This is a genomic window from Micromonospora sp. B11E3 (assembly GCF_039871625.1).
In the GTDB taxonomy this organism is placed as follows: domain Bacteria; phylum Actinomycetota; class Actinomycetes; order Mycobacteriales; family Micromonosporaceae; genus Micromonospora.
Map to the genome: position 1 here is coordinate 1 of NZ_JBDPMC010000016.1, position 114,060 is coordinate 114,060.

80 protein-coding genes, 1 tRNA gene and 6 pseudogenes are annotated in these 114,060 nt (G+C 72.5%); 43 read left to right on the plus strand and 44 right to left on the minus strand.

The window, feature by feature from the left end; translation table 11 throughout:
- Positions 1-158 precede the first annotated feature (158 nt).
- The gene (locus tag ABGB16_RS11195; RefSeq protein ID WP_347667932.1) at positions 159-2,411 is read left to right on the plus strand and encodes a transglycosylase domain-containing protein; all 2,253 of its coding nucleotides are present in this window, start codon (positions 159-161) and stop codon (positions 2,409-2,411) included.
- Positions 2,412-2,465: 54 nt separating this feature from the next.
- On the opposite strand, the gene ABGB16_RS11200 is transcribed toward ABGB16_RS11195, so the two are convergent.
- The 10 genes from ABGB16_RS11200 to ABGB16_RS11245 all read right to left on the minus strand — a co-directional run bounded on the left by ABGB16_RS11200 (position 2,466) and on the right by ABGB16_RS11245 (position 15,205).
- Positions 2,466-3,041, minus strand: coding sequence for a cob(I)yrinic acid a,c-diamide adenosyltransferase (locus ABGB16_RS11200; RefSeq protein ID WP_347667933.1), 576 nt, complete (start codon positions 3,039-3,041; stop codon positions 2,466-2,468).
- 27 nt (positions 3,042-3,068) lie between these two features.
- The gene (locus ABGB16_RS11205) at positions 3,069-4,007 is read right to left on the minus strand and encodes an aminoglycoside phosphotransferase family protein (RefSeq protein ID WP_347667934.1); all 939 of its coding nucleotides are present in this window, start codon (positions 4,005-4,007) and stop codon (positions 3,069-3,071) included.
- Between the two features lie 57 nt (positions 4,008-4,064).
- Positions 4,065-5,300 carry an MFS transporter gene (locus ABGB16_RS11210; RefSeq protein ID WP_347667935.1) on the minus strand — a complete coding sequence of 412 codons (1,236 nt, stop codon included), beginning with the start codon at positions 5,298-5,300 and terminating at the stop codon, positions 4,065-4,067.
- Positions 5,300-7,900: a lantibiotic dehydratase gene (locus ABGB16_RS11215; RefSeq protein WP_347667936.1), complete on the minus strand. Its 2,601-nt coding sequence runs from the start codon at positions 7,898-7,900 to the stop codon at positions 5,300-5,302. The genes ABGB16_RS11210 and ABGB16_RS11215 overlap by 1 nt, the downstream gene beginning before the upstream one ends.
- Positions 7,897-8,829: a PHP domain-containing protein gene (locus tag ABGB16_RS11220; protein ID WP_347667937.1), complete on the minus strand. Its 933-nt coding sequence runs from the start codon at positions 8,827-8,829 to the stop codon at positions 7,897-7,899. Before ABGB16_RS11220 ends, ABGB16_RS11215 begins: the two co-directional genes overlap by 4 nt.
- Positions 8,829-9,890 (minus strand): hypothetical protein, encoded by a 1,062-nt coding sequence (locus ABGB16_RS11225; protein ID WP_347667938.1) that lies wholly within the window; start codon positions 9,888-9,890, stop codon positions 8,829-8,831. Before ABGB16_RS11225 ends, ABGB16_RS11220 begins: the two co-directional genes overlap by 1 nt.
- Positions 9,887-10,969, minus strand: coding sequence for an arginase family protein (locus tag ABGB16_RS11230; RefSeq protein WP_347667939.1), 1,083 nt, complete (start codon positions 10,967-10,969; stop codon positions 9,887-9,889). Before ABGB16_RS11230 ends, ABGB16_RS11225 begins: the two co-directional genes overlap by 4 nt.
- Positions 10,966-12,309, minus strand: a complete 1,344-nt coding sequence (locus ABGB16_RS11235) for a radical SAM protein (RefSeq protein WP_347667940.1) — start codon at positions 12,307-12,309, stop codon at positions 10,966-10,968. Before ABGB16_RS11235 ends, ABGB16_RS11230 begins: the two co-directional genes overlap by 4 nt.
- Positions 12,310-12,342: 33 nt before the next feature.
- On the minus strand, positions 12,343-14,952 hold the full coding sequence (locus ABGB16_RS11240) for a lantibiotic dehydratase (RefSeq protein WP_347667941.1): 2,610 nt from the start codon (positions 14,950-14,952) through the stop codon (positions 12,343-12,345).
- 115 nt (positions 14,953-15,067) lie between these two features.
- Positions 15,068-15,205 carry a hypothetical protein gene (locus ABGB16_RS11245; RefSeq protein WP_347667942.1) on the minus strand — a complete coding sequence of 46 codons (138 nt, stop codon included), beginning with the start codon at positions 15,203-15,205 and terminating at the stop codon, positions 15,068-15,070.
- A 203-nt stretch (positions 15,206-15,408) separates the two neighbouring features.
- Here ABGB16_RS11245 and ABGB16_RS11250 point away from each other — a divergent pair, with 203 nt between their 5' ends.
- Positions 15,409-15,972, plus strand: a complete 564-nt coding sequence (locus tag ABGB16_RS11250; RefSeq protein WP_347667943.1) for a dihydrofolate reductase family protein — start codon at positions 15,409-15,411, stop codon at positions 15,970-15,972.
- 38 nt (positions 15,973-16,010) lie between these two features.
- Here ABGB16_RS11250 and ABGB16_RS11255 read toward each other — a convergent pair whose 3' ends face one another.
- The gene (locus ABGB16_RS11255; RefSeq protein WP_347667944.1) at positions 16,011-16,496 is read right to left on the minus strand and encodes an SRPBCC domain-containing protein; all 486 of its coding nucleotides are present in this window, start codon (positions 16,494-16,496) and stop codon (positions 16,011-16,013) included.
- 3 nt (positions 16,497-16,499) lie between these two features.
- Positions 16,500-16,841 carry a metalloregulator ArsR/SmtB family transcription factor gene (locus ABGB16_RS11260; protein ID WP_347667945.1) on the minus strand — a complete coding sequence of 114 codons (342 nt, stop codon included), beginning with the start codon at positions 16,839-16,841 and terminating at the stop codon, positions 16,500-16,502.
- On the opposite strand from ABGB16_RS11260, the gene ABGB16_RS11265 reads away from it, so the two are divergent.
- The gene (locus tag ABGB16_RS11265) at positions 16,771-17,742 is read left to right on the plus strand and encodes an RNA methyltransferase (protein ID WP_347667946.1); all 972 of its coding nucleotides are present in this window, start codon (positions 16,771-16,773) and stop codon (positions 17,740-17,742) included. The two genes, ABGB16_RS11260 and ABGB16_RS11265, sit on opposite strands and share 71 nt — an antisense overlap.
- Before the next feature lie 92 nt (positions 17,743-17,834).
- A complete protein-coding gene (locus tag ABGB16_RS11270; protein ID WP_347667947.1) occupies positions 17,835-19,697 on the plus strand; it encodes a PucR family transcriptional regulator in 1,863 nt (620 codons plus the stop codon).
- Between the two features lie 69 nt (positions 19,698-19,766).
- Here the strand turns inward: ABGB16_RS11270 and ABGB16_RS11275 are convergent, their stop codons facing one another.
- A complete protein-coding gene (locus tag ABGB16_RS11275) occupies positions 19,767-21,116 on the minus strand; it encodes a hypothetical protein (RefSeq protein ID WP_347667948.1) in 1,350 nt (449 codons plus the stop codon).
- Positions 21,117-21,164: 48 nt separating this feature from the next.
- Here ABGB16_RS11275 and murD point away from each other — a divergent pair, with 48 nt between their 5' ends.
- Positions 21,165-22,514: a UDP-N-acetylmuramoyl-L-alanine--D-glutamate ligase gene (gene murD, locus ABGB16_RS11280; RefSeq protein ID WP_347667949.1), complete on the plus strand. Its 1,350-nt coding sequence runs from the start codon at positions 21,165-21,167 to the stop codon at positions 22,512-22,514.
- Here the strand turns inward: murD and ABGB16_RS11285 are convergent.
- From ABGB16_RS11285 to ABGB16_RS11305, 5 genes are all read right to left on the minus strand, one after another.
- On the minus strand, positions 22,439-23,551 hold the full coding sequence (locus ABGB16_RS11285) for a hypothetical protein (protein WP_347667950.1): 1,113 nt from the start codon (positions 23,549-23,551) through the stop codon (positions 22,439-22,441). The two genes, murD and ABGB16_RS11285, sit on opposite strands and share 76 nt — an antisense overlap.
- A gap of 70 nt (positions 23,552-23,621) precedes the next feature.
- Positions 23,622-24,017, minus strand: a complete 396-nt coding sequence (locus tag ABGB16_RS11290) for a DUF6114 domain-containing protein (protein WP_347667951.1) — start codon at positions 24,015-24,017, stop codon at positions 23,622-23,624.
- Position 24,018: 1 nt separating this feature from the next.
- Entirely contained in the window at positions 24,019-24,564 is a 546-nt protein-coding gene (locus ABGB16_RS11295; protein ID WP_347667952.1) for a DUF6230 family protein, read from the minus strand.
- Positions 24,565-24,862: 298 nt separating this feature from the next.
- On the minus strand, positions 24,863-25,708 hold the full coding sequence (locus ABGB16_RS11300) for a TetR/AcrR family transcriptional regulator (RefSeq protein ID WP_347667953.1): 846 nt from the start codon (positions 25,706-25,708) through the stop codon (positions 24,863-24,865).
- Positions 25,709-26,145: 437 nt separating this feature from the next.
- Positions 26,146-27,738 (minus strand): acyltransferase family protein, encoded by a 1,593-nt coding sequence (locus ABGB16_RS11305; RefSeq protein ID WP_347667954.1) that lies wholly within the window; start codon positions 27,736-27,738, stop codon positions 26,146-26,148.
- A gap of 204 nt (positions 27,739-27,942) precedes the next feature.
- Between ABGB16_RS11305 and ngcE (ABGB16_RS11310) the strand changes: the two genes are divergently transcribed.
- From ngcE (ABGB16_RS11310) to ABGB16_RS11320, 3 genes are read left to right on the plus strand one after another with little or no spacing between them, the layout of a single operon-like run.
- Positions 27,943-29,355, plus strand: a complete 1,413-nt coding sequence (ngcE, locus tag ABGB16_RS11310; protein ID WP_347667955.1) for an N-acetylglucosamine/diacetylchitobiose ABC transporter substrate-binding protein — start codon at positions 27,943-27,945, stop codon at positions 29,353-29,355.
- Positions 29,356-29,409: 54 nt separating this feature from the next.
- Positions 29,410-30,318: a sugar ABC transporter permease gene (locus ABGB16_RS11315; protein ID WP_347667956.1), complete on the plus strand. Its 909-nt coding sequence runs from the start codon at positions 29,410-29,412 to the stop codon at positions 30,316-30,318.
- Positions 30,315-31,220, plus strand: a complete 906-nt coding sequence (locus ABGB16_RS11320) for a carbohydrate ABC transporter permease (RefSeq protein WP_347667957.1) — start codon at positions 30,315-30,317, stop codon at positions 31,218-31,220. Before ABGB16_RS11315 ends, ABGB16_RS11320 begins: the two co-directional genes overlap by 4 nt.
- A 21-nt stretch (positions 31,221-31,241) precedes the next feature.
- Here ABGB16_RS11320 and ABGB16_RS11325 read toward each other — a convergent pair whose 3' ends face one another.
- Positions 31,242-32,231 carry a BadF/BadG/BcrA/BcrD ATPase family protein gene (locus ABGB16_RS11325; RefSeq protein ID WP_347667958.1) on the minus strand — a complete coding sequence of 330 codons (990 nt, stop codon included), beginning with the start codon at positions 32,229-32,231 and terminating at the stop codon, positions 31,242-31,244.
- A gap of 199 nt (positions 32,232-32,430) precedes the next feature.
- Here ABGB16_RS11325 and ABGB16_RS11330 point away from each other — a divergent pair, with 199 nt between their 5' ends.
- From ABGB16_RS11330 to ABGB16_RS11375, 10 genes are all read left to right on the plus strand, one after another.
- Entirely contained in the window at positions 32,431-33,393 is a 963-nt protein-coding gene (locus ABGB16_RS11330; RefSeq protein WP_347667959.1) for a MurR/RpiR family transcriptional regulator, read from the plus strand.
- A gap of 25 nt (positions 33,394-33,418) precedes the next feature.
- On the plus strand, positions 33,419-34,834 hold the full coding sequence (gene ngcE / locus ABGB16_RS11335) for an N-acetylglucosamine/diacetylchitobiose ABC transporter substrate-binding protein (RefSeq protein ID WP_347667960.1): 1,416 nt from the start codon (positions 33,419-33,421) through the stop codon (positions 34,832-34,834).
- A gap of 36 nt (positions 34,835-34,870) precedes the next feature.
- A complete protein-coding gene (locus ABGB16_RS11340) occupies positions 34,871-35,812 on the plus strand; it encodes a sugar ABC transporter permease (RefSeq protein WP_347667961.1) in 942 nt (313 codons plus the stop codon).
- A 13-nt stretch (positions 35,813-35,825) separates the two neighbouring features.
- Positions 35,826-36,779 (plus strand): carbohydrate ABC transporter permease, encoded by a 954-nt coding sequence (locus ABGB16_RS11345; RefSeq protein ID WP_347667962.1) that lies wholly within the window; start codon positions 35,826-35,828, stop codon positions 36,777-36,779.
- 27 nt (positions 36,780-36,806) lie between these two features.
- Positions 36,807-38,516: a bifunctional 3'-5' exonuclease/DNA polymerase gene (locus ABGB16_RS11350; protein WP_347667963.1), complete on the plus strand. Its 1,710-nt coding sequence runs from the start codon at positions 36,807-36,809 to the stop codon at positions 38,514-38,516.
- Between the two features lie 188 nt (positions 38,517-38,704).
- Complete coding sequence (locus tag ABGB16_RS11355) at positions 38,705-39,298, plus strand: NTP transferase domain-containing protein (RefSeq protein WP_347667964.1); 594 nt, start codon at positions 38,705-38,707, stop codon at positions 39,296-39,298.
- 170 nt (positions 39,299-39,468) lie between these two features.
- Complete coding sequence (locus tag ABGB16_RS11360; protein ID WP_347667965.1) at positions 39,469-39,966, plus strand: hypothetical protein; 498 nt, start codon at positions 39,469-39,471, stop codon at positions 39,964-39,966.
- A 623-nt stretch (positions 39,967-40,589) separates the two neighbouring features.
- Positions 40,590-44,033, plus strand: a complete 3,444-nt coding sequence (locus tag ABGB16_RS11365) for an ALF repeat-containing protein (protein WP_347667966.1) — start codon at positions 40,590-40,592, stop codon at positions 44,031-44,033.
- 177 nt (positions 44,034-44,210) lie between these two features.
- Complete coding sequence (locus ABGB16_RS11370; RefSeq protein WP_347667967.1) at positions 44,211-44,693, plus strand: hypothetical protein; 483 nt, start codon at positions 44,211-44,213, stop codon at positions 44,691-44,693.
- Between the two features lie 203 nt (positions 44,694-44,896).
- Entirely contained in the window at positions 44,897-45,925 is a 1,029-nt protein-coding gene (locus ABGB16_RS11375; protein ID WP_347667968.1) for a phosphotransferase, read from the plus strand.
- Positions 45,926-45,957: 32 nt separating this feature from the next.
- On the opposite strand, the gene ABGB16_RS11380 is transcribed toward ABGB16_RS11375, so the two are convergent.
- Both ABGB16_RS11380 and ABGB16_RS11385 read right to left on the minus strand, forming a co-directional pair.
- On the minus strand, positions 45,958-46,767 hold the full coding sequence (locus tag ABGB16_RS11380; protein ID WP_347667969.1) for a metal-dependent hydrolase: 810 nt from the start codon (positions 46,765-46,767) through the stop codon (positions 45,958-45,960).
- 348 nt (positions 46,768-47,115) lie between these two features.
- Positions 47,116-49,059: an amylo-alpha-1,6-glucosidase gene (locus ABGB16_RS11385; protein ID WP_347667970.1), complete on the minus strand. Its 1,944-nt coding sequence runs from the start codon at positions 49,057-49,059 to the stop codon at positions 47,116-47,118.
- 42 nt (positions 49,060-49,101) lie between these two features.
- Between ABGB16_RS11385 and ABGB16_RS11390 the strand changes: the two genes are divergently transcribed.
- The 6 genes from ABGB16_RS11390 to ABGB16_RS11415 all read left to right on the plus strand — a co-directional run bounded on the left by ABGB16_RS11390 (position 49,102) and on the right by ABGB16_RS11415 (position 56,547).
- Positions 49,102-51,828, plus strand: a complete 2,727-nt coding sequence (locus ABGB16_RS11390; protein ID WP_347667971.1) for a glucosidase — start codon at positions 49,102-49,104, stop codon at positions 51,826-51,828.
- A gap of 125 nt (positions 51,829-51,953) precedes the next feature.
- Entirely contained in the window at positions 51,954-53,237 is a 1,284-nt protein-coding gene (locus tag ABGB16_RS11395; RefSeq protein WP_347667972.1) for an ATP-binding protein, read from the plus strand.
- A 5-nt stretch (positions 53,238-53,242) separates the two neighbouring features.
- Positions 53,243-53,860, plus strand: coding sequence for an RloB family protein (locus tag ABGB16_RS11400; RefSeq protein WP_347667973.1), 618 nt, complete (start codon positions 53,243-53,245; stop codon positions 53,858-53,860).
- 113 nt (positions 53,861-53,973) lie between these two features.
- Positions 53,974-54,495 (plus strand): SigE family RNA polymerase sigma factor, encoded by a 522-nt coding sequence (locus ABGB16_RS11405; protein ID WP_347667974.1) that lies wholly within the window; start codon positions 53,974-53,976, stop codon positions 54,493-54,495.
- A 1-nt stretch (position 54,496) separates the two neighbouring features.
- Positions 54,497-55,669: a hypothetical protein gene (locus ABGB16_RS11410; RefSeq protein WP_347667975.1), complete on the plus strand. Its 1,173-nt coding sequence runs from the start codon at positions 54,497-54,499 to the stop codon at positions 55,667-55,669.
- Positions 55,670-55,836: 167 nt separating this feature from the next.
- Positions 55,837-56,547: an HAD family hydrolase gene (locus tag ABGB16_RS11415; protein ID WP_347667976.1), complete on the plus strand. Its 711-nt coding sequence runs from the start codon at positions 55,837-55,839 to the stop codon at positions 56,545-56,547.
- 383 nt (positions 56,548-56,930) lie between these two features.
- Here the strand turns inward: ABGB16_RS11415 and ABGB16_RS11420 are convergent, their stop codons facing one another.
- A complete protein-coding gene (locus ABGB16_RS11420) occupies positions 56,931-57,206 on the minus strand; it encodes a hypothetical protein (RefSeq protein WP_347667977.1) in 276 nt (91 codons plus the stop codon).
- Positions 57,207-57,433: 227 nt separating this feature from the next.
- Positions 57,434-57,670 carry a VOC family protein gene (locus ABGB16_RS11425; RefSeq protein WP_347668004.1) on the minus strand — a complete coding sequence of 79 codons (237 nt, stop codon included), beginning with the start codon at positions 57,668-57,670 and terminating at the stop codon, positions 57,434-57,436.
- Between ABGB16_RS11425 and ABGB16_RS11430 the strand changes: the two are divergent.
- A pseudogene (locus ABGB16_RS11430) lies at positions 57,596-58,303 on the plus strand (ATP-binding cassette domain-containing protein); the annotation flags it as partial. The gene ABGB16_RS11425 and the pseudogene ABGB16_RS11430 sit on opposite strands and share 75 nt — an antisense overlap.
- 64 nt (positions 58,304-58,367) lie before the next feature.
- Here the strand turns inward: ABGB16_RS11430 and ABGB16_RS11435 are convergent.
- Positions 58,368-59,483 (minus strand): winged helix DNA-binding domain-containing protein, encoded by a 1,116-nt coding sequence (locus tag ABGB16_RS11435; RefSeq protein WP_347667978.1) that lies wholly within the window; start codon positions 59,481-59,483, stop codon positions 58,368-58,370.
- A 208-nt stretch (positions 59,484-59,691) separates the two neighbouring features.
- Here ABGB16_RS11435 and ABGB16_RS11440 point away from each other — a divergent pair, with 208 nt between their 5' ends.
- Positions 59,692-60,306, plus strand: coding sequence for an HD domain-containing protein (locus ABGB16_RS11440; protein WP_347667979.1), 615 nt, complete (start codon positions 59,692-59,694; stop codon positions 60,304-60,306).
- Between the two features lie 211 nt (positions 60,307-60,517).
- Here ABGB16_RS11440 and ABGB16_RS11445 read toward each other — a convergent pair whose 3' ends face one another.
- Positions 60,518-61,108, minus strand: coding sequence for an HAD-IA family hydrolase (locus ABGB16_RS11445; protein WP_347667980.1), 591 nt, complete (start codon positions 61,106-61,108; stop codon positions 60,518-60,520).
- A gap of 148 nt (positions 61,109-61,256) precedes the next feature.
- On the opposite strand from ABGB16_RS11445, the gene wrbA reads away from it, so the two are divergent.
- Positions 61,257-61,877, plus strand: coding sequence for an NAD(P)H:quinone oxidoreductase (wrbA, locus tag ABGB16_RS11450; RefSeq protein ID WP_347667981.1), 621 nt, complete (start codon positions 61,257-61,259; stop codon positions 61,875-61,877).
- A gap of 60 nt (positions 61,878-61,937) precedes the next feature.
- On the opposite strand, the gene ABGB16_RS11455 is transcribed toward wrbA, so the two are convergent.
- Complete coding sequence (locus tag ABGB16_RS11455; RefSeq protein WP_347667982.1) at positions 61,938-63,884, minus strand: anthranilate synthase family protein; 1,947 nt, start codon at positions 63,882-63,884, stop codon at positions 61,938-61,940.
- 279 nt (positions 63,885-64,163) lie between these two features.
- Between ABGB16_RS11455 and ABGB16_RS11460 the strand changes: the two genes are divergently transcribed.
- The 3 genes from ABGB16_RS11460 to ABGB16_RS11470 all read left to right on the plus strand — a co-directional run bounded on the left by ABGB16_RS11460 (position 64,164) and on the right by ABGB16_RS11470 (position 68,637).
- On the plus strand, positions 64,164-65,588 hold the full coding sequence (locus ABGB16_RS11460) for an FGGY family carbohydrate kinase (protein WP_347667983.1): 1,425 nt from the start codon (positions 64,164-64,166) through the stop codon (positions 65,586-65,588).
- A gap of 101 nt (positions 65,589-65,689) precedes the next feature.
- The gene (locus tag ABGB16_RS11465; RefSeq protein ID WP_347667984.1) at positions 65,690-68,218 is read left to right on the plus strand and encodes an ATP-binding protein; all 2,529 of its coding nucleotides are present in this window, start codon (positions 65,690-65,692) and stop codon (positions 68,216-68,218) included.
- A gap of 5 nt (positions 68,219-68,223) precedes the next feature.
- Entirely contained in the window at positions 68,224-68,637 is a 414-nt protein-coding gene (locus tag ABGB16_RS11470) for a roadblock/LC7 domain-containing protein (protein ID WP_347668005.1), read from the plus strand.
- Between the two features lie 238 nt (positions 68,638-68,875).
- Here ABGB16_RS11470 and ABGB16_RS11475 read toward each other — a convergent pair whose 3' ends face one another.
- Entirely contained in the window at positions 68,876-69,640 is a 765-nt protein-coding gene (locus ABGB16_RS11475) for a DUF3159 domain-containing protein (RefSeq protein WP_347668006.1), read from the minus strand.
- Between the two features lie 93 nt (positions 69,641-69,733).
- Here ABGB16_RS11475 and ABGB16_RS11480 point away from each other — a divergent pair, with 93 nt between their 5' ends.
- On the plus strand, positions 69,734-70,621 hold the full coding sequence (locus tag ABGB16_RS11480; RefSeq protein WP_347667985.1) for a phosphatase PAP2 family protein: 888 nt from the start codon (positions 69,734-69,736) through the stop codon (positions 70,619-70,621).
- Between the two features lie 78 nt (positions 70,622-70,699).
- On the opposite strand, the gene ABGB16_RS11485 is transcribed toward ABGB16_RS11480, so the two are convergent.
- The gene (locus tag ABGB16_RS11485; RefSeq protein WP_347667986.1) at positions 70,700-71,155 is read right to left on the minus strand and encodes a YbhB/YbcL family Raf kinase inhibitor-like protein; all 456 of its coding nucleotides are present in this window, start codon (positions 71,153-71,155) and stop codon (positions 70,700-70,702) included.
- An 87-nt stretch (positions 71,156-71,242) separates the two neighbouring features.
- On the opposite strand from ABGB16_RS11485, the pseudogene ABGB16_RS11490 reads away from it, so the two are divergent.
- Positions 71,243-71,792 (plus strand): annotated as a pseudogene (locus ABGB16_RS11490) (maleylpyruvate isomerase N-terminal domain-containing protein); the annotation flags it as partial.
- 30 nt (positions 71,793-71,822) lie between these two features.
- Here the strand turns inward: ABGB16_RS11490 and ABGB16_RS11495 are convergent.
- The 4 genes from ABGB16_RS11495 to ABGB16_RS11510 form a co-directional block, all read right to left on the minus strand.
- Positions 71,823-73,781, minus strand: coding sequence for a bifunctional aldolase/short-chain dehydrogenase (locus tag ABGB16_RS11495; RefSeq protein ID WP_347667987.1), 1,959 nt, complete (start codon positions 73,779-73,781; stop codon positions 71,823-71,825).
- Positions 73,782-73,812: 31 nt separating this feature from the next.
- Positions 73,813-74,817 (minus strand): S-methyl-5-thioribose-1-phosphate isomerase, encoded by a 1,005-nt coding sequence (gene mtnA, locus ABGB16_RS11500; protein WP_347667988.1) that lies wholly within the window; start codon positions 74,815-74,817, stop codon positions 73,813-73,815.
- 105 nt (positions 74,818-74,922) lie between these two features.
- Complete coding sequence (locus ABGB16_RS11505) at positions 74,923-75,768, minus strand: DUF1028 domain-containing protein (RefSeq protein ID WP_347667989.1); 846 nt, start codon at positions 75,766-75,768, stop codon at positions 74,923-74,925.
- A gap of 17 nt (positions 75,769-75,785) precedes the next feature.
- Entirely contained in the window at positions 75,786-77,063 is a 1,278-nt protein-coding gene (locus ABGB16_RS11510; RefSeq protein WP_347667990.1) for a low temperature requirement protein A, read from the minus strand.
- A 61-nt stretch (positions 77,064-77,124) separates the two neighbouring features.
- On the opposite strand from ABGB16_RS11510, the pseudogene ABGB16_RS11515 reads away from it, so the two are divergent.
- Positions 77,125-77,685, plus strand: a pseudogene (locus tag ABGB16_RS11515) (LLM class flavin-dependent oxidoreductase); the annotation flags it as partial.
- 38 nt (positions 77,686-77,723) lie between these two features.
- The gene (locus tag ABGB16_RS11520; RefSeq protein WP_347667991.1) at positions 77,724-78,515 is read left to right on the plus strand and encodes an SDR family oxidoreductase; all 792 of its coding nucleotides are present in this window, start codon (positions 77,724-77,726) and stop codon (positions 78,513-78,515) included.
- Positions 78,516-78,543: 28 nt separating this feature from the next.
- Here ABGB16_RS11520 and ABGB16_RS11525 read toward each other — a convergent pair whose 3' ends face one another.
- The 6 genes and pseudogenes from ABGB16_RS11525 to ABGB16_RS11550 form a co-directional block, all read right to left on the minus strand.
- Positions 78,544-81,303, minus strand: coding sequence for a M48 family metalloprotease (locus ABGB16_RS11525; RefSeq protein WP_347668007.1), 2,760 nt, complete (start codon positions 81,301-81,303; stop codon positions 78,544-78,546).
- A gap of 473 nt (positions 81,304-81,776) precedes the next feature.
- Positions 81,777-84,146 carry a transglutaminaseTgpA domain-containing protein gene (locus ABGB16_RS11530; RefSeq protein WP_347667992.1) on the minus strand — a complete coding sequence of 790 codons (2,370 nt, stop codon included), beginning with the start codon at positions 84,144-84,146 and terminating at the stop codon, positions 81,777-81,779.
- A complete protein-coding gene (locus ABGB16_RS11535; RefSeq protein ID WP_347667993.1) occupies positions 84,140-85,369 on the minus strand; it encodes a DUF58 domain-containing protein in 1,230 nt (409 codons plus the stop codon). Before ABGB16_RS11535 ends, ABGB16_RS11530 begins: the two co-directional genes overlap by 7 nt.
- A 12-nt stretch (positions 85,370-85,381) precedes the next feature.
- A complete protein-coding gene (locus ABGB16_RS11540; RefSeq protein ID WP_347667994.1) occupies positions 85,382-86,374 on the minus strand; it encodes a MoxR family ATPase in 993 nt (330 codons plus the stop codon).
- Between the two features lie 30 nt (positions 86,375-86,404).
- The gene (locus ABGB16_RS11545) at positions 86,405-89,044 is read right to left on the minus strand and encodes a fibronectin type III domain-containing protein (RefSeq protein ID WP_347668008.1); all 2,640 of its coding nucleotides are present in this window, start codon (positions 89,042-89,044) and stop codon (positions 86,405-86,407) included.
- Between the two features lie 215 nt (positions 89,045-89,259).
- Positions 89,260-89,721 (minus strand): annotated as a pseudogene (locus ABGB16_RS11550) (fibronectin type III domain-containing protein); the annotation flags it as partial.
- A gap of 811 nt (positions 89,722-90,532) precedes the next feature.
- Here ABGB16_RS11550 and ABGB16_RS11555 point away from each other — a divergent pair.
- Positions 90,533-90,850, plus strand: a complete 318-nt coding sequence (locus tag ABGB16_RS11555) for a hypothetical protein (protein WP_347668011.1) — start codon at positions 90,533-90,535, stop codon at positions 90,848-90,850.
- A 1,097-nt stretch (positions 90,851-91,947) separates the two neighbouring features.
- Here ABGB16_RS11555 and ABGB16_RS11560 read toward each other — a convergent pair.
- Positions 91,948-92,178: pseudogene (locus ABGB16_RS11560) on the minus strand (tetratricopeptide repeat protein); the annotation flags it as partial.
- Between the two features lie 234 nt (positions 92,179-92,412).
- Between ABGB16_RS11560 and ABGB16_RS11565 the strand changes: the two are divergent.
- The 7 genes from ABGB16_RS11565 (at position 92,413) to ABGB16_RS11595 (ending at position 107,889) form a co-directional block, all read left to right on the plus strand.
- Positions 92,413-92,499, plus strand: a tRNA-Leu gene (locus ABGB16_RS11565).
- Between the two features lie 64 nt (positions 92,500-92,563).
- On the plus strand, positions 92,564-93,106 hold the full coding sequence (locus ABGB16_RS11570) for a hypothetical protein (RefSeq protein ID WP_347667995.1): 543 nt from the start codon (positions 92,564-92,566) through the stop codon (positions 93,104-93,106).
- Positions 93,099-94,139 (plus strand): site-specific integrase, encoded by a 1,041-nt coding sequence (locus tag ABGB16_RS11575; RefSeq protein WP_347667996.1) that lies wholly within the window; start codon positions 93,099-93,101, stop codon positions 94,137-94,139. Before ABGB16_RS11570 ends, ABGB16_RS11575 begins: the two co-directional genes overlap by 8 nt.
- Before the next feature lie 281 nt (positions 94,140-94,420).
- Entirely contained in the window at positions 94,421-95,218 is a 798-nt protein-coding gene (locus tag ABGB16_RS11580; RefSeq protein ID WP_347667997.1) for a hypothetical protein, read from the plus strand.
- A 529-nt stretch (positions 95,219-95,747) separates the two neighbouring features.
- Positions 95,748-100,283, plus strand: a complete 4,536-nt coding sequence (locus ABGB16_RS11585; RefSeq protein WP_347667998.1) for a LamG-like jellyroll fold domain-containing protein — start codon at positions 95,748-95,750, stop codon at positions 100,281-100,283.
- Between the two features lie 94 nt (positions 100,284-100,377).
- On the plus strand, positions 100,378-107,367 hold the full coding sequence (locus tag ABGB16_RS11590; RefSeq protein ID WP_347667999.1) for an RHS repeat-associated core domain-containing protein: 6,990 nt from the start codon (positions 100,378-100,380) through the stop codon (positions 107,365-107,367).
- A gap of 96 nt (positions 107,368-107,463) precedes the next feature.
- Positions 107,464-107,889 (plus strand): hypothetical protein, encoded by a 426-nt coding sequence (locus tag ABGB16_RS11595; RefSeq protein WP_347668000.1) that lies wholly within the window; start codon positions 107,464-107,466, stop codon positions 107,887-107,889.
- Between the two features lie 191 nt (positions 107,890-108,080).
- On the opposite strand, the gene ABGB16_RS11600 is transcribed toward ABGB16_RS11595, so the two are convergent.
- The 4 genes from ABGB16_RS11600 to ABGB16_RS11615 form a co-directional block, all read right to left on the minus strand.
- A protein-coding gene (locus ABGB16_RS11600; RefSeq protein ID WP_347668009.1) for an IS5 family transposase occupies positions 108,081-108,874 on the minus strand; the annotation gives its coding sequence in 2 pieces (ribosomal slippage) (positions 108,081-108,541 and positions 108,541-108,874; 795 coding nt in all).
- Positions 108,875-108,967: 93 nt separating this feature from the next.
- On the minus strand, positions 108,968-110,515 hold the full coding sequence (locus ABGB16_RS11605) for an IS1634 family transposase (RefSeq protein ID WP_347668010.1): 1,548 nt from the start codon (positions 110,513-110,515) through the stop codon (positions 108,968-108,970).
- A 632-nt stretch (positions 110,516-111,147) separates the two neighbouring features.
- Complete coding sequence (locus tag ABGB16_RS11610) at positions 111,148-111,579, minus strand: zinc ribbon domain-containing protein (protein WP_347668001.1); 432 nt, start codon at positions 111,577-111,579, stop codon at positions 111,148-111,150.
- On the minus strand, positions 111,576-112,361 hold the full coding sequence (locus tag ABGB16_RS11615) for a recombinase family protein (RefSeq protein ID WP_347668002.1): 786 nt from the start codon (positions 112,359-112,361) through the stop codon (positions 111,576-111,578). The genes ABGB16_RS11610 and ABGB16_RS11615 overlap by 4 nt, the downstream gene beginning before the upstream one ends.
- 361 nt (positions 112,362-112,722) lie before the next feature.
- Here ABGB16_RS11615 and ABGB16_RS11620 point away from each other — a divergent pair, with 361 nt between their 5' ends.
- Positions 112,723-113,952, plus strand: a complete 1,230-nt coding sequence (locus ABGB16_RS11620) for a hypothetical protein (protein WP_347668003.1) — start codon at positions 112,723-112,725, stop codon at positions 113,950-113,952.
- Between the two features lie 20 nt (positions 113,953-113,972).
- On the opposite strand, the pseudogene ABGB16_RS11625 reads toward ABGB16_RS11620, so the two are convergent.
- A pseudogene (locus ABGB16_RS11625) lies at positions 113,973-114,060 on the minus strand (IS5/IS1182 family transposase); the annotation flags it as partial.

Here is a 114,060-nt window from a genome sequence, read left to right on the forward strand (position 1 = left end):
CGCCCACCACACCCGCCCCCGAAGATCCGGACAAGTTCACGGAAAGTGTTGCTTCGGCACGTCGGCAGGCCACAGTTTCTGGGAAACTGCGCGGATCTTGGCGCGTCCCGTTGGGGCGCGGTGGGTGGGTTCGGCAGAGAGAGTGCTGGCAGGCCGCGGTGAATTCGCTGACAATCGCCGGCCGGGCTGGCCGGATCGCGGCTTTCGTGGCAATCCTTGGGGCCATGGCTCTCCGGTCGCCGCTGTCGCGGCTGTTCACCGTGCTGCTCGCCGGCCTGCTCGCCGGCCTCGCCCTGGCGGTCGCCGCGCTGCCGGGCAACCTGCTGCTCGGCTGGGCCGCGAAGTCGGCCATCGGGTCGTACGCCGCGCTGCCCGCGGCGCTGCGCACCCCGGCGACCCCACAGCGGTCGTACGTCTACGCCAGCGACGGCAAGACGCTGATCACCACGTTCTACGACGTGAACCGCACCGACGTGCCGCTGACCGAGATCGCCCCGGTGATGCGCCAGGCCATCGTCGCCGCCGAGGACCGGCGGTTCTACGACCACGGCGGCGCCGACCTGCGCGGGCTGGCCCGCGCCCTCGTCGCCAACGTCGCCGGCGGCACCGAGCAGGGCGGCTCGACGCTGACCATGCAGTACGTCCGCAACGTGCTCAAGACCGACCCGAACCGCACCGCCGAGCAGCGGGAGGCCGCCACCGAGCAGACCGTCGGGCGCAAGCTCCAGGAGATCCGGTACGCCACGGCGCTGGAGCAGCGGCTGAGCAAGGACGAGATCCTCAACCGCTACCTCAACATCGCGTACTTCGGCTCCGGCGCGTACGGGATCGCGGCGGCCAGCCAGCGCTACTTCGGCAAGGCCCCGGCGGACCTGACCCTCGCCGAGGCGGCCCTGCTCGCCGGGCTGGTGCAGTCCCCGGACGCGTACAGCCCGATCGGCGGGAACGCCGACGCGGCGCTGGCCCGGCGCGCGTACGTGCTCGACTCGATGGTCGCCACCGGCGCGGTCACCGCGCAGCAGGCCGCGGCGGCGAAGGCCGAGAAGCTCGCCCTGCACCCCACCGCGCAGCCCAACGGCTGCACCGCAGTGGCCGACGGCCACGACGACTGGGGCTTCTTCTGCGACTACCTGCGGCAGTGGTGGCTGACCCAGCCCGCCTTCGGCGCGACGGCGGACGAGCGCGAGCAGGCGCTGCGCCGGGGCGGCTACACCGTGGTCACCTCCCTGGACCCGAAGATCCAGGCCACCGCGCAGCAGCAGGCCAGCGCCGTCTACGGGTACGACAACAAGCGCGCCCTGCCGATCGCCGCCGTCCAGCCGGGCACCGGCCGGGTGCTGGCCATGGCCGTCAACCGGCACTACAGCCTCGACGCGAACCCGGCCGGGCAGGCCAACCACCCCAACACCGTGAACCCGCTGATCTCCGGCGGCGGCGGTGTCGACGGCTACCAGGCCGGCTCCACGTTCAAGCTGTTCACCATGCTCGCCGCCTTGGAGTCCGGGCGGCCCCTGGCCACCGGCTTCGACGCGCCCAGCAAGCTGCCCACCCGGTACCCCGACGGCGGCGAGGGCAACTGCGACGGCAGGTGGTGCCCCGCGAACGCCAACCCGCAGTGGATGGACGGCTACCGCACCATGTGGGACGGCTTCGGCCGCTCGGTGAACACCTACTTCGTCTGGCTCGCCGAGCAGGTCGGCGAGGACAAGGTGGTCGAGATGGCGCAGCGCCTGGGCATCCGGTTCCGGGCCGACGCCGACGCCGACTTCGCCCGCGGCGACGCGGCCAACTGGGGGTCGTTCACCCTCGGGGTGGCCGCCACCACCCCGCTCGACCTGGCCAACGCGTACGCGACCGTGGCCGCCGAGGGGACGTACTGCTCGCCGCTGCCGGTGGTCTCGGTGACCGCCGGCAACGGCGAGAAGGCGCCCGTCGGCGAGCCGTCCTGCAAGAAGGTGCTCGACACCGACGTGGCCCGGGCGGCCACCGACGCGGCCCGCTGCCCGGTCGGCCAGCAGACCACGTACGGCCAGTGCGACGGCGGGACCGCGACCGCGGTGGACCGGATCGTGGGCCGCCCGGTGGCCGGCAAGACCGGCAGCTCGGAGAAGAACGCCACGGAGACCTTCGTCGGCTTCACCCCGCAGGTGGCCGTCGCCGGCATCGCCGCCAACCCGGACGACCCGGGCGACTCCGTCGGCTCGGCCGTGCAGGCCCGGGTCATCGACGCCGTGGCCCGGGTGATCAGCACGGCGGTGGCCGGCCAGCCGGTACGCGACTTCACCGCGCCCAGCCGCGAGCTGGCCGGCGAGGTGCACCGCCCGGTCGAGCCCACGCAGCCGCAGCAGCGGTCCGACCGGAGCGGTCTTCCGCCCGGCCTGCTCCGCTGGCTGCAGGGCCGGCGCGGCTGACCTCCCGAGGCGGGGCCCGCCGGGGCCCGCCGGTGGGTCGACCCGGGGCGGTGGTCAGCGGTTGGCGCCCGGCTGCCACAGGACGTCGCCGCGCTCCCGGTTGGCGTAGCGGGCCAGGATGAACAGCAGGTCGGAAAGGCGATTCAGATACCGGGCCGGCACGGGGCTCACGCTTTCCGGGTGCTGCTCGAGTGCCAGCCAGGCGGACCGCTCGGCCCGTCGTGCGACGGTGCGCGCCTGGTGCAGGAGGGCGGCGCCGCGCGTACCACCGGGCAGGACGAAGCTGCGCAGCTTCGGCAGTTCCTCGTTGTACCGGTCGCACTCCCGCTCGAGGAACTCGACGTAGCCGTCGTCGATTCGTAGCCGGGAGCCCGGCTCCTCGTCGTCGGTCACCGGCGTGCACAGGTCGGCGCCGACGTCGAACAGGTCGTTCTGGACGCGTACCAGGAGGGTTTCGGCCTCGGCGGGCAGGTCGCCGACGGCCAGGGCGACCCCGATCACGCTGTTGGCCTCGTCCACGTCGGCGTACGCGACCAGCCGGGAGTCGTTCTTGCCCACCCGGCTCATGTCGCCGAGCGCGGTGCTTCCCGCGTCCCCGGTCCTCGTGTAGATGCGGGTCAGGTTCACCATGGCGGTCTCCTCTCCAGAGACGGGTGATCAGCGGACGCCGACGGCCAGCCGGTCCGCGAGGTCGCGGGCATGGGCGGCCGCCGGCAGACCGCGCTCCGGATCGGGGGCCTCCGACAGGAAGACCAGGGCGAGCATCACCGCCGCGTCGAGCCGACAGACCAGCAGCGCCGGGTCGTCCGGCGGGGGCACCTCGGCGCAGGCCGCGTACCCGGCGCGTACGGCGGCGACGTCCAGCTCGTTCTCGGGGTAGCGGGCGTACTCGACGAGCCGTCCGAACTCGACGGTGGCGTCGCCGAGCAGGGCGTTGGACCAGTCCAGCAGCGCCTCCGTCCGGCCGTGGGCGCGACGGATGTTGGCGCTGCGTACGTCGAGGTGCACGAGGCCGGCGCCGGTGACGCCGGCGAGCCGGCTCAGCAGCAGCGCGGCATCGGGCCCAGCGGGCCAGTCGGCCACCAGCCGGCCGATCTCGTTCCAGCGCCGCCGCAGCCTGGTGGCGATCACCTCCGCGCCGCGCAGGCCCTCCGTCGCCGCGGGAAGCACGCGCGGCGGTGGGGGCAGTCGGTGCAGGCGGGCCAGCAACCGGCCGAGATCGTGGCAGTCGAGCGCGCTGCCGTCGTCGTCGACGTATCGCGAGACCAGGACGTCAGGAAGGTCCCCGGCCGCGCCGCCCGGGGTGCTGCCGTCGTCGTTTCCGAGGTGGATGCCCACCGGCTCGGCCACCGGGAAGCCCAGACCGGACAGGTGCCGGGTGATCTCGTACTCCTGGATCAGCAGGGCCCGGGTGTCCACCCCGGGATCGTTCGCGTTCGAGTCGAACCTGCGCGGGGCCAGTCGGAGCACCACGGGTCGCCGTCCCCTGGCGAGTCCCCGGTAGACGGTGAACTCGAGCCCCTGGCCGATCAGCTCCAGGCTGTCGAGCCGCCAGCGGGTGGCGAGGCGTTCCATCAGGTCTTCTCGGGCGTCCACGCGGTACCTCGTCTCTCGCGTCGTTCTCGTCTTCCGTCCGGCCGCCGGCGGCCTGTCTCACCCGGCCCGGCCGTCCCGCCTGAGGGCCGGCGCGACGAGCGGGCACAGGGCCAGCAGCACCACCCCGCCGGCGGCGAACGCCCCCCGCGGGCCGGCCGTGTCGGACACCCAGCCGAAGGCCAGCGCGCCGAACGGCATCATCCCCCAGGCGACGAGCCGGTAGACGCCCGTGGCGCGGCCCCGCAACCGATCCGGGATGATCGACTGCCGCAGCGAGACCGCGACGACGTTCCACACCATGATCCCGGCGCCGCCCGCGGCCCACGCGACCGCCACCACGGCCGTGCTGGCGGTCGCCGCCACACCCAGGCCCGCCGCACCGATCAGCGCCAGGCTGCCGAGCAGCGCCGGCACCCGTCCGGCCGATCGGGCGACGCCGGCCGCCACCGCACCGCCGAGCACTCCGCCCAGCGCACCGGCGGACACCAGCAGGCCGTATGCCGCGGACGGCAGCCCCAGGACCTCCCGGACGAGGATGACGAAGACGGCTATCTGGCCGAGGTAGACCGCGTTGATCAGCCCGGCGGTCACCGTCAACACGCGCAGCAGGGGATCGCCCGCCACGTAGGCGACCCCGTCCCGGATGTCCCGCCACAGCCGTGCTCCGGCGTGCCCGTCCGTCGCGGGTGCCGCCGGCGCGGCGGCCGGGCCGCGGATGTTGGCCAGCAGCGCCGCCGAGAGCAGGAAGGAGACCGCGTCCACCGCGAACGGCACCAGCCGGTGGACCGCGAAGAGCACCCCGCCCAGCACGTGGCCGAGCAGGTCGCGGCAGAGCGTCTGGACGGCGAACAGGCGCGAGTTCACCGTCTCCAGCCGCTCGGGCCGCACCACGCTCGGCAGGAACGCGAACGCGGCGCAGTCGAACAGCACCTCGCCGACACCGAGCAGGAACGCGACCGCCACCAACGGCCACAGGGTCAGCCAACCGGCCGCCAGCAGGCCGATCGCGGCCACCAGCGTCCCCGCGCGGAGCAGGTCGGCCCGCACCATGAGCCGGCGCCGGTCGACCCGGTCCGCGTAGGCGCCGGCGGGCAGCCCGAACAGCAACCAGGGCAGCGTCGTGGCCGCGGTCACCACGGCCACCTGGAAGCCGTCACGCAACAGCACCGTCGCCAGCAGGGGCAGCGCGGCGAACCGGATGCCGTCCCCGAGGGCGGAGACGCCCGCCGCGCCGACCAGCCAACGCGCGGCGGTGCCGCCGGCCGCCACGTCGACGCCGGTACTCCGCTCCATCAGCCGGGCCGCCCGGGAGAGAACACCGCACAGCGCAGTTCCGTCGTGTACCGCTGTCCGTCCACGGCGAACCACCGCTGGTCGGGCCCCGGCAGCATCTCGCTGATCTCCACCGTCCCCCGGGCCCGCCTGGCCAGGCGACACAGTTGGCGGACGAGCAGCGGCGCCTCCCAGTCGACGTAGATCGGCTTCGGCTCGCCGGGCAGCTTCACGAAGACGTGCCGCGGCAGGTCGTGCTCGGCGCGCAGCCGGCGAGCGGCCAGGAACTCAGCGCCGTCGTCCGCCGCCACCCGGTCGCCGGAGTACGCCAGCCCGCGCAGCCGGTCGGCCGGCACCCGCCACGTCTCCCGCTGCAGCACCACCCGGCCGCACCGGATCCGCGGCACGTGCGCCAGTACGGCGGTCTGGAGGCCGACCCCGCCGAAGTGCCGGGGGAACGAGAACGGCGACAGGGGATCCTGCCGGATGCTCGGACCGCCGGCCGGCGGCGCCATCAGCCGGATCCGTCCGGTGACGCCGTACGCCCGCAGCTCCGCCCGCCCGTCCCGGACCATCACGTACAGCTGGGACGGCTGGATCACCTGGTCGCGCCGCTGCCGGGAACGCCCGTAGACCTCCAGGTCCAGGCAGGGGTAGCAGAGCTGGGTGGAGGACTTGTCCGGGTGTCCCCGGGTCAGGTTGACCAGCACCTCGTCCTCGTCGAGCAGGGACAGGTAGCCCTGGTGCACCTCGGGGAGCAGGTCCGGCGCGCGCTCCTGCACGAGCGGGCCGAAGCTGGTGTGGGTGATGACCTCGCGTACGGCGTGGCAGTCACCGATCACCGCCGTGAAGTCGCCGGCGGCCAGGGCCTCCCGGCTCGGCGCGGCGAACAGCACGTCCGGGTTGCACACCGCCGACGGGTGGGCGACGCACTCCTTGAGGACCTCCGCCATCCGCGCGCGGTCGACGACCACCTCGGAGCGGTCGGTGTCGGCACCCAGCAGCGTCGACATGATCGCCTCGTCCAGGGCGGCCAGCTCCGCGTCGATCGGCGCGCACTCGGCCGCGAGCCGGTCGCGGTCGGCGATGAACTCCGCGTACAGCAGGTCGAGGGGCACCTCCACGCCGGGGCCGAACCGGTCGGTCAGCCACCGGGTCAGCACCCGCATCTCGCGCCGCATGCGCAGCCGCGGCCCGGCCAGCACCACCTCGTACACGATCGACAGCTCGTCGGCGATGAAGCGCGCGACATCGGGCCCGATCGTGAGGTCCCGCAGCGGCGAGTGCGCCTCCTCGAAGAGGATGGCGCGGTCGGCGTAGTGCAGTCCGCTGTTGCGGTTCGCCGGGCCGCCGGTCAGCCGCTCGAAGCGGACCTTCGCCTCGGCCAGCAGCCCGGGGCGGGTGGCCGGCGGCGCGGCGGCGAACCGCACCAGGTCGCGCTCGAACGCGGCGATCTCGTCGAGGACCGGCCGGGCGTGCTCGTCGTCGGCGGGCAGCAACTCGCGCAGGGCGGCCAGCGGACGGGAGTCGCCGGCCGGAACCTCCAGTTCCGCGATGAGCTGCTCGTCGCGCACGAGTGCGGACACCACCTCGTCGAACGACCGCCCGTTGCCGGCGCCGTACTCCTGCCACTCGGCGCGCAGCTCGCGGAGCGTGCGCTCACCGTCGCAGCGCCGCCAGAGCCGCTCCTCGGCCGGCGACACGTCGGTCCGCGAGACGTGCCGGAAGTGCCACCCGGTGTCGAGGCCGTCCCGGGTGGTGAACGCGTACAGGTCGAGCCGCCCGTCGCGCAGGAAGGCCAGCGGTCGCCGCCGCGGACGCACGTACCCGGCCAACTCGGGGATCTCGCCCGCCGCCATGGCGAGGCGTTCGGCGGCCCAGTGGGCGAAGCAGGCGTGGCGCCGCAGCGAGCCCCCGGCCGCGAAGGTGATGCCCGGGGCGTCGCCGACCCGTCCGACGGTGAACGGCCCGAAGTGCGAGTTGGTCTCGTTCTTCGTCGTGACCCGCTGCAGGTACATGGTGAGCAGGTCGGTCATCTTCCGGGTCCGCCGCCCCACCTCGCCCCGGAACGCCTCGGGCCCGGCCCGGAACGAGTCGAGCCAGGCCGCGAACCCGGGGTAGGCCGCGTCGTTCGACAGCAGCAGCACCTCACGCAGCGCCGGATCCGCGAAGGCGGCGACGACCGCGAGACCAGCCGCCTCCAATCGCTGCCGGTGCCGCTCGCCGAACGCCGACCACGCCCGCGTCAGCGCGGCGGCGCCCTCCTGGTACGCGCGCAGCACCGACGCGGCCGACTCGGGCAGCTCGGCGGCCACGGCCGCGTAGTCGTCTGCCGGGATCGGGCGCAACTGGCCGATCCGGGACGACACCCGCTGCCGGCTCGCCACCCGGTGCGACCGCAGCAGGCTCCGCGCCTCGTCGGCCCGCGCGATCAGGGCGACCCGCCGGGCGAGCAGATCGTCGGCCTCCGCGCCCGCCTCCGGGGCGACGAGCGGGTCCAGCAGCTCCATGGGGAAGCCGGCCTGCCGCAGGACGACGACCGGCATCAGGTGCCACGTCGCCTCGGTCGCCCGGAACACCCCGTCGTCCGGCGCGGTGGCCGCAATGCTGTCGGCGGTCATCGGCGCACCCCGCTGACGTGTCCGGCCTGACGCCCGCGCAGGGCGTCGACCAGGGCGTACGGCTCGGTGGCCCGCGTCGGCAGCAGCCCGGGGGCGGACACCCACCGCTTGACGCGTGGGCCGTGATAGTCCGAGCCGACGGTGGGGGTCAGCTCGGCGGCGGCGCACAGCCGCTCCAGCCGGGCGCTCTCCTCCGGCGTGTGCCAGCTGGTCCAGACCTCGATCCCGGCCAGCCCGGCCGTCGCCCACTCCCGCAACGTGCCGAGGCACTCGGCGTCCGACATCGACGCCAGCAGCGCGGCCGGGTGGGCGAGGACCGCGACCCCACCGGCGTCGGCCACCCACGTCAACACCTCGGTCAGGTGGGGACGCCAGGGTTGCGGCACGTGCAGCGGTTGACCCGGCCGGCACCAGTCGTCGGCGATCTTCCAGTAGGTGTCCGGCCCGTACCCGCGGAAGCGGGGATCCTCGCCGGCCGCCTCGGCCAGCAGCGCCAGGTAGTCGCCCACGTAGGCGACCCGGTCGCCGCCCAGCCGGGCGGCCACCCGCGCCCAGCCGAGCGGCACGCCCAGCTCCTCGGCCCGCCCCGCCCACGCCCGCCACCAGGTCAGTTCCCCGTCGTGCACCCGGCGCAGCCGCTCGCCGAGGACCGGGTCGGCCGGGTCGACGAGATACGCGAGGCAGTGCACCTCCTCGCCGCGCCAGGTGGCCGTGATCTCGCAGCCGGGCAGCACGGTGAGGGCTGCTCCGGCGGCGCGGGCGAAGGGCTCGACGCCCGCCATCGTGTTGTGGTCGGTCACGGCGACGATCCGCAGGCCGGCGGCCAGGCAGCGGGCGGCCAACCCGGCCGGTGTCTCGTCGCCGTCCGAGCAGCGGGTGTGCAGGTGCAGGTCGACCGGTGTGGCCACGGTCGCCGCGACACCGGGCATCAGCCCACCTCCGGCAACCGCCGCCGCCAGGCCGCGGCGAGCCAGCGCTCGTACTCCGGGCCGGTCGGTGTGTCGACCACCAGGCAGAGCGGCTCCAGCAGCCGGCCGGGACCGCCGGCGAGGCCGCCGTGCAGCATGGTCAGGTTGTGCCCGAGCAGCAGGTCGCAGTGTTCTCCCGGCGCCATGACCTCCCAGCGGTCGCGGAACTCCGTCCAGTTCAGCCCCGTGGCCGCCAGGGTCTGGTGGCAGTACAGCCGGGCGGCCTGTCCCGTACAGCGGCCGCACGGGCAGCGCTCGGCGAGCGGCACCGCCGCGGGGTAGCGTTTCCGGCTCTCGGCGTCGAGATCGTTCTCCGCGTGGTGGAAGGAGATGCCGTGCCACATGGGTTCGGCGAGGCCGAGCATGGCGCCGGGGGAGGGGTAGGGGCAGCCGTGCTTTGGCTGGCGCTCGGCCATCGACCGCAGGTTCGCGCCGAACCAGCGGGCCGTCGCCGCGACCGGGTCGACCGCGAAGTCGGGGCCGCTGGCGAGGTCGCGTGCGCGGACCACGTCGTCGATGACGGCGAGCCAGTCGTAGTAGGTCGTGACGCTCAGCCCCTCGCCGGGATCGGCCAGGAAGATGCCCTGGTACATCTTGTGCGCCGGCGTCGTCGTGTACCCGGAGGAGCCGAACTCCCGCAGCGCCGGATCCCACTCGGGCGCGTCCAGCAGGCTGGGCGTCAGGTAGGAGCAGTGCTGCCCGTCGTGGTGCGGCAGCAGCGTCCGCGTCTGGTACCCGTCGGGCACGTACGTCTGCTGGGGCTTGTCGACCTCCAGCCGCATTCGCCCGGGGGCGCCCCGGTCGATCAGGGTCCTGCGGACCTGCTCGGCCAGGCCGAGGGCGAGCCGGCGGCTCTCCTCGACACCGAGCCGGAGACGGCCGACGCGGAACACCGCGAAGCCGGTCGTGGTGAGCAGCCGGACGGCCTCGGCGGCCAGCCGGCGGGTGATCTCGTCCCGACGCTCCGGCGTACGCAGCAGGTCGGCGCAGTCGATGGACGCGGCGACGGGCGGGAATCTCATCGGTCCTCCTGTGCGCGCTCCGCCCAGGGATCCAGGCCGGACGGGGTGGTGTCGGTACGGAACAGGAAGTTGAACAGCAGGTGCGCGGCGATCTGCGGGGTGCTGCCCGACGGGTCGTAGCGCGGGGCGATCTCCGCGACGTCGAGGGCGCCGACCGGCAGCGCGCGCAGCGCCTCGTAGACGTCCAGCAGCTCGCCGCCGGTGATACCGCCCATGGTCACGTGGCCGGTGCCCGTGGCCGACGCGCTGTCGAGCACGTCGATGTCCAGCGAGACGTACACGGTGTCGCACTGTTCACCCAGCCGTTCGACGACCTGCCGGAGTGCGGCGGCGGCGCCGTCCCGGCGGATCGCGGCGCCGGGCACGACGTGGAAGCCGCGTTCCCGCAGGCTCTGGAACTGGTCGTACTTCGTCACGTCACCGACGCCGACGAAGGCGATGTCCTCCGGCCGCATGCCGGGCAGCTCGCTGATCCGGCGCGAGTTCGAGCCGTGGTAGAGCGGCCCGTGCAGCACGCTGGTGTTGCCGAAGTCGAAGTGGTGGTCGATGTTGATGAAACCGACCCGGGACTGCCCGGCCTCCAGCCGGGCGGCGCGGAAGCCGGCGAAGGTCGGGAACGTCGTGGAGTGGTCGCCGTTGAGGAAGACGAGATGCGGCGCCGACCGGGCCAGTCGCTGGCTCTCCGTCGCCACCGCCTGGAAGGTCCGCACGGTGTCGGTCGGGTAGATGTGCAGGTCGCCGACGTCGGCCACCCGGGGCGCGACGTACCGGAACGTGTCACCCGTGCGGGTGTCGAGCATCTTCCACTCGCCCAGGCTGCGCAGGTAGCTGGCGAACACCAGGCTCGCCTGGCGTACGGCCCGCGGCCCCTCGGCGGCGCCCGGGCGGGAGCTGGCCGTCGCGTCGAACGGGATGCCGGAGACCGCCCACCCGTCCGGGCCCACGTCCAGCTCGTCGGCGCGCGCCGACGGGGCCCCGAACAGGGTGGCCACGCCGGCCCAGCCGGGCAGCGGATCCTCGGCGAAGTCCTCTGGCTTGACGCTGTTCTGCAGCGCCGCGAAGTCCGGTAGCTCGGTCATCGGGTCTCCGATCCAGCGGTGGTGAGGGCGCGCGTCGAGGCGCGGACGATGCGGTGGGCGGCGGCGATCTTCTCCTGGAACAGCTCCCAGCTGCGCTCGGGCGTGAGGTGCGCGGGCCGGTACACGACCGGGGCGTCCTCCCGCCAGTCGGCGAAGTCCCAGTTGACGATGCGGTCGCGCAGCCGGGCGAAGTCGGGGATCAGCGGGTAGGGCACGAAGTTGTAGAGGTTGAACAGCCACAGCGCGTCGCTGTTGTCGCGCAGCCAGTGGAGCGTCTGGCGGTGCGACTGCTCGGTCTCCTCGTCGAGCCCGCCCATCATGTTGAGCACGATGTGCAGGCCGGCGTCCTTGAGGTCGTGGATCTTCTCCGTGTAGTGGTCGAGGCCGCGGGAGAGCTTGTTCAGTCGCTTCATCATCTCCGAGTCGGCCGACTCGAAGCCCAGCTCGACCGCGATGACGCCCAGCTCGCGCATGCTGTCGACGACCCAGTCCTTCACCTGCATCACGTGGGTCTGCACGATGAACCGGTAGCCGGGACGGTCCCGGAAGACGTCGATCAGGTTCTGGACCGCCTCCCGTGACTGCCCGAAGGTCTTGTCGCCGATGTAGAGCAACCGGGTGTCGGGGAAGCGGCGGGCGATGTCGTCCACCTCGGCGGCCAGGGCGTCGCGCGACACGAGGGTCAGCTGCCTGCTCCACGCGTCGCCGCAGAAGGCGCACTCGTAGAGGCAGCCGTGGCTCGCGTTGAGCCGGATGAGCGGCACGCTGCCGCCGTAGTTCTCGAGGTGCCGGTACTCCGGCGTCCAGGTGATGCGCTCCGCCGACAGCCCCCGCCGCGCCGCCTTCTCGCTCTCGCCCCCGTCGCTGCCGCCGAGGACCCTGATCCGGCGGGCGAAGCCGACGTCCAGTTGGCCGCGGTGCACGAGGTGCACGGCGTCCTTCGGCGCGAGCGGCGCCATGTTGCCCCCGAGGACGACACGCCGCCCCGCGGCCTCCAGCCGGCGCGCGATGTCCAGGGTCAGTCGGAAGTTCTGGGCCAGCGGTGACGCCAGCACCAGTTCGCCCGGGACCGTCGCGTCCATCAGCGCCTCGACGCACGCGGTGACCTCGGCGGGCGCCTGCGACAGATCCTGGAAGGTGGACTCGAATCCGGCGCTGTCCATCAGCGCCGTCAGGTGAGCCACCCACAACGGCATCTCCCACAGCCCCCCGGAGGGGATGAAGTACTCCGGGAAGAGTTGGCGGAACACCTTGTCGTAGTCCAGGTAGTAGTCGGAGAGATTTCGGTCCGGCTCCCGGGTCGACGGGAACGGGAGTTGCACGATGCAGCATCTGGGCACGACTCGACTCCTTCAATGGAGTTTGCGCGGCGGTCAGCGGGCAGGCATTCCTCGTCGCGAGAAGACAGCGCACCGGAGTTCACTGGCGTATTTCTTTCCGTCCACTTCCAACCAGAGGCCGTCGCGATCCGGCAGCATTTCGCTGAACTCGACATCCGAATCGACGCCCCGCACCAGCCGGAAGAGTTGCCGTACCAGCAACGGTGACGACCAGTCGACGTACACCGGCTTGGGCTCGCCCCTGACCTTCACGAATCCCGTCCGCGGCAGGCCGAGCGACCGCCGCAGGCTCTGCGCCGCGGCGAACTCGGCCGCGTCCCCGCCGGCGGGCCGGACGCCCGGGCTCCACCCCCGGAACTCGCGCGCCGGGATCCGCTGGCGAGCCCGCTGGAGCACCACCCGGCCGTACCTGATCCGGGGTAGTCTGCGGCGATCCGTGCGCAGCCCCAGGCCACCGAAGTGGCGTGGGAAGGAGAACGGCGAGAGCGGGTCCTGACGGATGCTGGGACCACCCGCGAGCGGCGCCATGAGCCGTACCTGCCGACCGGTGCCGCGAACGCGGAGCTCCAGTCGGTCCCGATCGGCGACGACGACCAGTTGGCCGGGTTGGACGACGAGGTCGCGTTCCTTGGGCGAGCGGCCGTAGACCTCGAGGTCCGGGCAGGGATAGACCAGTTGCGCGCCCGTCTTGTCGGGGTGGGCCCGGGCGAGGTCGACCAGCACCTCACCGTCGTCCAGGAGGTCCAGGTAGCGGGTGTGGACCTCGTCGAGGAGCTCCGGCGCCTCCGCCTGGATGAGCGGGGCGAAGCTCGAATGCGTCAGCACCTCCCGCAGGGCGTGGCAGTCCCCGACCACGGCCAGGAAGTCTCCCCGGGCCAGGGCGGCCGCGTCCGCCGCCGCGAGCATCACGTCCGGGTTGCAGAGCGCCGGCAGTTCGGCCGGGTACCGGGCGAGCACCCGCTCGACGCGTTCCCGCTCGACGACGACCTCGGGCTCGGTCCCGGTCCATCCTTCGAGCAGCGTCTCCAGGACCGTCCCGTACGCGGCGTCGATCTCCCGGTCCACCAGCAGGCAGTCGTCCCGCAGCGCGCCCCCGTGGGCGTAGAAGTCCGCGTAGAACCGGTCGAGTGGGACCTCGACCCCGCTGCCGAACCGCTCGCGCACCCACCGGGCGAGCAGTTCCCGTTCGCGCAGGATCCGCAGGCGGGGGCCGAGCAGTGCGATCTCGTACACGAGGGAGAGTTCGTGGCTGATCAACTCGGCGACGTCGGGGCCGATGCGCAGCCGCCGGACCGGCCCGTACGCCTCCTCGTAGAGGACGGACCGGTCGGCGTAGTGCGTGCCGCTGCCCCGGTTGGCGCTGGTGCCGGCGACCCTCTCGAAGTCGTCCTTGACGGCCGCCAGCGCGGCGGGACGGTCGGCCGGGGCGGCTGCCGCGAAGTCGTCGAGCGCCGTGCGGAACCGCCGCACGACCGCCAGCCCACGTGCCCCGGCCTCGTGGCCCTCCGACGCCAGGCCCCGCAGCTGCGCTGCCAGGACGCCCAGCGGGTCGGGAAAGCCGATCGGGATCTCCCAGCGGCCGACGAGCCAGTCCCGGTCGACCAGCTCCCGCAGCACCTCGTCGAGGTCGCGGGTGACGGCCGGGTCGCGGCGCCGCCAGGCCGCACGCAGCTCGGCGACCGTCCGGTCCCCGTCGCAGTGGTGCCAGAGCCACAGCTGGTCGGCGTCGAGCTCGGCGGAGGCGACCGCCACGAAGCGCCAGTCGTCCGGCATCCCGGTGGTGGTCCGGAAGGCGTACAGGGCGAGCCGGGAAGCGGTCACGAAGGCCAGCGGCCGGCGCCGGGGTCGGACGAACTCGAACGCCTCGGGCTGGGCGCTGAACACCTCGGCCAGGCGCTCGCCCGCCCAGTGGCTGAGGAAGGCGACCCGGCGCAGGGGCCCGGTGGACCACGAGACGCCCGTGGCGTCGGGGTCCAGCCGGGCGACCGAGAGCGGCCCGAAGTGCGAGTGGGTCTCGTTCTTCGCCGTGACCCGCTGGAGGTACATGGTGAGCAGGTCCGTCATCCGCCGTACGTGGCCGGGCGACCCGGTCGCGCCGCGGTCGAGCCACGTCGAGAAGTCCGCGAACCGCGCGTCGTTCGACAGCAGCAGCACCTCACGCAGCATCGGATCGGCGAAGAGTTCCACCACGGCTCGGCGGGAACTCGCCAGCCCCTCGGTGACGCACGAGTCCAGCCCGGCCCAGGCCCGGTCGAGGTCGTCGGCCGCCTCCTGGTAGCTCTCGACGACACGGAGTTCGGGGGCCGTGAGCGCGGCTCGCAGCCGGGCCAGCTCCGGCTCCGAGAACGGCCGGAGCATGCCCACGCCGGAGGCGAGGTCGCCCCCGGTGCCCGCGCCGGCCGCACGCAGTACCGCCTTCACCTGCCCGGCGAGGCGGCGGGTGGCGTCGCGCCGGTCGAGCAGGGCCTCGGCTCGCCGGACCGCCGGGGCGTCCACGAGCCGGTCCAGCAGCGAGAGGGGGAAACCGGCCTGGCGCAGCAGCGCGACGGGAACCAGCGACCAACCGGAGCGGACGTCGTCGGCGGGCGCTGCGACGTCGGGTCGTTTCTCGCGTTCGATCAGTTCTGCGGCAGCAGCTTCCATGCGCGAGTCTCCACAGTCGACAAATGGTGACGGCACGCCGGCGACCTCCTGCCCCGGGCGGGTTCGGCAGGAGTGTGTCAGCTGGCGAAGGACAGACTCGGATAAGTCTTCGTCGTCATTTCCCCGGCGCGTCGAAAACCGGCAGATGTCGCCGCTCGGATGTTGATTCGGCGGCGCTGTCGACGCATTTATCAGGAACGCGGCCGCCGGTGCCGCGGAATGGTCTCCGTTGCGTGGTCGCCTTGATCTCCATCGCCAGGAATATACCAGAGTAAATGTGATGAGGCCAATGCCCGGTCGGCGTCAGATGGATGCGGGCCGTCGGGGAAGGATCATGACGTCCCGGTGGCGGATCTGGTCCGGAGTCCGACCCGGGCCGCCTGTCGGATTCGGGCGGGCGGCTCCGACCATCGGTGACAGCGCCCGCCCGGGGCGCCGAGCAGGAGGTTCATCGCCATGCGCAAGCTCGTCCACTGGGTGCACCAGTCCGTCGACGGGTTCATCGAGGGGCCGAACGGCGAGTTCGACTGGCCGCACATGGGGCCGGAGCTGTCCGCGTACTCCATCGAGCTGACCGGCCGGGCGGACGCCTTCCTCTACGGCCGCCGGGTGTGGGGCCTGATGTCGCACTACTGGCCGCGCGCGGAGCAGGTGTCGCAGGACCCGCACAACCTCGCGTTCGCGCCGGTGTGGCGCCACACCCCCAAGATCGTCATCTCCCGCACGCTGGAGCACGCCGACCACGGTGCCCGGGTGGTCGGCCGCGACCTGGCCGCCGAGATCACCGAGCTGAAGGGGCGGCCGGGCGGGGACCTGCTGCTCACCGGCGGCTCCGGCGCCGCCGCCGCGCTGACCCGGCTGGGCCTGGTCGACGAGTACCAGGTGGTCGTGCATCCGGTGGTGCTCGGCGGGGGCACGCCGGTCTTCCCCGACAGGGAGCGCCTCGACCTGCGGCTGGTGGGGACGCGGACCTTCGACGGGCGGTCGGTGCTGTTGCGCTACCAGCGCGCGGCGGGCTGAGGCGGGGGCCGGGGCCGATGCGGCCCCGGCCCTGCCGATCAGGAAGCGACCAGGTCGTCGATCTGGTTGATCGCCCCCGAGGCGCCCTCCACGACGCCCATGTCCAGCACCTGCTGCAGCGCCTCGGCGGAGGCGTACCTGCTCACGTAGGTCGCGCGCGTCCCCCCGTCGTGCTCGGTGAAGGTGTAGACGTTCTCCGAGACCGGCAGTTCCGGATTCGGCTTGAAGTCCAGGTCGGCGAAGCCGTCGTCGAAGGAGAAGCCGCGGGGCTCGTCGACGGTGGTGACCAGCCAGTACCCGGCGTACTTGTCACCCTCGGGGCCGGTCATGTAGTAGGTCACGCGGCCCCCGGGCGTGAGGTCGTGGTCGACCACGGTCGCCGGGTGGCTCGGCGGTCCCCACACCTTCTCCAACTGGCGGGGGTCGGCGTACACCTGCCAGATGCGCTCCACCGGCGCGGCGAAGTCCGCGGTGATGGTCAGGGTCAGGTTGTCGAGGTCGTGCCGGACGTCGGTCACGGGCATTGTTCAGTCCTCCTGGTCGGGGTCGGCTGCGATGAGTACGTCGATGCGTGCGATGCGGCCGCGCCAGATCTGTTCGAGCTCGGTGAGCATGGACGCCACCGACCGCACCGCCGCCACGTCGCCGCTGGTCAACTGCTCACGGCCCCTGCGTCGTTTGGTCAGCAGGCCGGCCTTCTCCAGCACGGCGACGTGCTTCTGTACCGCGGCGAAGCTCATGTCGTACTTCGCCGCGAGCGCGGAGACCGAGTGCTCCCCGGCCAGCACGCGGCGCAGGATGTCGCGCCGGGTGCGGTCGGCGAGCGCGTGGAACAGGGCGTCGGCCCGGTCGTCGCTCTCCTCGTTCACCACCCCACTATACAACCGATCGGTTGTACGTTGTCAAGCGCCCTCGACAACCAGCGGCGGGCGGTCCGGGGCGGTCCGGCAGAATCGTCGGGTGCCCGTCCACGAGATCACCGAACCCGACGACGACCGGATCGCCGACTACCGCGCCCTGACCGACGTGGAGCTGCGCACCCGGTGGGAGCCGCCGCACGGCCTGTTCATCGCCGAGGGGGAGCTGGTGCTGCGCCGGGCGCTGCGGGCCGGGTACGCCCCCCGGTCGTTCCTCGTCGACGCGAAACGGGTCGACCAGCTCGCCGACCTCGACACCGGCGACGCCCCCGTGTACGCGGCCAGCCCGGACGTGCTCCAGCGGGCCACCGGCTTCCACGTGCACCGGGGGGTGCTCGCCTCGTTCCGGCGCAAGCCGCTGCCCGACCCGGCCGAGGTGCTCGCCGCCGCCCGGCGCGTGGTGATCCTCGAGGACGTGAACAACCACACCAACCTCGGCGCGATCTACCGAGGGGCGGCCGCGCTCGGCGTGGACGCCGTTCTTCTCTCACCCACCTGCGCCGATCCGCTGTACCGGCGGAGCGTACGGGTCAGCATGGGGGAGGTCTTCGCGGTCCCGTACGCCAAGTTCGAGCGGTGGCCGGCGGGCCTGGACCAGGTCCGGGAGGCGGGCTTCACCGTGCTCGCCATGACGCCGGCCTCCGACGCCGTGCCGATCCAGCGGCTCACCCCCGCGCAGCGGGAGCGGGCGGCGCTGCTCCTGGGCGCTGAGGGCCCCGGCCTCACGGAGGCGGCCCAGGCCGCCAGCGACGTGAAGGTGGTCCTCCCGATGCGCCGTGGGGTGGACTCGCTGAACGTGGCCGCGGCCGCCGCCGTCGCCTTCTGGGAACTGGGCCGCGACGACCCGGTGTAGGAAGGGCGCCGGGCGGCGGCAGGGACCGACCGAGGCGATCCCCTGCCGGGCGGCGACGCGGCGGGCGGAGCGGTGGCCCGCAACCAGGTAGCGTGTCGCCCGTGTTCCCCACTGTCCGTGAGGTGCTCGCGCTCGACCCGGTGCGCCACGGCGCGCCCCGCCTGGTCGCGGGGGAGTCCGGCCTGGACCGGCCGGTGCGCTGGGTGCACGTGGCCGAGGTGCCGGACATCGCCCCGCTGCTGCGCGGGGGCGACCTGGTGCTGACCACCGGCATCGGGCTGCCGGCCGACGACGCGGGGCTGCGCGAGTTCGTCGGCGCGCTGGCCGACGTCGGGGTCTCCGGCCTGGTGGTCGAGCTGGGCCGCCGGTACGCCAGCGCGGTGCCCCGGGTGATGGCCGCCGCCGCCGAGCGGCGCGGCCTGCCCCTGGTCGAGTTGCGGCGGGCCACCCCGTTCGTCCGGGTCACCGAGGCCGTGCACGCGCTGATCGTGGACGCCCAGCTCACCGAGCTGCGGGCGACCGAGGAGATCCACCAGCGCTTCACCGAGCTGTCGGTCGAGGGCGCCGGGCCGGCCGAGGTGGTCTCGCAGGCCGCCGAGCTGGCCGGCTGCCCGGTGGTGCTGGAGAACCTGTCCCGGCAGGTGCTCGCGTACGACCCGGCGGGGGAGAGCGCCGAGCTGCTGCTGGACGGCTGGGAACAGCACTCGCGGCGGATCAACCCGGCCGGGCGGACCGCGTACGACCCGGACAGCGGCTGGCTGGTGACCACCGTCGGGGCCCGGGGGCAGGACTGGGGACGGCTGCTGCTGCGCTGGCCGGCCGGCAGCGAGCTGACCACCTGCGGGCGGCTGTCGCCCGGCCCCGGCCAGGACGCGGAGGCGGACCCCGACGGGGACACCGTGCCCGGCCGCGCCGAGGTGGCGGCGCCGCCCGCCGCCCCGCCGACCCGGCTGACCATCCTCGTCGAGCGGGCCGCCTCCACCCTCGCGCTGGGCCGGCTGATCCGCCGCGACGCCGAGGGGCTGGAGCGGCAGATCCACCGCACCCTGCTCACCGCGCTGCTCGACCACTCCCGGCCGGTGGACGAGGTGGCCCTGCGGGCGCGGGCGCTGGGCGTGGTGCTGGAACGGCGGCACCTCGTGGGCGTGGTGGTGCGGCACCGCGGAGACGAGCCGGCCGGGGAGAACGGCGGCGCGGGCGAGCCCGGCCCCGTCGACCCGGAGGCCGGCCCGGCCCGGCTGCGGGACCTCTCCGAGGCGGTCGGGCAGGCCCTGCGCGAGGCGAAGCTCACCGGGCTGAGCAGCGCCGTTGACGACCAGGCCGTGGGCGTCCTGCTCGCCCTGCCCGACGTGGCGGCCGAGGAGCGGGCGCTGGCCGCGTTCGCCGCCGCGCTACGCCGCGCCCGGGTGGACGCCGGGCCGAGCCGCGCGCCGGAGGCCACCCCGGGCCGCCGCGCCGGCGCCGGAGGCGCCCGCCCGGGCGTGGGGGCGCCCCGGAGCGCCGGCTGCGGGCTGATCGTCGCCGCCGGTTCGGGGGTCGGCAGCCTGCGGGAGGCGCGCCGCTCGCTGCTCGAGGCCCGGCAGATCGCCGACGCGGCCCGGCGCGACCGGCGGGACCTGCCGATCTTCCGGCTGCCGCACGTCGGGCTGGCCGGCCTGCTGCACCTGCTGCGGGAGGAACCGCGCCTGCAGACGTTCGTCGAGCGGGAGCTGGGCGCACTGCTGGCGTACGACGCCCGGCACCCCCGCGAGCAGCTGCTCGGCACGCTGCGGGCGTACCTGGAGCACGGCCGGAACAAGTCCGCGGCCGCGGCCGCGGCGCACCTGTCCCGGCCCGCCTTCTACGAGCGGCTGGCCCGCATCGCCCGCATCCTCGACGTGGACCTCGACTCGGTGGAGGCCTGCCTCTCCCTGCACGTGGCCCTGCTCGCCCTCGACGCGATCCGCACGCCGTGACGGGGCCGGCCGCCCGACGACCTCGGCCGGGCGGCGGGGACGGCGGACGGCGGCGAGGGCCCGGCGCGGTCAGGCCAGGGCGGTCAGGGCCTTGGCGTACGGCCCGGGGACGTGGTTCGGACCGCCGGGGGTGAACACGTCGGAGGTGGCCGCCGCGGACCAGGCGGTGGCCGGCACCGCGTCGACCAGCGCGCGGACGACCGGCGCGTCACGCCACTGCTCCTGCTCGGCGAGCAGGCTCAGCGCCACCACCGACTCCTCGACCTCGCCGACGCACTCGAACGGCTTGTGCCCGTCCACGCCCAGCAGTTCGCGGTACCCGGGGAGCTGCGCGGAGTCGGACAGCAGGTCGCCGCCGAAGATGTGGGTGACCCGCTCCCGGGACATGAATGGCGCCATGGCCAGGAACACGAACCGGCACTTGGGGCAGTCGCGGCACCAGCGCTCGCTCGCGTCGCGCAGCTTGAACGCGGCGTTGCAGCTGGTCACCACGTCGTCGTAGCGGTCGGTCTCGGCGAAGAGCCGGGCGATGTGCAGCTCGGACAGCGACCGCAGCAGCGAGAAGTACGGCTCGGTCAGGCCGGCGTGCTCGGCCAGCGCCGCCCGCAGCAGCCCCTCGGCCTCCACGCCCTTGGACCACTGGTGGTTGACCTCGTGGCCGTTCCACACCAGGTTCGGGTCGGACGCGGAGCGCTCGTTGGACATCACCACCGGGCCGAGCCCGTTCAGCACCGAGGTCGCGACCGCGATCAGCGAGTTGATCGCGGTGACCGGGATGTGCCCGTTGAGCGCGCCGGCCGCGTTGAGGTCGAGCAGCGCCGGGTCGATCCGGCGGCGGGCGGCCAGGGGGACCAGGTCGGACGCCCGGTTGACCGAGACGATGACGTGGTTCGGGTTCACCGAGAAGGGCACCGGGTCGAGGCCGGCCCGGCGCAGCGCCTCCAGGGTGACGATGGAGTCCTTGCCGCCGCCGACGGCCGACAGGGGCCGCCGGTCGGAGTTGTCGTACGGCCGGGCCGGGGCGACCTCGCCGGCCGGTACCTCGGGGGCCAGCTCCAGCACGTGCGGCAGCCGGTTGCGGTACGCGTACTCGGCCAGGCCCTTGGTGTAGACGGCGGTGACCAGCCGGGCGGCGGCCGGGCCCAGCGGCGCCGGCAGCACCAGCCGGCGCGGCGCGGCGGCCTTGTAGTAGCTCACCCCGGCGACGACGTGCAGCAGCTCCAGGACCCGGCCCAGGCTGGCCACGGTGGCGTCCGACGGCGGGTCCGCCGGCAGCGGCAGCGTGATCGCCTCGGTGAACCGCAGCTCGCCGTCCGGGCCGGTCAGGGCGTAGTCGAACAACGCCTCGCCGGTGGAGAGGTCGATGGAGTAGGACGGGAAGGTGAAGGCGTCCATCCGCCCGAGCTGTCCGGTAAGCACAGGTCATACTAGTCCGCGTCGGCCCCCCCAGGAGCGAGGAGATCACCGGTGCACCTTTCCGACCTGCGCGGACGTTCTGTGGCTGTCTGGGGTACCGGCCGCGAGGGAATGGCCGCCGCGACAGCCGTCGCCGCGCACGGTCCGGCGAGTCTCTGCGCGGTCAACGACCGCGCGACCTTCCTGTCGCTGCCGTGGGAGGGGCCGCTGGCGGAGGCGGCGCCGCTGGTCACCGGCGAGGAGGGGCTGGCCCGCCTGCTCGCCGCGGACGTGGTGGTCCGCTCCCCGGGGGTGCCGAACACCCACCCGTGGATGGCCGAGCTGCGCCGCCGCGGCGTGACCGTGACCCAGGGCACGGCGCTGTGGATGGCCGACCACGCCCACCGCACGGTCGGCGTGACCGGCAGCAAGGGCAAGAGCACCACCTCCAGCCTGATCAGCCACCTGCTCACCGCGGTCGACCGGCCCAACGTCTTCGGCGGCAACATCGGCGTCCCGCTGCTCGACCTGCCCGAGGCGGAGCTGTACGTGCTGGAGCTGTCCAGCTACCAGTGCACCGACCTCACCGACTCGCCCCGGGTGGCGGTGGTGACCGCGCTGTTCCCCGAGCATCTGGACGCGCACGGCGGCGAGCGGGAGTACTACCGGGACAAGCTGAACCTGGTCGCGCACGGTCCCGGGACGGTGGTGGTCAACGGCGCCGATCCCCGGCTCGCCGCCGAGCTGGGTGACCGGCCGGCGGTGCGCGCCGGCCTCCCGGACACCACCCACGTCGCCCCCGGCCCGGACGGCGCCCCCTGGTTCCACCTGCGCGACCAGCCGTTGTTCCCGCGCACGACGCTGCCCCTGGTCGGCCGGCACAACGAGGGCAACCTGTGCGTGGCCCTCGCCGTCCTGGAGGCGCTGGGCGTGGACGTGGTCGCCCGCCGCGACGACGCCGCGGCGGCGGTCGCCCGGTTCCAGGGACTGGCCCACCGGCTCGCCGAGATCGCCGACCCGTCGGGGCTCACCTTCGTCGACGACACCCTGGCCACCAGCCCGTACGCGGCCATGCACGCGATCGACGCGTACGAGGAGCGACCGCTGACGGTGATCGTGGGCGGCACCGACCGGGGGCTGGACTACACGCCGCTGCGGGAGCACCTGGCGGAGCGGGAGCTCACCGTGATCGGCATCCCGGACAGCGGGCCACGGATCGTCGAGGCGCTCACCGGGCTGCCGAAGGTGCGCACCGAGACGGTCGACGACCTGGTCGACGCCGTCCGGCTGTCCCGGGAGCTGACCCCCGCCGGCGGGGTGGTGCTGCTGTCGCCGGCCGCGCCGAGCTACGGGCGGTTCCGTAACTTCGAGCACCGCTCGGAGGCGTTCCGCGAGGCCATCGCGGAGACCGCCGCCCGCTGACCAGCGCGCGTACGGCCGCCGGACAGCGCGTCGTGGAGCGCGCGCATCGACCGGATCGCCGAGCGCAGCTCCTGCAGGTACGTCCCCGGGGCGACCGGTTGGTGCAGGCCCGCCTCGGGGGACCAGCGGGCCTCGACGCCGACGGTGTCCACGTCGACGCCGAGAGGGACACCCAGGGTGCGGATCGCATCGGCGTGCTGGAAGGGCACGTAGACGGCCGAGGTGACGACCAGGACCCGGTCCCCCGGAGCGGGCCGCAGCAGTTCGGCCCAGTACCGCTGCGTGTCGGCGGTGTTGGCCCGGCGACCCGCGTCGCCGGAGGGGGCGGCGAGCACCCGTACGGTCGGCCCCGGCTCCCGCCGGTAGGTGCGGACCCGCCAGGACACCTGCCTGTTCCCGGGCTGCGGATCCGACTCGTCGCTCGCCGGTTCCCGGAGGCCGAGGTAGCGCCGGACGCCGGCGTCCAGCGCGTCCATCTCGTCCCGGCATCCGGCCGCGCCGCGCTCGGCGAGCAGCGCGTGCTCCGCGGTGGTGAGGGGCCGGAAGCTGCCCAGCGCGGCCACCTCCGGCCGGCCCACCAGACCGCCGGTGAGCAGGGCCGCGGCGTAGGACGTCCGGTGCAGGCAGGCGCGGGCCAGGCCGCCCAGCACGATCATGTGGTGGTACCGGTCGTGCAGCGGCCCCGTGCCGTGGACCAGCCCGAGCGCCTCGGCGGCCGACACCACCAGTGCCGCGGTTTCGGCGTCCAGCTCGGGCGCGCGCGCCTCGTACCGTTCCGCCCCGCCCCGGAAGTTCCAGCAGCCGGCGGAGAAGTCGTCGAGCCAGGCCAGGAGCGGGGCGGTGGCCGACCCGTCGGCGGCCGGGGGTGGCGCGCCGCCGAACGCGGTCACCAGATCGCGCAGCGGGGGAGAGGTGGCCCAGCGGTGTACGTCCGCGGCGACCTCCTCGTGCGAGGCGCGCGACGCGCACCTCGGCAGCGGTATCGGATCGTAGGCGACCAGGGCTTCCGTTACCTTTCGGCGCGCTTCGGTGAGCACTCGGCGTCGGTGGTGCGGGCCGACGGGCTGGTGCCGATCCTAGGACCGCCAGCGGGTGCGCGTCCGGCTACTACCCCCTGACCGCGCGGCCGGGTGGCTGTCGCTCCTTGGCCGGCGTCCAGGCGAACGCCAGGCAGCCGCCGACCAGTCCGAGCAGCATCCGGAGAACGAATCCGCCCAGGTTGGACGTCAGCCACGAGGCGAGGGCCAGCAGCAGGGACAGCAGCGCGTAGAAGACCCGCTGGGACGGGTGGGCCAGCAGCAGCACGCCGCACAGCAGCAGGACGACCGGGACGAGGTAGCCGGCGAGCCCCTGCGGCCCGATGTGCAGGATCACCGGGAGCGGGGCGCGCAACGTCAGCAGGATCTCGGCGGCGGCGAGCGTGACCAGCAGCCCGCCCCAGAAGGGCCGTCCGCGCCGCCACGCGCGCCACCGCCCGAGTCGCGCCGCGTCTGCTCCGGGCACGTCAGCAGCCGTCGGAGGCGAACCGCATCCGCAGGTTCGGCAGCGTGAAGACGGCGGCGGTGGTCGCGTAGTTGTTCTGCCGCAGCCCCGTGATGACCACCGTGTCGGCCTGCTGGCCGAACACCCCCGGGTTGCCCCGTACGCCGGGCACCTTGTCGAGGGTGCTCGCGTCCTGGCCGATGTCGATGCTGCGGAACGAGGCGTTGCCGGAGATCTCGTCCGAGTCCACCACCAGGGTGCGGGCGCTCACCGGCCTGCGGTTCCCGCCGGCGGTGAGCTTCATGTGCATGCCGCCGAGGCTGATGCTCTGGCACAGGTTCGTCAGCTCGGCCTGGTCGATCGCCGACACGATCACCACGACCTGGCCGCCGGTGTCGCCCTGGTTGGGGCTGTCCTCGATCATGTGGTCGATGGTGGCAAACTGCTCGAACCCGGTCCCGCTGAGCTCGTCGGCGGTGACCACGAACGGCATGCCGGGGATCGCGAACTGGGCGCCGAGCACCCCCTGGGCGGTGAGCATCACCATTGCGGCCGCGCCGGCGCCCACGGTCGCCAGGCTGGCGGCGAACCGGCGCCAGCGCACGCCGCTGCGGGGCGGGGCGGGGCCGGCTCGGTGGGTACGGTGTCGTCCGACATGACGGCTCCCCTTCGAGATCAATTCGTCCGCGACAATGTGACAGGTCGCGCCACGGTGCGTGGTGTGAAGATCTGAACTGGTTGCGCGCTGTGTGCGGGTGTCCCGCAGGCCGAAGTTACCGCTGGGTAAATCGTTGGTCAAGAATGGATTCGGGGGCCGGCGACGGATCTGCGAAATATGGCCAAAAGTGAGAAACCGCAGCGGTTTCTCACTGCCCGGGGGCGCGGAGGGGTGGTCGAGCCGCCGGGGACGCGGGCGTCAGCCGGTGGCCCGGCCCCACCGGCCGCCCGCGGCCGGCTTGGCGGCGCAGGGCGCGGTGACGGCCCCCGGCGGTCTCCCGACCCGTGGCCCGGGCCGCCCGACCCGCGGCCTCCGGGCCGAGGAACGGGACGGTCATCGCGTAGGTCAGCGTCGGCAGCAGTTGGGGCAGCTCCGGGGTGCGTCCCTTCGCCACTCGTTGCCGGACGGCCGTGTTGATCCCGCCGACCACGGTGGTCACCAGCAGTGCGTCGTCCAGCCCGGGCAACGGGTGGCGGGGGCGGGCGTCGCCGAAGAACCGGTGGAACCGCGCGAGCAGCGCGTCCCGCTCGGCCCGGGCGGTGGGGCCGGCCGCGTCGATCTCCACGACCGCCATCCGGGCGAACGCCGGGACGCTGGCCAGCACCTCCAGCAGCGTCGCGAGGGCGGCCCGGGCTGCGTCCACCCAGTTCGGCCCGGCCGCCTGGTAGGCGTCGTCCATGAGTCGCAGCAGGACCGCCGTGCCGTGCCGGTAGGCGGCGAGGAAGGCGTCCTCCTTGCCGGCGAAGAGAGCGTAGAAGGCGGGCCGGGTCACCCCGGCGGCCCGGCAGATGTCGGTGACCCGGGCGTTGTCGTACCCCTTCTCCGCCACCTCGCGGACCAGTCCGTCGAACAGACGGTCGCGCTGGGTGGCGGCGACCACCTCGGCCGACAGGCGGCGCGGCCCGCGCTTGATCGCCCGCTCGGGGTCGCGGCCGGGGCGGGCGCCCGGCAGGGGGGTCGTCCCGGGTGTCCCGGGGTGGGGTGCCACCGCCATTGACATCGACCTCCCTGGATTTACGATTGACTTTGCGACCCTCCGGGGTTTATAACTTCACCACATTGGGTTTCGGTCACCTCACTGATGGTCATCATCGTCGGATGGCCGCACCGGCAGCGCCGAAGGGGGCTCGATGGTCGTCATTATCGCCGACCGCACGGCCGCTCCCAAGGTCGCGGAGGCGCAGGTGACGCGGCTTCGCCGCAGTGCGCCAGCCGGCGTCGGTCGCTGACCGGCCCAAGACGTCGGCTCGGCCCGCCCCGTCGGGCGTCCGGGCTCGACCGTGCACAGTCGTCCCGCCGCCGGCGGTCCCCCGGCGGCGGGTCCTCCACCGGCCACGAGCCGTCCCGCCGTGGCCGTCGCGGCCCGTCCGACCGCGCCCGGTCCAGTGCCGGGCGCGGTGGCCCACCCCTGCCTCTGAACGGGGGAGGATGTCAAGTACGTGAACTGACCCCCGGGCTTCCCCAACCGGACCTGAGCAGCCGCAGCAGGCCCGCCCCGGCCAGGTACGCCGCCAGCGCCGGGGCGGGCAGGCCCAGCGGCTCCGGAGCGTCCCGCGGGGTCAGCGTGTTGACCAGCAGGCCCGCCGCCACGGCGGCGTAGCCGGCCACCGCCAGCCCGGCCCGGACCGGGTGCGCGGGCCGGGCGGTCCCGGCCGGGTGCGGTCCCGGCCCGGCGGGCGCGGTCGGTCGGTCCGGTCCGGTATCGCTGGGCGCGGTCGGTCGGTCCGGTCCGGTATCGCTGGGCGCGGTCGGTCGGTCCGGTCCGGTATCGCCGGGCGAGGGTGGTCGGCCGGGCCCATGATCGGCGGGTGCGGTCGGCCGTGGCTCGGGTCCGTGCGGCGACGGCGGTCGACGCCGTCCGGCGCGGGCCTCGATCGGGCCGAAGACGGCGACCAGGCCGGCCAGCAGCACGGCGAGCATCAGCAGCCACGGCACCCGCCAGGCGTACCAGGCCGCCGAGCCGACCGGCGGCGTGGGCAGCGCCCCGACCGCGTCTAGCAGGCCGACCAGCAGCAGGACGGCCGTGAGATGCCAGAGGAAGACGGTCAGCACGACGGCGTTGACCGCGATCACCGCCTGCCAGGGCCCGGGCCGGCGCAGCCACCGCCGCGCCGGCTCCCGTAGCAGCAGGATTCCCCCGAGCTGGGCGGTGGCCAGGGCGAGCAGCGCCAGGCTCGGCGGCCCGTCGTTCTGCAGCCGCTGGCCGGGCAGGTGCAGCATCGAGATCGGGTACGGCCCGACCGTGGTGAGCAGCAGCAGCGTGCCGAAGCCGCCCACCAGCAGGGCCGCCGCGAACCGCCGGGAGGCGGGCAGGGGGTGAGCCCCTCCGGTCGACCCGGGGCGCCGCGCGGGTGCCGCCGCGGCGGGCCGGGCGCGACCGTCGTACCAGGCGAATCCGACCTGGTGGACGGCGAGCCAGGCGGCCAGGCCGTTGCCGGCGGCCAGCGCCGCCGGGCCGAGCAGCCGGCCCAGGTCGCCGAGGGCGACCAGGCCCACCAGCGCGACCGGCACGACCAGCCCGAAGCGGCGGTGCAGCGCGTGCATCGGCGGGGTGAGGGCGACGGCGGCCAGGTAGGGCACGAGGAACCACAGCGGGATGGTGGCGGTCCAGACCGCGGTGCGGACGAAGCCCGGCTCGACGCCCCACAGACGGGCACCGCCCGCGCCGACGGCGAGCACCAGCAGCAGGACGGTGGTCGGCGGGACCAGCCGGGCGCTGCGGTCGAGCAACCAGCCGGCGGCGTCCCCGCCGCGGGCGCGGCGGGAGGCGAGCGAGGCGGCGTTGGCATAGCCGCCCACCAGGAAGAAGACCGGCAGCACCTGGGCCGCCCAGGTCAACGGGTACGCCCACGGCAGGTCCTGCAGGGCGGAGTGGCCGGCGGGCCGCCCGACCGCATCCCGCCCGATCACGGTGACGGCCCAGTGACCGAGGACCACCATCGTGATCGCGATCGCGCGCAGCAGGTCGACGTAGCGTTCCCGCGTGGCCGGCGTGCGCTCGGCGAGCTGCCGGAGGCGGCGCATGGAAACAAGACTAGGCGAGCGGCGGGGTGGCCGGGGAGGATAACGGTTCGGTGGCCCGGTCTTGAAGTCGGCGCGCTCCTGCCGTAGAAATTCTTCAGTAACGTTCGATGATCTGAAGACTAGCAACAGGTCCCCCGTGCCTCGCGCGGCGGCCGTCACCCCCTGGAAAACCGGCGGCTGCCCGTACCGAACCGAGGAGAGAGCATGAACAGGCGTGACATCCTGCGGCGCAGCGCCGCCGCCGGCCTGCTGGCCACCCCCGCCGCCGGCCTGCTCGCCGGCTGCGCCACCTCCGGCGGCGACAAGGGTGGCACCGAGGTGTACAAGGGCACCAAGAGCGAGCAGAACCCGCTGGGCGTGAAGGAGGACGCCCCGCTGGAGGTCATGATCTTCAACGGCGGGTTCGGCGAGGACTACGCCAAGGCCCACGAGGCCATGTACACCGAGCGGTACCCGAAGGCGAAGATCAAGCACTCGGCCACCCAGGAGATCGCCAAGACCCTCCAGCCCCGCTTCGTCGACGGCACCCCGCCGGACGTGGTCAACAACTCCGGCAAGGACCAGATCGACTTCAACGGACTGGTCTCCCAGAACGCCCTCGCCGACCTCGGCGAGCTGCTCTCGGCCCCGAGCCTCGACATCCCCGGCAAGACCGTCAAGGAGACGCTGCTGCCGGGCGCGGTGGAGGTCGGCTCGTACGACGGCCGGTTCCTGGTGCTGAACTACACCTACACCGTCTACGGCATCTGGCACTCCACCAAGCTCTTCGCCGAGCGTGGCTGGGAGTACGCGAAGACCTGGGACGAGCACATCGCCCTGTGTAAGCAGATCAAGGCCGCCGGCATCGCCCCCTGGACGTACGCGGGCAAGCACCCCCGCTACATGAGCTGGCCGGTGATCTCCACCGCGATCAAGTTCGGCGGCCCCTCGGTGGCCACCGCGATCGACAACCTGGAGCCCAACGCCTGGAAGTCCGACGCGATGAAGGCCGCCGCCGACGCCTGGCACCAGATCGTCAAGGACAAGTTCATCCTCGACGGCACGCCCGGGCTGGACCACGTCCAGTCGCAGACGGCGTGGTGCCAGGGCAAGGCCGCCTTCATCTCCTGCGGCTCCTGGCTGGAGAACGAGCAGAAGTCGGTCACCCCGGCCGGGTTCAACATGACCGTGGCGCCGACGCCGAGCCTGGGCAGCGGCGACAAGCTGCCGTTCGAGGCCATCCGGGGCACCGCCGGCGAGCCGTTCATGGTGCCGGCGAAGGCGAAGAACGTGGCGGGCGGGCTGGACTACTTCCGGACCATGCTGTCCAGGAAGGGCGCCCAGGACTTCACGAAGAAGGTGGCCAGCCTGACCGTGGTGGCCGGGGCCACCGAGGGCGTGGAGCTGCCGTTCGGGCTCACCACCGTGGTCAAGGCCCTCGACGCGTCCGGGTCCAACGGCTTCAACTGGGTCTACAACAACTACTACCGCAAGCTGGAGCGCAACCTGGTCGACGCCGCGTGCGGCGAGTTCTTCAGCGGGCGCATCGGCCCGGCGGAGTTCCTGGACCAGTGCCAGAAGGGCGCCGACTCGATCGCCCAGGACAGCTCGGTCAAGAAGTACAAGCGGGCCGCCTGACACCCCGGCCGGGCGGGGCGACACCCCGCCCGGCCGCCGCCGGAGAGTAGGGCAATGAAACACGGCAAGTACCCGCTGATCCTCACCTTCCTGGTGCCGCCGCTGCTGCTGTACGTCGTCTTCGTCGTCTCGCCGTACCTGCAGGCGTTCCAGATCTCCACCACCGACTGGCTGGGCTACTCGGCGGAGGCCAACCCGGTGGGCCTGGCCAACTTCCGGGCCCTGTGGCACGACGACTACGTCTGGAACGCGTTGCAGAACAACGCGATCCTGCTCGCCCTGGTGCCGGTGCTGACCATCGCGCTCGGCCTGTTCTTCGCCACCATGCTCAGCATGGGTGGGCGCCGGGGCCGGGCCGGGGTCACCGGGGTGCGCGGGAGCGCGTTCTACCGCACCGTCTACTTCTTCCCGCAGGTGCTCTCGGTGGTGATCATCGCGGCGCTGTGGAAGGAGGTCTACCAGCCCAACGCCGGGCTGCTCAACGGCATCCTGCGCGCGGTCGGGCTGCCCACACCGCCCTGGCTCGGCGACCCGCGCTTCGCGTTCTGGTGCGTGCTGGCGGTGATGGTCTGGGCCAACGTCGGCTTCTACGTGGTGCTCTTCGGCGCGGCCATGTCGGCGATCCCGCGGGAGATCTACGAGGCGGTGCTGCTCGACGGCGCGTCCCGCTGGACGACGCTGCGCCGGATCACCATCCCGCTGCTGTGGGACACCGTGCAGGTCGCCTGGATCTACCTGGCCATCGCCGCGCTGGACGGCTTCATCCTGGTCCAGCTGATGACCAACGGCGGCCCCAACTTCTCCTCCGACGTGATCGGCGTGCGGCTGTACGACACCGCGTTCGGCAGCGAGACCAAGTTCGGCTACGCCTCGGCGATCGGCGTGGTGATGTTCTTCCTGACCCTGTCGGTGGCCGTGCTGGCGCTGCGGGTCGGCCGACGGGAACGGATCGAACTGTCGTGACCACCCTCGACAAGCCAGCCGGCGTCGCCACCGACCCCGGCCGCGCCGCCGGTGCCGACCGGGCCGTCCGCCGCGACCTGGGCGTGGTGAACGCCCTCTCGCACGGCTTCCTGCTGTTCTGGGGCGCGCTGACCGTGCTGCCGCTGCTGTGGATGTTCCTCAGCTCGTTCAAGAGCAACGCGGAGATCCTGGCCGACCCGTGGGGCCTGCCCGGCGCGCTGCGCTTCGACAACTGGGCCCGGGCGTGGACCACGGCGCACATCGGCCGGTACTTCCTCAACAGCGCGATCGTCGTCACCGGCTCGGTCGCCCTCACCATGCTGATGGGCGCCACCGCCGCGTACGTCTTCGCCCGCTACGAGTTCCGGGGCCGGCAGCTCGCCTACTACCTGTTCGTCGGCGGCCTGATGTTCCCGGTCTTCCTGGCCCTGGTGCCGCTGTTCTTCGTCGTGCGCAACGCCGGGCTGTTCGGCACCTGGACGGGGCTGGTCCTGGTCTACGCCGCGTACTCCCTGCCGTTCACCGTCTTCTTCCTCACCGCGTTCTTCCGCACCCTGCCCACGTCGGTGGCGGAGGCGGCGCTGGTCGACGGCTGCGGCCACTTCCGGCTGTTCTTCCGCGTGATGCTGCCGATGGCCCGCCCGGGGATGATCAGCGTCGCCATCTTCAACTTCCTCAGCCACTGGAACCAGTTCCTGCTGCCGCAGGTGCTGCTGCAGGGCGACGACTCGAAGTGGATGCTGGCCCAGGGACTGGCCGCGTTGTCGGTCAGCCAGGGGTACGCGGGCGACTACGCCCAGCTCTTCGCCGGCCTCACCATCGCCGTGCTGCCGGTGCTGCTGGTGTACGTGGCCTTCCAGCGGCAGGTCCAGACGGGCCTGACCGCCGGCCAGCTCAAGTAGCGCGCGGCCGCCGGCGCCCGGTCAGGGCGCCGGCGGCACCAGCAGCGGGTGCAGGGCGGCCGGGTCGGTGACCTCGGGCAGGTCCCGGGCGGCGAGCCAGGCCGCCGCGGCGGCGCCGTCGCCGGCCACGCGCAGCGGGGCGTCCGGCCAGCGCCGCGCCGCCTCCGCGCGTACGGCCGCGGCCAGCGGGGTGTCCGCCGTGAGCAGGCCGCCGCCGAGGACCACCGGCTCGACCGTGCCGGCCGGCCGGATCCGCGCGACGCTGTCCGCCAGGTGACCGGCGGCCTCCTCGATCAGCCCGAGGGCGACCGGCTCCGCGTCGACGGCGGCGGACACCACCAGGGGCGCGAGCCGGGCGAGCTCGACCGGCGGGCGGCGGGTGACGGCCTGGATCAGCGCGTCCACCGTGTCCCGGGGTCGGGCGGCGACCCGGTCGGAGCCGAGCAGCTCCGTGAGCAGCCGGGCGCCCAGGGTGCCCGGTTCCCGCCCCCGGTCCAGGTCGGCCAGGACCCGGCGGACGGCCTCGCGGCCCAGCCAGAACCCCGAGCCGGCGTCGCCGAGCAGCCAGCCGTGCCCGTCCGCGACGCGGTCCAGCCGCAGGTCGCGGATCCCGGCGGCGATGGCGCCGGTGCCCGCGATCAGCACCGTGCCGTCCGGGCTCGCGGTGCCCGAGGCGTACGCGACGAGGGCGTCGCCGTGCACCGCGTACGGGCAGCGCAGGCCGGCTTCGCGCCAGGCCCGGTCGAACGCGGCCCGCCCGGCGGGGTCGGCGTGCAGCCGGCCCGCGCCGGCGAGCCCGATCACGCCGGCGCGCACCCGGGCCGGGTCCACGTCGGCCAGCGCGTCGCGCAGGGCGGCGGCGATCTCCTCGGCGGCCCGCTCGGCGCCGTGGCTGGTGGGGTTGCCCCCGCCGGCCCGGCCGGTGCCGAGGCGTTCCCCGGCGAGGGTCAGGGCGGCCGCCCGGGTGGACGTACCTCCGACGTCGAGACCGACCACGACGGTGTCGGACATCCGCTGGGCCTCCCTGGGACGTTGCTGGCGGGCGGATTCATGCTGGTCGACCCGGTCGCGGGGGGCAAGATCCGCGGCCGTGCCGGTGGCGGTGCGCCAGGTAACAGTTTGAAAACTTCGCCCACGGCCTTGACACGGAGGGTCCTTTAGTAAGAACTTTTACCACTAACAGTTAACACTCTTTTGTGAAAGGCTGTCGATGGTTGATCACGAGGCGGACCTCCCCGCGGGCACCGCGGTGGTCGACGCCGAGGCGGTTGACCGGCGGGGCGCGCTGCCGGCGGAGGGCGTGCTCGCCCGGGTCCGGGCCGGCGCGGGGGAGCTGACCGGCGCGCTGCGCCGGGTCGCCGAGCACGTGCTCAGCGACCCGGAGGGCGCGGCGCGGGCGACCATCGTGGAGCTGGCCGAGCGCAGCGGCACCTCGCCGGCCACCGTCACCCGGTTCTGCCGCGCGATGGGCTTCGAGGGGTACGCCGACCTGCGGCTCGGCATCGCCGCCGAGACCGGCCGGGTCCGCTCCGCCGGCTGGACCGTCGACATCGGGCGGGAGATCCAGCCGGGCGACCCACTGGAACGGGTGCTCGGCCAGATCATGGCCGCCGACACCCGGGCCATGCACGACACGGCCGCGCTGCTCGACCTCGCCGAGGTGGAGCGGGCCGCCGTGGCCATCGCCCGCGCCGGCCGGGTCAACATCTTCGGCGCCTCCGGCTCCGCGCTGGTCGGCGAGGAGACGCAGTTCAGCCTGCACCGCATCGGAGTTGCCGCGTGGGCCTGGAGCGACGTGCACGAGGGGCTGGCCAGTGCCGCCCTGCTGGGCCCCGGCGACGTGGCGTTGGGCATCTCGCACACGGGGCAGACCCGGGAGACCATCGAGATGCTCGCCGAGTCCGGCAGCCGCGGCGCGACCACGGTGGCGCTCACCGGATTCCCCCGCTCGCCGCTGGCCGAGCTGGCCGACGTCGTGCTGGTCACCGCCAGCCAGGCGACCACCTTCCGCCCCGACGCGCTGTCGGCCCGGCACCCGCAGCTGGTCGTGCTCGACCTGCTCTACATCGCCGTGGCCCAGCGCACCCACGACCGCGCCCACGCGGCCTTCCGGCGTACCGCCCAGGCCGTCGACGGGCACAAGGCAGCCGGGCGACTCCGGCGCACCGCCTGACCCGACACCACAAGGAGAGACGACGATGTCCGTTACCCCCGAGAACGTGGCCGACCTCAGCCGCCGGAGCCTGCTGCGCCGCGCCGCCGCCGCGGGTCTGCTCGTCACCCCGGCCGCCGGCCTGCTCAGCGCCTGCGCGGGCAGCGAGCCGAGCAAGCCCGACGACGCCGGCGGCGCCAAGAGCAAGGACAACCCGTTCGGCGTCAAGGACGGCAGCGCCGTCAAGGTGGTGATCTTCAACGGCGGCCTCGGCGACCAGTGGGCCAAGGAGGACAAGGCCGTCTTCAACGCCAAGCACGCCGGCGTCACCGTCAACATGAGCTCCACCCAGAAGATCAAGACCGAAGAGCAGCCCAAGATGGCGACCCAGCCCAGCGACCTCGTCATGAACTCGGGCGCCGACATGATGGACATCAGCACCCTGGTCAACGAGGGCGCCATCGAGCCGCTGGACGACCTGCTCACCGCCCCGGCCTGGGACAGCGAGGGCACGGTGGCCGACACGCTGCTGCCCGGCACCGTTGCCGACGGCACCTTCCAGGGCAAGTTCTTCGTGGTCAACGTCGCCTACACCGTGTGGGGCAACTGGTACAACGGCGCCCTGTTCACCAAGGAGGGCTGGGAGCCGCCGAAGACGTTCGACGAGTTCTTCGCCCTCGCGCCGAAGATCAAGGCCAAGGGCATCGCCCCGTACGTGCACGACGCGGTGCACGGCTACTACCCCCGCTGGGCGCTGATGGCGACGGTGTGGAAGTCCGCCGGCAAGCAGGCGATCCTCGACATCGACAACCTCAAGGAGAATGCCTGGAAGGCCGAGGGCGTCCTGCCGGCGCTGGAGGCGTGGGAGAAGCTGGTCAAGGACAAGCTGCTCCTGCCGGGCAACCTCAACCACACCCAGTCCCAGCAGGCCTGGCTCGACGGCAAGGCGGCGTTCATCCAGGTCGGCACCTGGCTGAAGAACGAGATGGCCACCACCATCCCGCCGGGCTTCGAGATGAAGCTGTCGGACTACTGGAGCCTGGGCGCCACCGACAAGGCGCCCAAGGACGTCTTCGCCGGCGCCGGCGAGGGCCTGGTGGTGCCCAGCAAGGCCCCCAACAAGGCGGCGGCGAAGGAGTTCCTGCGGGCCGTCCTGTCCAAGTCCGGCTCCGCCAAGTTCGCCACGCTGACCAAGTCGCTCGCCTCCACCAAGGGCTCCGGCGACGGGGTGCAGGACTCGGCGCTGGCCACCGCCAACGCACTGATGGCCAACGCCCCGAAGGACCTGATCAAGGTCAAGCTCTGGGACTTCTACGCCGACCTGGACAAGGAGAGCCAGAACCTCTCCGAGGAGCTGATGGCCGGCCGGCTCACCGCGCAGCAGTTCGTCGACAAGATGCAGGCCGCGGCCGACAAGGTGGCCAAGGACTCGTCGATCAAGAAGCAGACCCGGACGGCCTGAGGGCCGGGGCATCCCTCGAAGGATCAGGTGAACACGATGCGGCACGGTGTCGCGCGCTTCGTCACGGGTTTCCTGGCCCTGCCCGTCGCGCTGTACCTCTTCTACGTGGTGTGGCCCTTCGCCCAGGCGGCCGGCTACTCGCTGACCAACTGGGGCGGCTACTCCGACAGGCAGGAGTTCGTCGGGCTGGACAACTACGTCCGGCTGTTCTCCGACGAGCTCATCAGGAAGGCGTTCTGGCACAACGTGTTCTTCCTGGTGACCGTGCCGCTGTTCACGATCGCGCTGGCCCTGTTCCTCGCGTTCCTGCTCAACGTGGGCGGACGCGAGGACAGGGCCGGCGTCCGGGGCGTGTTCGGCTCCGGCTTCTACAAGGTGATCTTCTTCTTCCCGCAGGTCCTGTCGCTCGTGGTGATCGCCGTGATGTGGCAGCAGATCTACCGCTCCGACGGCCAGGGCCTGGTCAACGGCCTGCTGATGAAGATCGGCCTGGTCGACCCCGACAACCCGATCGCCTTCACCGCCGACCCCGAGCCCTTCCTCGGCGTGCCCGCGGTGCTCTGGTGGCTGCTGCTGATCGCGGTCTGGAGCGGCGCCGGCTTCTACATGGTGCTGTTCTCGGCGGCGATGCAGTCGATCCCCAGGGACATCTACGAGGCGGCCCTCCTCGACGGCGCCGGCCCGTTCCACACGTTCTTCCGCATCACGCTGCCGCTGCTGCGGGACACCGTCTCGGTGGCCTGGGTGTACCTCGGCTTCATCGCGCTGGACATGTACGCCCTGGTCTTCGTGATGACGCCCAGCCAGGGCGGCCCCAACCACGCCAGCGAGATCTTCGCGTCGGTGCTCAACTTCACCGCGTTCCAGAAGGGCCAGTTCGGCTACGCCTGCGCGATGGGCGTGGCGCTGGCGATCTTCACGATCCTGCTGGCCGCGCTGCAACTGCGAATCACCCGCCGTGAGCGGATCGAGTTCTGAGGGGGCTTGGACGATGAGCACGGCGACCCACCCGTCCGAGGGGCTGACCCGCCCCGACCGGCGGACCCCGCCCCCGCGGCCGGCGCCGCCCGGCACCGGCCGCGGGATCGGCGGGCGCGTCTTCACCGGCTTCTCCCACCTGTTCCTGGTGGTCTGGGCCGTCATGGTGATCTACCCGCTGCTGTGGGTGGTGATGTCGGCGTTCAAGGACGACTCGGAGGTCATCCGGGCGCCCCTGTCGCTGATCCCCGACCGGCTGCACTGGGAGAACTTCTCCCGCGCCTGGGGGGCCGGCCACCTCGGCGCGTTCTTCCTGAACACGGTGCTGGTCCTGGCCGGCAGCGTCTTCCTGACCATGCTGCTCGGCTCGATGGCCGCGTACGTGCTGGCCCGGTACGAGTTCCGCGGCAACCGGCTGATCTACTACATGTTCCTGTCCGGCCTGACGCTGCCCATCTACCTCGCCGCGGTGCCGCTGTTCAAGGGCGTCTACAACACGGGCATCGTCCTGCCGCTGCTCGGCCCGAACAGCCACGTCATGCTGATCCTGGTCTACGTGGCCTGGTCGCTGTCGTTCACGATCTTCTTCATGCACTCGTTCTTCCGGACGCTGCCCGACTCGATCGCCGAGGCCGCGCTGGTCGACGGGGCCTCGCACAGCCGGTTGTTCTTCAGCGTCATGCTGCCGATGGCCAGGCCCGGCCTGATCAGCATCGGCATCTTCAACGTGCTCGGCCAGTGGAACCAGTGGTACCTGCCGACGCTGCTGATGCAGTCGGTGGCGGGGGAGCCGAAGAACCAGGTGATCGCCCAGGGGCTGATCGAGCTGTCGGTCAACCAGGGCTACCGCTCCGACTGGAGCGGCCTGTTCGCCGGGGTGACGATGGCCATGCTGCCGGTGCTGATCGTGTACGTCGTGTTCCAGCGGCAGGTGCAGTCCGGCCTCACGGCCGGCGTCAGCAAGTAGTTCCCGCCCCGGCGGCCCGGTCCGGGAGTGTCGCAGGCGCGAGGCAGAATCGCGTACGTGCTGGTGGCGGTGGTGTCGGACGAGCGGGGCGGCGGCGTGCTGCAGCCGCTCGGCGCCGACGGCCGGCCGAGCGGCCCGGCCGAGCCCGTGGCCGGCCTCGCCGCCGCGGTGGCCGCCCGGGAGGCCGTCGGGCACCCGCGCTGGGTCTGGGCCTCCGGGGCCGCCGACTACCCGGCGCTGCTGCGCGCCGGGGTCCGGCTCGACCGCTGCCACGACGTCGAGCTGACCGAGGCGCTGCTGCTCGGTCACGCCGGCCGGTGGGGCGAGCCGCGCTCGTTCGCCGCCGCGTGGGCCCGGCTGACCGGGGCGCCGGTGCCCCCCGATCCGCCGGCCCGCCCCGCCGAGCCGCCCGGACACGGCCAGGGCGCGCTGTTCGACACGCTGCCCGGCCCGCCTGGCCCGGGCGTCGAGGCCCTGACCCGGGTGTACGCCGATCAGCTCGCCCGTGTCGCCGCCACGGACCACCCCGGCCGGTTCCGGCTGCTGGTCGCCGCCGAGTCGGCCGGCGCCCTCGTCGCGACGGAGATGGGCGCGGCCGGCCTGCCGTGGCGGGCCGACGTGCACGATGCCGTCCTGACCGAGCTGCTGGGCGAGCCGTCCCCGGTCGGCGGCCCGCCCCGCCGGCTCGCCGAGTTGGCCACCCGGATCGCCGAGGCGTTCGGGCTGCGCCAGCTGCACGCCGACTCCCCGGCCGAGCTGCTGAGGGCGTTCGCCCGGGCAGGCGTCGAGCTGCCGAACACCCGCGCCTGGGTGCTGCGCGGGGTGGACCACCCGGCCGTGCCGCTGGTGCTGGAGTACAAGGAGCTCTACCGGATCTGGACGGCGCACGGCTGGGCGTGGCGGGACGCCTGGGTGCGCGGCGGCCGGTTCCATCCCGAGTACGTCCCGGGCGGGGTGGTCTCCGGCCGGTGGGCGACCCGGGGCGGCGGGGCGTTGCAGATCCCGAAGGTGATCCGCCGGGCGGTGGTGGCCGATCCGGGCTGGCGGTTCGTCGTGGCCGACGCCGGCCAGTTGGAGCCCCGGGTGCTCGCCGCGGTCTCCGGCGACGCCCGGCTCGCCGCCGCGGGCGGGGCCGGCGACCTGTACGCCGCCCTCGCTCAGGACGCCTTCGGCGGTGACCGGCCCCGGGCGAAGGTGGCCCTGCTCGGCGCGATGTACGGGCAGACCGGCGGCGCGGCCGTCCCCGCCCTCGCGGTGCTCAGGCGCAGCTATCCGACCGCCTTCGGGTACGTCGAGGCGGCGGCCCGCACCGGGGAGGCCGGCGGGCTGGTCCGGTCCTGGCTGGGGCGGACGTGCCCGCCCGGCGGGGTGGGGTCCCCCGACGGCGAGGACGCCGTGCCCGAGCCGGACGGGGCGGCCGAGCCGCGGGGGCCCCGAGCCCGGGCGGCCCGGTCCCGGGGGCGGTTCACCCGCAACTTCGTCATCCAGGCCACCGCCGCCGAGTGGGCCTCGACGCTGCTCGCCACGCTGCGGACGGCGCTCGCCGGCACCGCCGCCGAGCTCGTCTTCTTCCAGCACGACGAGGTGGTCGTGCACTGCCCGGCCGAGCAGGCCGACGCGGTGGCCGAGGCGGTGCGCGACAGCGGCGCTCGGGCGACGGCCCTGCTGTTCGGCGAGACCCCGGTCCGGTTCCCCCTGGACCTGTCCGTCGTGGAGTGCTACGCCGACGCGGCCTGACGGCCGGCGACGGCGGACGTCCGCGGCCCGGGCCGGATGGCCGTACTGCGGCAAATATCCGTTTCGCCCCGCCACCCATCGCCGGTGCGCTCGTTGCATCCCATGTGCGTACGAGGGGACGGACGTGGCGTGCGGCTGGGCGGGTCCCCGTCGACAGTGGAGGTGGCCCGCTGAACCGGACCGCAGGAATGATCATCGCCGCCGGCGGCGGACGCCGCATCGGCGGCCCGGAGGCGCTGCTCCACCAGGGCGATCTGCCCCTGGTGGACCGGATGGTCGACACGCTGACCGAGGCGGGGTGCGGGCAGATCGTCGTCGTGCTGGGCCCGGCGGCGGACCAGGTCCGTGAGATGACGAACCTGACAGGGGCCACGGTCGTGGTCAACCGGGCCTGGGGCACCGGCGTCGGGTCCTCGATCCGGGCCGGCCTGGCCGCGCTGACCGACGAGAAAATCGAGGCGGTCGTGGTGGTGCCGGTGGACATGCCGGGCCTCACCGCCGCCGCGGTGCGGCGGGTGGCGGCGCTGCCGTACCCGAACGTGCTGGTCTGCGCCACCTACGAGGGGCTGCGCGGCTACCCGATGCTCTTCGGTCGCCGGCACTGGTCCGGCATCGCGACGCTGGCCAGCGCGGACGTGGGCGCCCGCCCGTACCTGCTGGCGCACAAGGACGAGATCGTGGACATCGCCTGCGACTCGGTGGCCGACGGCAGCCGGGTCGACACCCCGGAGTTGATGGCCCTGTACGGCCTCAGCGTCCCGCCCCAGCGGGTCGGCGTGTGACCCGTCCGGGTTCCCGACGGCGGGGTCGGGGGCGCGGGGACCGGGGCGTCCTCGGCCGTCGTCGCTCCCCGCGTTCGGCTCGCTGAGGGGCCGACGACCCGGCCGTACCGTGGTAGGGTCGCGCCAACGTGGTGACTCATGTGGATGAACCACGGAACGGGGAGAGCAACATGGCCATTGTCGCCCGGCATCTGGCTGGGGCTGTCGCTGCCTGGCTGGTGGTCGTCGTCGAAGGTGTCGTCGCCTACCTGGGCTTGCTCGTGTGCGCGGTCGCGACGAATTCCAATCTCGGCGGTCCGTTGGCCGGCCCGCTGCTGGCCGTCCTCGCCGGCCTTGTGGGCCTCGTGACGGTTCCTCTGCTGTTCATTCCCGCCGTCGTGGCCGGGGACCTGACAGGGCGTCGGCGTGGCCTCCTCGCTCAGTGCCTCATCGCCTGTGCTGTCGCGGTGGTGCTGAGTGTCGGGTTCACCGCAGGCGGCGGTGTGGCGACGGATCTGCCCAGGATCGGGCTGGCGATGGCGATCTCACCGATCGTCGTGTTGCCCCCCGTTCTCGCGTACCTCGGTGTCTTCTACGGCAGCTATTGGCTTGCCCGCAAGCTGAGAGTCTGGCGCGCCTTGCGCTTACCGGTCGGCGGGCCCGCATACCGGTACCGCCCCAGGACCTAGGCGTCCCGCAGCGAAGCAGCGAGCGTCGGGACCGTTTTGCCGACCCGGCAGGCGACGATTTGGGTGCACTTCAACTGAGCGGCCTGCCATCGCTGGCACTTAGAAGTGTGTCGATGGTGATCGCATTGGGGACGCATCGCTCCGGAATTGCTCGGGTCTGCTTGCGATCTTCCGAGGCGGAATTGTTTGCCGCTCCTGTGTGCTCACGAGCCGGCCCTTGGATGTCGGCGGTCCTGACTGGCGCCCAAGCGTCGGGGAAGACCAGGGGTTGCAGAGTCGTTCGTCGATCCGGTCTTGTGCGGACAATGCTTGGTCAGTAGCCTGATGGACGTCCATGCGACAAGATCGAACAACAACGGGGATTGCCATGTCTTTCGGGCTCTGGCGGACGCTGCGGCCGCCAATTTTCGCTGCAGCCTTTCCGCGCCGTTCCACGGTCGTGTAGTTCCTGTGGGCCGCCGGACCTTTCCCTGGCAGTCGCCCGGTTCATCGCGTCGCTGTGTTCCATGCATCTCGCACCGCCCCGGAAACTGAGGGTCGGTGCCCTTCTCCTGTATCCGTCATCGGCGCCGTCGTCGTTCCCGCAGGAGCGTTGTCAGTGCCGGCCCACCACGGGGGACCAAGTGACAAGTAGTGACATCAGCCGGCCGGACCGGCTCCACCACAGAGGTGTCGGCGGCAGACGACGCCTCGCTGCCGCGCTCGCGGCGGTCGCGATCGCCGCTCCGAGCATTCTCGCCGCGTCGCCGGCCGCCGCCGAGGACGTGACGACCGCCGACCGCCGGACGGCTGTCACGTTGCTGCGGTCCGGCGGCCCGAACGTCGTCAGGGCCGCCGAGGCCGCTCTCCTGGGTTCTCCGGAACAGCTCAGCCAGTTCCTCGAATCCGGGCAGGTCGAGGCGAAGCAGTTCGACGACCGTGAGCGCCTCGAGCAGATGATGGCCGGGGGTGGTCCGGCGATCCGCCAGGCCGGCGCGGCGGCGATCGCCGCCGGGCCGGCGCAGGTGCAGGCGTTCCTGGAGAACGGCTGGCAGGCCCCGCTCGGCTCTGACCTGCGAATCCGTGCGAATCAGATCATTGCCGAGGGCGGGCCGAACGTGCAGGCCGCCGGTCAGGCGGCCCTGGACGGTACGGACGCGGACGTAGCCGACTTCCTGCTCCACGGGCAGCACCAGGCCCGCACCAACGACGACCGGATCCGGGCGAACCAGCTCAAGGCCCAGGGCGGGCCGGCGATGCAGGCGGCCGCGGAGGCCGCTCTCAACGGGACGCCCGAGGATCTGATGGAGTTCCTCGTCGCCGGTCAACACGTCGCCCGCGCCCGCGACCAGGAAATCGCGTCGGTCTCGGAGCAGGCCGAACTGGCCAAGGAGGCGGGCGAACTGGCCGCCCGCGAGACGCGGCAGGCCATCGACGCGTCGGACCAGGCGGTCGAATCCGCCAGGCTGGCCAAGGAGGCCGCGGAGCGTGCCGCCGCCGAGACCGCGGCGGCGGGACAGGCCGCCGACAAGGCGACCAGGGCCGCGGGGCGCGCGGCTGACGCCGCGAAGCGGGCGGCGCAGGCGGCACAGCAGGCCATCAGCGCGGCGAACGCGGCGAACGCCGCGGCGCGGGTCGCCGCGAACGCGGCATCGAGAGCGGCGACGGCCGCAACCCGGGCCCGTCACGCTGCCGCCGACGCGTACCGGCAGGCCTCGGCGGCAGCGCTGGACGCCGGTAAGGCCCAGGCCGCCCGCGACGCCGCGGCGAACGCCCGCGCGGTCGCCGCCGCCGCCCGCCAGTCCGCGCAGGCGGCCGACGCGGCCGGCAAGGCGTCCGAGGCTGCCGGGACGGCGGCCGACGCGGCGAAGAGCGCGACGAGCAACGCGGACCGGGCCGCCGCTGCCGCGGAGACCGCCAGCCAGCAGGCGGGAGTCTCGGCGGCGGAGGCGCAGCGGGCCCGTGACGCCGCTGCGCTGGCCCGCAGCCGCGCCCGGGAGGCCAGCCGTGCCGCTGCCGCTGCCCAGACCTATTCGAGGCAGGCGGCGCAGGCTGCCTACGACGCCCGCAACGCTGCCAACCAGGCAGCCGACCACGCCGAGGCGGCCGCCGCGGCCGCGGAGGACGCCGCCGCCCATGCCGGTGACGCGGCCCAGGCGGCGGAGAAGTCCAAGCAGCACGCCGACGCGGCTCTCGCCGCGGCGAACCTGGCCGTGACCGCGGCGAACCAGGCCGACTCCATCGAGAAGGCGGCCCGGGTCGCCGACGCGGAGCGCCTCCAGCTGCAGACCGCGCAGAAGTTGCAGGCGGCGGGCGAGGCCAAGGTCGCGGAGCAGGAATACCTGGCGAAGCTGAAGTGGGACACGGAGGAGCAGGTCCGCCTCGACGCCCAGGCTCAGCAGTGGCTGACGGAGGCCCGCGCGTCGGGCGCCTCCACCGAGACGGTGGTCAGCAACGGTCGCCGGGTTGCGGCCTGGCTGGTCAAGGCCGGCGGCCCGTGGTCGCAGAGCGCGGCTGAGGAGGCCCTGGCGGGGACCGACGAGGACGTCCGCCAGTACGTGCTCGCGGGGCTGGAGATCGCCGGCGAGCAGGACGACCGGTTCCGGGTCATGTACCTGTCGGCAACCTCGACCAAGGCTGCCTTCAAGGAGGCCGCGCAGGCTGCCCTGGACGGGACGCACGAGGACGTCGTCGAGTTCCTCCAGACCCGGTACTACGAGGGCAAGGACGCGGACGACCAGATCCTGATCAACCAGCTGATCGCCACCGGCGGGCCTGCCATGAAGAAGGCGGGGCAGGCCGCCCTCGACGGCACCTACGAGGACCGGCAGGAGTTCCTCTCGACGGGCCAGTACGTCGCGGCGGAGACGGACAACCGCATCAAGGTCAACCAGATCATGATGACCGGCGGTCCCGAGGTGAAGGCGGCGGGTGAGGTCGCCCTGGCCGGTCCGTCGTCGTATCTCGTCCACTTCCTGAAGGTCGTCCGCTACCAGGCCGCGCAGCGGGACTACGAGACCGCGGTCCATGTCGCCACCGTCCAGCAGTACGTGTCGGACGCGGCGGCGTATGCCGCCGGTGCCCTGCGGGACGCTCAGAAGGCCGCGGAGGCGGCGGCCCTGGCGCGCGACGCGGCGGAGGAGGCTGCCCAGTACGCGCTCGACGCGCAGGCTTCGGCGAGCCAGGCGGCGGACTACGCGGCCCAGGCGGACGCGGCAGCCGATCAGGCCGAACAGTCGGCCATCAGCGCGGCGAACTCGGCGCAGACCGCGGCGGCGGCGGCCGCCAGTGCGAACCGCGCCGCCCAGGATGCCCAGGAGTCGGCGAACCGGGCCACCGATTCGAGCCGCAGCGCCGCGTACTACGCGGCCAACGCCGCCCAGTCGGCCCAGGCTGCCCGGGTGTCCGCACTCGAAGCCGGCAAGAGCGCGGCCGAAGCGGCCGTCCTCGCCGTCGAGGCGGTGGGCGAGTACATCCAGCTGATGCAGGCCGAGTTGGAGGCCTCGAAGGCACCGTGGTGGACCAAGCTGCAGAGCGACGGAGCCAACAGCACGACGCCGTTCCAGCTGGGTGTCCAGTGGCTGACCGGAACGGGGCCCCGCGAGCAGTTCTTCTTCGACGGCGATCCGATGACGGAACTGATGAAGCAGCACGAGCATCTCCAGGGGGCGCGGGAGAGCATCATCGCCAGCCTTCGTGCGGGCGGCGCCGGTGACGGCGACGGCGACGGTATCGGTAACTGGGACTACGGCCTGGGCGGGACCGACGGCGTCCAGAAGTACCTCCGTGACTACTCGACGTTGCTGACGCTCGGCCAGACGGGCAACCTGGCGGTCACCTACATCGGTTCCTACCGGCTGGAGTTCTACGTCACCGACATCGACCGCGAGGCGGGCACGGCCAAGGTCCAGTTCTTCCTGCAGAACGACTCCTCGATCGAGTCGGCCACGCACCCCCCGGTCGTCGGCTACACCGACTGGTGGCACCGCTACATCGGCAACCCCCTCAACAACATCGTCAACTCGAATGGTGGGCCGATGTCCACCACCACGCAGAACATCAAGTGGACCGAGACGATCAATTTCTAGGGCTGCTTGACCGGGGCCGGCTGCTGCGACACTGGTGCAGTGGCCGGTTCTGGTCGGCGGGTAAGCCCTCCGTCCCGGCGACCGGTGCCGAACCACCGCCGGGCGATGACTGTCCATACCGGAAACAAGGGCCGCTCGCGTCGTCGGGCGGTGACCACTGTAGTGAGAGAGGCAAGTGTGAAGATTTCGAAGAAGATCCTGGCCGCTGGTGTGGGTGTCACGAGCATCCTCGCCATCGGCGTCGTGGGCTCCGCCGGCGCCCTGGCCGCCGAGGTCACCGAGCCTCCCTCGATCGAGGAGGACTACAGCTACCCGGGCGCCGCCGCCATCCTTGCTGAAAAGGGCATCAAGCTGATCAAGGGCTCGGGCACGATCATGCTGGCCGACTGCCCCACGGCGGTCACCAACGAGCTCATCTGGGTGAACACCCTCAGCGGGTACATCTGCTTCAAGGCGACGTCCAACGTCGGCTGGCTGACGATGGAGATCGAGGAGGTCTACTCGATCCGGGGCGACATGAACAACGGCAGCGCCAAGATCACCGTTGACGGAGAGTCCGAGACCGTGCAGCTGGTCAAGGGCGCGTGGCGCGGCGTCGGCGTCGGCGAGGATGAGACCAAGGGGCTCGCCACGCTGCTCGAGATCCGGCTGACCGCCTAGCCGTGCCGGCGACGCCTCGGCCGTCGCTGTGACCGACGAGGCGCGTGACGATCCCGCCGCTGTACCCGGGACCGCTGGTCCTCGGATCGGCGGCGGGATCGCCGCCGCGCGGTCCGGCCGCACATGTCGTCACCCCGGGCCGCAACCGGAGGCACCTGGGCGCCCGGGGCGCCCCGGGGCGCGGCGCGGGTAGGGTCAGCGTGGTGTCCCGCCCTCCCGTCGACCTGGTGCCCGCCGGGGAGACCGCCGAGCCGCTGACCCACAACCCGTTCAACACCGTCACCGGCGGCATCTGGCGGGCGCGGCTGGGCGGCCGGCCGGCGGTGCTCAAGCTGATCACGCCGCCCGGTCGGGACGGCCCCGCGCACTGGGTCGGCGGCGCCGAGCCCGGGCACTGGAACTACTGGCGGCGCGAGGTCGAGGCGTACCGCAGCGGCCTGGCCGCCCGGGCGTACGCCGCCGCCGGGCTGGCCGCCCCCGAACTCCTGGCGGTCGACGAGCGGCCGGACGGTTCGGTCGCGCTGTGGCTGGCGGATGTGGCCGGGCGGCCGGGCACATCCGGCGCGGCGGCCGACCTCGGCGACGTCGCGTACCGGCTGGGCGTCGGGCACGCCGCCTGGCTGGGGCGTCCGCCCGGGTACGCCTGGCTGGCCCGCGACTGGCTGCGCGACTACACGCTGACCCGGCCCGTGACCCCGCCCGCCCCCTGGGACCATCCGGTGGCGGCCGCCGCGTGGCCGGCGCCGCTGCGCGGGGCGCTGCGCGCGCTCTGGGAGTGCCGGCACCAACTGCTCGCCGCCGTCGACCGGCTGCCGCAAACCCTGTGCCACCACGACTGCTGGCCGATGAACCTGATGTTCGCCGACGCCGGCCCGGTGCTGCTGGACTGGGCCTTCGTCGGCCCCGGCCCGATCGGCGAGGACGCCGCGAACCTCGTGCTGGACACCTTCCTCGACGGCCTGGTCGACGTCGCCGGGATCGACGACGTGGCCGCCGCGGTCGTCGACCGGTACGTCGACGGGCTGCGCGGGGCCGTCGACCCGGACACCGTCGTCCGCGCGGTCCGGCTCACCGGGGCGGCGAAGTACTTCTGGCTGGCCCCGCTGATGCTCGACCGGATCGGCGGCGGCACCCGGCAGAGCTACGACCCGCGCGGCGAGGCCGAGATGTTCGCCGGCCGCCGGCCCGTACTGGAACTGCTCGCCCGCTGGACGGGCGCCTGCTTCGGCTGATCGTCTGCGCCGCGGACGCCGGCCGGCGGTCGTCAGATGTCGATGTTGAACTTGCGGAGGACCGAGGGGGCGACCAGGCCGACGGCGGCCAGCACGGCGACCGCGGTCATGGCGGCACGCAGCACCACCACCTCGGCCTTGCTCCCGGTACGCAGGGCGATCTTGTTCGGCAGGCCGATCATCATCCACATCCGGCGCTTGATCGGGATCGGCCACAGGATCGGCACCCCGGCCCGGGTGATCATGTCGCCGAGGATGTGCACGAAGCAGCCCACGCCCACGGCCAGCCCGATCATCGGGTAGCCCCGGTCGCCGGGGAGGTTGGCGAAGGTGTACCACGCGGCGGCGGCCGAGGCCAGGGTGACGATCACCCAGCCGGCCCGTTCCGCCCAACGGTCGAACAGCCCGCGCAGCGCCAGCCCGATCATGAAGAACAGGATGCTGACCACCGCCCACTTGCCGTACGCGGCGCAGAGCGCGGTGGTGCCCCAGCCCACCAGCGCGGTGAAGGGGATCGTGTGGGTCAGGGTGCGGTGGCCGTTGTTGCGCTTCGGGTCCTTGCTGAGTTTGGTCGCGTAGTAGACGCCGAGCGAGATCTTCTCCATCACCTCGGCGAGGAACAGGCTGAACACGCCGAAGGTGCGGGCCACCGTGGCGCCGCCCTGGTTGCGGGTCACCTTGCCGGACAGGTCGAGGTCGGGAAAGAGCGCCCCGCCGGCGCAGACCGCCGTGCCGACCGCCACCGCCAGCGGCGTCTGATGGTAGTCGGCGAACTGGTCGAGCGCCCAGGAGCCGGCCAGCCACACCGCCGCGCCGGACAGCGCGTGGGACGGTCCCATCATGACGCCTCGCCCTCCCCAGGGTTCTTGATCGACAAACTACGCCACTCTCGCAGAGCGACCGCCCCGGGGGCAATCACCCGGACGGTCCACTGGGGATGATGTCGCCGACACGCCGGCCACGGCGGGCCCCACCCGGCCCCGTCCCGGTTGCTGTCCGTCGGCTGATCGACTCCATGTCGGCGACATGGTGGTGTCCGAGCCACGGGATCCCGCCATGTCGGCGACATGGAGTGGATCACCCGTTCGGTGGCGCGAAGGCCATGCTCCGGATGCCGGCGCCGCGCCCGGGACCGGTTCCCACCGCCTCGACAACCAGCCGCGACGCCGCCGTTGCCGGCGTGTAAAGCGCTACCGGCGGGCCCGCCGCGCCCGCAGCACCTCGGCGACCGACCACGCCTGGAAGGGGCAGCCGGTCGCGGCGTGCGGAGGCTCCCCCTCCGCCGTCTCGCTGACCGAGCCCAGGCCGTGTTCGGTCAGGTGGGCGTCGACCCCGACGAGGAACCCGTCCACCGGCAGCTTCGCCCGCCGCGCCGCGTCCACCCACGGCCCGAGCAGCCAGGGCCACACGGTGCCCTGGTGGTACGCGCCGTCGCGTTCGGCCGGCCCACCCCGGTGCCGCCCCACGTAGCCGGGCGAGTCGGGGGAGAGGCTGCGCGGCCCGAGCGGGGTGAGCAGGCCCGCGGCCACCCGGCGCAGGGTCGGCTCGTCCGGCTCCACCGGGGCGTACGGCAGCGACCAGGCCAGCAGCTGGTTCGGCCGCAGCGAGTCGTCGTCGTGGACCGGGGCGCCGCCCAGCGGGTACGCCGGCGCGGGCGCGTCCACCACGTCGTGCAGCCAGCCGGCCGGGGCCGGGTACCGGTCTTGGAACGACGCGGCGGCCCGGGCGTGCAGCCGCCGCAGCTCCGCGGCGTCCCCGCCCACCCGCTCGGCCAGCTCGGCGAGGCCGGCCAGCCCGTTGACCCACAGGGCGTTGACCTCCACCGGCTTTCCGGTGCGCGGCGTGACCGGCACCCCGTACACCCGGGCGTCCATCCAGGTCAGCGCCGTCCCCGGGGTGCCGCCCTGGGTGATCAGGCCGTCGGCCGGGTCGACCACGATGCCGTACCGGGTGCCGGCGAGGTGCGCGTCGACCACCCCGCGCAGCTCCGGCAGCAGCTCGTCGCCGAGGTCGGTGTCCCCGGTGACGGCGACGTGCCGGGCGACCGCGTGCAGGAACCACAGCGTCGCGTCGACGGTGTTGTACTCCACCCGCCCCGTGTCGGCGGTGTTCGACAGCATCCCCTCCGACAGCGTCGCCGCGTACGCCCGCAGCAGCTCCCGGCCCTCGTCGGCCCGGCCGGTGCAGAGGAACAGCCCCTCGTACGAGGTCATGGTGTCCCGGGACCAGGCGCCGAACCACGGGTAGCCGGCGACGACGTCCGGGCCGGTGGCGGTGCGCACCACGAACGCGTCGGCGGCCAGGGTCAGGGTCGCCTCGGTCGCGTCGGCCGGCCGGGCGGCGGCCACCACCCGGCGGTTGCGCCGCCGGGCCGCCTCGACGATCTCCGTCGCCGGCGCCGGCTCGGCGGTCAGGTCGTCGGCCCAGGCGAGGACCGACACGGTGTCGCCGGGGCGCTCCAGGGCACCGGAGAACCGCCCGGCGTGCCAGAGGTCCTCCTCCGGGGGCAGCCCGCGGGCGGCCTCCTCGCGGTGGTGCACCCCGAGCCACCACTGCCCCGCCGGCGTCCAGCCGGGCCCGGCCAGGCGGAACGCGCCGTCGACCACCGCGCCGCCGGCCACCGGCTCGACCCGCGGCGCCGGGCCGTCCGCGCGCCGCTCCCCGTGGGCGTCCCGCCACGTGCAGGCCGCCGACAGGTCCAGCGTCACCGGGCCGCCGGACACCAGCCGGTGCACCACCGCCACGCAGGACCGGCCGTACGCCATGGCCAGCTCGCGTTCGATCACCACGTCGCCGATCCGCCACCGCCAGCGGGGCAGCCCGTCGGTCAGGTCGAAGCGTTCGAGCAGCTCGAAGCCGCGCGGGTCGACCGCGCCGGAGGACCACTCGTGCGCGCCGAGGCGTACCCGCGCCCCGGAGGGAAGGCCGACCGCCGGGTCCAGGCTGACCAGTCCCACCTTCCGGGACGCCGGCGTCGCGCCGGCGACCACCAGCAGCCCGTGGTACCGCCGGGTGCGCAGCCCGCTGACGGTGCCCATGGCGTAGCCGCCCCGGCCGTCCGGGACCAGCCACTCCCTGGCCGCCCCGGCCGGCAGCTCTCCGCACACCTGGGAACCGAACCGCATTTCGATCAACTTTCCTCCAGCGGCGGCGCGGTGTGACGCGCCACGACGAGAATGGCCCGTGTGGTGAAGTACCCGGGCGGCGTCGAAGATGGGCACGTGATCACGGACGTGCCGACCCCTTCCGCGCCCGCGCCCGACGCCGAGCGGCTCCGGCTGGCCCAGGCCGACGCCGGCGAGCAGGACTGGCGGGCATGGGGTCCCTACCTCTCGGAACGGGCATGGGGGACGGTACGGGAGGACTACAGCGAACACGGTACGGCCTGGGACTACTTTCCCCACGACCACGCGCGGTCCCGAGCGTACCGGTGGAACGAGGACGGCATGGCGGGCGTCTGCGACGACCGGCAGACGTTCTGCCTCGCCCTCGCCCTGTGGAACGGGCGCGACCCGATCCTCAAGGAGCGGATGTTCGGCCTCGGCGGCGACGGCGGCAACCACGGCGAGGACGTCAAGGAGTACTGGTGGTACCTGGACTCCACGCCCACCCACTCCTGGATGCGCTGGCGCTACCACTACCCGCAGGCCGCCTTCCCGTACGACGAGTTGGTCGCCGTCAACGCGCTGCGCGGCCGCGACGACACCGAGTACGAGCTGGTCGACACCGGCATCTTCGACGACGACCGGTACTGGGCGGTGACCGTCGACTACGCCAAGGCGTCCCCGACGGACATGTGCGTCGTCGTGACGGTGGCCAACCGGGGGGACACCGCCGAGCGGCTGCACGTGCTGCCCACGCTGTGGTTCCGCAACACCTGGGCGTGGGGGCTGCCCGGCGGGGACCGGGTGCCCCGGATCGTCGGCTCGCCCGCCGGCTCCGGCGTCGGGGCCCGGCTGCTCGGCGAACACTGGGTGCTCGGCCAGATCCTGTTGGAGGGCGACGGCGACCCGGTCCCGCTGCTGTGCGACAACGACACCAACGCCGAGCGGCTGTGGGGGCTGCCGGGCCGCTCGCCGTACCCGAAGGACGGGATCAACGACCACGTCGTGAACGGCGCCGCCACGGTCAACCCGGACCGGGAGGGCACCAAGGGCGCCCTGCACTACGTGCTCGACGTGCCGGCGGGCGGGCAGCGGCAGATCCGGCTGCGGCTGACCCGTACCGCCCCGCCGCCCGGCGGGACCACGCCCCCGCCGGCCGACCTGGGCGCCGGCTTCGACGCGGTGGTCTGGGCGCGCCGGGCCGAGGCGAACCGGTTCTTCGACGGGGTCGTCCCGGCCGCCGCCACCGCCGACGAGGCGCTCGTCGCCCGGCAGGCCATCGCCGGGCTGATGTGGGGCAAGCAGTTCTACCACTTCGACGTCAAGCGGTGGCTGGAGGGCGACCCCGGCTCGGCGCCGCCGCCGGCCGGCCGCCGGCACGGGCGCAACAGCGCCTGGTGCCACATGAACAGCTTCGACGTGATCTCGATGCCCGACCCGTGGGAGTACCCCTGGTACGCGGCCTGGGACCTGGCCTTCCACTGCGTCAGCATCGCCCGGGTCGATCCCGGCTTCGCCAAGTCGCAGCTGCTGCTCCTGCTCCGCGAGTGGTACCTGCACCCCAACGGGCAGATCCCGGCGTACGAGTGGGCGTTCGGGGACGTGAACCCGCCGGTGCACGCCTGGGCGGCGTTGAGGGTGTTCGAGATCGACGGCTCCCGCGACCACGACTTCCTCGCCCGGGTCATGCACAAACTGATGATCAACTTCACCTGGTGGGTCAACCGGAAGGACGTCAACGGCAACAACCTCTTCGAGGGCGGCTTCCTCGGGCTGGACAACGTCGGCCCGTTCGACCGGTCGGCCGCCCTGCCGGTGGCCGGGGTCCTGGAACAGTCCGACGGCACCGGCTGGATGGCCATGTACGCGCTGAACCTGCTCGACATCGCCATCGTGCTCGCCGAGCGGGACCCCGCCTGGGCGGACACCGCCACGAAGTTCTTCGAGCACTTCGCGTACATCGCCGCCGCCGCGTACTCGCAGGGGCTGTGGGACGACGAGGACGCCTTCTTCTACGACGTGCTGCGGCTCACCGACGGCACCATGGTGCCGCTGAAGGTGCGCTCGGTGGTCGGGCTGCTGCCGCTGGCGGCCACCACCCGGCTCACCGCCCGGACCCTGCACCGGCTGCCCGAGCTGGGCGCGCGGGTGCGCTGGTTCCTCGCCAACCGCCCCGAGTACGCCGACGTGATCGGCGCCCGCCGGATCGGCCCGGACGGCCGCCAGCAGCGGCTGCTGTCCATGGTCGGCCCCGAGCAGGTGGTCAGGCTGCTGGCCCGGATGCTCGACGCCGACGAGTTCCTGTCCGAGTACGGCCTGCGTACCCTCAGCCGCGCCCACCTGGACAAGCCGTTCACCGTGACCCTCGGCGGGCAGGAGTTCGGGGTCGGCTACGAGCCGGCCGAGTCGACCAGCGGCCTGTTCGGCGGCAACTCCAACTGGCGCGGCCCGATCTGGATGCCCACCAACTTCCTGCTGATCGGCGCGCTGCGCGACTACGCCGCGTTCTTCGGCGACGACCTCCAGGTCGAGTACCCGACCCGGTCCGGGGTGAAGCGCAGCCTCGACGAGATCGCCGACGACCTGTCCGCCCGGCTGATCGCGCTGTTCACCCGGGACGGCTGGGGGCGGCGGCCCATCTACGGCGCCTGCCAGCTGTTCCAGACCCACCCCGACTGGCGGGATCTGATCGCCTTCCCGGAGTACTTCCACGGCGACAACGGCGCGGGGCTGGGGGCGTGGCACCAGACCGGCTGGACGGCGCTGGTCGCCGACCTGATCCTCACCCTGCGCCGCTGACCGCGCGAGCCGGTACGCCTCGTGAGCTCTCTCCACGCCGCGTGGTGTCGACAGAGCCCTCTCTTCGTGCGCTTTCGACGAAATTGGGGCTATGATCGCTGCCTGAACAGAGGGGATGTCACAGCGTGCTGATCCGGTTCGAGGCCGCGAACTTCCGTTCGATACTCGACCCCGTCGAGTTGTCGATGGTCGCTGTCGACCGCGATCGGGTCGAGGCGCGACCGGTGCCCAACCTCGGGGAGAGCCTGCTGCCCGTGGCGGCCATCTATGGCCCGAACGCCTCGGGCAAGTCGAACGTCCTCACCGCCCTGACGTGGTTGCGCAACGCGGTCGAGGACTCCCTGCGCTTCTGGGACGACGGCATCCCCGTCGAGCCGTTCGCGTTCACCGGCGGGCGGGGCCGTCCGTCGGAGTTCACGGTCGAGTCCGTCGTCGCGGGTGTCCGATTCGAGTACGTCGTCGAACTCGACGAGTCGGCGGTCCACTACGAGGGCCTGTTCCACTACCCGGAGAAGAAGCGCCGGCGGGTCTTCGAGCGCGAGGGCGGCAGCCTGACGCTTCAGCGGGGCCTCGGCAGCTTGTCCGGCACGCGTGAGCTCCTCACCGACCGCTCGCTTGCGCTGTCCATCGCCCGGCGCTTCGACGAACCCCTGGTTTCGGGGTTCGTCAACGGCCTGCTCGGCATTCAGCCGCTCGGACAATCGCCAGACCACCACCGTGTGGCCGGACCGGTGTCCCAGGCGCGGATTCTCGCCTCGTTTTTCCGCGCACCACCCACCGCCAGTTCCACACTCCGCTGGTTCGAGCAATATGTCGAGGCCGAGCAGTCAGCGTCGCCGGGTATCGGGCACTCAGACGGGCCGTTCGAGGCGGAGCGTGCGCAGGCGCTGGCGCTGCTGAGGATGGCGGACCTCGGCATCGACGACGTGGTGATCGATGAACAGAAGCGGTTGCGGTTGGTCCACCGGACTGCCGGGGAGCGGGTTCCCTTCGACCTCGCCGCGGAGTCCGAGGGCACGCGTACGTGGTTCCGCCTGATCGGCCCGGTGCTCGCCGCGCTCAGGGCGGGCTCGTTGCTGCTCTTCGACGAGTTGGACGCGAGCCTGCACCCGACCCTGTCCATGCAGCTCATCCGGCTGTTCCACGATCCGGCCACCAACCCGAACGGCGCGCAGTTGGTCTTCACCTCGCACGACACGAGCCTGCTCAACCATCTGAACCGGGACGAGGTCTGGCTCACCGAGAAGACGGCGGACGGCGCCACCCGACTCGGCGCTCTGGCCGAGTTCGCGGGAGAGCGGGTCAGACGCTCGCAGAACCTCGAGAAGGCGTATCTGCACGGACGCTTCGGTGCGCTCCCCGACATCGACCGGACGGAAATGCTCCGCGCGCTCGGACTGATCGGCTGACCGCCGTGGCGCCGAGACGGACCAAGGCGAAGGACCTCAGGCGGCGGACCGCCAGCCGGCCGGAGCGCAGGACCATCGTCGTGTTCTGCGAGGGTGAGGCGTCGGAACCCGACTACATCAACGCCCTCAAACGACTGCCCCACGTGCGCGGCAACACCGCCATCGACATCGAGGTCGATCCGAACCAGGGAGTGCCGCTCACCCTCGTGCGGCGCGCCATCGAACGGAGCAGGGACGACGAGATCGACGAGTGCTGGTGCGTGTTCGACGTCGAGTGGCCGAAACACCATCCGAACCTCGATCAGGCCATCCAACTGGCGGCCGACCACGGGATCCGCCTCGCCATCTCGAACCCCTGCTTCGAGCTGTGGCTCATTCTCCACTTCGAGGATCGGACGGCCTTCCTGGACACAGCCGCAGCCGAGCGCATGAGCCGCAAGCTCGATGGCCGGGATGGCAAGCGCATCGACGCGGAGCGGTACATGCCGCACCGGAAGATGGCAGCTGGGCGTGCGGCCCGGCTGGCCGGACGCCACGAGCGGGACGGGAGCCGCTTCCCGGACGACAACCCCTCGTCCGGCATGTACGAGCTGCTGGCTGCTGTGGAGCCGGAAGGGCGTTGAGTCGCCGACCTCATCCTCACCCGCGCCGCCTGTCTCCCTGCCGTTGCGGACGGCCTCCGCGTTAACCTGAGCGCCCTCCCGACGCGTTCACCAGTCGGGAGGTACACATTTCCATGCGACGACCCCAGGAACCGGCGCCACCGGACGGCTTCGCCGAGTTCGTCGCGGCGCGTTCCGACGCGCTGCTGCGTTCCGCCTGGCTGCTCACCGGAGACGCCGGGCGGGCCGAGGATCTGCTGCAGACGGTCCTGGCCGTCGCCTGGCGCCGCTGGGCCACGATCGTTGCCGGCGGGCATCCCGAGGCGTACGTGCGCAAGGCGCTGTTCACCACGTACGTGTCGTGGTGGCGGCGCCGCTGGCGCGGCGAGATCCCCGGTTCGCGGCCCGAGGAGCCCGAGCACGGCGACGTGGCCGGCGAGTCCGCCAACCGGGACGCGGTGCGCCGCGCCCTGGCTGGGCTCAGCCGGCAGCAGCGGGCTGTCGTGGTGCTCCGCTACGTGGAGGACCTGTCCGTGGACCGGACGGCGGAACTGCTCGGCTGCTCGCACAACACGGTCAAGGTGCAGGCCTCCCGTGCCCTGCGGGCCCTGCGTACCGATCCGAACCTTGAGCTGTTCGCCGCCTGGAGGTCGTGACATGAGGCACGAGGACGAGGACGTCAGGTCCCTGCTGACGAACGCGGTTCCCCCGCTGGCGCCGCCCCCGGGCCGGCTGGGCGCGGTGGCGCGGCGGGTCCGGCGGCACCGGCGGCGCGTGGTCGGCGGCAGCGCGCTCGCCGTGGCGCTGGCCGTGGGGCTGGGCGTCGGCGGTGTGCAGGCGTTCACCGGCGGGGCGGGGACCCCGACGCCCCCGGTGGCGACCCGCCCCACCGTCGAGGAACCCCGTTGTCCGGCCGGCACCTGGGAGTTCCCGGACCTGGCATCGGCCCGGTACGGCGGCGGCGAGCCGCTGGCGCCCGAGGGCGCCGTGGAGATCACGGCGTGCGAGGTGCCCGCGGCGAACCCGCCGCGGGCCGGGCTGAGCGCTCCCCGCGTCCTTACCGCCGGGGTCGGGGACGTCGTCCGGATCCTCAACTCCATGCCGCCGTACCAGACCAGCCCGGGCTCCCGGTCGCCTGAGCACTCCGGCGACGCCCAGCAACTCCGCTGCACCCTCGTGGCCCGCGACCACGAGCTCGCCTTCGTCCTGCGCTACCCCGATCGGGAGCCGGTCACCGTCTACACCAATGCCAACTGCCGGGTGGCCGTCAGCGACGGGCGTGGACGCGGGCTCGACTTCACCCTGGTCACCACCTTCTTCGATCGGTACCGGGCGCAGCTCGCCGCCGTGACGCCACCGGACACGATCCCCACCCCGGCCTGCGCGCCGAGCATTCCGGCCAGCCGGCTCCGCCTGACCCCCGACCGGAGCGGCCTGGACGACCGGATTTCGGTCGACAACCCGGACCGGCGCCCGCAACTGCCGACCCGGCTGGTCGCGGTGACGGCCTGCCGGTACGTGGTCAGCGACGATCTTGCCCGGCTGACCGGGCAGCGCAGTGACCGGGAGGATGCCGAAGCGCTCCGCCCGACCGTCAACGCCGCCTTCGACCGGGCGAAGACCACCACCTGCGGTGGTTATCCCGGTTACCGGCCGCCGAAGGCGCTCGACACCCTGCTCGTGGCGGACGCCACGGGTGCCACCGCCGAGTTCTGGCTGCGCCGGTCGCCCTGCCAGGCTCTGCTCAGGGGAAAGAGCAGCGGCGTCAAACCCAGCGAAGCCCTGGTGGCCGCGATCGACGGGCTGCTCGGGCCGCTCAACGAGAGGTGAACGGCCCACCGGGGTCCCGGCGTTGTGATCGAGTCCATGGCGGCGACATGGCGGTGTCCGAGCCGCGCGGATGCCCCCATGTCGGCGACACGGGGCCCGGCCGAAACCGGCGTGCCGCTGATCAGCCGTTGGCAGTACCGTGTCCCGGGTTACCGGGGAGGAAGCCGATGGAGCAGGTCACGGGGCGGCGCCGCGACGCCGAGGTGCTGGTGTTCGACGCCGACGACACGCTGTGGGAGAACAACGTCCTCTTCGAGCGGGTGATCGACGACTTCCTGGACTGGCTGGACCACCCGACGCTGGACCGCGCCGAGATCCGCGCGATCCTCGACGACGTCGAGCGGGCCAACGCCGTCGTCCACGGGTACGGCAGCAAGGTCTTCCTGCGCAGCCTGGGGGAGTGCCTGGAGCGGCTGCGCGAGCGCCCGGCCACCGACGCGGAGCGCCGGGAGATCGACGCGCTGGCCGAGGCGCTGGTGGCGCACCGGGTCGAGCTGATGCCCGGGGTCGCCGCGACGCTCGACGCCCTCGCCGGGCGGTACCGCCTGCTGCTGTTGACCAAGGGCGACCGGGAGGAGCAGCAGCGCAAGCTCGACGCCTGCGGCCTGCTGCACCATTTCCACGCCGCCCACGTCGTCAGGGAGAAGGACGCCGAGACCTACCGGTGGCTGGCCCGGGAACACGGCTTCGATCCGGGAGTCGCGTGGATGATCGGCAACTCCCCGAAGTCGGACATCCTGCCGGCCCGGGCGGCGGGGATGCGCGCGGTGTTCATCCCGAACGAGAACACCTGGGTGCTGGAGCACGACGACCTGGACCCCACCGACACCGGCGTGCTTCGGCTGGCGGCCTTCCCGGATCTGCTCCGGCACTTCTGAGGCCGGAGGTCCCACCCGTCCCCGGTGGGTAACAGCGCCTGTGGGGCTGACCGTGTTACGGGGACATGCCGTTTTTCGGCATTGACATGAATCACCCCGCACCGGGCCCGGACGACCTTGTCCCACCTGCGCGGACGCGCCTAACCTGAGCCGGCGTTCGCGGCTCTTCGGGGTGAGCCGAAACGCACCGTGGTCCGGCGGCGGAGCACCGTGGAGCTGAGTGCAGGCGGGCCGGATCGTCGTGTCGGGCCCGGCGTGGGCGGTGTGCCACGCCCGCGCGTCCGAGGCGGCGAGTTTTTCCGCTGCCTCGCCGGACGGCTGGTGGGTCAGGGCCGGGGAGTTGCGGACCCGGCCCTGACCCGTGCCCGTACCCGGGGCGCGGGTCAGGTCACGTCGCCCCGGACGATGGCCACCGCGACCCGGCAGAACTCCTCCATGTCCGGCTCGAAGCCGGCGGCGATGTCGGGGTGCAACCCGGCCCTCGTCTCGTCCAGCAGCCGCTGGCAGACCTGCTCGACAGGCTCGCCCGCGTAGTCCGCCCGGACCCGGTCGGTGGCCGCCCGCAGCGCCGAGGTCAGCTGATCCTCCAACGGGCCGCGCAGCTTGCGCTGCACGGGGTCGAGCCCGCTCGGGTCGAGCGTGACGTGTGGCTCCGACATCGGCACTCCCTTCCTCGGCGTGCGGTACCCCACCGCGGGCGCCGGCCAAACCACGGCCGGTACGGCGGCCACCCGCACGCCGTACCGGCAGGGTGCTCGCGTCGGAGGTGCGGTGCCCCGGATGATCCTGCCGAAGCGGGCGAACGGCGGCGGACGGTTCGCGCCGATACCAGCCGTTCGGGCAGGCCGGGGTGGACCGGAGGCGTGTCGACGTCGACGGCGGCGCGTCAGGCGGCCGGCCCGGGCGCGAAGGCGCAGAACTCGTTGCCCTCCGGGTCGGCCAGCACCCACCACCGGATGTCGGCGTCGGGCTCGCGCAGCAGCGTCGCCCCGGCGGTGATCAGCCGGGTCGGGTCCGGCCCGGCCAGGTCCACGTCCCAGTGCATGCGGTGGACCGCAAGCCCGCGAACCTCTCCGGCGGGCAGCGGCAGCGGGTGGCGATGGGCCGGGCGATCGTCCGCCAGCCGAAGGCGTTCCTGATGGACGAGCCGCTGTCGAACCTGGACGCCAAGCTGCGCGTGCAGATGCGCACGGTCGTGTCCCGGCTGCAGAAGCAGCTCGGCACCACCACCGTCTACGTCACCCACGACCAGACCGAGGCGATGACCCTCGGCGACCGGGTGGTGATCATGCGGGGTGGCGCGGTGCAGCAGGTCGGCCCGCCGCAGGAGCTGTACGACCACCCGCACAACCTGTTCGTGGCCGGCTTCATCGGCTCCCCGTCGATGAACTTCCTGCCCGCGGCGGTGGAGGACGGCCGGCTGCGTACGTCGCTCGGCGCCGTGCCGGTGGGCGACCGGGTCCGGCGCCAGCTCTCCGGGGCCGACGCGCCCCGGGAGTTGATCCTCGGCATCCGCCCGGAACACTTCGAGGACGCGGAGCTGGTCGACGACGACACCCGCCGCCGGGGCATGGAGTTCGAGGCGCCGGTGGACATCGTCGAGTCGATGGGCTCGGACAAGTACGTGTACTTCGCCGTCGAGGGGGAGCGTCGGCGGGTCTGGTTCAACCTGGAGAAGATCCACCTGTTCGACCCGTCGACCGGGCGCAACCTGACGCTGCACGACGGGCGGGCGTCCGGCGCCCTGGCGGACTGACGTCCCGCGCTTGGGGACGTGGCGGCATCAGAGACACCGGACACCGCCATGTCCCCGACACGGCTCAGGAGACGTCGGCCCAGTCCACCGCCGGCGGCAGGCCGAGGAACCGGGCGTACGCCGTCAGGGCGTCCTCCGCCCGGGCCCGGGTGGACGCGTCGAGGGCGGCCAGCGGGCGCACGGACAGCTTCACCCGGGTCTTGCCGACGGACCGCTTCCAGGTGCCCACCACCCGCCCCGCCCGGACGACCGTGGGCTGGAAGACCCCGTTGCCGCCGGGGATGATGGCCTGCTTGTGCACCGGGTCGACCATCAGCGACCGGTCCTTGTACCCCAGCAGGTACTCGTCGAAGCCGGGCAGGGCGAGCACGTCGTCGAGCGGGGTGCGGGGCGCGTCCAGCAGGGCGGCGTCCAGGACCGCCTCCACCCCGTCCACGGAGACGGTGGCCAGGGCGTCGCCGGCCACGGCGATGCCCCGCTTGGCGTCGGTGGCGGTCAGGCCCGTCCAGCCGGCGAAGTCCTGCCGGGTGGTGGGGCCGTGGCTGCGGAAGTAGCGCAGCGCCAGGATGCCCAGCGCCTCGTCGCGGTCGGGGCGGTGCGGGTCCGGCACCCACTCGTCGAGCAGGGCGAACGTCTGCTCGGTGCCGACGTGCGGGGCGATGCAGGTGACGCCGCGCTGGGCGGCGTACCAGAGCAGGTGGTAGGCCCGCTGCCCGGCGGCGTCGACGCCGCCGGCGGTGAGCGCGGCCACGCACTCCGCGCGGGTCAGCCGCCCGCCGCCGGCCAGCGCCGCGCCGAGCACGTCGGCGGCCCGGTCGGCCTCGGCCTCGGTGAGGCCGAGCACGGCCCGCCGCCGCTCCGCCCCGGCGAGCGCGCGCACCCCGGTGACCTCCAGCATCCAGCGGGCGTCCCGGGACGGCACCAGGTGCACCGTGCCCCGCATCGGCCAGGTGCGCAGCGCCTCCCGCCGCTCCAGCGCCTCCTGCACGTCGGCCTGCGTCCACCCGGGCAGCCGCGCGCCGAGCGACCACAGCCCGCTCGCGGCGTCCTGCGCCTGCATCGCGCCGAACCACTCGACGACCCCGGCCACGCCCTCGGGACGGGCGGTGGGGTGCGGGCGCAGCAGCAGGCTGGTCATCCGCAGCGCGAGCGCCTCGGCGCCGGTGAGCCGTACGGGCAAGGCCGCCTCCCTCCGTGGGTCGGCGGCCAGCATAGGCGACCGGTCCGACACCCCACGGCGGAAAGCTGGCCCGGATACTCGGTGAGGGTGAACCGGCGATGGTCGTCGGGGGTGCACGGTCACGTCGATGGTGCTTCCGTCCGCGAAGCGCGGCGTGCAGACGGGATCGAGGTTGTCGTCCATCTCTCCTTCCACTACTCCTTGACCGGTGACGTCCCACGCGCTGCACCGCGCACTCACCGCGCCCGGCGACCCGCCGCTGTGCCCGCTGCCTGACGAGGTGGTCGCCCTGCTGGAGGCGTTGCACGCGCCGCCGCGCCTGGCCGCGCACCTGCGGGCGGTCCACGACGTGGCCGTGTGGCTCACGGACGCGGTGGCGGACCGGTTCCCGCAGCTCGGGATGGATCGCTCGGCGGTGCTCTTCGGCGCCGCCACCCACGACATCGGCAAGGTGCTGCACCCCGAGGAACTGTCCGGGCCCGGATCCGCCCACGAGCACGCCGGCCACGAACTGCTGCTCAGGTGCGGTGTCGACGAGTCGCTGGCCCGTTTCGCGCGTACCCACGCCTCCTGGCACCTGGCCGGTGCCGGCGTCGACGACCTACTGGTCAGCCTGGCCGACAAGGTCTGGAAGGGGAAGCGGGTCGCGGACCTGGAGCAGCTGGTCGTCGAGCGGCTGACCCGCGCGACCGGCCAGGAGCCGTGGCGCGCCTTCCTGGACCTCGACGACATCCTGGACCGACTCGCCGCCGACTCGGACCGCCGGCTCGCCTTTCAGGCAGCTCATCCCGTACGCGAGCGCGAAGGCGACGCCGGGAGGTGACCGAGGTCATCAGTGTCGGTTCCCCTGATCGCGCTTCGCCGGCCCCCGTCGCCGGCGGAGCGCGATCCCCCGTGTCAGGCCGACCGGCGCGGGGCGGCGGTCCCGACCGCTGGCGCCGGTCCGTTCAGCATGCCGTGCGCCGACGATTCAGAGCCCGTTGTGTCAGGAACTTGCGTAAATTTTGAGCCGGCGCCAGTGTGCGGGCCGGGTGTCAGCGCTTCCGGGGTTCCGGGACCCGCACCGAGGCCATTCCCGCCGCGGTGGCGGCCTGGATGCCCAGGTCCGCGTCCTCGAAGACGAGGCAGGACCGCGGCGGGACGCCGAGCAGCCGGGCGGCGAGCAGGAAGGCCTCCGGGTCGGGCTTGCCCCTGGCGTAGTCGCCGGCGCAGACCAGCACGTCGAACCTGTCGAGTAGGTCGAGGGCCTTCAGCGAGGCCGTGACGGACTCGCGGGTGCTGCCGGAGACCACGGCGAACGGGACGCGCCGGTGGGCGTCCTGGATGTGCCGCAGCACCCCGGGTACGGCGGTGAGGGTCGGCAGGAGTTGCTGGTAGAGCTCCTCCCGGCGCCGGGCGACGACGTCCACCGGCATGGCCAGGCCCTGCTGTTCGTTGAGGGTGACGACGATGTCGGCCACCGGCCGGCCGCCCCAGGCGTAGAACAGGTCCTCCGGGAAGTCGCAGCCCCACTCGCCGAGGGCCTGGCACCAGGCGGTGTAGTGCAGGGGCATGGAGTCGGCGATGGTGCCGTCGCAGTCGAAGAGGTAGGCCTGGAAGTCGCCGGGAGGCAGGGGCAGGATCACCGCAGCAGGGTACCGCCCGCCCGGGGCCGGCCACCTCGTCGTGTGACCGCCGCCGCCCTGGTCAGAGCCGGCGGGCGCACTCCGGCCGTTTGACGCGGCAAGTAACGGGTAGCGCCGGAGCTGACCCGAGCCGAGGAGGGGACGACTGATGGCTGGCCCGATCAAGGTCGCGGTGATCTACTACAGCGCGACCGGCATCACGTACCAGATGGCGCGGGCGGCGTGCGAGGCCGCCGGGGAGGCCGGCGCGGAGGTACGCCTGCGCAAGGTGCGTGAGCTGGCGCCGGACGAGGCGATCCGCTCCAACTCGGGGTGGCAGGCGCACCGCCTGGAGACGCAGAACGTCGAGGAGGCGCAGCCGGACGACCTGGCCTGGGCCGACGTGGTGATCTTCGGCTCGCCGACCCGGTACGGGATGATCGCCGCCCAGCTCAAGCAGTTCATCGACACCACCGGGCCGCTGTGGGCGCAGGGCGCGCTGGCGAACAAGGTCTACTCGGCGTTCTGTTCCATCGCGACCGCCCACGGCGGGCACGAGTCGACGCTGCTGTCGTTGTTCAACGTCTTCTACCACTGGGGCGGCGTCGTGGTGACCCCCGGCTACACGGACCCGAGTCAGTTCGTCGCCGGCAACCCGTACGGCGCCTCGCACACCAGCAACAACGGCGAGATCGCGCCGGACCATGTGGCGCTGTCCGCGACGGCGCTGACGGCGAGGCGGGCGGTGCAGATCGGCGCCGCGCTGAAGAAGGGACTGGCCGGGGGCTGACGGGGGACCGGCGCCCGGGCGGGGGCTCTCGACCCGCCCGGGCCGCCGGTCGTCGCATCCCTACCCCCGCTCGGCCGTTCCATGCGCCGTCCCGGCCGGCAGCCGGCCCGGCCCGACCCGGGGCGGCGCCGACAGCAGGTGCCCGAGCAGGTCGGCGAGGACCGCTAGGCCGTCGCGGCTGAGCACCGACTCCGGGTGGAACTGCACCCCGGCGAAGCCGGGCCCGCGCAGCGCGTGGACCGCCCGGTCCGCCGGGTCGCGGGACAGCTCCACCGGCCCGTACGGGGTGGGCACCCGGTCGGCGTCGGCCAGGGCCGTGAAGGTGGAGTAGAAGCCGACCCGCCGGGTCGCGCCGAACACGGTGACGTCCCGCTGCAACCCCTGGTACGGCGCCTCCCGGCGGTGCAGCGGCAGGCCGAGGAGCCCGCAGAGCAGTTGGTGGCCGAGGCAGACGGCCAGCGTGGGCCGGCCGCCGGCCAGCCGCTCGGCGAGCAGTTCGCGCAGCGCGGCCATCTTCGGCTGGTCCACCTCCCGGGGGTCGCCCGGGCCGGGGCCGGCCACCATCAGGTCGTACTGTCCGGCGTCGGGGGCGGGCGCGTGCCACGGGGTCACCTCGACGGTGAGCCCGAGGGCACGCAGTTGGTGGGCGAGCATGCCCGTGAACGTGTCCTCCCCGTCCACGACGAGCGCGCGGCGGCCGGCCAGCCCGGGCAGGACGGCCGTCCTCGGGGTCCGCTGGTCCAGCCAGAACCGGGCCAGGGGCGCGTTGCGGGCGGCCAGCGCGGCCCGTACCTCGGGGTCGTCGGCCAGCCGCGGGGCGGGCTCCGGGCCGGGGGCGGGGGCGTCGGGGCGCAGGCCGAGGGCGGCCAGCACGGCGGCGGCCTTGGCGTGGGTCTCGGCCACCTCGCCCTCGGGCGTGGAGTGGCGCACCAGGGTGGCGCCGACGGACACGCGCAGCTCGCCGGTGGGGGAGAGCTCGGCGGTGCGGATCAGGATCGGCGCGTCCAGCGTCTGCCGGCCGGCGTCGTCGCGGCCGAGCAGGGCCAGCACTCCGGCGTAGTAGCGCCGGCCGGTCGCCTCGTGCCGGGCGATGACGCGGCAGGCGTTCTCGATGGGGCTGCCGGTGACCGTGGGGGCGAACATGGTCTCGCGCAGCACGTCCCGCACGTCGAGGGAGCCGCGCCCGGCCAGCAGGTACTCGGTGTGGGCCAGGTGCGCCATCTCCTTGAGGTACGGGCCGACGACCTGCCCGCCGTGCTCGGCGACGGTGGCCATCATCTTCAGCTCCTCGTCGAGCACCATGTACAGCTCCTCGACCTCCTTGGGGTCGGCGAGGAACCGCAGCAGGGCGTCGCGGTCGGCCGTGCCGCCGTGGCGGAAGGTGCCGCTGATCGGGTTCATCATGACGAGGCCGTCGTCGACGCTGACGTGCCGCTCCGGGCTGGCCCCGACGAGGGTCCGCTGCCCGGTGTGCACCACGAACGTCCAGTACGCGCCGCGTTCGCGGGTCAACAGGCGGCGCAGCGCGGACAGGGCCGCGACCAGCGGCCGGCCCTGCACGGTGGCGCGCATGGTGCGGTGGATGACGAAGTTGGCGCCCTCGCCCCGGCCGATCTCCTCGGCGAGCACGCGGGCCACGGTGTCGGCGTACTCGGCGTCGCCGGTGTCGAACCCCGCGCCGGTGGTGACGACCGGGGTGGTCGGCAGGGCAGCGAGGGCGTCGGTCAGCGGGATCCGGGCGTGCCCGGTGATCTCCAGGCACTCCAGGGGGGTGCCGTCGTCGATGCAGGCGAACCCGCGTTCGGTGAGCTGCCGGTAGGGCACCAGCGCCAGCGTGCGCGGCCCGGGCGGCCCGTCGGGCAGCGGGACGTCGGCGAGCCGGTCGACCGCGCGTACGGTGCCGGTGAACAGGTCGAGGTGGTCGGCGCCCTCGCGGCGTACGAGCGCGAACGGGCCGGGGTCGACGCCTGCGCCGGCGGCGGCGAGCAGGTCGTGCGGGCTGGTCATCGGGTCTCCTGGTGGCTGGGCGGCACCCGTCGGGGGCGGCCCGGGGACCGGGGAGGACCGGCGACCGCCTCGTCGGGCGGCCGCGTGGGAAGCTACGCGCGGGGGCGGGCCGCCGGGTCGGCGGGCCACCAGCTGGACAGGTGCGCGGGCATGTCGTCAGCCTACGCGCCGGGGCCACACCCGGGCATCCGATCCCGCCGTACGGGACCGGTGCCGCCGTCCCGCGCGCCGCGGCGGACGCCGGGCCGGTTCCGCGCCCGACGGGTACGGTGATCGACGATGGACATCCTCGCGCTGGACCTGGGCACCTCCTCGGTGCGGGGCCTGGTGCTGGACGCGGACGCCGTGCCGCGTCCCGGCGCCCTGGCCCGCCGTAAGGTGCGCCTGACCGTGGCCGACCGCGCCGCCACCGTCGACGGCCCCACCTACCTGGGCCACCTCGTGGAGTGCCTGGACGAGCTGGCCGCCCGTGGGCACCTGCGCGACGTGGGGCTGGTCGCCACGTCCGGCCAGTGGCACTCGGTGCTGGCGCTGGACGGGGCCGGCGAGCCGATGGGGCCGGTGCTCACCTGGCTGGACACCCGCTCCGAGCCGCCGGCCGGCGTGACCGGCCCGGCCGACGTGGCGGCCTACCACCAGCGCACCGGCACCTGGTGGCACCGGGCCTACTGGTCGGTGCGGCTGCCGTGGCTGCGGGAGCGGGCGGCGACCCCGCCGGCCCGGTTCGTCGGCCTGGTGGAGTACGTGCTCGGCACGCTGCTGGAGGAGGCGCCGATGTCGGTGTCCCAGGCCTCGGGCACGGGTCTGCTCGACCTGTCCACGCTGAGCTGGGACGCCGAGGCGTGCGCGCTGGCCGGCGCCCGCCCGGGGGAACTGCCTGTGCTGGCCCCGGCCGGCTGGCGGGGTCGGCTGCGGCGGGAGCACGCCCGGCGTTGGCCGCACCTGGCGGGCGCGGCGTGGGCGGCCCCGGTGGGCGACGGCGCGGCGTCGAACGTCGGGTCGGGGTGCGTCGACCCGAGCCGGGCGGCGGTCACGGTGGGCACGTCGGCGGCCGTCCGGCTGGTGCAGCCGGCGCCGGCCGGGCAGGGGCTGCCGCCGCTGCCGGAGGGGTTGTGGCGGTACCGGGTCGACCACGACCACGTGCTGACCGGGACGGCGTACTCCTCCGGGGGGAACCTGTTCTCCTGGGCGCGGCGCGAGCTGCGGCTGCCGGAGGGCGCGGAGCTGGACGCCGCGCTGGCGCGGATCCCGCCCGGCGGCGGCGTGGCGGCCGACCCGAGGTTCGGCGGCGACCGGGCGCCGGGTCTGGCCCCGGCCGGCTCCGGGGCGGTGCGCGGTCTGGACTTCGCCACGGACGCGGTGGCGATCGTGGCCGGCCTGATGGCCGGGGTCTGCCGGTTGATCGCCGCCGACTTCGGCGAGCTGGAGTCCACCGTGGACGGCCCGGTGGAGGTGGTGCTCGGCGGGGGCGCGATGGCGGCCTCGGCCTGGTGGCGGGAGTCCTTCGCGGCCAGCCTGGCACCGCGGCCGGTGCGCTACCAGCCCGACCCGGAGATCGGCGCCGCAGGCGCGGCGCGGATCGCGTTGGGCCGGCTGGACGCCCCCGTGCGGCTTGTCCACATCGTACGGACGGATGAGGCGCCCTCGCCGACCCCGTCAGGTCCGCGCGTCCTGCGTCCCCTTCCTGAGCATCCACTCAGTTAGGGACGTTGACACCGCCGGCCGGGCTGGTTGGATGGACCCCGCTGTCCGGTTGCGGCGAACGCGGGGGGACCGGCGAACGCGAGGGGACCTAGGAGGCAGGTTTGGGCGCAGGTCCCGACCCGGCGCGGGGCGGGCTGTCGAACCATGCCCGACGCCGGTTCGACGTACGCGTCGTGCCGCACCGCCGCCGCTCGCCACTGCGGCTGCAGGACTGGCGGATGGGGACCAAGCTCACCGCGGTGCTGGTCATCCCGACGGCGGCGTTCCTGGTGCTGGCCGGGGTGCAGACCCAGGGCCTGGTGGGGCAGACCACGGCGTTGAGCCAGTTCGCCCGGCAGGTCGGCATCGGCCCGGAGATCGCCGCCGCGGTGCACCAGCTCCAGCAGGAGCGCGACCGCACCGCCGGCGAGCTGGCCGAGCTGCGGCGGGCCGGCGGCCGCGCCGACCGGGACGCGGCGATCACGGCGCTGCGGCCGTTGCAGCTGGCCAGCGACCAGGCCGTGCAGGAGCTCCGGCGGGCGGCCGAGCCGCTGGCCGACACCTCCGCCGCGTGGCGGGTGGCGTACTCGGAGGCGCTGGAGGCGTACGACCAGATCATCTACATCCGGCCGACGGTGCCGCCGGCGGTGCTGTCCAGCGACACCATCCTCGGCAACTACCACCGGGCGGTCGACGCGCTGCTGACCCTGCTCGCCCAGCCGTCGGCGGGTGAGGGCCAGCGCGCGCTCAACGACGCGGTGCTGCGCTACGTCCACCTCGCCCGGGTCAAGGAGCTGTCCTCCCGGGTACGCGCCGAGCTGTACGCCGCCGCCCGCGCCGGCCGGTACGGGGTGGAGGACCACGTCGAGCTGACCGACCTGCGCGCCCAGCAGCTCACCGCCCTCGGCGCGTTCCGGGCCGCGGCCACGGCCGAGCAGATCCGCCGGTACGAGAGCACGGCGGCGGACCCGGCGTTCGTCGGGGCCGTGGAGCTGGAGGAGCAGAGCCTGCCCAGCGGCGGCGCGGAGCCGGCGGTGCTGCCCGCGCCGCAGTGGTGGGCGGCCAGCGAGCAGCGGCAGGAACTGCTCCGCCAGCTCGAACAGGCCGTGGTGACCGCCGCGGTGGCCCGGGCCGACGCGGCCAGCACGGGGCAGCTGCGGGCGACCCTGGCATTGGCGGGCGGGGCGGTGGCCGTCCTGCTGGTCGCCGTGCTGATCTCGGTGCTGATCGGGCGGTCCATCGCCCGTTCCCTGAAGCTGCTGCGCGGCCAGGCGCTGCGCATCGCGCAGATCGAGCTGCCGGACGCGTTGGACCAGCTCCGTCAGGTCAGCGGCGGGGTGTCCGACATCGAGGTGCCGCCGGCGGTGATCCGCTCGCTGGACGAGATCGGCGAGCTGGCGGAGGCGTTCGTGGCGGTGCACCGCAGCGCCGTCGGCGTCGCGGTGGAGCAGGCGACCATGCGCCGCAACGTCAACGCGATGTTCGTCAACCTCGCCCGGCGCAGCCAGGTGCTGGTGGAGCGGCAGTTGGAGCTGCTCGACGAGCTGGAGCGCGAGGAGAACGACCCGGAGCAGCTGGAGAACCTGTTCAAGCTCGACCACCTGGCCGCGCGGATGCGACGCAACGACGAGAGCCTGCTGGTGCTCGCCGGCACCGAGTCGACCCGGCGGTGGAACCGGCCGGTGGCGCTCGGCGCGGTACTGCTGGCCGCCGCCGCCGAGACCGAGCAGTACCAGCGGGTACGCCACGAGCCGGCCGCGGACCTGCACGTCGTGGGGCACGTCGTCGGCGACCTGGTGCACCTGTTCGCCGAGCTGCTGGAGAACGCCACCGCGTTCTCCCGGCCGGACACGGTGGTGACGGTGACGGCCCAGCCGCACACCCCGGGCGCCCTGGTGGAGATCAGCGACGCGGGGCTGGGCATGAGCCCGGCGGCGTTGACCGAGGCGAACGAGGTGCTCGCCACCCCGCCGGCCGCCGACGTCGCGGCGTCGGAGCGGATGGGCCTGTTCGTGGTCAGCCACCTGGCCGCCCGGCACGCCGTGCGGGTGCGTCTGCACCCCGGCCAGGAGGGCCTGATGGCGCGGGTCGTGATCCCGGATGCGCTGCTCACCCCCGCCCCGCCCGCCGGGCTGTACTCGCCGCCGCGCCGGCGGATGCTGACCGCCGCGCTGGCCGGGCCGCCCCGGCCGGCCGCGCCGGCCGGGACCCCCGCGTCGGCGGACACGGCGGAGCTTCCGGTGGCGGGCCGCCGTCCGGACCCCCCGGTCGCGCCCCGGCCGCCCCGTCCGGTGCCGGTGCGGGCGGAGGACGTGCTCGCCCCGGCGGCGTGCCCGGAGGCACGCGCGGGCGGCGGCTGGTGGACGCGGCAGGGCCCGGCGCCGGCGGCGAAACCCGTCCCGGCGCCGCCGGCCGCGCCGATCACCGGCGGGACCAACGCCCGCGGGCTGCCCGTGCGGGTGCCGATGGCCCAACTGGCCGCGATGACGGGATCGACGCGCCCGCAGCAGCGGCGGCACGACCCGGACCCGGAGGCCGTGGGCGGCATGCTGTCGCGGCTGTACAGCGGGGTACGACGGGCCGAGGCCGAGGAGACCACCGAGATCGTCCTGCCGCCGGGCGGCGGGCGCAGCGAAGGAGGACAACAATGATGACCCTGAGCCAGGAGGCGCGGGACCTCAGCTGGCTGGTCAGCGGGTTCGCCGAGCGGGTGCCCGGGGTGGCGCACGCAATCGTGGTGTCGTCCGACGGGCTGCTGGTGGCCATCTCGGACCACCTGCCCCGCGACCAGGCCGACAAGCTGGCCGCCGTGACCGCGGGGCTGATGAGCATCACCGCCGGGGCGGCGCAGATGTTCGACGACGACGTCATCAAGCAGACCGTGGTGGAGATGGGCCGGGGGTACTTCCTGGTCATGCAGATCCGCGACGGCTCGATCCTGGCCACCCTGGCCGCCGGGGACGCCGACATCGGCGTGGTCGGCTACGAGATGGCCCGGCTGGCCAAGCAGGCCGGCGAGATGCTCACGCCCGCGCTGCGGGCGGAGCTGCAGCAGGCGCTGCCGCGCTGAGGCCGCCCCGGGCGGGCGCGGAGACGCCGTGCCCGCCCCGCGCCGGCCCCGGAGAAACCGAACACCCTGGTCGGCGGGGGACCGATCCCCATGGTCGAGCCGGGACCGGCCGGCCGGCCGGTCGACGTGGCGGCCCGGCCGGCCCGGTCCACCGCCCGAAGCTGAACTTGCCGAGAAAAAGTCGTGAAAAAGTGACCGCCGGGGGATCACACCACGGTCGCCGACGGAGTAACGTACGTCACCGGAGAGGCCGCTCCCCCCGTGGCGGCCTCTCCCTTTCTTCTCCCGCCCCGCTCGCCTCCGCCGCCCCGGCATCCTCGTCGGCGGCCGGGCCGGACGCGGAGACCGGGTGCCGCAGCCCCGGATGCCCGGCCGGCAGCGACCGACGGATCACCAGCCAGCTCAGCGCCAGCGCCGCCGCCACCAGCGGCCAGGTCAGCGCGACCCGCGCGACCACCAGCGGCAGCACCTGGTCGCCGAAGTAGAGCGGCACGAACACCACGACCCGCAGCGCGTACGTGCCGGCCCACACCCAGCTGCCCCGCCCGTACGCCCGCAGCAGCGCCGGGTCGCGCCGCCACCGCCCCCGCTGGCGCAGGGCCACGCCCACCAGCACCCCCAGCAGCGGCCACCGCACGACGATGCTGACGGCCCAGACCAGTGCGCTGGCGACATTGGACAGCACCTGGATCAGGAAGAAGTCGCTCGCCCGTCCGGTGCGCAACGCGATCAGCGCGGCCACACACACCGCCAGCAGCCCGATCAGCACCGACCGGGGCCGGTCGCCACGCCGCAGCCGCCAGCCCGCCACCGCGGTGCCGGCCACCACGGCGGCGGCGACCCCGCCGAGCAGCGACCGGCCGGTGAGCAGCCAGCCCAGCGCGAACGCCACCGGCGGGAGGGTCGCGTCCACCGCCCCGCGCCGCCCGCCCAGCAGGTCCGCGAGGGACTCCGGCCGGTCGGTGGGCCGCGGGGACGCCGTCGTCTGATCGGGCTCGGGCATGGCGGTCACGGCATCTCCTCCAGGGTCCGTCCCAACGTATCCCCGGCCGCCGGTGGGCCGGCGCGCGACGTCCCCCCGGCGTGCCGTTACGGTGTGCGGGTGCGGGAGACGGCGAGGGGTTGGACGGCGGTCTGGTTGGTCGTGCTGGCCCTCGCCCAGACAGCGACGCTCGTCGTGCTGTGGCGCCTCGCCCTGCACACCGAGCTCGGCCAGTGGCTCGACACGGTCGCGCTGACCGGCAACCGGATCGGCCAGGACCACATCGACGGGCCCGTGGACCGGCTCCTCAACGCGATGTCGGCGGTCTCGCTGCTGGCGGCCACGGCCGTGATCGGCTTCATCGCGTTGATGCGGCGTCGGGTCGCGCTGGCCCTCACGGCCACCCTGCTGATCGGTGGCGCGAACGTGACCACGCAACTGCTCAAGTACGTCCTGGTCCGCCCGGACTTCGGCATCGACCCGGAGCGGGCCGCGGCGGGCAACAGCCTGCCCAGCGGGCACACGGCCGTGGCGGCGTCGGTGGCGCTGGCGCTGATCCTGGTGCTCCCGCGCAAGGTGCGCGCCGTCGGCGCGTTCCTCGGCGCCGGGTACGCGGCGACCGCCGGGGTGGCCACCCTCTCCGCCGGCTGGCACCGGCCCAGCGACGCGGTCGCGGCGTTCCTGGTCGTCGGCGTCTGGGCGGCGCTGGCCGGGCTGCTGCTGCTGGTCACCCAGCGGGAACGGGCACAGGTGGAAGCTGCCGACGCGCACCGGATCGCCGCCGTCGTGCTCGGCGTCGGCGGCGCGCTGGCCGTGGCCGCGTCGGTGCTCGCCCTGTGGTGGCTGGTCGACCTGCCCCGGGTGGACCCGCACGAGCTGGGCCGGCGGCCGCTGTTCGTCGGGTACGCCGGCAGCGCGGCCGGCATCGCCGGAACGATCGGCGTGGTGGCCGCGCTCGTGCTCGCCGTCGTCCACCGGCTGGTGCCCCGCCACAAGGGCTGACCGGCCCCGCCGGCAAGGCGTCGCGCCGGCCGCGACCCCGCCGGCCCGGCGCCGCCGGGGTCGCCGGTCGCCGCCGGGTCAGGTGCGGGAGTACGTGCCGACCATGTTGCCGCTGGCGAATTCCCGGTCCACCAGCGCCCGGTGCACGTCGCCGGCGTCGGGCGCGTCCGGCAGCTCCAGCGGCCGTTCGAGGGCGTACAGGCGGAAGAAGTAGCGGTGCGGGTCGTCGCCGCGCGGCGGGTGCGGCCCGCCCCAGCCGGTCGCCCCGAACCCGTTCGGCCACTCCCGCCCGCCCGTGGGCACCTGGCCCTCGGCGACCCCGCCCGAGTCCGGGCTGATCCCGGTGACCAGCCAGTGCAGGAACGGCTCCCGGCCCGCGTCGCGGTCCTCGACGAACAGCACCAGCTCCCGCGTCCCGTCGGGGACGTCGGCCCACTCCAGCGGCGGCGAGACGTTTTCGCCCTCGCGGGCGAAACGATCCGGCAGGCGGTCGTGGTCGTTGAACGCGACACTGCGCATCATGATGCCGGCCATCTCCGGGCCTCCTCTCCGTCGTCGCTCCCGGCGCGTACCCGCACCGGCCGGCACGAAACGACGGCGGTCGGCGTGCGAGGCTACGGCGTCGCCCACGTGTCCACCGGTGCCGGCCGGCTCGCCGACATGCTGGCCGCGCCGGCCCCGCCCCGGGCCGAGGTGGACGCCGCCGGGTACTTCGGCGCGGCGAAGTTCACCCCGCAGGTCGACCGGGCGCGCATCGACGGCGCCCGCCGGGAGGCCCGCGAGCTGCCCGACCCGGTGGCCGTCGCGGCCGAGTTCGACCGGGCCTGGCGGGCGGCCGACGCCGCGGTGGCCCGGCAGGGCCCCGGACCGGGTGGTCCGGACCCGGCACGGCGACGCCATGGCGCTGACCGAGTTCCTGGTCACCCGGGTGGTGGAGGTCGGCGTGCACGGCCTGGACCTGGCCGCCGCCCTGGGGCGCGAACCGTGGCTCACCCCGGCCGCGGCGGGGGTCGTCGCGGGGCTGCTGACCGGCGGACGGGGCGCCCCGGCGGAGCTGGGCTGGGACCGGCTGACCCTGGTCGCCAAGGCCACCGGCCGGACGCCGCTCACCGACCGGGAACGCGCCGTCCTGGCGGCGGCCGACTTCCGCTGGCTCGCCTTCGCCGGCTGACCCGCCTCGCCGCCGGTGGCGCCCCCCGGCTCAGATCACCCGGTCGTTGCCCCCGTCCACGGTGATCTGCGCGCCCGTGGTGGCCGCGAAGGTCTCCCCGCAGAGCGTGGCGGCCAGGTCACCGACCCGGGCGCTGGTGATCTCCGTACGGAGCAGGTTCCGTCGCTTGTACTCCGCCACGGTCAGCCCGTAGCGCCTGGCCCGGGCTTCGAGGATCTCCGTGCTCCACAGCCCGGTGTCGAAGACCGCGTCGGGGTGCAGCACGTTGACCCGGATGCCGTCGGCCGCCCACTCCATGGCCGCCACCCGGGCCACCTGCGTCACCGCCGCCTTCGAGGCCGAGTAGGCGACCGCGCCGGGCCCCGGGGCCAGGGCGTTGCGCGAGGCGACCACGACCACCCGGCCACCCCGGGGCGCGAGCGCCAGCAGCGGATGGGTCCGGGAGAACAGGTACGTCACGGATTCGGCGTTCACCGCCATCGTGCGCCGCCAGTCGGCCGGATCCAGCCCGGCGATCTCCCGGCTGGCCGGGAAGATCCCGGCGGCCGCGACGACGATGTCCACGCCGCCGAACCGGTCCACCGCGGCGTCCAGGGCGGCGTCGACGGCCGCGGCGTCGGTGACGTCGACGGTCAGGCCGAGCCGGGCCGGCCCGTCCGACGCGCCGACCGACGGGTCCCGGTCCAGGGCCACCACGCAGGCTCCCCGGGCCAGCAGCGCCTCGGCGCAGGCCCGGCCGATGCCCGAGGCCGCCCCGGTCACCACCGCCACCTCGCCGGCGAACTCCGGCGCCGGGCCGCCCCGGCGCAGCTTCGCCTGCTCCAGCTCCCAGTACTCGAGGTCGAAGATGTCGTGGGCCGGCAGCGCCTGGTAGCCGCCGGCCGCCTCGGCCGCGGAGATCACGTCGACGGTGTGCCGGTAGATGTCCCGGGCCATCAGCGCCTCGGCCGCCCGCCGGCCGGCGGTGAGCATCCCCAGCTCGGGATCGAGGATCACCCGGGGCGCGGGGTCGAGGACGGTCAGGGCCGTGCGGGCCCGGGCGCGGTGCTGCTCGACGTAGCGGCGGTAGTCGTCGGCGTACCCGGCCACGTCGGTGCCGATCAGCGGGACCCGCTTGGTGCGCAGCACATGGTCCGGGGTGAGCGGGCCGCGGGTGGCGACCGCCGCCAGGTCGGGCCGGTCGAGGAAGGCCCGCACGGCCGGGTCCTCGTACCGGCTGAGCGGCATCGGGGCGCCCGCCGCGGCGGACACCTCGCGGCGCAGCCGGGCCAGCCGCACCCGGTCGACCGGGCGGGGCGCGGCCGGCGCGAGGCGGGGCCGCGGCAGGGCCATCCGTTCCTCGGCCAGGCTGACCAGCTCGATGTGCCGGCGGTACGCCTCCTCGGCGTCCGCGCCGAACGTGAACAGCCCGTGGTTGAGCAGCACCACGCCGACCGTCCCGGCGTGGGCGCGCGCCGGGTACAGCTGCGCGCAGAGCCGGGCCAGGTCGAAACCGGGCATCACGTACGGGACCACGACGACGCTGTCGCCGTAGACCTCCTCGACCAGCCGCTCACCCTTGGGCTGGTTGGTCAGGGCGAGCAGCGCGTCGGCGTGGCTGTGCAGCACGGCCGGGTGCGGCAGCAGCGCGTGCAGCAGCGTCTCGACGCTCGGGTCCGGCGCGGTCGCGTCGAGGCGGGCGCAGCGCAGCTCGTTCATCATGTCGCTGTCGCCGAGCCGCTCCAGCCGCAGCAGCGCCCGCAACCGGTCCAGCCGCAGCGCCGTGAAGCCGGACGCGGTCATGGTCGCCAGGTCGGAGCCGCTGCCCTTGACGTGCAGCACCTCCACCGGCTCCCCGGTCAGGTCGGTGACCGTCGCCTTGACCGAGGTGTTCCCCCCGCCGTGCAGCACCAGGTCGGTGTCGGCCCCGAGGAGCCGGGACGCGTACACGAGCTGCGCGACCGGGTCGGAGGCGTCCGGGGCGTCGGCGGCGGACCAGCGGTTGAGCATCGGGGGCGGCTCCTCGGAGGAGGGGGGCGGGTCAGGCGGGGTCGTCGGGGCGGCCACCGGCGGCCGGCAGGATCACCCGACGCTCGGTGACGATGGCGGTGACCAGGTCCGCCGGGGTCACGTCGAAGGCGTAGTTGAGCGTACCGGTGCCCTTCGGCGCCAGCGCCGCCGCACCGAGGGCGGTGATCTCCTCGGGAGCGCGCACCTCGATGTGGACGTCCCGGCCGGACGGGGTGGCCAGGTCGACGGTCGACTCCGGGGCGGCGACCACCATCGGCACCCCGGCGCGCGCCGCCGCCAGCGCCAGCGGGTACGTGCCCACCTTGTTGATCACGTCACCGTTGGCGGTGATCCGGTCCGCGCCGACCACGACCGCGTGGACCAGGCCCTGGGCGAGCACCGACGCGGCGGCCGAGTCCACCACCAGGGTGTGCGGGGCACCGATCTGGGCCAGCTCCCACACGGTCAGCCGCGCGCCCTGCAGCAGCGGCCGGGTCTCCGAGGCGTACACGTGGGTCAGCGCCCCGTGCTCCTGCAGGGACCGGACCACGCCCAGCGCGGTGCCCCACTCGACGGTGGCCAGGGCCCCGGCGTTGCAGTGGGTCTGCACCGCCACCTGCGGCCCCACCGTCTCGACCAGCCAGCGGGCGCCCCGCTCGCTGAGCTCCCGGCAGCAGCGGACGTCCTCCTCCAGCACCGTCAGGGCCTCGGCCAGGGCCGCCTCCGCGCCGTCGGCCTCGAGCCGGGCGCGTACCCGGTCGACGCCCCAGGCGAGGTTCACCGCGGTCGGTCGGGCGGCCCGGATCGCGTCGAGCGCCCGGTGCAGCTCCGCCGGGTCGTCCGGGTACAGCCGGGCCGCGAGAGCCACCCCGAGCGCCCCGGCGACACCGATCGCGGGCGCGCCGCGGATCGCCAGCGACCGGATCGCGACGATCAGCTCCTCGACGGTCCCGATCTCCAGGAACTCGACCTCGTGCGGCAGCCGGGTCTGGTCGATCGCGATGATCAGACCGTCCCGCCAGTCGACAGTTCGCATCAGCACCCCTCACTGTCCGGGCCCACAATCTACGGGGGCGACCCGCTCCGGATCAACGCGTCGCAGCGCCCCGGGCGAAGGTGGTTCCGGCGAACCGGGGACCGGTCAGTCCCGCTCGCCGGTGGCGCGGCGCAGGTGCGCCAGGACGATCGGGTCGATCCGCCCGGACACCAGGCGTTCCTCCAGGTTCTCCACCCCGGCCCAGGAGGCCAGCGCGTCGTCCAGCCCGGCCGCGCCGACGGGGTGTCCGGCGCGGGCCAGCAGCCCGGCGACCTCGTCGGCGAGCGGCCCGGCGAGGTCGAGCAGGGTGGCCGGGTCCGGCCTGCCGAAGAGCATCGCGTGCACGTCGAGCAGCCGCCGCAGCTCGACCACCGGGTCCGGGTGGTCGTCGACCCGCAGGTCCACCACGGTGTCGCTGGTGCCCGCGTACCCGCCGCGCCGCTCGACGACGAGCAGGGCGGCGCTCTGCCGGCCGCGCCGGTCGCCGCCGGCCTCGTCCCCGGCGCGCAGCGCGGCGAGCAGCCGCTGCGGCAGCGGCAGCGCCGCCCCGGCCAGCCAGGCGTCGCGCATCGCGTCGACGACGTGCGGGCCGGCCAGGATGTTGCCCTGCGCCGCCCAGCCGTCGCCGGCCCGGCCGCCCGCCCAGTCGTGGCAGCGGGGACCCGTCCAGGTCGCCCCGTCGCCGGTCGCCCCCACCACCCCGAGCTGGCGGTCGTCGCGTCCCGGGTCGGCGGCCACCAGCCCGGCGACCGCGTCCGCGGCGGCCGCCCCGGTGCGCAGCAGCGCCAATCCCTGCTCCCGGAAGGCGAGGTTGGCGTGGGCCTGGGTGGCCAGCGCGCCGACGTCGGCCGCGGCGGCCGGCACGAGCGCGCCGACGGCGAGGAACTTGCTGGCCACGGCCACGCCGTGCTGACGGCCGTCGACGGAGCGGCCCACGATGGAGAAGGTCATTCGCAGCAGATTAGAGGTCAGAACGGCGGCTTGGCCTGCTCGGGCGGCTTGCCCCAGGCCCGGCGGGCGTCCGCCACCGCCACCGCCAGCAGCACCACGGCGGCCGTCACGGACGACAGCAGCGCCGGCACGCGCACCAGCGCCGGCACCAGCGCGAGCAGGACCAGCGCGGCCACCCACCGCGACGGCGACACCCGGCCGAACACCTCGTACTCGAACCGGGCCCGGCCGACCAGGAACAGCACCGGGCCGCCGGCCACCATCGCCACCCAGACCACCGGCGGGTGCACCAGCGGGTGCCCGATGGCCAGCTCGTAGCCGATCGCGGTGGCGACCAGGCCGAGCACCATCACCAGGTGCGTGTCGGTGGCCGACCGACTGATGGCCGCCGGCTCGGCCGCCTTGGCCACCGCCTCGGCGAGGATCCGTCCGGCCCGCTGGATGTAGATGCGCCACATCAGGATGGACGTCACGACCGCCGTCGCGAACGCGGCGCTGTGATCGGCGCCGAACGGGTGCGCGCTGAACGTGAGGCCGGCGACCAGGATCGTCTCGCCCAGCGCGACGAGGAAGAACTGCTGGTAGCGCTCCGCCAGGTGCGCGCCGCCGAGTTGCCACCTGTTCACGATGGACCGGCCCAGCCCGGGCACCGGCCAGCCGAGTCGGGCGACCAGGTACTCCGCGCCCAGCGCCACCAGCCACAGCACCACCCGCACACTGGTGGGCAGGAACGCGCCGGTCAGCCACAGCACCGCCGTGGCGCCGTACACGACCAGCATCCGCAGCTCGAGCCCCCGGGCCGGGTGCCGCCCGAGCGCCAGCATCAGGATCAACGGCCGGCTGACCTGGGCCGCCACGTACGCCGCGGCGAATGCCAACCCCATGCTGGTGTACGCGAGGGGGATCGCCACCCCCATCACCATCGTCGTCACCAGCGAGGTGATCACGACGACCTGCAACCACAGGTGGTACGGGTCGTACCGGCTCGTCATCCAGGCTGTGCCCTGCCACACGGACCACAGCGCCAGCAGGAGCAGCAGGGTCTTGCCCGTGGCGGTGACCGCGGGCCAGCCCGACGTCTCGCCCTGCAGCACCAGGTCCTCGAACGCCCGGGCCGCGATGCGGGTGAGCGCGAAGACGAACACCAGGTCGAAGAACAGCTCCAGGAACGTCGCCCGCTCGGTTGCCTCCGTCAGCGGCCGCAGCCGCGCCTGGCCGCTCGGCTCGGGCGTCCACTGCCGCCGCGGCGACTCGCCGTCGCCCCGGTCGGCCGTCCCGCCGTCGTACCGGTCCATCTGGCAGTCGTAACACCCGACCGGTCGGGGACGGTGGGGATCGGCACAACCCGCCCGGGATCTTGCCGCGGCGACGGTCGCCGAGGCCGCGCCCGGCCGGTTCGCGCTGGGCATCGGCGCGTCCTCCCCGGTGCTGGTGCGGGACTGGAACGCGGCGCCGTTCGAGGAGCCGTACGCGCGCACCCGCGACGTGCTGCGCTTCCTGCGAGCCGCGCTGCCGGGGGAGCGCCGGCCGGGGTTCGAGGTGGTGGCCCGGATCTTCGTCTGCCCCACCGAGGACGCCGCCCACGCCCGCGCCGTCGGCCGGCGGCTGATCACCAGCTACCTCACCGTGCCCGCGTACGCGGCCTTCCACCGGTGGCTGGGCCGGGAGGACACGCTCGGGCCGATGTGGCGGGCCTGGGCGGCGGGGGACCGGCGCGGCGCCGGCGCGGCGGTGCCGGACGAGGTGGTCGACGCGCTGGTGCTGCACGGTGCGCCGGAGTCGTGCCGGGAGCAGGTGCGCCGCTACGTCGACGCCGGGGTGGACGTACCCGTGCTGGCGCTGCTGCCCACGCCGGAGTCGGCAGCCGGCGGCGCGGCCGCGCTGGCGGACCTGATCGCCCGGCTGGGCCCGGCCTGACGGTTGTCGACAACCGGCCGAGCGGAGAGGAGACGACGATGAACCTCACCGACCGGGTGACGGTGATCACCGGCGGGGCCGGCGGCATCGGCGCGGCGCTGGCCCGGCGGTTCGCCGCCGAGGGCGCGGCGGCGATCGTGGTGGCCGACCTCGACGTCGCCGGGGCGTCGGCCGTCGCCGGGGCCGTCGGCCCGGCCGCCCGCGCCGTGCAGGTCGACGTGACGGTCGAGGACCAGGTCCGCGACCTGGTGGCCGACACCGAGCGGCGGTACGGCCGGATCGACCTGTTCTGCGCCAACGCGGGAGTGGCCACCGGGGCGGGTCTGGACGCCCCGGCCGCCGACTGGGACCGGGCCTGGCGGGTCAACGTGCTGGCCCACGTCCACTGCGCCCAAGCCGTGCTGCCCGGGATGCTCGCCCGGGGCCAGGGGTACCTGCTGCACACCTGCTCGGCGGCGGGGCTGCTCACCGCCGTCGGCGACGCCCCGTACACCGTCACCAAGCACGCGGCCGTCGGGTTCGCGGACTGGCTGGCGGTCACCTACCGCGACCAGGGCATCCGGGTCAGTGCGCTGTGCCCCCAGGGCGTCGACACGCCGATGCTCGCCGACGGGCTGTCGGCCGGGCACCTCGGCGCGCGGGTGATCGCGGCGTCGGGCCCGGTGCTGCACCCCGACCGGGTGGCCGACGCGGTGATCGCCGGGCTGGCCGAGGAGCGGTTCCTCATCCTGCCGCACCCGGAGGTGGCGAACTACGCCCGGCGCCGCGCGGAGGACCCGGACGGCTGGCAGGCCGGCATGCGCAAGCTCGTCCGCCGCCTTCGCTCCTGACCTCCTCCATCTCCCTGCTGCCAGCCCACTACGGGAGACCTCCCGCTCGCTTCAGGCTCTCGTTGCGTTCGTTCATCAAGGAGAGTGCGTTCGTGGCTTCGGTCAGCTCGTTCAGGGCCATGGCGAGCATCCGGCCACTCGATACTTCGAGGGCTCGCTCGCAGTCCCGACCACCTTGTGCTGCGCCAGTGGCGAACGCCTTCCAGTACGACTGGGCCTGAGCCTCGGGGACGGGGAAGTAGGCGGCGGCATCCCTCGCGATTGCCTGGAACTCCCTGCAATGCTTGATGGCCAGGGAGTTGTCGACCATCTCCGGCTTCTCGATGAGGGCGCTCAGTTCGCCCCCGGCGGTGGCGAACCGCGTTTGGAGTGCCAGGCCGCCGTACTTCTCCCACGCGTACACCTGCAGCGCTCTGGTCCGGGGAGACGGTTCCGCCTGCCGCAGCTCGGCTCCCGATTCGGCGGTCGGCGGAGAGCGGTCGACGGCGGGCGACACCAGGTCCGCCACGGTGATCACCACGACCACGACGCCCAGCACTCCCATGGCCAACCGCCTGTGCGAGAGTCCGTAGCGGGAGGGCATCCGCAGGCGTGGGGCAGGCGCCGCCTGTCGGGCTGATCGAAGTCGGCGAATCACCGAGACGGCCGCGGCGGCGACGGCGGTGACGAGCACAGCCAGTACGAGCGCCGGGCCGCTGATGAGGCGGAAGCCCAGCCAGGCCGACGCGATGGGATACGGATGGCAGGACAGCCGCAGCGTGGACAACTGCGGGACACAGCCGTCCAGAGACGCCACCGCGATCGCCCCGGCGAAGCCCACCAACACCGCGGTCTGGGCCCCGATCAGCGCGCACAGCAGCCGGTAGCGGTCCACCAGCGCCGCCGTCGTGGTCGCGGCGGCACCGGCGCCCGCGACCACGGCGATGAGCACCCAGGCCAGGTAGGTCCAGATCAGGAGGACCCTCGACTCGGTAGTCGGAGGCGGCCACGTGTGCATGTACGCCATTGCCCCGGCGACGACGCACGTGGCAAGCACTCCGCCGAGCAGGCCCGGGAGCAGGACCCGCCGCAGGGGTGGCAGTGTCTCGCGCTCTGGGGAACGAACCGCCCAGGCCGCGAGCGGCACCAACCAGAGGAGCGCGACCGACGCCAGGGTGAGCGGCCAGTCGGTCAACGGGACCAGCGACGGCCACACCGTGGACAACCCGGTCACGATGCCGTCCTGCTGTGCCACGTCCACGGCGGGCACCCCGCGTGTCATGTTGGCCCGCATCTCGGCCACGGAGTACGGCCAGCCTCTCACGAACGACACGCCATGCACCTGCCACCAGGCGAACCATGACGACAGCAGCACACCGCCGACGCCTGCACCCAGCAGGGTCACCGGACGGAACGTGGACCCCGGCCACGCCCTGGACCACAGCTCCGCGCACCGCGTGGTCCACCAGCCGAAGAACGCTCCGGCGCAGACGGGCAGCAGCAGAGCGGGAGGATGCGCCGGCAGCAGGGAGTCGAGCCCGACGTGATACCCGGTCAGTTCGCCGGTGGCCATCCCTATCCCCAGCCACAGCCCGGCCCGTAGTCCTGAGGGCACCGGCCGCCTGGTGAGGATGGCGTGGACCGAAGCACGCCACAGCGCGGTTCCGGCCACTCCGGCGACCAGCACCGCCGTCAGTACCCACGAGGCGTCCACCAGCCACGCCACGTCGTAAGCCGCAGCGTACAGACCCAGTTGGGAGTGGATCAGCGGGGCGACGACACCGGTGAGGAACATCGGCAGCGCCCTCGCCACGTACAGCGTCGCGGGATCGGTCAGGGTCGCCCGACGCAGATCTCCTCTGGGGTGCGTGGCCCACAGCTCCAGGAAGGTCCTCAGCAGGCGGCGCAGCCGTCCGCTCCCGTCCCCGGCTCCCTCGGCAGCGACGGGGATGCCCGACCAGCTGCGGGGGTCGGCTCCCCAGCGCACCGCCGCGAGGTCGGCGTACGTCTCCCGGCTGCGCAGCACGTCCGCGCGCGCGAGGTGGACGAGGACCACGAGGACCGCCGCTGTGGCGAACAGCTTCCCCAGAATGATTTGTGAGCCGCCCAGTGACTCCATCGTTTCGGGCTCCAGGGGCGCACGCACTCCTGTGGCGAACAAGGCGTGCCATCCCGCCAGGGTTAGGAGCAGTACGACGTACGGGAGCAGCACGGTACCGAGGAAGGCCCGCCACAGCGCCACGGTGAGGTAGGTGAGGGTGACGTCCCCGTTGCGAATGTGGGCGTACTCATGGAGCACTACCGCCCGGAAGCCCTCGGGGTCGCTGCCGCGGCCGGCGAGGAGCCCGCCACGCAGGCAGACGATCGGCCGACGGTTGCTGCCGAACACCACCGCGTCGCCCGAGGCCGCCGCCGGGTCGAGGACGATGCGCGGCAGGCGGTCGAGCCCGGCCACCGCGGCCAGTTCACTCATCGTCCTCTGGATTTCGCCATCGACGTCGACCGCCTCCAGGGGGACGACCCGGCTCCGCCGCGCCTTCCAGGCAGGTATCGCCCACATCAGCGCGGCGGACACCACAATGACAAGGGCCGGCCAGACTCGCGACGGCCACCAGGGCAGCCTTGGCGATGACGAGAAACGGTCGATGCAGGCGCGGTAGGCGCCGCTGTTCTGCCGCGGGATGGGGTGGCCGATCTGGCTGGGGTCTCCCCCGGCGGCCAGTTCACATCCGGCGGAACCGCCCATGGTTGGGGACGAGGCGGGGCCTGCGCCAAGGGCCAACATGATCATCGTGGCGCTGCTCACCATGATCAACACCACGAGTACGACGAACCGCAAGGTGGTCCCGGAGACCAGGACACGCTCGTCCAACTGCTGCGGAGTGGGGCGTCCGTCTTCCGTCACCTGTCAGGCCCTCGTCCGGTTCTGGTCCGTGCCCGCGCCGCCTTCGGGCTCACCGGTGTCGCGCTGACCCGAAGGGCCCTCTGCGCCCACCACATGACGCACGGCACTCTGCACGCCCGTGCCTGCCCTGGGCCCCTGCGCCCCTGCGACGAGGCTGTCTCTGCGCCCATCTGTCCCCCCGGAGCTGCTTGCGCACCACGACATCCACTGCGCCCAAGGGGAACGCCGGGCCGCGACGTGTGCGACACTGCAGGAGAGCGGCCGCCCACATTGGACTTCATACCCCTGCTTGGGCCGTGCTGTCCATGGACGGCTGGGTGTTTCCGCCTCATCCTGATTGGGCCCGGACGGCCGCTCGCGCCCCCCTCGGCGGACGGTCAGCGGGGCCAGCGCAGCGGGCCGGGGTGCGCGGACCACAGCAGCCGGCGCCACCAGGGGCGGGCCGCGCGCAGGGCGGCCGTGTACCCGGCGGCCACGGCGGCGGCCCGCTCCGCCTGCTCTACGGTGGTGGTGCCGGGGGCGAACGCGAGCTGGTTCAGCAGCGCCGCCAGCTCGGCCACGTCCGGCTCCGGCGCCCCGGGGCCGGCCAGGTGGGCGACGGCCAGCAGGTCGCGCCGGTTCCCGGGCGGTGGTGCCTCGGCGCGGGCCTCGGCCAGGGCGGCGCGGGCCCGGGCGGCGACCTCGGTGGCGGCGAGGTCCCCGCCCACGGGGCGGCCGGCCAGCCGCAGCGCGTCGGTCACCTCCCGCCAGGCCCCGGACACCCGCGAACCCGGGTCGCCGGCGAACAGCCGGGCCCGGGAGCGGGACCGCCGCAGCCACGCCAGCGCCACGAGCGCCGCCCCGGCCAGCAACAGCAGGCCAGCAACGCCGCCGCCCACCAGTACGGGCGTCGCCACGCCGGCCGGCTCGGCCGGTCGGGCCGGGGCGGCCACCGGCGGCGCGGACTGTGTCGGTTCCGGGGTGGGCTCGGGCGCCTGCGACGGCGGCGGCTCCTCCTGGGGCGGCCGGAAGTCCTCCTCGACGGGGCGGGGCTCCTCGTCCGGGCGGGGCAGCGGGTCGAACGGCACCCAGCCGATCCCGGAGAACAGCACCTCCGGCCAGGCGTACGCGTCCGCCGCCCGCACCGGCCCGTCCCCGGGGGAGGTGAACCCGACGACCACCCGGGTGGGCAAACCGGTCAGCCGGCCGAGCACCGCGAACGCCGCCGCGAACTGCTCGGAGGTGCCGCGCTGGCCGCCGCCGTTGCGCGGGCCGAAGAGGAAGAACTCCAGGTTCGGGTACGCGTGGCCGCTGGGCGCGTCGGCCACCACCCGGTAGTGCTCGGCGAGGAACTGCTCGATCGCCGCCGCCCGGGCGTACGGGGCGCCGTTGTCCTCGGCGAGCTGCGCGGCGAGGCGGCGCAGCGGATCCGGCACCCCGTCGGCCACCCGCAGCACCCGCGCCACCGCGTCCCCGGCCGGTACGTCCGCCGCGGCGAGCAGGTTGCTGTCGGGCCGCTCCGCCGCCGAGGTGACCGTGTACCGCAGCCCCGGCGTCAGCCCCTCGGGCCGGATCAGCGTCCCGGTCCGCGGGTCGTACGCCACCCGGGCGCCGCTGACCTCCCATGGGGTGGCGACGGCGGGCAGCAGCCGCCCGGTCAGGTCGGCGACGGTGATCTCCTGCCGGACCGTCTCGACCGTCGCCCCCGGCGCGGTCGGGGTCTCCGGGAGGATACGGCCCGCGTTGCGGTACGTCGCCCCGACCCGCCAGGTCACCCCGTCGTAGTCGCTGAGCACGGCGAGCCTGATCCGCGGCGACCGGCCCGGGTCGCCCCCGCCGGCCGCCGGGTCGCCTTTCGGGCCGTTGCCGTCCGGGCCGGCCGACGGGCCGGGGGCCGGGGCGGCGCCGTCGCGTCGCGTGCTCACCTCCAGCAGCTTCTGCTGCGGGTTCAGCGCCCAGCCGGAGATCCGGATCAGCGGGTTCTCGTCCAGCGACTCCACCTGCGGCGGCTCCACGTACCGGCGGGGATCCACCGGCCGGCCCTCCACCCGGCCGGCCACCGCCGGGCCGAGCAGGGCGGCCAGCCCGACGACCACGGCCACCCCGGCCGCCGTCGTGGCGGCCAGCCGTACCCGCACCGCCGCCCGCACCCCCGGCGCGAGCCCGGCGGTCGGGTCCGGGCCCGACCGCGCCGCCCGCCCGCCGGGGACGGCGAGCCCCACGGCGGCGACCGCCGCGAACGCCACCGTCGGCCAGATCGCCGGGTCCGCGTTCGGCCCGATCACGTACAGCGCCCCGGCGTACAGCAGCGCGGGCGGCAGGTAGCCCAGCAGCAGCCGGCCGGCCCGCAGCCCGACCTCCGCGCCGGCCAGGCCGGCCAGCCATGCGGCGACCAGCGGCACCAGCACCGTGTCCGGGGCCGGCTCGACGGGGATCATCGCGGTCAGCAGCCGGGGGATGCCGTTGCGGGCCGCGTCCGCCGCCACCTCGACCAGCGGGGCCGTCAGCCCGGCGGAGTCCGCGGACACCCGCAGCGACCACGCCGTCCAACCGGCCAGGGCGGCCACCGACAGCGGGGCGACCAGCCACGACGGCAACCGCCGGGCCGCGACGCTGACCAGCACCGCGCCGACCCCGGCGCCGACCACCAGCCAGGTCAGCAGCCCGCCCGCGTACACCCGGCCGAGCACCACCCCGGAGAGCGCGACCAGCGTCGCGAGCGCCAGCGGCGCCACCGCCGCCCGCAACGCCCCGAGCAACCTCACCACCGGCGGACCCCGTCCCACTCGGCCGCGAACGCGGCGCCGTCGGCCGCGTCGACGACCACCATCCCGGACGCGGCGGCCGGCGTCGGGTCCGCCGCCCCGAACACCCCCACCAGCAGCGACGGGTACGCCCCGCGCAGCGCGCCGACGTGCCCCAAGTCGCCCCGGCCGTCCGGTCCGGTGAGGAAGACCAGGGTGTCGCCGAGCCGCTCCCGCCGCAGCCGGCCCGTCGCGACGCGCAGCGCCTCCACCGCGTCGCCGCCGTCGAGGCGTACGGCGGCGAGCCGGTCCAGCGGCCCGGCCACGTCCTCGACCGCCTCCGCCGGGGGCGCCGCCGCCCGCCGTGCCGGGACCCACCGCCGCCGGCGTGGCAGCCCGGCCGGCGCCGGCCCGCCGACGGCGGTGGGCCGCTCCGGCGCGACCAGCAGCAGCACCACCGGCAGGTCGGCGCGCAGCGCCGCAACGACCACCGACGCCGCCGCCTCGCAGGCGGACTCGAACGACTGCGGGTCACGGTGGGCGGCGGCCCGGTTGTCCAGCAGCACCACGATCCGCGGCAGGCTGGTGTCCACGTTCTCCCGCACCATCAGCTCGCCGACCCGGGCGCTGGTACGCCAGTGCACCCGGCGCAACTCGTCGCCGACCACGTACTCGCGCAGCGAGTCGAACGTGATCGACCCGTGCGGCACCCCGTCCACCCGGCCGTCGAGGCTGCGCCCCGCGCCCGTCGGCACCGCCGTCAGCGGATGCACGCGCGGATGCACCCACACCGGCACCGTCCCCGGGTACGCGCGGGCCAGCGCCACCAGCCCCAGCGGGTCCCGCCGCGTCACCCGCAGCGGCCCCACCCGCACCACACCCCGCCGGTCGGTCGGCACGTCGTAGGCGACCGCGACGTCCCGGCCGGGGCGCAGCCGCAGCACCGGCACCGGCACCGAGCGGTCGCCGCAGCGGTCCTCGGCCAGCAGGTTCGCCGCCCGCAGCCGCCCCGTGTTACGCACCGTCAGCACCATCCGGGCCGGCTCGCCCCGGGACACCCGGTCCGGGTCGGCGTGCCGGCGCACCTCCAGGCGGGGGCGCCACAGCGCGACCAGCAGGGCGTACCCGACCGCGCCGCCGGCCGCCACCCCGAGCAGGGTCAGCTCCGGGTACGCGAACCGGAAACCGGCGCCGAGCAGCACCACGGCGGCCACCAGCAGCCCGGCGCCCCGGGCGGTGATCCCCACTGCGCGGCGGGTTCAGCGGGCCGGGGCGAGCTGGCCCGACGGCAGCGGCACCGGCACCGAGGCCAGCGCCTGGCGCAGCACCTCCGCAGGCGTCACCCCGCGCACCTGCGCGTCCGGGCTGAGCAGCAGCCGGTGGGCGAACACCGGCTCGGCGAGGGCCTTGAGATCCTCCGGCATGATCCAGCCCCGCCCGTCGATCAGCGCGTACGCGCACGCCGCCCGGGTCAACGCGATCACCCCGCGCGGGCTCACCCCGACCCGCACCTGCGGGTGGTTGCGGGTCGCCGCGGCCAGCCGCACCGCGTACGCGTACAGCGGCTCGGCGATGTGCACCCGCCGGGCCATCTGCACCATCTCCCCGACCGTGGCGGTGTCGGTGACGGCGGGCAGCGCCTCGGGGGAGCGGACCGTCGCCCCGCGCAGCACCTCCACCTCGACCGCCTCGTCCGGGTAGCCGACGGACAGCTTGACCAGGAACCGGTCCAGCTGCGCCTCCGGCAGCCGGTACGTGCCGTCCATCTCCACCGGGTTCTGCGTCGCCACCACCAGGAACGGCTGCGGCACGGGGTGGCGCACCCCGTCGACGGTGACGGTGCGTTCCTCCATCACCTCCAGCAGCGCCGACTGGGTCTTCGGCGACGCCCGGTTGATCTCGTCGGCGATGACGATGTTGGCGAACACCGGCCCCGGGTGGAACTCGAAGGCCCGGGTGGCCTGGTTGAAGATCGTCACCCCGGACACGTCCGAGGGGAGCAGGTCCGGGGTGAACTGGATGCGCCGCCACTGGCCCTTGACGGTGGCGGCGATCGCCCGCGCCAGGGTGGTCTTGCCGACCCCGGGCACGTCCTCCAGCAGGACGTGCCCCTGGGCGAACAGCGCCGTCAGCGCCAGCCGGACCACCTGCGGCTTGCCGAGCACCACCGAGTTGACGTTCTCGGCCAGCCGGGCGGCCAGGGCGGCGAAGCCCTGCACCTCCGGCTGGGTGAGCGGTTCGCGGGTGTTCACGGTGGTGCTCCTAGCGTGGGTGGCGCGTGGTCAGCAGGTGGGCAGGACGTTGATGTCGTCGCCGCCATCGAGGTTGAGCCAGGCCCACGGAATGTAGTTCCGCCCGCTGTACTCGACCTGCACCCACCAGGTGCTCTGCTTCTGGTTGTTGTAGATCCAGGAGTCGACGTTGTCGCCCCGCTTCTTGCAGTACGCCTTCAGCCGGGTGCCGGGCTCGGCCCAGCCGACCTGCTGGGCGTTGTCCTGCCGGGGAACCCGGAAGATCTCGTTGCCGTTGCGGCCGGCGACGTCGGAGTTGCAGTACGTCCGCTGGTCCCCGGACGGCCCGTTGTTGCAGGTGGCGATTCCGTACAGGGCGGCGGTGCTCTGCGCCCGGGTCGCCGTGTCCTGACCGGCCGCGTTGCGGGCCGTCACCGTGACCGTGTACGCGGTGCCCGGCGTCAGGTTCGCCACGGTGGCGCGGGCGCAGTCGGACGCGGCGATCGGCGCCCGGTCCGGCACGCCGACGGTGCACGCGGGCTTCCCGCCGCCGGCGTCCATCGTGAAGGTGACCGTGACCGAGGTGGCCGTCGCCGACGAGCCGGTGACCGTGATGCGCGGCGGCGCGACCGTCCGCGCGGTGTCGGTGGCCTCCGCGCCCGGCCCGGCCTCGTTGACCGCCCGGACCTTGACCGTGACGTTCTGCCCGTCGCCGAGACCGCCGACGGTGGCCCGGGTGTCGGTCACCTCACTGGTCCGGCCGCCCGCCTCGACCAGGTACTTCGTCACCGGCCGGCCGTTGGGTGCCGCCGGGGACCACTGCACCGCCACCGTGCCCGGCTGGTCGGCCACGGTCGTCGCCCGCAGGCCGACCGGCTGGCCCGGCGGGGCGAACGGCACGACCGTGTTGCTCACCGGGGAGGCCGCCGAACCGGCGCCCCGGTCGCTGACCGACACCACCGTGAACGCGTACTGGTTGCCGTACTCCAGCTCACCCGCCGGGACCACCAGCTCCGTCTTCGTCGACTCGCCGACCGGGGCGTTCGCGCCGGCCGAGGAGGCGGTCACGGCGTACTTCGCGATCGTGTTGCCCTGCCCGTCGGCGGCCGGCCACTTCACCAGCACGGTGCCGTCCGGCCGGGCCTCGGCGGTGACGCTGGCCGGCGGGTCCGGCACCTCCGCCGTCGGCGTGACCGGGTTGCTGGTACGCGCCGGCCCGTCGCCCTTGGCGTTGACCGCGTGCACCGAGAACCGGTACGTCTCGCCGTTGGCCAGGCCCTTGACCTCCACCGACCGCTGGTTGGCGCCCACCTCGAGGCGCTGGCCGGCGCCCTCCACCACGTACCGGATGATCTCGGCGCCGTTCGCCGCCGCGGGCCGCCAGCTCACCCGCGCCCGGGCGTCGCCCGCCGACGCGGTGACGCTGCGTGGCGCGCTCGGCTTGCCCACCTTCGGCGTCTTCGGCGGAGGCGGCGGCGGGGGCGCCGGCGGCGGGTCGCCGCCGAGCACGTCGTTGGCGTACTTGTCGACGTCGCGCACCTGATGCTTGTCGTCGACCACCCGCGCGGTGGCCGAGTCCGGCGCGTTGATGAACAGGTGGTTCTCCCGCACCTCCAGCTCCAGCGGCCCCGTCCAGCCCTTCCCGCCGATCGTGTCGACGAGCTGACCGCCCGAGTCGAAGGAGTAGACGATGCCCGTGGTCTCGTCGGCGACGTAGAAGCGGTCCGCCCAGGCCACGGCCGGGCTGAGCCGGTCACCCCGGCCCGGGACGGTGAACTGCCGCTCCTCACCGCCGTCGCCGATCACCAGCACCTTCCGCTCGCCGGGCACCGTCACCGGCACCCGCGGCCCGCTGGTCCGCGCCGGCAGGGCGCCCGGCCCGGTCATCCGCAGCGGGGTGCGCAGGACCTCGCCGCGCCGCACCCGCACCAGCTCGCCGACCGTGCGGTCCAGCACCGCGACGCCGTCGTCCAGGGTGGACACCACCAGCTCGTGGCTGGGCTCCGCGACGTCGTACGACTCGATCTTCTTCGGGCTGAGCCCGCCGCCGGCCGGCGCCGCCGCCCCGGGCTCGTCCGGCAGCTCCGCCGCCGTCACGGCCGACACCGTGCCCTCGGCGGGCACGGCGATCCACAGCCGACCCTCGCCGTCGAAGGACCCGCCGGTGATGCCCGGCGGGTAGCGCACCGGCTCACCGACCGGCACCAGCGAACGCGGATCGAGCTGCCGGACGATGCCCTGCACGGCGTCCACCACGAACGCCGCGTCCTCGTGCAGCGCCACGTTCACGCCCAACCCCGGCGTGGTCCGGGTGGTCGCGGTGATCTGAAGGGTCGCCAGGTCCAGCGAGCTGACCTGCCCGGTGTTGAGGTCACGCAGGATCAGCAGCCGGTCGGTCTGGACGACCTGCATCGGATGCCGGCGGGCGCCCGGAACCTCCACCCGCGTGTCCACCCGCGCCGTCACACCGTTGACCCGGGACATCTCGCTGCGGGCCGCGCTCCACAGCCAACTGCTGGCGTCGTAGTTGGCCACCGCGTTGTCCGCCGCGCCCAGCCCGAGGACGGTGAGCCCCATCGCGGCCAGCAGCGCGGCGACCGTGCCGATCGTGACCAGGCCGCCGCGCAGGCGGCGGGAACGGCGGCGAGGAGACTGCGCCCCCGTGCTCACGGCGTCGTCGATGGTGGCCACAACCGGCTGCCTCCCCGTGTCGTCGTGCCAGGTGACGCGCCGTGCACCGGCGACCGCCCCGAGCCGGCTGCCATCATATGGTCCGGCCCCGACCACCGAAACCCGCGCCGCCCGCTGGCGCAGCCCGCCCACGCCGCCTGCCGACATGCGCCCAGCGTGCGCGCGGGCGGGCGGGGTGTCAGCTCGGCGTGCAGCCCGGACGCGCGGGCGGCGCGTCAGCTCGGCGTGGAGCCCGGCTGCCGGTCGGTGCAGACCTGGCCGGAGGTGGCGAACGTGTCGGTCGAGTAGACCGCGAGCACCGTGAAACAGTAGTCCACCCGGCTGTTCAGCCCGTTGACCGTGTAGCTCGTCTCGCCCGGGTCCACGTCGGCCAGTACGCCCAGCTTCTGCCCCGCCCGACCGCCGGCCACCATGAACGGCACCGCCCCACGGGACGGATCGGTCCAGGTGAGTGTGATGGTGCTGCTCTCGTCGCGCAGCCGCAGGTCACCCGGAGGCGGACCGCTCACCTTCGGCGCGGCCGACGCCAGAGGCGGCGCCGACGTGGCCGGGGGCGCCTCCGAGGCGCGGCCGAACACGCCGAACACCAGGACCGCGGCAACGACGGCGAGGACCACCAGGACGGCGGTCACCGCGACGACGAGCACCGTCCGGCCGCGCCGCGCCGCCTCGGGTCGTTCGTCCTCCGGGTACGCCGGCCAGGCCTGCGCCGACGCGTGTGCCTGCTCGGCCGGCCAGCCACCCTGGTCGGGCCAGCCCTGCTGCGGATTTCCCTGCGCGGTCTGCCCCTGCGTGGCCTGCCCCTGCGTGGCCTGTCCGTGCGTGGCCTGTCCGTGCGTGGCCTGTCCGTGCGTGGCCTGTCCGTGCGTGGCCTGTCCGTGCGCGGCGTGTCCGTGCGCGGCTTGGGCCTGGGGTGGCTGGTTGCCCTGGGCCGGCTGCCGGGCCGCGTGGCCCCCGTCCGGGTGGCCCTGCTGCGGGCCCGGCGGCGGGATGCGTGGCGGCTCCGGGATGTCATCCAGCCCGGCCAGGACCGGCGGGGGCGCTGCCTCAGGTCCGGCCGGGCCCGGCCCGTCGGTGCGCTCCTCGTCGTCCGCGTTCCCTTGCGGCGCGTTCGGCGTGGCGGCCAGGGGCTGCGGCGGGCCGAGGCTGCTCCACGGCGGCGCCGTCATCCCCCACGGTGGCACCGGCGATCCGCTGACGGGCGTTGCGCTGACGGGCGTTGCGCTGATGGGCGTTGCGCTGATGGGTGCTCCGCTGACGGGTGCTCCGCTGACGGGTGCTCCCGTCAGGGGCGGACTACTGACGGGCGGGCCACTGACCGGTGGAGTGCTGGGCGGCGGGGCGATGAACGGGGCTCGGGGCGGGGGCGGCACGGCCACGGGCGCCTGAGCGACCGGTGGTCCGCTCACTGGTGCTGGTGCTGGTGCTGGTGCTGGTGCTGGTGCTGGTGCTGGCGGCTGCGGACTCGCGGGCGGCCCGCTGACCGGCGTGGCCCCGCTGGCCGCTGGTCCGCTGACCGGCGGAGCGCTGGTGGGCGGTCCGCTGACGGGCGGACCACTGACCGGCGGTCCGCTGATGGGCGGGCCGCTGACGGGCGGACCACTGACCGGCGGTCCGCTGATGGGCGGGCCGCTGACGGGCGGACCACTGACCGGCGGTCCGCTGATGGGCGGGCCGCTGACGGGCGGGCCGCTCACCGGCTGTCCGACCGGTGGCGTGGCCGGGGCGCCGCTGACCGGTGCCGGATCGGCCGTGGCAGTGCGCTCCGCCTCCTCCCGCAGTAGAGGATCGATCTGCCGTACCTGAATCGTTGGCTTGTCCCAGCCGGTCGCCCGCCCGGGCGCGGGCTCCGGCTGCGGGACCGGCTCGGCGGGTGCGTTGCCCTGGGCCGGGACAGCCTGCGTCGGCGCAGCCTGCGGTGTGACCGGCGGGGGCGGCGCGGGCGCCGGAGGGCTGGCCGTCGCCGTGGGCTGGGGCGCCCACGGCGAGACCGGTGCGGGTGGCGGCGGCGCGGAAGGGACCATCGCTGGCGCGGGTGAGGTCTGGGGCGGGGGCGGAGTGACTGGATCGGTCCGGGGAGCCGGCACGGCCGGAGGCCCGTACGCCTGGTGCTGCCGCCCATCGTTCGGGCGTGGGGCCGGGGACGGCGGAGCCGGCACCTGCGGCGCCGGCGGAACCGCCGGGTGTGCGGGCACACTGCCCTGGCCGGCGTGCTGCTGCTGCGGGGCGGGTGCCACCGGCTGCACCGGCGGCGCCTCCCGGTGTGGTGCCGGCGCGACCTGCGGCGGGGGCGCGGGGATACGCGGCGGCGGCGGGATGTGCGGCGCCGCCGGTGGCGGTTCGGGCAGGCGTTGGGCGGGCGCCGGGGCAGGAGGCACCGCGGGTGACGGGGTGGGCGGAGCCGGGATCCGGGGCGGGGGCGGCAGCTGCTGCGGCGGCACCGGGGCGACAGGCCGTCGGGGCGGCGAGACGACAGCCTGTTGCGGCGGCACCGGCATCGGAGCCTGCTGTGGCGGTGCAGGGACCCGGGGCGGCGGTGGGAGGTGCGGCGCCGGAGGAGGCGGCGCGGTAGCCTGCGGGCCGGGCGCAGGGTGCGATGGCGGCGGGGGCGCCGGCACGGCCGCCAAGGGCATCGTCGGATTTGTCAGCGCGGATGGAGCAGGTTGCGGGACGGGCGCGGCGGCAGCCGGCCCCTGCGCTCCGTCGCCCAGGTAGTGCCGGGCTGCTCGTACCATCGGGTGGTCCGCGCCGAACACGGCGGGCCCGGCACTGGCGACCCGAGCGAAGTGGCGGCGGGCCTCGTGCCGGTTGCCCAGCTCCTCGGAAACCGAGGCCAGATCGAACGAGAGCGTCAGCATCAGGGGGTCGCCGGGGTGCCACCGGCGTTCGCCGGCCGCGAGCGCCTCCTCCAGCACCCGCCGTGCGGAGACCGGATCGCCGGCCTCCCGGTACAGCCGGGCCAGCAGGTGAGCGCCGCCCAGCACCTCCGGGTGGTCCTCGCCGTAGCTCACTCGGAGCGGACCGAGCGCATCGGTCAGGAACCGACACGCGCCGGCGAGATCGCCTGCGGCGCGGATGGCGAGCGCGCGATGTTGGAGAGCGGCCAGGGGAGAGGGCTGAGACACGCCAGCCATGCTGCCGAAAGAGGGCGTCCCGACGCTACCCACGTTCCGATCTTGGTCGGTTCGCCGCTGCTCTGGCTCGGCGCCCAAGGTGGTGAGCTGGGCAAACAGGGCAGACGGGGGTTGAGGGAAAGGCGATGTGCATGATCCACCCCGGCCGTGTACAGTAATGCCCCGTGCGGCCCACCAGGGCGGCCGAGGGGCGACGAGGTCGCCGTCGGTCGACAGGGTAGGCTGGACGAGTAGGTCCGGGTGGCGGAATGGCAGACGCGCTAGCTTGAGGTGCTAGTGCCCGTATAGGGCGTGGGGGTTCAAGTCCCCCCTCGGACACCAGTTTCGGTGAAGATTCACGTTTTGCGTGACGGGTCACCATACCTGATTTGCCTTTCCGTGGTGGATGTTCCGTGGAAGCCGGGTTTGGCTCGGTGCGAACCGCGACGATGTCGACGTGAGTGCATCTCGGCTTCGGCGGTCCGGTGGTGAACAGCTCATCGATGCTTTGGTGCCGCCGAAGGCCGTGAAGCCGGCTGTCGAGGCTCCGGCGCCGTTGCCGGTGTTGCCGCAGCTGAGCCTGCCGGCCGAAGTCGACGCGGACGGTCTGGTGTTGGGGATGGCTCGCCTGGAACGGTCCGGCCGGCTGTCCGCCCGTGAGTTGCTCGGCGTTTTGGGTTGGTGGCCCGGTAGCCGGGTCGATATTGGCGTCGTGGCGGGCGTGCTGGTGGCCGCCTCCGCGTCTACCGGTCGGCATGTTGTGCACGGCCGGGGTGGGCTGTGCCTGCCGGCTGCGGTCCGGCAGATGTGCGGGCTGCTGTCTGGTGTGCCGGTGTTGCTGGCGGCTTCGCCGTCCCAGCAGGTTCTGGTGGTCCATCCGGTCCACACGGTGGCGCGGTTGCTGGCCGAGCACCACACCCGCCTTGCAGCAGGCGACGGCCATGGCTGACGCACAGCGCATCGCGGACGCGCAGCGGTTGCTGGCCCAGCTCGGCGTGAGTGTGGCCGACCTCCGGGACGCGCAGCGGCCACGGGTGCCGACCATCGCCGAATACCTGCCCCGCGTCATCGCCGCGGCCGGTCCTGGCGCCCGCCGTACCTACGGCAGCTACTGGGACCGTATCGCGGCGCAGTGGGGAGACCGCAGGCTGGACAGCATCGCTGCCACGGACGTCGAGGCGCTGCAACACGAGGCCGCCGCAGGCGCCCTACTGCGGCGCAACGGTCGTGGTGGCCGGCACGCCGGGGAGCACGTGATTGCTGCGGTCCGGGCGATCTACAACCGGGCGATCGCCGATGGGCTGCTGGAGGTGTCCGACAGCCCGGCCCATCGGGTGAGCAAGCCCCGACGGCTGCCCAGTACTCGACGCGCGTTGACGCCCGAGGAGTTGGAAGAGATCAACCTGGCGGCGCGCAGCAGCGGCAATGATGTCGTCCTCGACGCCATCCTGCTGCGCCTGCACACTGAGACCGCCTGCCGGCGCGGCGGCGCCCTCGCCCTACGCCTGATGGACCTCGACCGGGAACGTGGCCTGGTTCGGCTCACCGAGAAGGGCGGGACTCTCCGTTGGCAGCCCATCACCCTGGATCTGGCAGCCATCCTTGATGACCACGCCCGACACCGGGGCGCGGTCCTGCCCACCGACGCGCTGCTGCGATTCCGTCACGGCGGTGCGCTCACCAGTCGCCGCTACGACCACCTGTGGAAGCGCATCGGTGAACGCCTGCCCTGGGTTGCCGCGCAGGGGATCTCTACCCACTGGCTGCGCCACACCACCCTCACGTGGGTGGAACGCCACTTCGGTTACGGTGTGGCCCGCGCCTACGCCGGCCACACCGACAGCACCGGCCCAGCCACCACCACCTACATCAAGGCCGATCTGCACGCCGTCGCCACCGCCCTGGCCGCCATGACCGGCCAACCGCACCCACTCGCCGCTTTCGTCGAGGATCCACAAGAGAGGTCTGGGCGCTTGTTATAGCTACCGTCGTCGAGTACCGCGCGCCGGAAGGCTACTGAGCTTAAGGAATTGGTTGGGTGGCCCCGGGTTCTCTGGGGCCACCCAACCAATTCCTCCAGTTGGGCTGCAGGTCAAGCCGCTGGCGAGCGGGAGTGGTCTGCCTCGGTGCTTGATCTACTCCGATCGGTTACTGGCGGTATCTCCGTTGGGTAGTTCGACGCGGACGACCGCGCGGGTATGCTGCCCGGTGCTGCAGGTCCGTGCGGCATCAATCCTGTGCGCCATCGAGGTGACTCTTCGTCATGCAGAATGCACGGTCGACCGCCACCCTTGTCGCCCTTGCTGTCACGCTCAGTATCGGTGTCACCGGATGTCGTACGCGCACCCCTGTTCCGGCCTGCAGTAGTGCTGACAGCGGTCATTCCGCTGCTTCTGAAGACGGGCAGCAGGACGAGGTGCGAGTCGCCCTTGCCGCTGCTGGCCGATGGGTTGCCGAGGAAACCGTCCGCGTCACCACTCAGGAGGCGGGTGTCGCCGGCCAGGGCGTCATGCATGCGGAGGCGCGAACCGGGACGATGTCTCTGAAGTTTCAGAAGACTGACCGGATGATCCTGGTGACGGTGTATGAGGACGACGTCTACTTCAGTATGCAGAACGTGCCGGGGATCAGCTTTGGCACGAGCTACCGGCTACCAAAGTCTGAGGTGCCGGCGGGCAGCTACCTGGATGTCGAGCCACGAGACCCGGGCGGGATGCGTCGGTTGATCGACGCGGTGGTGAGTGTGCGGCGAGGCGATGAGCGTCAGGCGAGCGGAAGGTCTGTGTTCGCGGGCGCGGTTGATCTGATGGCGACCCCGTACGCGGATGAGAGCCTGTGCCGGGAATTCGGCGACAAGGTCAAGGCGGTCCCCTTCACCGCAGCCGTCGACGAACAGGGTCGACTGTACGAATTCGTGATCGAACTCCGTGCTCTCGCTACCAGGCTGGGTGATGCTCGTACGGCGTGGAGTGCGCTTGGTGTTCCGACGAACACCAGGCGGCCGACGTCCAGTCAACCAGCCGGTGATGTGCCCGGTCTGCTACGAGCCTTGGAGAACTGACGCATGCCGGCTGGGTGTGTCTTTCCTGGCCCTGGCAGCAGATGGTGCCCCAGTTGGGTGTTGCTGGTGCGCTGCTTCGACGGGGGCAGGAAACAAGGCTGTCGCGTGAGGACAGGCGGGCACTGCGATTCGGAGGGGTCGACTCGGCGTTGGGGGCCTGGCGCCTGGAGCGAGGGTGGTTACCCATGCCGCATTGCGATGGGCAGGCCTTCCGAGGGCTCGTCAGGGGGCTTCGTCAAGTGGCTCACCGGTTGAAGAGGTCGACAGCACGGTAACGGTTGTATAACGCCCCCGAGTTCGTAGAGTCGCGCTCTGTGGTTGTGTGAACAGCTCGACGTGTCCGTCGTGGCGCCTACTTGGCGCCATCTGGGCAGCCAAGCATTGATGCATGCGAGGCTCTTGATATTCGGGTATGTGAGCCTGGTGGCTACGAACGGTTACATGACGGTCTGTAGCGGGGTCGCCACCGTCGGGGTGATCCGGTACTGTCCCGCCTCACTTGATCATCGTGGGTGTCTGGGGAGGCCCTGTGCTGGATCGTGTCGGCAGCTCGGCACCTGTCGATGTCTGTAAACGCGAAACACGTTCTGCCGGCGGTTCCGGCAGATTTCTGCTGCGCGAGCGGTTGGCGGCAGCGACCGCAGCGCTGTTGCTACTACCGGCTGTCGGGGTCGTGGTGCCGGCTCTGCCCGCGGCTGCCGCGCGCGCGGCGTCTCCGTCCTGCGATGAACCCGCAGCCTCGGAGGCGCACGCGCTTGCCTCAGCGGCGGCATGCAACACACCCATTGCGGTGGAGTCTTCGCGGTCGGAATACACGCAGGTTGTCGCTCAGCCAGATGGTCGGCTGTCGTTCGAGTCGACGGCGCTGCCGCAGCGGGCGCGTCAGGCGGATGGCTCCTGGGCGGACGTCGACCTGACCCTGCAGACAGGTACTGACGGCGCGATCCGGCCGGCGGTTTCGGTGGCGGACGTGGCGTTCTCCGGGGGAGGGGCGGGCCCCCTGGTCACGTTGCGGCGGGCCGGCAAGGTGCTGCAGCTGTCGTGGCCGGGCGCCTTGCCCACGCCGGTCCTGTCCGGGGACGGAGTCACCTACCCGGAGGTCTTTTCTGACGTGGACCTGGTCCTGCACGCCACGCATACGGGATTTACGCATGTGTTGGTGGTGAAATCCGCCGAGGCTGCAGCCAACCCGGCCATCCGGAAGATCACCTTCGCCGTCGACGGCGACGTGGAGTTGACCCGTCAGCCGGATGGATCGCTTCAGGCCAGTGCCGGGTCGGCGGTGGTGGCCCGGGCCGAGCCAGCGAGAATGTGGGACTCCTCCATTCCGGCCGATGGCGGCGCGCGGGCCATGGAGTCCTCGACCCTTGTCACGGGCGACGGCGCGCTGACCGGTGAGGTCGTCACCAACGTCACGGACTCCGGTGATCTGGAGCTCATCCCCGATCCGGCGTTGCTTACGTCGCCGGAGGTGACGTTCCCGCTGTTCGTTGACCCAGCTTGGTCAGTCGCGAAGTCGAAATGGGCGTATGCGACCAGCAACGGGTGCACCAACACCGACTACACGATGGCGCGGGTGGGCTACAGCCCGGAAGGGCCCTGTGTGGGGGCGAAATTCCGGTCCTACTTCATGTTCCCGACCACCAACGGGACGATCTCGCTGTCGGGCAAGCACATCGAGTCGGCCTACGTGCAGATGACGCTGTACCACTCCTACTCGTGTGGTGACTCACCTGCGCACATGTACCTCACGCCTGTGATCAACGCGACGATGAAGGCGTCCTGGTCGGGGATGACGCTGAAGAAGTGGCTCGACGCGGCAGACGGACACGCCAACAAGGCCGGCGGATGCTCGGACTCGCCGCAAGCCGACATGACCATGAACTTCACCGGCTCGGTGGTCACGGGCCAGGTGCAGACCGCGGCGACGGAGAAATGGAGCTCGATCACGGTCGGGTTCTGTGCCTGCAACGAGGAAGGCCAGTATGAGTCCGAGCAGGGGCGGTGGAAGAAATTCCGGCCCGCCAGCGCGAAGTTGGTCGTCGACTACGACTCGAAGCCAGGCAAGCCGAACAAACTGCAGACCGCCGGAGTGGACTGCCCCACTGGGGGAATGACCATCGGCACGACGACCCCAACGTTCTCCGCAATCTATCCGGACGGAGACTCCGGTCAGACCCTGAGCGGGACATACGAGTGGCTCGAAGTGCCCGCGGCCGGCATGAGTTCGGTGACAGACACCTATCCGACCCGCAAGACACCGCCAGCGGCGGCGCCAGCAACCGCGAATAACCGCGGCACCACCGCCACGGTCACGGCCGCCAACGCCAAGAACTACGCGTTCCGCGTGAAGACGGTGGACCCGGCCCCGTACCAGATCTGGAGCGCATGGTCCGACTGGTGCCAGTTCTCCATCGACACGTCGGTGCCGCCGCCACCGACGATCACACCGCCGACCTTCATCCCACCCGACGACGGCCCGGGACCAGGCGAACCCATCACCTTCACGATCTCGACCACGACCACGGACGTCACCAAGTTCCGCTACAGCTTCACCGGCCCGCCGGCAACCCTGTACGGCATGCGCGCCTACCCCGGCGACGGAACCGGCGGATTCTCGGCCACGTACAGCGAGCCGGCCTCGGCCTGGTACACCGACGGCACGGTCTTCAGCCCCGGTGACCTGTCGGGCGACGGTAAGCCCGACGTGGTGTTCCGCCGGCAGGAAACCGCCGACCTGTACATCGCCAACGGCGACGGGACAGGCGGCTTCCAGGGCGCTGCTCAGCTCCTGGACGCCGGCAACTGGTCCACCGCGCAGTACCTGTTCTCGCCGGGTGACTTCACCGGCGACGGCCGGCCCGACCTGCTCTACCGCGACGCCGCCACCCAGAACCTGTGGATGCGTGCCGGGGCGTCCGGCGGGGGACTGCAGAGCACCTCGGTGCAGATCGCGACCGGTTTCTCGTCCGCCAACTGGATCTTCTCACCTGGGGACTTCAACGGCGACGGCAAGCCCGATGTGCTGTGGCGTAAGACAGACGGCAGCTTCTACATGATCCGCGGCAACGGCACCGGTGGCTGGATCACGGGCACCTCGGAGAACATCGGCGCCGGTTGGGGCGGCGCCGCATTGTTCGGACGCGGCGACTTCTCCGGCGACGGCAAGACCGATGTCCTCGTGCGTCTCAACGGCACGGGGGAAGTGCGGCTGCACAGGGGCAACGGCACCGGTGGCTGGTTGGACACCATCGGCGTCACCAAGGGCACGATCCCCCCAGGGGGTGGCGTGTTCAGCCCTGGCGACTTCACCGGCGACGGGAAACCGGACATCCTCTCCGCGGTTGCGGCCCCACCGAGCTTCGGTGAAGTGCCCGCCGTCACCGACCCGACCGATGCCACCAAGAAGACCGCCAACGTGACCGTACTCGCGTACAAGTACGGCAAGAACATTTTCTGGGCACGCAGCATCGATGCCACCGAAAACCTGGGAAGCAGCAACTCCAAGGAAGTGACGATCGGCAAACCGTCAGGGCCGGTGGCCGAGTGGAGCCTGGAAACCTACCCCGAGCATGATCAAACGGCGGCGCTGCAAGACGGGCAACCCCTGTTTGGTGACACCGACGGGACCGGGCCGTTGGCGAACGACACGCCGCTGACCGCCACCAACATTAACTGGGAAAGCGACGCACGGCTGATCGGCGGAACGACAGCCGCGATGGTGGGAACGGGCAAGCAAGCCCAGACGAGCAGCCCCGTCGTCGACACCACGAAATCCTTCAGCGTCGCCGCGTGGGTTCGCGTGACCGACACCGGCACCACCTGTTGCAAGACCGTCGTCTCCCAGGACGGAGTAGTCACCAACGGCTTTAATCTGTACTACGTCCCCAGCACCAAGCAGTGGGGCTTCTCGATGTACAACGCGGACGGCACCAGTACTCAGGGCGGCTTCGTGTTCGCGGCGGCAACGGCAAACACGTGGACCCACGTGTCTGCCGTCTACGACGCGGCGCAGAAGCAGATGCGCCTCTACGTCAACGGCGTCCTCGCCGGAACCACCAACCACGACTCCACCTGGAACGCCTCCGGTGCCTTCCACGTCGGCTATGCCAAGTGGGGCTCGGGGCAGAGCAACACCGGCGCAGGGCAGATCGCCGACGTGCAAGTTTTCAACCGTGTCCTGGTCGAGCACGACTTCACCGGTCAGCTTGCCTCCGACCCAGACTCCGGCGGTGTCAACGAACCCGGCATCCTGGCGCCCACCGAGGTCGGCCGCTGGGAGTTCGAGCAGGCCCATCCCTGCTATTTCGCCGACCGCGCGGACACCTGCGACGCCGCCGACAACACTCCCTTCGCCCGGTGGCTGGCGTTGAGCGTCGGCAGCGACATTGGCCGCGGTAACCGGGGCAATGGCCTGGCGCTGGACGACAGCTACTTTCCCGATGACGGCGACACCGGTCAGGTGACGCAGGAGGCAGCCAGGTCGGCGACCATCACAGGCCGGACAATGGACGAGGACGGTAACGAGACCACCGTGTGGGCGAACACACCGGTGCTGCGCACTGACCAGTCGTTCACCGTATCTGCCTGGGCGCGGGTAGACCGTACCGACGTCACTCAGACCGTCGTCGCTCAGGACGGCTCCTCGAACAGCGGATTCCTGCTTCAGTACGTCCCCGGCGCCGGCAGCGACCCCGGCACGTGGAAGCTCAGCCTTCCCGCCAACTCGGGGGCGACGAACCCAGCGGACACCACGAGTATCACCGCCGCGGCACCGGAGCCCGACGCTTCCTGGCATCACCTCGTCGGCGTCCTCGACGTGCAGGACCGCGAGTTGCGGCTGTACGTCGACGGGACCCTGGCCACCGCCGTCACGATGAAGACGGCCTGGGCCCCGTGGCAGGCATCTGGCCCGCTGACCGTGGGACGGTCGATCGCCAACGGCACACCGACGGGGTGGCTTTACGGCGCCGTCGACGACATCTCCGTCTACCAAGGAGCCCTCGCTCCGGCACGGGTCAACGCGCTGTACCACGCGCAGGCCGTCGACCCCGACCAAACCTAACCATCACCTTGCCCGAGTGGTCGGGCACTCACCCCGACCACTCGCCTCGCCCTCAGCTCAGCCCACTCTCGTTGCTCAGGATGGTGGAGACCAGATGCTCGACCTCACTCCCGCGGTGATGCGTTCGGGACCAGCCGCACGACGCCAGAGCCGCGTCACACAACTCCGCGCCGTGATGTGTGGCCTGGTCGCCAGCGCACTGGTCACCAGTGGCATGGTCGCCGGAGAACCGGCCCAGGCCAAGCCCACCCCCCACCTCGCCGCGCAAACCGCCACCCTCAACACCCACGGCGGCCACGCCAAGGGGAAGGCCTGGCCGCACACGAGCCAGAAGCGGGAGACCCTACCCGCACCGTCCTGGCCAGCACCTGCCACCGCCACCGTGACGCTGCCGGTTCCGAGCACCCGTAACGCCGGGCCCGCACGTGTCGGATCGATGCCGGTACGGATAGCCCGAGCATCCGGGGCCGCCGGTCGAGACGTGTCGTCGGTGACCGTGCAGATGCTCGACCGTGCCTCCACGCCCGCCAGGTTCCGGGACGGCCTGCTTCTGAACGTGAAGGGTGTAACCCCAGGCGGCAAGCCGGGCAAGGCAACTCTGTCAGTCGACTACGCCGGCTTCCGAAACGCCTACGGCGCAGACTGGGCGTCACGGCTGAAGCTGTGGCAGGTCCCGCCATGCGCGCTCACCGACACCGACAAGCCCGGATGCGCGGTCACGGCACTACCGTCGACCAACGACACCGCCGCCGGCACTGTCACCGCTGATGTATCCGTCACCACGGCCAGCCACGACAAGCGCTCCGCCGCAGCGACCAGCGAGACGGGCACCGGCACGTTGCTCGCCCTGTCCGCCGGCCCCTCGGGACCGTCCGGGGACTTCGGCGCCACCTCGCTGGAGGCGTCGGCGACTTGGGAGTCCGGCGGGTCGTCGGGCAACTTCTCCTGGTCGCAGCCGATCCGTGTGCCCCCGGCCATCGGTGGTCTGGCCCCATCCATTGGCGTCACCTACTCCTCCGCGAGCGTGGACGGCCGGTCCTCGGTGACCAACAACCAGCCCTCCTGGATCGGGGAGGGCTTCGACTACTGGCCCGGCTACATCGAGCGTCGGTACGTGCCCTGCCTCGACGACATGGAGGACGGCGCCAACAACACCGTCAAGACCGGCGACCTGTGCTGGCGCTCCGACAACGCCATGATGTACCTCAATGGTCGAGGCGTCGAACTGGTCTACGAAACCGGCAAGGGGTGGCATCCGCGGGAGGAAGACGGCTCCCTCATCCAGAAGTCGACCGGGGCCAGCAACGGCGATGACAACGGCGAATACTGGAAGGTCACTACCTCCGACGGCATCCAGTACTACTTCGGCTGGCACAACCTGCCAGGTCAGAGCGGCGCCACCGACTCCACCTGGACGGTGCCCGTCGCCGGGAACCACACCGGTGAGCACTGCCACCAGACCACGTTCGCCGATTCGTTCTGCGACCAGGCATGGCGCTGGAACCTCGACTACGTCGTCGACCCCTACGGCAACACCCTGTCGTACTGGTACAACAAGGAAACCAACAAGTACGCCCGCAACATCGACGACAGCGACGACGTCAGCTACGTCCGCGGCGGTACCCTGACCCGCGCCGACTACGGCACCTGGGACCGCGGCGCCACCGACCGGTCCGTCACCCCGACCGCGCAGGTCCTGTTCGACACCGACAACCGCTGCCTCACCTCCTGCACCGTCGACGCCAACTGGCCCGATACCCCCAAGGACCAGGAATGCACCGACACCTCCTGCCCGGGGCTGTACTCACCGACCTTCTGGTCCACCCAACGCCTTACTAAGATCACCACCCGGGTGTGGGACACCACCAAGACCACTCCCGCCTGGCAGAACGTCGATTCTTGGGCATTCACCCACTCGTTCCCCCCACTCGGCGACGGGAGTGACCACGACGGCCTGTGGCTCGACAAGATCGTCCACGAAGGGCTCGTCGGCACCACCGTGACCATGCCGCCGGTCACGTTCACCCCCGTGTCGATGGCAAACCGTGTCCTCACCCAGAACAACACCAGCAACAATTGGCAGCGCATCGACTACATCGTCACCGAGTCCGGCGCGAAGATCGACGTCGAATACTCGCTCCCCGAGTGCACCGGCTCCAACGTGCCCGCCGCACCGCAGAACAACACCATGCGGTGCTACCCGGCCCGCGTCATCGACCCCGACGACCCGCAGGGCGAGGCTCTGGAGAACGAGTGGTGGCACAAGTACCTCGTCAAATCGGTTTCCGAGTCCGACATCCAGCTCAGCAACGGCTCGGCGCCGCCGAAGTTCACCTACTACGAGTACGTCGGCGCGCCTGCCTGGCACTACGCCGACGACGACGGCCTGACCAAGCCCAACCGCAAGACGTGGAACCAGTTCCGCGGCTACGCCACCGTCAAGACCAGGGTCGGTGACGTACCGGGCGCGCAGACCCTCACCGAAACCCGCTACCTGCGCGGTATGCACGGCGACCGGCTCACGTCCACCACCACCCGCAACGTCACCGTCTCCGCCTCCATCGGCAGCGAGACGGTGTACGACGAAGACCAGTTCGCCGGCATGGTCCGCGAGAAGATCATCTACAACGGCACCGACACCAAGCCGGTCTCCAAGACCGTGAGCGTGCCCTGGCGATCCCCCGCGACCGCCTCCCGCACCATCAACGGCGACACCGTCACCGCCCGCTTCATCCGCGTCCAGAAGACCTACAAGGCCACCGCCCTTGGCGTCGACGGCGCCAGAGGATGGCGCACCAGCAGCACCCAGACCTGGTTCTCCGACACCTACGGCACAGCCGACAAGATCCAGGACGACGGGGACGTCGCCAAGACCGGCGACGAAAAGTGCCAGACCCTCACCTACAACCGCGGCATCACCGCCAACCTCCTCACGACGGTGAAGCAGAGCACCACCACCGCTCTGCCCTGCGGCACCGCCACCACCAGCACCGATCACGTCATCTCCGACACCCGCAACTACTACGACGGCGCGACCAGCCCCGACACCGCGCCAAGCAAGGGAGCGGTCACCAAAGTCGAACAACTCAAGGACTGGACCGCCACGGCCGGCACGACCTGGCAGACGACGAACCAGGCCACCTTTGACGCCTTCGGACGGCTCACCTCCGCCACCGACATCAAGGGAAACGTCGTCAACACCTCCTACACCCCGGCCAGCGGCGGCCCGGTAACCGGAATCACCACCAAACGACCCGCCCCGTACAACTGGACCAGCTCCACCGTCCTCAACCCGTACTGGGGCTCCACCACGAAGGTCACCGACCACAACAACCGGGTCACCGACGTGTCCTACGACGGCCTCGGGCGGGTGTGGCGTGTCTGGACCGTCGGCTGGGACAAAACCGGCCACGAGAACAGCCCGTCAACCGAGTACACGTACCACTTCGCACCCAACCGCCAGGCCTACCCCTACACCATCTCGAAGACGATCAACGCCGCCGGCGGCTACAACACGACCTACCAGATCTTTGACGGCCTACTGCGGCCCCGGCAGACCCAGACCACCGGCGCAACTACCAACATCACCCTGATCAACGACACCTTCTACGACAAGCTCGGGCGCGCCGAAACCCGCTACAACACGCACCCAGAGGCCGGAAACCCGTCGGGAACCTTTTGGTGGAAGCCCGAATGGTCCGTCCCCTCCCTCATCCGGACCGTTCACGACAACGCCAACCGCTCCACCGCCGAGATCTTCCTCCACGGCGACGGCACATCCAGCCTTGTCGAAAAATGGCGCGTCACCACCAGCTACGAAGGTGACCTCACCAAGGTGACCCCGCCCGACGGCGGCACGCCCACCACCACCGTCGTCGACGCCCAGGGCCGTACCGCTGAACTCCGTGAACACACCACCAGCCAAGGCGTCGATGGCGACTACCAGTCGACCTGGTACACCTACAACCCCAAGGACCAGCTCGCCAAAATCGCCGACCACCTCGGCAACGAGTGGACCTACACGTTCGACGTCAAGGGCCGCCAGATCTCCTCAAGCGACCCCGACAGGGGAACGACCACCAACCAGTACAACCAGTACAACGAACTTGAGAAGACCACCGACGCCCGCGGCGAGGCTCTCTGGTACGTCTACGACCCACTCGGTCGTAAGACCGAACTGCGCGACGACTCGGCCACCGGCGCCCTGCGCGCCAAGTGGAAGTACGACACCCTCTACACCGGCTCCACGTCCGGCGCAAAGGGCCAGTTGACGGAAGCGTACCGATACGACCCACCCGGCTCGACGAACATCTACAAATGGCAAGTCGGCGGTCTCACCCAGCGCTACCAGCCCAGCACCGTCAACTACGTGATCCCGGCAGCCGAAGGCACTGGACTCGCCGGCACCTGGACCTACGGCTACGGCTACTCCGAGTACGACGGCACCCCGACCAGCATCCAGTACCCGAGCCAAGCCACCGGCAGCACCGTCGGCACCGGCCTGCCCAACGAACAGGTCGTCACCCTCTACAACCAGACTACGGGCCTGCCCACCTCGCTAACCTCCACCAGCGCCGGCACCTACGTCACCCTGCAGACCTACACCGAGTACGGCGAACCCCACATCACCACCCGCCAGCGCGCCGGCGGCCAGTACGTCGAGGACGCCACCTACTACGACGACGTCACCCGCCGCGCCAACCGCATCACGATCCAGCCCCAGACCGCCGCCGGCACCGTCTCGGACCGCCGATACACCCCCGATGACGCCGGCAACATCCTCTCGATCACCGACACGCCGGAAATCGGCAGCAACGACAACCAGTGCTTCGGGTACGACACCCTGCGCCGCCTCACCTCAGCCTGGACAACCAAGGACGACGTCGCCTGCACCACCGACCCCACCACCGCCAACCTCGGCGGCCCCGCACCCTACTGGCTCGACTGGACCTTCGACGCCGTCGGCAACCGCACCAAAGAGGTGTCCCACGGCGCCATCAGCAACACCGAACGCGTCTACACCCACCCCACCGGCGGCCCCGGCGTAGCACGCCCCCACGCCGTCACCAAGGTCACCACCACAATCGGCACCAACCCCGCCGTCGTCACCAACTACAGCTACGACAACGCCGGCAACACCACCTGCCGACCCGCCGGAACCGCCGCCAACACCTGCCCACCCAACGCCCAATCCCAAAACCTCGCCTGGGACGCCGAAGGCCGCCTCGCCACCATCTCCGGCGACGCCCCCTCCGCCGGCAGCAACATCTACGACGCCGAAGGCAACCGGCTCCTGCGCCGCGACGCCACCGGCACCACCCTGTACCTACCCGGTCAGGAAATCCGGCGTGCCAACAGCTCCGCCGTCAGCGGCACCCGCTACTACACCTTCGGCGACCAGCTCATCGCCAGCCGCAACCCCACCGGCCTCACCTGGACATACACCGACCACCAAGGCACCCAACTCACCGCCATCAACGACGTCACCCAGGCCGTCACCACCCGACGCCAAGACCCGTACGGACAACCCCGCGGCGGAACGCCCACCTGGCCCAATACCCGCGGCTTCGTCGGCGGCGACCAGGATCCCACCGGACTCACCCACCTAGGCGCCCGCGAGTACGACCCCGGCCTCGGCAGGTTCATCAGCGTCGACCCCATCCAAGACCTCGCCAACCCCCAGCAATGGCACGGCTACTCCTACGGCGACAACAACCCGGTCACCTACTCCGACCCCAGCGGACTCAAAGCCTGTTCCGACGACAACTGCCGCTCCGGCGCTGACTACGAGGACCTGTACGGCGACTACGTTGACGTCGAAGGCGAAAACGACGGCTGTGACGGCTGCCACGAGACCCACGACCCGGCTGGAAGGCCCAAGGTCGACCCGTTCGTAACCCACCTGGCGACGCCAGTGGTCGGCGGCATCCCCGAATACGTTCTCCAGACCGGCTACCAGGATGCAGACGGCGTCTTTACCTGGGCCGACGCATACGACTGGGCAGCTAAAGACCCATCCCATGGCTCGTACGTCTGCTACCACATGCTCGGCCTCTCCGAAGCGAGCTGCAACACCCTCACCTGGAAATCACCGCCTAAGGGTGGGTGGGCGGGACTCGCGGGTGTGATCTTGGTGGGAGCCCTCGCTGGCTGCGCCGTGGCAGGCCCTGAATGCTGGGGCGCGGCAGCAAGAGTGCTAACGCGATTCGCCATATCCCCGATCGGTCGTTTCGGCGCTGCTGCTGCCGCAGGAGCTGGCGAATTCGCTGCCAGCGGCAGCCTCCTTGGCGCCGCTGGTACTGGAGCACTCACAGGTTACAGCGTTGCCGTCGCTGGAGGGCTGTGTAGTTTCGATGGTGACACACGCGTCCTTCTCGCCGACGGTTCTGCTAAGCCGATCGAAGAGCTTAAGGTTGGGGACCGCGTTGCCGTGGCGGATCCGGAAACAGGCGAAGCGGGCCAAGGGACGGTAACGAACGTCTGGGTTCACCAAGATGTCCTTCAGCCCCTTGAGGTGGAGGGCCACACTCTCGTCACTACGGAGGACCACCCGTACTGGAATGCCACCGATCATGAATGGCAGCCAGCGGACCAGCTTGACCCAGGCGATCTTCTTCTAACTCCTTCGGGGCGGGTCGTTCAGACTCAAGGGCTCAAGGATGACCAGGCTGCTACTCGTTTGGCATACAACTTTACTGTCGACCCCGTCCACACGTACTATGTGCTCGCCGGCAACAGTTGGGTACTCGTTCACAACACGTGCGTCAACTGGAGCCCCAAGAGCAGGCCAACCTTCGGGCACACATTCAGCCAGCATGGAGCGGGCGCTAAGAATACGAAGAGTTTGATGGATCGCGCTCGAAGCACTGGGCAGGCTCAGGGGCAGTGGCTTGATAACGACGCGGCCGCCGCTTTCCTCAGGGGTGCTCACTTGTCCGATGCCGGTCCTCGGGGTGTCGTTATTCCGGAAGGTCTGGGGCAGGTGATTATGCCGGATGGCTCCATCGTGCCGGCCACTCGTGCCATCCTGGTCCCGAGTGGTAACGGACTGTACAAGACCGCCTATCCTGTGCTTGGTCCATAGCGACGAGTGAAAGCGTGTTCGATGACTTTTAGTTGTTTCTTAAGGCGCCCTTCGGACGGTCTCCGAGTCGATGCCTTTAGGCCGTCACGAGAAAGCTTGGACTACGAGTCCCTAGTCATGGAAGCGTGTGCATTGTTATCGGAAACGGATTGCCGATTCTTCGTCGGCGGATTTGGTCAACGCGATTGGCGCTTGGATGTTGCCTATGATCTATCGGCCGTGCTGGAGCAGCTTCCTTCCCTTCTGGTTGGTCTGCGCACGGGAACTGAGGCAGAACTCGACCTCTACTCGCAAGGTGTTGAGAGGACGTTGAAGTTTACCCGAATCGGCCAGGATGTCGTTATTAGATGTCGCTCGCAGACATCATGGGCCCCGAATCCGGAGACGGAGGTCATGTCTTCCCATGATCTGGAGTCCATGTTTGTCCGGCTTGCCAATGACTTCGCCACATCTTTGGAATTGGTGAATCCTTGCATCTCCTCGCTCCCGCCGTTTCGCGATTGGCGGCTCGGAAAAGCCTGATGGTTCAGCTCCGGTGGCCGTTCGCCTCGTGGAGGTTCTGTAACAGGGGCTAACCTCAGCCCTTCGTTAAGGGCTGTCCAAGGAGTGGGCCGAAAACAAAGAAGTGCCTTCTGATCAGGCCCGACTTGGGCCACGATCGGCTGATTCCGTGGTTGGCAGGGCTGTGACCCGACTTGGGCCATTTAGAGTTCCTAACAAAGTCGCATGACGTGTCGGTACGTGATGATGCAGGTGGCGAGGCTGAGGAAGGCTTCGTGCATGTCGTCACGGCGTTCCCAGCGGATGCGTAGCCGTCGCATGCCGTGGTACCAGGCGATCGTGCGTTCGACCACCCAGCGGACCACGCCGAGGCCGGAGCCGTGGGGCTGGCCGCGGCGGGCGATGCGTGGGCGGATGCCCTTGGCGCGTACCGCCTTGCGGTACTTGTCGTGGTCGTAGGCGCGGTCGGCGAAGAGCTGATCCGGGCGGCGTCGTGGCCGTCCGCGCCGTCCGCGTACGGGTGGGATCTTGTCGATCAGTGGGAGCAGTTGGGTGACGTCGTGGCGGTTGCCGCCGGTCAGCGACACGGCCAGGGGGATGCCGGCGCCCTCGGTCAGGATGTGGTGCTTCGAGCCCGGGCGGGCGCGGTCGACCGGGCTCGGGCCGCTTTTGGGCCACGTCGGGCGGCCCGCACATGCGAGGAGTCGATCACGGCGCGGGACCAGTCCAGCTTGCCGGCCGCCTGAAGTTCGGCCAGCAGCAACTCGTGCAACCGCTGCCACACCCCGGCCCGGTTCCACTCCTCCAGGCGCCGCCAGCAGGTCATCCCGGACCCGAACCCCAGCTCCTGGGGCAGGAACTCCCACTGGATGCCGGTGTGCAGCACGAACAGGATCCCGCACAGCACCTGCCGGTCCGGGATCCGCTTGCGTCCGGGATGCCGTGGGTTGCGCTCAGGTTTGGGCAGCAGCGGCTCGATGCGCTGCCACAGCCCGTCCGGCACGATCCACGGCGGCTGCTCGCCACGCCTCACGGCCCGACATCGTAGATCACCCTCTACAAGGGACGGCAGACCCAGAGATCATTTTGTTAGGAACTCTTAGTGCGTGCCGTGGATCGCGTTGAGAGCGGCGTGGAGGTCGTCGGGTAGGGGGTCAGCGGCGGTGATGGTGTGTTCGCCGGCCCGGATCTGGATGGTGCGGTAGCGGCGGGCGGTGGTGACGAAGCGTTTGATGCTCCAGCCGATGGTGTGCTCGATCCAGCGGGACACGGCCAGGGCGGCGAACACGATGGTCAGGTGGGCTTCGATCGATTCGCGGGTGTGGTGGTAGATCGGCCGGGCGGCCAGGTCGGTCTTGGACATCCGGAAGGACTTCTCGACCTGTAGCAGCCGGCTGTAGGCGCCGATGACCTGCTCGGGTTGGGGGTTGGGCAGGTTGGTGATGTAGCCCTTGATCCCGGCCAGGGCCCGGTTCTTGGCCTCCAGGGTTCGGTTGATGCTTTTGGTCGCGCCGGTCAGGCGTACGTACCGGTTCCGCTTGACCGCTGTCTTGCCTGCGACGGCGTTCTCGGCCTTGGCGATCTGCTGGTCGATCCCCCGTAGGGTGCGGCGGGCCCGGTCCGTCTTGTACTGGTAGAAGATCGTGTGGTCGCGGCGTTTGTCGCCGGGGCCGGCGGGCCAGGGTTGGACGAACACGTGCCCGTCGGGGATCTCGGTGTCGGGGTGGGTGTCGCGCCATTCGGTGACGACGTAGGGCACATCGGGAACGCGGGCGCCGAGGATGAACGACAGCCCGGCGGCTTCGATGGCGCGTTTGTTCGCCTCGGACACCATGCCGGCGTCGGCGATGACGGTGACATCCGGCAGGTGGTGCGCGTCGAGGAAGGCCCGTAGGACCGGCAGCATGGTGGTGGTCTCGGCCCGGTTGCCCTCGAACGCGTGCACCATCAACGGGAACCCCGACCCGTCGGTGAGCAGACCGACGGTGATCTGCGGCTCCAGACGACGTTCCTTCGAGAACCCCGGCTCGCGGAACCCGTCTCCTTCGTCGGTCTCGAAGTACAGCGTGGTGACGTCGTAGAGCAGCAACGTTGTCGGGCCCAAGCTGACGTGCTCGGCGCAGGCGCGTGCCAGCCGGGCCCGCCACCGCCCGCCAGCGGGATCGACACCGGCCGGCTGCCCTGCCGCGGGATCACCGGGGCCGTCGCCGTCTCGGGCTGCGTCGTCGGGGTTTTGATCGGCGCCGGCGTAGACGCGCAGCCGTCGCTTCACCGTCCGGTAGGACGGTGGGTCCATACCGGCCTCGGCGAGTACCCGCAGGGAGTCCAACTTGCTGGTCGGCTCGATGATCCTGGCCAACACCAGCGCTTTGAACACCTCGTCCCGGCCGGTCGCCGCCCCGAACCCCAACACGTCGTAGCCACGGCCGAGCGCATCCAGCAGATGCCCCATCCGTGAGGAGGTGATCGGTAACGCCTCGCCCTGGTTGGCCGGGCTGCCCGGCAGGCGCAGGTCCAACTCGCCCTGCCCCGCGGCCAGCCGTTGCCGCGCCACCGCCTTGAGCAGCTCCAGGTCCGCATCCGTGTGCGCGGACCCGATGTGCTCGATGTCCCGCGAGCCCCGCCGCTGGGAATGCACGATCTGCACCGCCCGCGCCCCAGACGCCGTCTTCACCGTCCGCACGTACGCCACAGCCGACACGATAAAACCCGACCCGTTTAGTGCGTACCTCCCAACACAACACCCCAGGTCACAGCCCTGCCAACCACGGAATCAGCCGATCGTGGCCCAAGTCGGGACGAACTCGGTGTCGTTGTCGCGGGTCTGGGCCTGCGCTACTTGATCGAGCTGTGGAGCGACGATGGAAAAGGCCTTCTGCGAGAACTGACCGGATGACTCGTTCGGTATGAAGGTACTGTCGGCAGTCGACGAGCTGGGTGAGACGCAAGGGTTGCTTGCCTGAACGGTCCATCGGTCCACAGGGGCGACAGACGCCTTGCCCTGATTAGCCTGTGTGACTCGCCGGCGTCCTAGGGGAATGGCTCCGCGTGGCGCCGCACGGCAATTCGAAGAACTCCGGACTTTCGGCCGTGTGCCTGCGCCGGCGCGGGCAACAGAATTGATTGCATTAGTTGCACCGTGGCGTGCCCGTGGGCAGCTCACGCCTATGGCGTTACGCATCGTGAGGTGCTAGGCTTAACGCATGAGCACCCATTTGTGTATTGGGTGCTACATGGGCGTGGCCGAATCCCCTCGGACACATCACTACCACATATTGATCATGGGTCGAGCGGGTTGACCTGTGTGGATGGTCCTTTGGTCGGTGTGCAGCTCTCTTGATCGCACACGATGGTGATCTTGTTTTTGCGCAAGAGTGCGGCCAGGTCGTGTGGGCTCTGGGCGTCGCTGGCGAGGCTGGGATGACCGGCGAGTCTTGTGATGATGTGGTCCTCCCTGAGGTAGAGGATCTTGCGTCGGCGGTTGGTGGGCTGTTGGGTGCTGGTGTGGCCGTGGCGGCATCGGTAGCCGGGGCGTTGGTTGATCCAGTGGGATTCCATTTTTCGGCCGCATGGTCCGCAGCGCAGTAGTCCCGTGAACAGGTAGCGGCGGGTGGTGCCGTCGTGGGCGCTCCGGTGGGAGCGGACGGCCTGGGTGGCGACGAAGTCCTGTTCGCTGACCAGCGCGGTGTGGGCCCGTTGCTTGGAGATCACCCAGTCTGCGGTCGGGTTGCCGGTTCCAGACCTGTCGGCCGGTGTAGCGGGGGTTGTTCGCCCAACGCCTGACGTTGGCGAGGATCGCTGCGACCGTTCGTAGGGTCCACCGGTCGCCGCTGCGGTGGGGATTGCGGTTGGGATCGATGCCCGACGGGCAGGGGTATGTCGGCGTTGTTGAGGGCACGCGCGATGCTGGCGAGACTCCACCGGACGTGTCTGGCTGTGGCCGGATCCGGTTCGAGGCGCTGAAGCCTGCGGCCCCAGCGGGCGTGCGCGGTGTTCGGATGAGGGCCGGCGTCAACGAGTCGGTAGCCGTAGGGCGGCCGGCCACCGAGATACCGTCCCTGCTCCCGCGCTTGGGCCCGCATCGCGGTGACGACCCGAAACCGGGCGCGCTGCACCTCGCGTTTCGACTGGGCGCCCAGCATCATGATCAGCGCTTGGTGGGTGGGGTCGTGGTGATCGACGGGTCCGTCCGTCTCGGGCAGCCACAGCTGCACACCGTGCTGTTCGAGCACGGGTGCCAGGTGCTGCAGTTGGTTGGCGGAGAACGCCCGTTCGTACTCGCCGACCACGATTGCGTCGAACCCGCGATCTGGGTCGTTGAGCGCGGCCAGCAGCGCGGCGGCCCTCGGACGCTGCCGCCAGGCGCGGCGGCGGGAGCAGCCGACGTCGAAGTACTGGGCGACGATCACCCCGTGGCCGGCGACGAGCTCGCTGGCGCAGTCCCGCTGCCAGTGCCAGGACGTCACCCGGTCCTGGTGCTCGACGGTCGACATCCGGCCGTAGAACGCAAATCGCAGGCCAGGTTGCCGTTGGATAGGTGGTTGCGGAACGTTCTGCGGCTGGCTGTTGAGCCATCGGGTCAGGGGATCGAGACCGTCACTCTGGTTGTCCGACACGCCGACATTTCTACGAAGAATCCTCGTGGTCGAGTCGGACAGGCAGTCCGCTGGCGTTCATTACGGCAGTCGGGCGAATCGAGCCACCATGGCCCTGATCAGAGGATCCCGCGAGCCGGCCTGGCGGGTCGTGCCGGTGAACAAGGCGTGGGACACCGCCGTCACGACGATCGATCCGTGCCTTTGGGCTGCTTCTGGGGCATGGTGCATAGCGGGCCCGAGGTTCTACTCTCTGCCCATGGCTGATCCACACACCGTGGTTGATGGCGACGTCAGCGCCGAGCGGCCAAGCGAGGGCTGGACCCCTGATCTTCGGGTGTCGGAGGATCTGACGCCGCTGCCTTACGTTGATCGGGCGCTGCCGATCCTTGGTCTGTTCGCCGGGCTGGTGGGGCGCGGAACCCTTGCCCGGTATCGGGTCGCGTTGCTGCGTGAGCTTGCGGCCCAGCCGCGAGCACGCATGAAGATTCGGGAGATCCAGGAGAGTATCGATTGGCTTGAGCCCGCGTCGGTGACCCGGTTGGTGCAGGATCTGCGCGGCACAGGCCTGTTGCTGCTTGATGCTCGGACGGGCAGCTACCAACTCGGCGCTGAGGCGCGGGTCGTGGCCGCGGTGTGTGGGGCCGTGACGGCGCCGACGGTCGATTACACGCAGATCATCAAGGTGCTCGCCGCGACAATGAGGCTGGCCGACGCGATGAATGTGCCTTCTGAGGCGGCATACGCGACGTTGCTGTCGGCGATCGCAGTGCTGGAGTTCGATTACCAAACCCTGCAACGGTTGCTAGACGACTACTCCGAGGACGCCCTGCTCGAGGCGGCCACGATGGCTGAGCGCCACATCGAGGACATGAAAGATCTGCTCGACGAGCAGGCCGGCATGTTCGTCCGGTTTCAGGAGGATCCAAGGTTTCTGGACCATGACCAGCGCGCGTATAACGTGATCGCCACGCTGGGACAGCTTTCCTCCGAGGTGGTACGGCTGCTGTCCCACCGTGCCGACACTCGGATGCGCGGCACCCTGCGGGTCAGCAGGCAGGATGTGCGACGGCTCATCGGGGGAAGCACGTTGGACGAACTAGCGGCCCTTGTCGACGAACGTGTGCGGCTGGCAGTGTTCTTGCCTGCCGTCGACACAGTGGCTGCGTTCACGGCACTTGATGACTATCTCGGCCGAGCTCGCCGGCCGCCGACGCCACCGCCCGCGCCGCGGCGCTTGCCTGTGGAATCACCCGGTCACGCAGGCGCTGATCCGGTCCGTATCGCCGCCGACGCGTTAGTTGATCTGGCCACACAGGGTGAGGCAATGCTTGCCGATTGGGTTGTGCAAGACTCATGGCCGGGCGCGCTTTTACGGATGACCAGCGCGGTGGAGGCGTGGTCACGGCATGGGCCTTGCGGTGATGGCACCCTCAACGCAGTGCTGGAGGCGCGGCCCGACGTGGCCACAGTGAGCCTTTCCGCGTAACGGGTCGTGGCGTTGGGTGATCAGGTTGTGCGGTTGTGCTCGATGTGCAGGAGTACGAGGGCCGCCGCGGTGATCCTGCCGATGTTCCACGGGCACAGGCTGACGTTG

Excerpts from the sequence above, each read along its gene's own strand:
- ABGB16_RS11240 (WP_347667941.1), bottom strand. The coding sequence starts at position 14,952 with ATGGAAGCTGCTGCCGCAGAACTGATCGAACGCGAGAAACGACCCGAC.
- ABGB16_RS11520 (WP_347667991.1), top strand. The coding sequence starts at position 77,724 with ATGAACCTCACCGACCGGGTGACGGTGATCACCGGCGGGGCCGGCGGC.
- ABGB16_RS11495 (WP_347667987.1), bottom strand. The coding sequence starts at position 73,781 with ATGCTCAACCGCTGGTCCGCCGCCGACGCCCCGGACGCCTCCGACCCG.
- ABGB16_RS11355 (WP_347667964.1), top strand. The coding sequence starts at position 38,705 with ATGATCATCGCCGCCGGCGGCGGACGCCGCATCGGCGGCCCGGAGGCG.
- ABGB16_RS11360 (WP_347667965.1), top strand. The coding sequence starts at position 39,469 with ATGGCCATTGTCGCCCGGCATCTGGCTGGGGCTGTCGCTGCCTGGCTG.
- ABGB16_RS11405 (WP_347667974.1), top strand. The coding sequence starts at position 53,974 with ATGCGACGACCCCAGGAACCGGCGCCACCGGACGGCTTCGCCGAGTTC.
- ABGB16_RS11460 (WP_347667983.1), top strand. The coding sequence starts at position 64,164 with ATGGACATCCTCGCGCTGGACCTGGGCACCTCCTCGGTGCGGGGCCTG.
- ABGB16_RS11315 (WP_347667956.1), top strand. The coding sequence starts at position 29,410 with ATGAAACACGGCAAGTACCCGCTGATCCTCACCTTCCTGGTGCCGCCG.
- wrbA (WP_347667981.1), top strand. The coding sequence starts at position 61,257 with ATGGCTGGCCCGATCAAGGTCGCGGTGATCTACTACAGCGCGACCGGC.
- ABGB16_RS11525 (WP_347668007.1), bottom strand. The coding sequence starts at position 81,303 with ATGGTGAGCAGCGCCACGATGATCATGTTGGCCCTTGGCGCAGGCCCC.
- ABGB16_RS11420 (WP_347667977.1), bottom strand. The coding sequence starts at position 57,206 with ATGTCGGAGCCACACGTCACGCTCGACCCGAGCGGGCTCGACCCCGTG.
- ABGB16_RS11300 (WP_347667953.1), bottom strand. The coding sequence starts at position 25,708 with ATGGCGGTGGCACCCCACCCCGGGACACCCGGGACGACCCCCCTGCCG.
- ABGB16_RS11620 (WP_347668003.1), top strand. The coding sequence starts at position 112,723 with ATGGCTGATCCACACACCGTGGTTGATGGCGACGTCAGCGCCGAGCGG.
- ABGB16_RS11305 (WP_347667954.1), bottom strand. The coding sequence starts at position 27,738 with ATGCGCCGCCTCCGGCAGCTCGCCGAGCGCACGCCGGCCACGCGGGAA.
- ABGB16_RS11210 (WP_347667935.1), bottom strand. The coding sequence starts at position 5,300 with ATGGAGCGGAGTACCGGCGTCGACGTGGCGGCCGGCGGCACCGCCGCG.
- ABGB16_RS11510 (WP_347667990.1), bottom strand. The coding sequence starts at position 77,063 with ATGGACCGGTACGACGGCGGGACGGCCGACCGGGGCGACGGCGAGTCG.
- ABGB16_RS11225 (WP_347667938.1), bottom strand. The coding sequence starts at position 9,890 with ATGAGATTCCCGCCCGTCGCCGCGTCCATCGACTGCGCCGACCTGCTG.
- ABGB16_RS11230 (WP_347667939.1), bottom strand. The coding sequence starts at position 10,969 with ATGACCGAGCTACCGGACTTCGCGGCGCTGCAGAACAGCGTCAAGCCA.
- ABGB16_RS11580 (WP_347667997.1), top strand. The coding sequence starts at position 94,421 with ATGCAGAATGCACGGTCGACCGCCACCCTTGTCGCCCTTGCTGTCACG.
- ABGB16_RS11590 (WP_347667999.1), top strand. The coding sequence starts at position 100,378 with ATGCTCGACCTCACTCCCGCGGTGATGCGTTCGGGACCAGCCGCACGA.
- ABGB16_RS11390 (WP_347667971.1), top strand. The coding sequence starts at position 49,102 with ATGGCCCGTGTGGTGAAGTACCCGGGCGGCGTCGAAGATGGGCACGTG.
- mtnA (WP_347667988.1), bottom strand. The coding sequence starts at position 74,817 with ATGCGAACTGTCGACTGGCGGGACGGTCTGATCATCGCGATCGACCAG.
- ABGB16_RS11250 (WP_347667943.1), top strand. The coding sequence starts at position 15,409 with ATGCGCAAGCTCGTCCACTGGGTGCACCAGTCCGTCGACGGGTTCATC.
- ABGB16_RS11345 (WP_347667962.1), top strand. The coding sequence starts at position 35,826 with ATGAGCACGGCGACCCACCCGTCCGAGGGGCTGACCCGCCCCGACCGG.
- ngcE (WP_347667960.1), top strand. The coding sequence starts at position 33,419 with ATGTCCGTTACCCCCGAGAACGTGGCCGACCTCAGCCGCCGGAGCCTG.
- ABGB16_RS11455 (WP_347667982.1), bottom strand. The coding sequence starts at position 63,884 with ATGACCAGCCCGCACGACCTGCTCGCCGCCGCCGGCGCAGGCGTCGAC.
- ABGB16_RS11615 (WP_347668002.1), bottom strand. The coding sequence starts at position 112,361 with ATGTCGACCGTCGAGCACCAGGACCGGGTGACGTCCTGGCACTGGCAG.
- ABGB16_RS11415 (WP_347667976.1), top strand. The coding sequence starts at position 55,837 with ATGGAGCAGGTCACGGGGCGGCGCCGCGACGCCGAGGTGCTGGTGTTC.
- ABGB16_RS11410 (WP_347667975.1), top strand. The coding sequence starts at position 54,497 with ATGAGGCACGAGGACGAGGACGTCAGGTCCCTGCTGACGAACGCGGTT.
- ABGB16_RS11485 (WP_347667986.1), bottom strand. The coding sequence starts at position 71,155 with ATGGCCGGCATCATGATGCGCAGTGTCGCGTTCAACGACCACGACCGC.
- ABGB16_RS11570 (WP_347667995.1), top strand. The coding sequence starts at position 92,564 with ATGTTCCGTGGAAGCCGGGTTTGGCTCGGTGCGAACCGCGACGATGTC.
- ABGB16_RS11330 (WP_347667959.1), top strand. The coding sequence starts at position 32,431 with ATGGTTGATCACGAGGCGGACCTCCCCGCGGGCACCGCGGTGGTCGAC.
- ABGB16_RS11505 (WP_347667989.1), bottom strand. The coding sequence starts at position 75,768 with ATGACCTTCTCCATCGTGGGCCGCTCCGTCGACGGCCGTCAGCACGGC.
- ngcE (WP_347667955.1), top strand. The coding sequence starts at position 27,943 with ATGAACAGGCGTGACATCCTGCGGCGCAGCGCCGCCGCCGGCCTGCTG.
- ABGB16_RS11325 (WP_347667958.1), bottom strand. The coding sequence starts at position 32,231 with ATGTCCGACACCGTCGTGGTCGGTCTCGACGTCGGAGGTACGTCCACC.
- ABGB16_RS11340 (WP_347667961.1), top strand. The coding sequence starts at position 34,871 with ATGCGGCACGGTGTCGCGCGCTTCGTCACGGGTTTCCTGGCCCTGCCC.
- ABGB16_RS11575 (WP_347667996.1), top strand. The coding sequence starts at position 93,099 with ATGGCTGACGCACAGCGCATCGCGGACGCGCAGCGGTTGCTGGCCCAG.
- ABGB16_RS11215 (WP_347667936.1), bottom strand. The coding sequence starts at position 7,900 with ATGACCGCCGACAGCATTGCGGCCACCGCGCCGGACGACGGGGTGTTC.
- ABGB16_RS11265 (WP_347667946.1), top strand. The coding sequence starts at position 16,771 with ATGTCGCGCCGGGTGCGGTCGGCGAGCGCGTGGAACAGGGCGTCGGCC.
- ABGB16_RS11255 (WP_347667944.1), bottom strand. The coding sequence starts at position 16,496 with ATGCCCGTGACCGACGTCCGGCACGACCTCGACAACCTGACCCTGACC.
- ABGB16_RS11475 (WP_347668006.1), bottom strand. The coding sequence starts at position 69,640 with ATGCCCGAGCCCGATCAGACGACGGCGTCCCCGCGGCCCACCGACCGG.
- ABGB16_RS11245 (WP_347667942.1), bottom strand. The coding sequence starts at position 15,205 with ATGGAGATCAAGGCGACCACGCAACGGAGACCATTCCGCGGCACCGGC.
- ABGB16_RS11220 (WP_347667937.1), bottom strand. The coding sequence starts at position 8,829 with ATGCCCGGTGTCGCGGCGACCGTGGCCACACCGGTCGACCTGCACCTG.
- ABGB16_RS11200 (WP_347667933.1), bottom strand. The coding sequence starts at position 3,041 with ATGGTGAACCTGACCCGCATCTACACGAGGACCGGGGACGCGGGAAGC.
- ABGB16_RS11380 (WP_347667969.1), bottom strand. The coding sequence starts at position 46,767 with ATGATGGGACCGTCCCACGCGCTGTCCGGCGCGGCGGTGTGGCTGGCC.